At 57.0% G+C, this 112,682-nt stretch carries 112 protein-coding genes and 1 tRNA gene (2 of these 113 cut by a window edge); 41 read left to right on the forward strand and 72 right to left on the reverse strand.

The features are described from left to right. The 3 genes from I9188_RS11470 to soxR form a co-directional block, all read right to left on the reverse strand. Positions 1–332 carry the 5' end (the start) of a tetratricopeptide repeat protein gene (locus I9188_RS11470; RefSeq protein WP_209506712.1) on the reverse strand. The gene continues 1,339 nt to the left of window position 1, outside the view, so the window shows 332 of its 1,671 coding nt (coding positions 1–332); its start codon is at positions 330–332; its stop codon lies off the left edge, out of view. 145 nt (positions 333–477) lie between these two features. Next, positions 478–2,124 carry an electron transfer flavoprotein-ubiquinone oxidoreductase gene (locus tag I9188_RS11475; RefSeq protein WP_209506592.1) on the reverse strand — a complete coding sequence of 549 codons (1,647 nt, stop codon included), beginning with the start codon at positions 2,122–2,124 and terminating at the stop codon, positions 478–480. Positions 2,125–2,260: 136 nt separating this feature from the next. After that, entirely contained in the window at positions 2,261–2,716 is a 456-nt protein-coding gene (gene soxR / locus I9188_RS11480; RefSeq protein WP_209506594.1) for a redox-sensitive transcriptional activator SoxR, read from the reverse strand. An 81-nt stretch (positions 2,717–2,797) separates the two neighbouring features. On the opposite strand from soxR, the gene I9188_RS11485 reads away from it, so the two are divergent. The 3 genes from I9188_RS11485 (at position 2,798) to I9188_RS11495 (ending at position 4,893) form a co-directional block, all read left to right on the forward strand. Further along, positions 2,798–3,178: a VOC family protein gene (locus I9188_RS11485; RefSeq protein ID WP_209506596.1), complete on the forward strand. Its 381-nt coding sequence runs from the start codon at positions 2,798–2,800 to the stop codon at positions 3,176–3,178. 234 nt (positions 3,179–3,412) lie between these two features. Then, positions 3,413–3,883, forward strand: coding sequence for a transcription elongation factor GreA (greA, locus tag I9188_RS11490; RefSeq protein ID WP_209506599.1), 471 nt, complete (start codon positions 3,413–3,415; stop codon positions 3,881–3,883). A gap of 14 nt (positions 3,884–3,897) precedes the next feature. Then, the gene (locus I9188_RS11495; protein WP_209506601.1) at positions 3,898–4,893 is read left to right on the forward strand and encodes a hypothetical protein; all 996 of its coding nucleotides are present in this window, start codon (positions 3,898–3,900) and stop codon (positions 4,891–4,893) included. Here I9188_RS11495 and I9188_RS11500 read toward each other — a convergent pair. Genes I9188_RS11500 through I9188_RS11520 form a run of 5 tightly spaced genes read right to left on the reverse strand, consistent with a single transcriptional unit; the run spans position 4,890 to position 9,625 of the window. Next, positions 4,890–5,483 carry a GNAT family N-acetyltransferase gene (locus I9188_RS11500; protein WP_348540335.1) on the reverse strand — a complete coding sequence of 198 codons (594 nt, stop codon included), beginning with the start codon at positions 5,481–5,483 and terminating at the stop codon, positions 4,890–4,892. The two genes, I9188_RS11495 and I9188_RS11500, sit on opposite strands and share 4 nt — an antisense overlap. Next, positions 5,480–7,525: a gephyrin-like molybdotransferase Glp gene (gene glp, locus I9188_RS11505; protein ID WP_209506714.1), complete on the reverse strand. Its 2,046-nt coding sequence runs from the start codon at positions 7,523–7,525 to the stop codon at positions 5,480–5,482. The genes I9188_RS11500 and glp overlap by 4 nt, the downstream gene beginning before the upstream one ends. A 20-nt stretch (positions 7,526–7,545) precedes the next feature. Next, the gene (mobB, locus tag I9188_RS11510; RefSeq protein WP_209506603.1) at positions 7,546–8,037 is read right to left on the reverse strand and encodes a molybdopterin-guanine dinucleotide biosynthesis protein B; all 492 of its coding nucleotides are present in this window, start codon (positions 8,035–8,037) and stop codon (positions 7,546–7,548) included. Beyond that, entirely contained in the window at positions 8,034–8,690 is a 657-nt protein-coding gene (mobA, locus tag I9188_RS11515) for a molybdenum cofactor guanylyltransferase MobA (RefSeq protein ID WP_209506605.1), read from the reverse strand. Before mobA ends, mobB begins: the two co-directional genes overlap by 4 nt. Then, positions 8,687–9,625, reverse strand: coding sequence for a formate dehydrogenase accessory sulfurtransferase FdhD (locus tag I9188_RS11520; RefSeq protein ID WP_245220584.1), 939 nt, complete (start codon positions 9,623–9,625; stop codon positions 8,687–8,689). Before I9188_RS11520 ends, mobA begins: the two co-directional genes overlap by 4 nt. On the opposite strand from I9188_RS11520, the gene I9188_RS11525 reads away from it, so the two are divergent. Then, positions 9,624–10,334 carry an AzlC family ABC transporter permease gene (locus I9188_RS11525; protein ID WP_209506606.1) on the forward strand — a complete coding sequence of 237 codons (711 nt, stop codon included), beginning with the start codon at positions 9,624–9,626 and terminating at the stop codon, positions 10,332–10,334. The two genes, I9188_RS11520 and I9188_RS11525, sit on opposite strands and share 2 nt — an antisense overlap. Further along, complete coding sequence (locus I9188_RS11530) at positions 10,331–10,663, forward strand: AzlD domain-containing protein (RefSeq protein ID WP_209506607.1); 333 nt, start codon at positions 10,331–10,333, stop codon at positions 10,661–10,663. The genes I9188_RS11525 and I9188_RS11530 overlap by 4 nt, the downstream gene beginning before the upstream one ends. On the opposite strand, the gene I9188_RS11535 is transcribed toward I9188_RS11530, so the two are convergent. The 7 genes from I9188_RS11535 to I9188_RS11565 all read right to left on the reverse strand — a co-directional run bounded on the left by I9188_RS11535 (position 10,652) and on the right by I9188_RS11565 (position 17,156). Then, complete coding sequence (locus tag I9188_RS11535; RefSeq protein ID WP_209506608.1) at positions 10,652–11,284, reverse strand: hypothetical protein; 633 nt, start codon at positions 11,282–11,284, stop codon at positions 10,652–10,654. The two genes, I9188_RS11530 and I9188_RS11535, sit on opposite strands and share 12 nt — an antisense overlap. Before the next feature lie 17 nt (positions 11,285–11,301). Beyond that, positions 11,302–11,436: an aa3-type cytochrome c oxidase subunit IV gene (locus I9188_RS11540; RefSeq protein ID WP_209506609.1), complete on the reverse strand. Its 135-nt coding sequence runs from the start codon at positions 11,434–11,436 to the stop codon at positions 11,302–11,304. A gap of 89 nt (positions 11,437–11,525) precedes the next feature. Then, positions 11,526–12,065, reverse strand: a complete 540-nt coding sequence (locus tag I9188_RS11545; RefSeq protein ID WP_209506610.1) for a hypothetical protein — start codon at positions 12,063–12,065, stop codon at positions 11,526–11,528. Next, on the reverse strand, positions 12,052–13,893 hold the full coding sequence (locus I9188_RS11550) for a glycerophosphodiester phosphodiesterase (RefSeq protein WP_209506611.1): 1,842 nt from the start codon (positions 13,891–13,893) through the stop codon (positions 12,052–12,054). The genes I9188_RS11545 and I9188_RS11550 overlap by 14 nt, the downstream gene beginning before the upstream one ends. A gap of 56 nt (positions 13,894–13,949) precedes the next feature. Continuing rightward, positions 13,950–14,402, reverse strand: coding sequence for a DUF6173 family protein (locus I9188_RS11555; RefSeq protein ID WP_209506612.1), 453 nt, complete (start codon positions 14,400–14,402; stop codon positions 13,950–13,952). 4 nt (positions 14,403–14,406) lie between these two features. After that, the gene (locus I9188_RS11560; RefSeq protein ID WP_209506613.1) at positions 14,407–15,453 is read right to left on the reverse strand and encodes an MBL fold metallo-hydrolase; all 1,047 of its coding nucleotides are present in this window, start codon (positions 15,451–15,453) and stop codon (positions 14,407–14,409) included. Then, complete coding sequence (locus I9188_RS11565) at positions 15,453–17,156, reverse strand: acyl-CoA dehydrogenase (RefSeq protein WP_209506614.1); 1,704 nt, start codon at positions 17,154–17,156, stop codon at positions 15,453–15,455. The genes I9188_RS11560 and I9188_RS11565 overlap by 1 nt, the downstream gene beginning before the upstream one ends. A 138-nt stretch (positions 17,157–17,294) precedes the next feature. Here I9188_RS11565 and I9188_RS11570 point away from each other — a divergent pair, with 138 nt between their 5' ends. Then, on the forward strand, positions 17,295–18,245 hold the full coding sequence (locus tag I9188_RS11570; RefSeq protein WP_209506615.1) for an L-threonylcarbamoyladenylate synthase: 951 nt from the start codon (positions 17,295–17,297) through the stop codon (positions 18,243–18,245). On the opposite strand, the gene I9188_RS11575 is transcribed toward I9188_RS11570, so the two are convergent. Then, complete coding sequence (locus I9188_RS11575) at positions 18,246–18,800, reverse strand: YqgE/AlgH family protein (RefSeq protein ID WP_209506616.1); 555 nt, start codon at positions 18,798–18,800, stop codon at positions 18,246–18,248. Between the two features lie 157 nt (positions 18,801–18,957). Between I9188_RS11575 and I9188_RS11580 the strand changes: the two genes are divergently transcribed. Together I9188_RS11580 and I9188_RS11585 are read left to right on the forward strand one after the other, a co-directional pair. Continuing rightward, positions 18,958–19,758 carry a protein-disulfide reductase DsbD domain-containing protein gene (locus I9188_RS11580; protein ID WP_245220585.1) on the forward strand — a complete coding sequence of 267 codons (801 nt, stop codon included), beginning with the start codon at positions 18,958–18,960 and terminating at the stop codon, positions 19,756–19,758. Positions 19,759–19,762: 4 nt separating this feature from the next. Continuing rightward, on the forward strand, positions 19,763–20,182 hold the full coding sequence (locus tag I9188_RS11585; protein ID WP_209506618.1) for an NUDIX hydrolase: 420 nt from the start codon (positions 19,763–19,765) through the stop codon (positions 20,180–20,182). Here I9188_RS11585 and I9188_RS11590 read toward each other — a convergent pair. From I9188_RS11590 to I9188_RS11620, 7 genes are all read right to left on the reverse strand, one after another. Next, a complete protein-coding gene (locus I9188_RS11590) occupies positions 20,179–23,580 on the reverse strand; it encodes an efflux RND transporter permease subunit (RefSeq protein WP_209506619.1) in 3,402 nt (1,133 codons plus the stop codon). The genes I9188_RS11585 and I9188_RS11590 overlap by 4 nt on opposite strands. Before the next feature lie 5 nt (positions 23,581–23,585). After that, positions 23,586–25,034, reverse strand: a complete 1,449-nt coding sequence (locus I9188_RS11595) for an HlyD family efflux transporter periplasmic adaptor subunit (RefSeq protein ID WP_209506620.1) — start codon at positions 25,032–25,034, stop codon at positions 23,586–23,588. A gap of 106 nt (positions 25,035–25,140) precedes the next feature. Further along, entirely contained in the window at positions 25,141–25,683 is a 543-nt protein-coding gene (gene moaB, locus I9188_RS11600; protein WP_209506621.1) for a molybdenum cofactor biosynthesis protein B, read from the reverse strand. 6 nt (positions 25,684–25,689) lie between these two features. After that, on the reverse strand, positions 25,690–26,310 hold the full coding sequence (locus tag I9188_RS11605) for a LysE family translocator (protein ID WP_209506622.1): 621 nt from the start codon (positions 26,308–26,310) through the stop codon (positions 25,690–25,692). After that, complete coding sequence (locus I9188_RS11610) at positions 26,307–26,906, reverse strand: metallophosphoesterase family protein (protein ID WP_209506623.1); 600 nt, start codon at positions 26,904–26,906, stop codon at positions 26,307–26,309. Before I9188_RS11610 ends, I9188_RS11605 begins: the two co-directional genes overlap by 4 nt. Then, on the reverse strand, positions 26,903–27,670 hold the full coding sequence (locus tag I9188_RS11615; protein WP_209506624.1) for a uracil-DNA glycosylase: 768 nt from the start codon (positions 27,668–27,670) through the stop codon (positions 26,903–26,905). The genes I9188_RS11610 and I9188_RS11615 overlap by 4 nt, the downstream gene beginning before the upstream one ends. Then, entirely contained in the window at positions 27,604–27,918 is a 315-nt protein-coding gene (locus tag I9188_RS11620) for a hypothetical protein (protein ID WP_209506625.1), read from the reverse strand. Before I9188_RS11620 ends, I9188_RS11615 begins: the two co-directional genes overlap by 67 nt. Before the next feature lie 509 nt (positions 27,919–28,427). On the opposite strand from I9188_RS11620, the gene I9188_RS11625 reads away from it, so the two are divergent. The 8 genes from I9188_RS11625 to I9188_RS11660 all read left to right on the forward strand — a co-directional run bounded on the left by I9188_RS11625 (position 28,428) and on the right by I9188_RS11660 (position 33,515). Continuing rightward, on the forward strand, positions 28,428–29,363 hold the full coding sequence (locus I9188_RS11625) for an aspartate carbamoyltransferase catalytic subunit (RefSeq protein ID WP_209506626.1): 936 nt from the start codon (positions 28,428–28,430) through the stop codon (positions 29,361–29,363). After that, positions 29,360–29,878, forward strand: coding sequence for a hypothetical protein (locus I9188_RS11630; protein WP_209506627.1), 519 nt, complete (start codon positions 29,360–29,362; stop codon positions 29,876–29,878). The genes I9188_RS11625 and I9188_RS11630 overlap by 4 nt, the downstream gene beginning before the upstream one ends. Beyond that, complete coding sequence (locus tag I9188_RS11635; RefSeq protein WP_209506628.1) at positions 29,863–30,249, forward strand: hypothetical protein; 387 nt, start codon at positions 29,863–29,865, stop codon at positions 30,247–30,249. Before I9188_RS11630 ends, I9188_RS11635 begins: the two co-directional genes overlap by 16 nt. Then, complete coding sequence (locus tag I9188_RS11640) at positions 30,246–30,698, forward strand: hypothetical protein (protein ID WP_209506629.1); 453 nt, start codon at positions 30,246–30,248, stop codon at positions 30,696–30,698. Before I9188_RS11635 ends, I9188_RS11640 begins: the two co-directional genes overlap by 4 nt. Then, positions 30,695–31,975: a dihydroorotase gene (pyrC, locus tag I9188_RS11645; RefSeq protein ID WP_209506630.1), complete on the forward strand. Its 1,281-nt coding sequence runs from the start codon at positions 30,695–30,697 to the stop codon at positions 31,973–31,975. The genes I9188_RS11640 and pyrC overlap by 4 nt, the downstream gene beginning before the upstream one ends. Next, on the forward strand, positions 31,975–32,580 hold the full coding sequence (plsY, locus tag I9188_RS11650; protein ID WP_209506631.1) for a glycerol-3-phosphate 1-O-acyltransferase PlsY: 606 nt from the start codon (positions 31,975–31,977) through the stop codon (positions 32,578–32,580). The genes pyrC and plsY overlap by 1 nt, the downstream gene beginning before the upstream one ends. After that, a complete protein-coding gene (locus tag I9188_RS11655; RefSeq protein ID WP_209506632.1) occupies positions 32,577–32,846 on the forward strand; it encodes a hypothetical protein in 270 nt (89 codons plus the stop codon). The genes plsY and I9188_RS11655 overlap by 4 nt, the downstream gene beginning before the upstream one ends. A gap of 192 nt (positions 32,847–33,038) precedes the next feature. Further along, entirely contained in the window at positions 33,039–33,515 is a 477-nt protein-coding gene (locus tag I9188_RS11660; protein WP_209506633.1) for a YHS domain-containing (seleno)protein, read from the forward strand. 128 nt (positions 33,516–33,643) lie between these two features. On the opposite strand, the gene I9188_RS11665 is transcribed toward I9188_RS11660, so the two are convergent. Next, a complete protein-coding gene (locus tag I9188_RS11665) occupies positions 33,644–34,627 on the reverse strand; it encodes a quinone oxidoreductase (protein WP_209506634.1) in 984 nt (327 codons plus the stop codon). Between the two features lie 193 nt (positions 34,628–34,820). Here I9188_RS11665 and I9188_RS11670 point away from each other — a divergent pair, with 193 nt between their 5' ends. Further along, positions 34,821–35,678, forward strand: a complete 858-nt coding sequence (locus I9188_RS11670) for a DUF2189 domain-containing protein (RefSeq protein WP_209506635.1) — start codon at positions 34,821–34,823, stop codon at positions 35,676–35,678. A 30-nt stretch (positions 35,679–35,708) separates the two neighbouring features. Here I9188_RS11670 and I9188_RS11675 read toward each other — a convergent pair whose 3' ends face one another. Together I9188_RS11675 and I9188_RS11680 are read right to left on the reverse strand one after the other, a co-directional pair. Next, the gene (locus tag I9188_RS11675) at positions 35,709–36,695 is read right to left on the reverse strand and encodes an NAD(P)H-quinone oxidoreductase (RefSeq protein WP_209506636.1); all 987 of its coding nucleotides are present in this window, start codon (positions 36,693–36,695) and stop codon (positions 35,709–35,711) included. Positions 36,696–36,756: 61 nt separating this feature from the next. Further along, on the reverse strand, positions 36,757–37,449 hold the full coding sequence (locus I9188_RS11680) for a COQ9 family protein (protein WP_209506637.1): 693 nt from the start codon (positions 37,447–37,449) through the stop codon (positions 36,757–36,759). 111 nt (positions 37,450–37,560) lie between these two features. Between I9188_RS11680 and rpsU the strand changes: the two genes are divergently transcribed. Further along, on the forward strand, positions 37,561–37,767 hold the full coding sequence (gene rpsU, locus I9188_RS11685) for a 30S ribosomal protein S21 (protein ID WP_005614280.1): 207 nt from the start codon (positions 37,561–37,563) through the stop codon (positions 37,765–37,767). Positions 37,768–38,064: 297 nt separating this feature from the next. Then, entirely contained in the window at positions 38,065–39,195 is a 1,131-nt protein-coding gene (locus I9188_RS11690) for a CAP domain-containing protein (RefSeq protein WP_209506638.1), read from the forward strand. Between the two features lie 48 nt (positions 39,196–39,243). On the opposite strand, the gene ppk2 is transcribed toward I9188_RS11690, so the two are convergent. Continuing rightward, positions 39,244–40,161, reverse strand: coding sequence for a polyphosphate kinase 2 (ppk2, locus tag I9188_RS11695; protein ID WP_209506639.1), 918 nt, complete (start codon positions 40,159–40,161; stop codon positions 39,244–39,246). A 273-nt stretch (positions 40,162–40,434) separates the two neighbouring features. Between ppk2 and I9188_RS20450 the strand changes: the two genes are divergently transcribed. After that, positions 40,435–41,274: a CPBP family intramembrane glutamic endopeptidase gene (locus I9188_RS20450; protein WP_209506640.1), complete on the forward strand. Its 840-nt coding sequence runs from the start codon at positions 40,435–40,437 to the stop codon at positions 41,272–41,274. A 3-nt stretch (positions 41,275–41,277) separates the two neighbouring features. Here I9188_RS20450 and I9188_RS11705 read toward each other — a convergent pair whose 3' ends face one another. Beyond that, a complete protein-coding gene (locus tag I9188_RS11705) occupies positions 41,278–41,736 on the reverse strand; it encodes an Lrp/AsnC family transcriptional regulator (RefSeq protein WP_209506641.1) in 459 nt (152 codons plus the stop codon). Between the two features lie 135 nt (positions 41,737–41,871). Between I9188_RS11705 and ald the strand changes: the two genes are divergently transcribed. Next, entirely contained in the window at positions 41,872–42,990 is a 1,119-nt protein-coding gene (gene ald, locus I9188_RS11710; RefSeq protein ID WP_209506642.1) for an alanine dehydrogenase, read from the forward strand. 161 nt (positions 42,991–43,151) lie between these two features. On the opposite strand, the gene I9188_RS11715 is transcribed toward ald, so the two are convergent. Continuing rightward, on the reverse strand, positions 43,152–43,979 hold the full coding sequence (locus I9188_RS11715; protein WP_245220586.1) for a mechanosensitive ion channel domain-containing protein: 828 nt from the start codon (positions 43,977–43,979) through the stop codon (positions 43,152–43,154). Between the two features lie 91 nt (positions 43,980–44,070). Further along, entirely contained in the window at positions 44,071–44,499 is a 429-nt protein-coding gene (gene mscL / locus I9188_RS11720; RefSeq protein ID WP_209506643.1) for a large conductance mechanosensitive channel protein MscL, read from the reverse strand. A 142-nt stretch (positions 44,500–44,641) separates the two neighbouring features. Between mscL and I9188_RS11725 the strand changes: the two genes are divergently transcribed. Beyond that, positions 44,642–45,340 carry a glutathione S-transferase N-terminal domain-containing protein gene (locus I9188_RS11725; RefSeq protein WP_209506644.1) on the forward strand — a complete coding sequence of 233 codons (699 nt, stop codon included), beginning with the start codon at positions 44,642–44,644 and terminating at the stop codon, positions 45,338–45,340. 47 nt (positions 45,341–45,387) lie between these two features. Here the strand turns inward: I9188_RS11725 and I9188_RS11730 are convergent, their stop codons facing one another. Beyond that, positions 45,388–45,837 carry a YtoQ family protein gene (locus tag I9188_RS11730; RefSeq protein WP_209506645.1) on the reverse strand — a complete coding sequence of 150 codons (450 nt, stop codon included), beginning with the start codon at positions 45,835–45,837 and terminating at the stop codon, positions 45,388–45,390. A 74-nt stretch (positions 45,838–45,911) separates the two neighbouring features. Beyond that, positions 45,912–46,544: a class I SAM-dependent methyltransferase gene (locus tag I9188_RS11735; RefSeq protein WP_209506646.1), complete on the reverse strand. Its 633-nt coding sequence runs from the start codon at positions 46,542–46,544 to the stop codon at positions 45,912–45,914. Positions 46,545–46,630: 86 nt separating this feature from the next. Here I9188_RS11735 and I9188_RS11740 point away from each other — a divergent pair, with 86 nt between their 5' ends. Further along, positions 46,631–47,515 (forward strand): LysR family transcriptional regulator, encoded by an 885-nt coding sequence (locus I9188_RS11740; protein ID WP_209506647.1) that lies wholly within the window; start codon positions 46,631–46,633, stop codon positions 47,513–47,515. Between the two features lie 42 nt (positions 47,516–47,557). On the opposite strand, the gene pheT is transcribed toward I9188_RS11740, so the two are convergent. The 8 genes from pheT to I9188_RS11780 form a co-directional block, all read right to left on the reverse strand. Continuing rightward, the gene (gene pheT / locus I9188_RS11745; RefSeq protein WP_209506648.1) at positions 47,558–49,954 is read right to left on the reverse strand and encodes a phenylalanine--tRNA ligase subunit beta; all 2,397 of its coding nucleotides are present in this window, start codon (positions 49,952–49,954) and stop codon (positions 47,558–47,560) included. 78 nt (positions 49,955–50,032) lie between these two features. Further along, on the reverse strand, positions 50,033–50,806 hold the full coding sequence (locus I9188_RS11750) for a polyhydroxybutyrate depolymerase (protein WP_245223716.1): 774 nt from the start codon (positions 50,804–50,806) through the stop codon (positions 50,033–50,035). A gap of 198 nt (positions 50,807–51,004) precedes the next feature. Next, positions 51,005–51,316: a hypothetical protein gene (locus I9188_RS11755; protein ID WP_209506650.1), complete on the reverse strand. Its 312-nt coding sequence runs from the start codon at positions 51,314–51,316 to the stop codon at positions 51,005–51,007. A gap of 8 nt (positions 51,317–51,324) precedes the next feature. Beyond that, positions 51,325–52,398 (reverse strand): phenylalanine--tRNA ligase subunit alpha, encoded by a 1,074-nt coding sequence (gene pheS / locus I9188_RS11760; protein ID WP_209506651.1) that lies wholly within the window; start codon positions 52,396–52,398, stop codon positions 51,325–51,327. Between the two features lie 71 nt (positions 52,399–52,469). After that, positions 52,470–53,840 (reverse strand): glutamate--cysteine ligase, encoded by a 1,371-nt coding sequence (locus tag I9188_RS11765; RefSeq protein WP_209506652.1) that lies wholly within the window; start codon positions 53,838–53,840, stop codon positions 52,470–52,472. Between the two features lie 66 nt (positions 53,841–53,906). Next, positions 53,907–54,434, reverse strand: a complete 528-nt coding sequence (locus tag I9188_RS11770) for a hypothetical protein (RefSeq protein ID WP_209506653.1) — start codon at positions 54,432–54,434, stop codon at positions 53,907–53,909. Next, complete coding sequence (locus I9188_RS11775) at positions 54,431–55,204, reverse strand: GNAT family N-acetyltransferase (protein WP_209599619.1); 774 nt, start codon at positions 55,202–55,204, stop codon at positions 54,431–54,433. Before I9188_RS11775 ends, I9188_RS11770 begins: the two co-directional genes overlap by 4 nt. 68 nt (positions 55,205–55,272) lie before the next feature. Further along, complete coding sequence (locus I9188_RS11780; RefSeq protein ID WP_209506655.1) at positions 55,273–55,998, reverse strand: 16S rRNA (uracil(1498)-N(3))-methyltransferase; 726 nt, start codon at positions 55,996–55,998, stop codon at positions 55,273–55,275. An 11-nt stretch (positions 55,999–56,009) separates the two neighbouring features. Between I9188_RS11780 and ubiA the strand changes: the two genes are divergently transcribed. The 3 genes from ubiA (at position 56,010) to I9188_RS11795 (ending at position 59,278) form a co-directional block, all read left to right on the forward strand. After that, a complete protein-coding gene (ubiA, locus tag I9188_RS11785; protein ID WP_209506656.1) occupies positions 56,010–56,972 on the forward strand; it encodes a 4-hydroxybenzoate octaprenyltransferase in 963 nt (320 codons plus the stop codon). 64 nt (positions 56,973–57,036) lie between these two features. After that, a complete protein-coding gene (locus I9188_RS11790; protein WP_209506657.1) occupies positions 57,037–58,956 on the forward strand; it encodes an OmpA family protein in 1,920 nt (639 codons plus the stop codon). 1 nt (position 58,957) lies between these two features. Beyond that, positions 58,958–59,278 (forward strand): hypothetical protein, encoded by a 321-nt coding sequence (locus I9188_RS11795; protein ID WP_209506658.1) that lies wholly within the window; start codon positions 58,958–58,960, stop codon positions 59,276–59,278. Between the two features lie 55 nt (positions 59,279–59,333). Here I9188_RS11795 and I9188_RS11800 read toward each other — a convergent pair whose 3' ends face one another. Genes I9188_RS11800 through pgsA form a run of 3 tightly spaced genes read right to left on the reverse strand, consistent with a single transcriptional unit; the run spans position 59,334 to position 60,698 of the window. Beyond that, positions 59,334–59,777, reverse strand: coding sequence for a molybdenum cofactor biosynthesis protein MoaE (locus tag I9188_RS11800; RefSeq protein WP_209506659.1), 444 nt, complete (start codon positions 59,775–59,777; stop codon positions 59,334–59,336). Between the two features lie 3 nt (positions 59,778–59,780). Further along, positions 59,781–60,026, reverse strand: a complete 246-nt coding sequence (gene moaD, locus I9188_RS11805; RefSeq protein WP_209506660.1) for a molybdopterin converting factor subunit 1 — start codon at positions 60,024–60,026, stop codon at positions 59,781–59,783. A 3-nt stretch (positions 60,027–60,029) separates the two neighbouring features. Further along, entirely contained in the window at positions 60,030–60,698 is a 669-nt protein-coding gene (gene pgsA / locus I9188_RS11810) for a CDP-diacylglycerol--glycerol-3-phosphate 3-phosphatidyltransferase (protein ID WP_209506661.1), read from the reverse strand. Between the two features lie 174 nt (positions 60,699–60,872). On the opposite strand from pgsA, the gene I9188_RS11815 reads away from it, so the two are divergent. Beyond that, positions 60,873–61,757, forward strand: coding sequence for a DMT family transporter (locus tag I9188_RS11815; protein WP_209506662.1), 885 nt, complete (start codon positions 60,873–60,875; stop codon positions 61,755–61,757). On the opposite strand, the gene uvrC is transcribed toward I9188_RS11815, so the two are convergent. From uvrC to I9188_RS11845, 6 genes are all read right to left on the reverse strand, one after another. After that, positions 61,754–63,616, reverse strand: coding sequence for an excinuclease ABC subunit UvrC (gene uvrC, locus I9188_RS11820; RefSeq protein WP_209506663.1), 1,863 nt, complete (start codon positions 63,614–63,616; stop codon positions 61,754–61,756). The two genes, I9188_RS11815 and uvrC, sit on opposite strands and share 4 nt — an antisense overlap. 290 nt (positions 63,617–63,906) lie before the next feature. Beyond that, the gene (locus I9188_RS11825) at positions 63,907–64,686 is read right to left on the reverse strand and encodes an SDR family oxidoreductase (protein WP_209506664.1); all 780 of its coding nucleotides are present in this window, start codon (positions 64,684–64,686) and stop codon (positions 63,907–63,909) included. A 21-nt stretch (positions 64,687–64,707) separates the two neighbouring features. Continuing rightward, entirely contained in the window at positions 64,708–65,670 is a 963-nt protein-coding gene (locus I9188_RS11830; RefSeq protein WP_209506717.1) for a calcium/sodium antiporter, read from the reverse strand. Between the two features lie 171 nt (positions 65,671–65,841). Beyond that, positions 65,842–66,639, reverse strand: a complete 798-nt coding sequence (locus tag I9188_RS11835; RefSeq protein WP_209506665.1) for a S49 family peptidase — start codon at positions 66,637–66,639, stop codon at positions 65,842–65,844. A 114-nt stretch (positions 66,640–66,753) separates the two neighbouring features. Continuing rightward, complete coding sequence (locus I9188_RS11840; RefSeq protein WP_209506666.1) at positions 66,754–67,515, reverse strand: ABC transporter permease; 762 nt, start codon at positions 67,513–67,515, stop codon at positions 66,754–66,756. Further along, on the reverse strand, positions 67,512–68,441 hold the full coding sequence (locus I9188_RS11845) for an ABC transporter ATP-binding protein (protein WP_209506667.1): 930 nt from the start codon (positions 68,439–68,441) through the stop codon (positions 67,512–67,514). Before I9188_RS11845 ends, I9188_RS11840 begins: the two co-directional genes overlap by 4 nt. A gap of 170 nt (positions 68,442–68,611) precedes the next feature. On the opposite strand from I9188_RS11845, the gene I9188_RS11850 reads away from it, so the two are divergent. Then, entirely contained in the window at positions 68,612–69,700 is a 1,089-nt protein-coding gene (locus tag I9188_RS11850) for a CaiB/BaiF CoA-transferase family protein (protein ID WP_209506668.1), read from the forward strand. A gap of 81 nt (positions 69,701–69,781) precedes the next feature. On the opposite strand, the gene hemE is transcribed toward I9188_RS11850, so the two are convergent. Continuing rightward, complete coding sequence (gene hemE, locus I9188_RS11855; protein ID WP_209506669.1) at positions 69,782–70,816, reverse strand: uroporphyrinogen decarboxylase; 1,035 nt, start codon at positions 70,814–70,816, stop codon at positions 69,782–69,784. 106 nt (positions 70,817–70,922) lie between these two features. Between hemE and hemC the strand changes: the two genes are divergently transcribed. Continuing rightward, positions 70,923–71,888 (forward strand): hydroxymethylbilane synthase, encoded by a 966-nt coding sequence (gene hemC, locus I9188_RS11860; protein ID WP_209506670.1) that lies wholly within the window; start codon positions 70,923–70,925, stop codon positions 71,886–71,888. 223 nt (positions 71,889–72,111) lie between these two features. Here hemC and I9188_RS11865 read toward each other — a convergent pair whose 3' ends face one another. The 6 genes from I9188_RS11865 to I9188_RS11890 are packed head-to-tail and all read right to left on the reverse strand — an operon-like array spanning position 72,112 to position 79,698. After that, complete coding sequence (locus I9188_RS11865; protein WP_209506671.1) at positions 72,112–73,383, reverse strand: aminotransferase class III-fold pyridoxal phosphate-dependent enzyme; 1,272 nt, start codon at positions 73,381–73,383, stop codon at positions 72,112–72,114. A 1-nt stretch (position 73,384) separates the two neighbouring features. Then, positions 73,385–74,488, reverse strand: coding sequence for a mandelate racemase/muconate lactonizing enzyme family protein (locus I9188_RS11870; RefSeq protein WP_209506672.1), 1,104 nt, complete (start codon positions 74,486–74,488; stop codon positions 73,385–73,387). Beyond that, a complete protein-coding gene (locus I9188_RS11875; protein WP_209506673.1) occupies positions 74,485–75,591 on the reverse strand; it encodes an enolase C-terminal domain-like protein in 1,107 nt (368 codons plus the stop codon). Before I9188_RS11875 ends, I9188_RS11870 begins: the two co-directional genes overlap by 4 nt. Continuing rightward, positions 75,588–76,166 (reverse strand): dimethylsulfonioproprionate lyase family protein, encoded by a 579-nt coding sequence (locus I9188_RS11880; RefSeq protein ID WP_209506674.1) that lies wholly within the window; start codon positions 76,164–76,166, stop codon positions 75,588–75,590. Before I9188_RS11880 ends, I9188_RS11875 begins: the two co-directional genes overlap by 4 nt. Then, positions 76,163–77,245, reverse strand: a complete 1,083-nt coding sequence (locus tag I9188_RS11885) for an alcohol dehydrogenase family protein (RefSeq protein ID WP_245220588.1) — start codon at positions 77,243–77,245, stop codon at positions 76,163–76,165. Before I9188_RS11885 ends, I9188_RS11880 begins: the two co-directional genes overlap by 4 nt. Continuing rightward, a complete protein-coding gene (locus I9188_RS11890) occupies positions 77,245–79,698 on the reverse strand; it encodes an FAD-dependent oxidoreductase (protein ID WP_209506675.1) in 2,454 nt (817 codons plus the stop codon). The genes I9188_RS11885 and I9188_RS11890 overlap by 1 nt, the downstream gene beginning before the upstream one ends. Before the next feature lie 68 nt (positions 79,699–79,766). On the opposite strand from I9188_RS11890, the gene I9188_RS11895 reads away from it, so the two are divergent. From I9188_RS11895 to I9188_RS11905, 3 genes are all read left to right on the forward strand, one after another. Further along, complete coding sequence (locus tag I9188_RS11895; protein WP_209506676.1) at positions 79,767–80,654, forward strand: MurR/RpiR family transcriptional regulator; 888 nt, start codon at positions 79,767–79,769, stop codon at positions 80,652–80,654. Further along, positions 80,651–81,739, forward strand: a complete 1,089-nt coding sequence (locus tag I9188_RS11900; RefSeq protein WP_209506677.1) for an aromatic ring-hydroxylating dioxygenase subunit alpha — start codon at positions 80,651–80,653, stop codon at positions 81,737–81,739. The genes I9188_RS11895 and I9188_RS11900 overlap by 4 nt, the downstream gene beginning before the upstream one ends. A 235-nt stretch (positions 81,740–81,974) precedes the next feature. Beyond that, positions 81,975–82,358 carry a carboxymuconolactone decarboxylase family protein gene (locus I9188_RS11905; protein ID WP_209506678.1) on the forward strand — a complete coding sequence of 128 codons (384 nt, stop codon included), beginning with the start codon at positions 81,975–81,977 and terminating at the stop codon, positions 82,356–82,358. 6 nt (positions 82,359–82,364) lie between these two features. Here the strand turns inward: I9188_RS11905 and I9188_RS11910 are convergent, their stop codons facing one another. Both I9188_RS11910 and I9188_RS11915 read right to left on the reverse strand, forming a co-directional pair. Next, positions 82,365–83,984, reverse strand: coding sequence for a hypothetical protein (locus tag I9188_RS11910; RefSeq protein ID WP_209506679.1), 1,620 nt, complete (start codon positions 83,982–83,984; stop codon positions 82,365–82,367). A gap of 32 nt (positions 83,985–84,016) precedes the next feature. Then, positions 84,017–84,328 (reverse strand): hypothetical protein, encoded by a 312-nt coding sequence (locus tag I9188_RS11915; protein ID WP_209506680.1) that lies wholly within the window; start codon positions 84,326–84,328, stop codon positions 84,017–84,019. Positions 84,329–84,396: 68 nt separating this feature from the next. Here I9188_RS11915 and I9188_RS11920 point away from each other — a divergent pair, with 68 nt between their 5' ends. Further along, positions 84,397–85,338 carry a YcaO-like family protein gene (locus tag I9188_RS11920; RefSeq protein ID WP_209506681.1) on the forward strand — a complete coding sequence of 314 codons (942 nt, stop codon included), beginning with the start codon at positions 84,397–84,399 and terminating at the stop codon, positions 85,336–85,338. A gap of 8 nt (positions 85,339–85,346) precedes the next feature. On the opposite strand, the gene I9188_RS11925 is transcribed toward I9188_RS11920, so the two are convergent. Next, positions 85,347–86,492 carry a hypothetical protein gene (locus tag I9188_RS11925; protein WP_209599620.1) on the reverse strand — a complete coding sequence of 382 codons (1,146 nt, stop codon included), beginning with the start codon at positions 86,490–86,492 and terminating at the stop codon, positions 85,347–85,349. A gap of 247 nt (positions 86,493–86,739) precedes the next feature. Further along, on the reverse strand, positions 86,740–88,722 hold the full coding sequence (locus I9188_RS11930; RefSeq protein ID WP_209506683.1) for a hypothetical protein: 1,983 nt from the start codon (positions 88,720–88,722) through the stop codon (positions 86,740–86,742). A 432-nt stretch (positions 88,723–89,154) separates the two neighbouring features. Here I9188_RS11930 and I9188_RS11935 point away from each other — a divergent pair. Beyond that, a tRNA-Ser gene (locus I9188_RS11935) sits at positions 89,155–89,244 on the forward strand. Positions 89,245–89,399: 155 nt separating this feature from the next. Here I9188_RS11935 and I9188_RS11940 read toward each other — a convergent pair. The 7 genes from I9188_RS11940 to I9188_RS11970 all read right to left on the reverse strand — a co-directional run bounded on the left by I9188_RS11940 (position 89,400) and on the right by I9188_RS11970 (position 96,608). Continuing rightward, positions 89,400–90,140 (reverse strand): porin family protein, encoded by a 741-nt coding sequence (locus tag I9188_RS11940; RefSeq protein WP_245220589.1) that lies wholly within the window; start codon positions 90,138–90,140, stop codon positions 89,400–89,402. Positions 90,141–90,351: 211 nt separating this feature from the next. Further along, positions 90,352–91,107, reverse strand: a complete 756-nt coding sequence (locus I9188_RS11945) for an ABC transporter ATP-binding protein (RefSeq protein WP_209506684.1) — start codon at positions 91,105–91,107, stop codon at positions 90,352–90,354. 1 nt (position 91,108) lies between these two features. Next, positions 91,109–91,957, reverse strand: a complete 849-nt coding sequence (locus I9188_RS11950) for an ABC transporter ATP-binding protein (RefSeq protein ID WP_209506685.1) — start codon at positions 91,955–91,957, stop codon at positions 91,109–91,111. Then, complete coding sequence (locus I9188_RS11955; RefSeq protein WP_209506686.1) at positions 91,954–92,865, reverse strand: ABC transporter permease; 912 nt, start codon at positions 92,863–92,865, stop codon at positions 91,954–91,956. The genes I9188_RS11950 and I9188_RS11955 overlap by 4 nt, the downstream gene beginning before the upstream one ends. After that, a complete protein-coding gene (locus I9188_RS11960) occupies positions 92,862–93,920 on the reverse strand; it encodes an ABC transporter permease (protein WP_209506687.1) in 1,059 nt (352 codons plus the stop codon). Before I9188_RS11960 ends, I9188_RS11955 begins: the two co-directional genes overlap by 4 nt. Next, positions 93,921–95,516 (reverse strand): ABC transporter substrate-binding protein, encoded by a 1,596-nt coding sequence (locus tag I9188_RS11965; RefSeq protein WP_209506688.1) that lies wholly within the window; start codon positions 95,514–95,516, stop codon positions 93,921–93,923. 36 nt (positions 95,517–95,552) lie between these two features. Continuing rightward, positions 95,553–96,608 (reverse strand): dipeptidase, encoded by a 1,056-nt coding sequence (locus tag I9188_RS11970; RefSeq protein WP_209506689.1) that lies wholly within the window; start codon positions 96,606–96,608, stop codon positions 95,553–95,555. A gap of 121 nt (positions 96,609–96,729) precedes the next feature. Between I9188_RS11970 and I9188_RS11975 the strand changes: the two genes are divergently transcribed. From I9188_RS11975 to I9188_RS11995, 5 genes are all read left to right on the forward strand, one after another. Continuing rightward, positions 96,730–97,641 (forward strand): LysR family transcriptional regulator, encoded by a 912-nt coding sequence (locus I9188_RS11975; RefSeq protein ID WP_209506690.1) that lies wholly within the window; start codon positions 96,730–96,732, stop codon positions 97,639–97,641. Positions 97,642–97,939: 298 nt separating this feature from the next. Continuing rightward, the gene (locus I9188_RS11980; protein ID WP_209506691.1) at positions 97,940–98,338 is read left to right on the forward strand and encodes a cupin domain-containing protein; all 399 of its coding nucleotides are present in this window, start codon (positions 97,940–97,942) and stop codon (positions 98,336–98,338) included. Between the two features lie 673 nt (positions 98,339–99,011). Next, positions 99,012–99,881, forward strand: coding sequence for an NAD(P)-binding domain-containing protein (locus I9188_RS11985; RefSeq protein ID WP_209506692.1), 870 nt, complete (start codon positions 99,012–99,014; stop codon positions 99,879–99,881). A 158-nt stretch (positions 99,882–100,039) separates the two neighbouring features. Beyond that, positions 100,040–100,528, forward strand: coding sequence for a phosphoglycerate mutase family protein (locus I9188_RS11990; RefSeq protein WP_209506693.1), 489 nt, complete (start codon positions 100,040–100,042; stop codon positions 100,526–100,528). Positions 100,529–100,814: 286 nt separating this feature from the next. Then, entirely contained in the window at positions 100,815–101,816 is a 1,002-nt protein-coding gene (locus tag I9188_RS11995; RefSeq protein WP_209506694.1) for a peptidoglycan-binding domain-containing protein, read from the forward strand. On the opposite strand, the gene I9188_RS12000 is transcribed toward I9188_RS11995, so the two are convergent. From I9188_RS12000 to I9188_RS12020, 5 genes are all read right to left on the reverse strand, one after another. Then, positions 101,813–105,496 (reverse strand): hypothetical protein, encoded by a 3,684-nt coding sequence (locus I9188_RS12000; protein ID WP_209599621.1) that lies wholly within the window; start codon positions 105,494–105,496, stop codon positions 101,813–101,815. The genes I9188_RS11995 and I9188_RS12000 overlap by 4 nt on opposite strands. Positions 105,497–105,923: 427 nt before the next feature. Continuing rightward, positions 105,924–107,027, reverse strand: a complete 1,104-nt coding sequence (locus I9188_RS12005; protein WP_209506696.1) for an ABC transporter substrate-binding protein — start codon at positions 107,025–107,027, stop codon at positions 105,924–105,926. Between the two features lie 33 nt (positions 107,028–107,060). Next, positions 107,061–107,813: a transporter gene (locus I9188_RS12010; protein WP_245220590.1), complete on the reverse strand. Its 753-nt coding sequence runs from the start codon at positions 107,811–107,813 to the stop codon at positions 107,061–107,063. A gap of 125 nt (positions 107,814–107,938) precedes the next feature. Next, a complete protein-coding gene (locus I9188_RS12015) occupies positions 107,939–109,648 on the reverse strand; it encodes a sulfatase-like hydrolase/transferase (RefSeq protein WP_209506697.1) in 1,710 nt (569 codons plus the stop codon). After that, positions 109,645–110,007, reverse strand: coding sequence for a hypothetical protein (locus tag I9188_RS12020; protein WP_209506698.1), 363 nt, complete (start codon positions 110,005–110,007; stop codon positions 109,645–109,647). The genes I9188_RS12015 and I9188_RS12020 overlap by 4 nt, the downstream gene beginning before the upstream one ends. Before the next feature lie 134 nt (positions 110,008–110,141). Between I9188_RS12020 and I9188_RS12025 the strand changes: the two genes are divergently transcribed. Both I9188_RS12025 and I9188_RS12030 read left to right on the forward strand, forming a co-directional pair. After that, positions 110,142–111,452 (forward strand): hypothetical protein, encoded by a 1,311-nt coding sequence (locus I9188_RS12025; RefSeq protein WP_209506699.1) that lies wholly within the window; start codon positions 110,142–110,144, stop codon positions 111,450–111,452. Positions 111,453–112,160: 708 nt separating this feature from the next. After that, positions 112,161–112,682, forward strand: the 5' portion of a protein-coding gene (locus tag I9188_RS12030) for a hypothetical protein (RefSeq protein WP_209506700.1). Its footprint extends 312 nt past the window's final position; 522 of the gene's 834 nt are visible here — the first part of the coding sequence; its start codon is at positions 112,161–112,163; its stop codon lies beyond the right edge, outside the window.

Consider the following 112,682-nt stretch of genomic DNA (forward strand, 5'->3'; position numbering starts at 1 on the left):
CCGATCCCCTGCGTTTCAGGGTCACGCGCCAAAAGTTCGTCAAACTTGCCGTCTGCAATCAAATTGGCCGAAATCGCCATACGCGCGGCCTGACTGGGAAGGTTGGCTTCCTCGATCTGCTTTGCAACAGGCAAAGCACGGGCAATTTCCCCCAGCGCAAGGCGGGCGACGACAACGCTTTCCAAGAGCAGCGCGTTTTCCGGATCAAACCTGAGAGCCTGGGCGTAGTATCTTTCCGCCGCAGAATAGTCGCTTTCGTAGATCGCCTGACGCCCGGCCAGATATGAACCGGCACCCGAATCCGAAAAGGCCGGCACAGCGACCGACGACATGAGCAGCACGGACAATGCCGTGCGACGAACCAGGGAAACCACCGAAATCCTGCCTTACTATCGTTGACTGACGGTTAAGCTAGGGCTTCGGTCGGCAAGAGGCAATGGCAGAGCCTTCACGACCCTGCCATTGCCGGTTTTTTGCTTACATGTTCGGATAGTTTGGTCCGTCGCCACCCTGCGGCGTGGTCCAGGTGATATTCTGGCTTGGATCCTTGATGTCGCAGGTTTTGCAGTGAACGCAGTTCTGGAAGTTGATGACGAATCGCGGCCCGTTGTCATCCTCGACCATTTCGTAAACGCCTGCCGGGCAATAGCGCTGCGCCGGTTCGTCGAACTTTGGCAGGTTGACCTTGACCGGGATTTCCGGGTCCGCCAGGCGCAGGTGGCAGGGCTGGCTTTCCTCGTGATTGGTTGCCGCAAAGGACACGTTGGTCAGCCGGTCAAAGGACAGCGTCCCATCGGGCTTGGGATAGTCGATCGGCTTGTGCTTGCTGGCTTCCTCGGTCGACTGGGCATCGTTCTTGCCATGCCCTAGCGTACCAAAGAGCGAAAAGCCCAATGTGTTGGTCCACATGTCCAAACCACCCAGCACCAGCGAGGGGATCATGCCCCACTTGGACCACATCGGCTTGACGTTGCGCACCTTCTTCAGGTCCTTGCCAATCTCGCCATTGCGAACATCGGCCTCGTAAGCGGTCAGCTCATCGCCCGAACGGTCAGCCTTGATCGCGTCATAGGCGGCCTCGGCGGCAGCCTTGCCCGACAGCATCGCATTGTGGTTGCCCTTGATGCGCGGCACGTTGACCATGCCCGCGGAACAGCCCAGCAACGCCACGCCCGGCGCCACCAGCTTGGGCATCGACTGAAGACCGCCTTCGGTGATCGCACGGGCACCGTATGCCACGCGCTTGCCGCCTTTCAGCAGCTCGGCCACCATCGGGTGATGCTTGAAACGCTGGAATTCCATATAGGGGTACAGGTGCGGGTTCTTGTAGTTCAGGTGAACCACAAAGCCGACATAGACCTGATTGTTTTCAAGGTGATAGATGAACGACCCGCCACCTGCGTTGCCGCCCAGAGGCCAGCCCATTGTGTGCGTGACCGTACCTTCCTTGTGCTTGGCTGGGTCAATCTCCCAGATCTCTTTCATGCCGACGCCGTATTTCTGTGGCTCTTTGCCGGCAGACAAGTCGTATTTGGCAATGACTTCCTTGGACAGTGAGCCGCGCACACCTTCCGACAGGAAGACGTATTTGCCGTGCAGTTCCATGCCAGGCTCTGTATTGGGGCCATAAGAGCCGTCCGCTTCCAGACCAAAGACACCGGCCACGACGCCTTTGACTTCGCCATTGTCACCGTAAACCAGCTCGGAACAGGCCATGCCGGGGAAGATTTCCACGCCCAGCTCCTCGGCCTGCTCGGCCATCCAGCGGCAAACATTACCCATCGAGACGATGTAGTTGCCATGGTTGTTCATCAACGGCGGCATCGGGAAGTTGGGAATGCGGATCTTGCCTGCCTCGCCCAGCATGTAGAAATTGTCTTCATGCACCGGCACGTTCAGCGGAGCACCCTTTGCCTTCCAATCCGGGATCAATGCATCCAGTCCGCAGGGATCGAGAACTGCGCCAGACAGGATATGCGCACCTACTTCCGAGCCCTTTTCCAGAACGACGACGTTCAGGTCCGCATCCAGCTGTTTCAGACGAATGGCAGCCGACAGGCCTGCAGGACCTGCGCCTACGATCACCACGTCATATTCCATTGCTTCGCGTTCAATCTCGGCCATCGCGGGCTCCCTAGCTTACTTTCCGAATTGGCGCTGTCACTGCAGGATCTGCGCAATTTTGTTTCACGGCTGATTACATGGTCAGAAAGACTTTGGTCAATCGAAACACGGCGTAACAAGGGCGCTATTCGACACATCAGTCCTCTGGTGCATCACCCATCAGGTATCTGGGACCGCTACCATGGGATTTTGCCCTGTCATCGGGGTTATAAAGCTTGCATTTCGGCAAACTGAGGCACCCACACCCAATGCAGCCGTCCAGATTGTCGCGCAATCGCTTCAGGGTATCGATTCGCTGGTCCAGATGAGTGCGCAACCGCACGCTTATAGCTTTCCAATCCTGTGGTGTCGGTGTTCGCTTTCCCGGCAAGCCCGACAAGACCTCGCGAATTTCAGGCAAGGTCAGGCCGAACTGCTGTGCGATCATGACAAAGCTCAGCCGCCGGATATCTGCCCGCTGGTAACGTCGCTGCCCACCCGCATTGCGCCAGGGCGCGATCAAACCCTGTGCTTCGTAATACCGGATCGCTGAAACGGCCAACCCCGTACGTCGGGCCAATGCCCCGATTGCCAACCCTTCTGAAACAGCCATGTCGCCCTCGAAGAAATACCTTGACCTAAAGTTAGGTTTAGAAATTACGGTGAGTCGAAACAAGCCAAAAAAGGAGATCCCATGATGGCAACGCTTGAACATACCAATTTCACTGTCAGCGACCCACAGGCCTCGGCCGCCTGGATGCAGCAGGTCTTTGGCTGGAAAACACGCTGGGAAGGACCCGCAATATCAGGCGGATACACGGTGCATGTCGGATCGGCCCACACCTATCTTGCGCTTTACAAACCCGATGCGCCGAAACCATTGGTCGAAAGCAGCTACGACGTCGTCGGCGGGCTGAACCATGTTGGTGTGCTGGTTGAAGATATCGATGCAACGGAGGCCAAGGTGCGCAAGGCGGGGTTCGAACCCCATAATCATGCCGATTACGAACCGGGGCGTCGGTTCTATTTCAGGGATGACAACGGCATCGAGTTTGAAGTGGTACAATATGATTGAGATGCTGTGGCTCTGCACGTCTTCGAGGCGATGGTGCAAGGGCGGGCAACCGGACCATCGCCATAGGCCACACCCGAAACAATCCCGGCGGCGCAATGTTGCAAATTGATCGCCGCAACTGCTGACACCCCTTGCAATTCACGTGGTATTTGGGTCAGGTAATCGTCAACCTAGGACTCGCCCCGACGCTTCTGTGCGGCGGGGCGAGTCAGTTTATGCGTGGACGTAGAGAGTATGGAAAAGATCCCGATGACGCCTGCGGGCAATGCCGCACTCGCAGCTGAGTTGAAGAACCTCAAATCCGTCGAACGCCCTGCGATTATCGAAGCCATCGCATCGGCGCGTGAACTTGGCGACCTGAAAGAAAACGCGGAATACCATTCAGCCCGCGAAAAGCAGGGCTTTATCGAAGGTCGCATTAAAGAACTGGAAGGTATCCTGTCGCTGGCGGATGTAATTGATCCTGCAAAACTGTCCGGCGCGATCAAGTTTGGCGCAAAGGTTACTTTGGTTGACGAGGATACCGACGAAGAAAAGACGTGGCAGATCGTCGGCGAATATGAAGCCAATATCGAAGCTGGCCTTTTGAACATCAAATCCCCCATCGCCCGTGCCTTGATCGGCAAGGACGAAGGAGACAGTGTCGAGGTGCGCACCCCTGGCGGCGTGCGCTCTTATGAAATTCTGAGCATCAAGTACGCCTGACCGGAGCGCATGTAATGTCGGGGCACAAACCTGACCCGGAAACTGAAAGACCGACTTCGCTGGGCATCTATGACCGCCCAAAGACACTGTCTGTCACCGAGATTGAGATTGCCGCGCTGGTGCTCAGCCTGATTTGGCTGGTGGTGTCGGTTGTTTTTCTGGTGTTGCCGGATAAGGGGCAAAGCGGTGGTTTTGTTGTCACCTTTCTGGCCGTTTTCATGCCTGTGGCGATGATCTGGGTCGCAGCCACTGCCATGCGGGCCAGCCGCGTGATGCGCGAGGAAAGCGCACGGCTGCAAACTGCGATTGATGCGATCCGTCAGGCTTATGTGGCGCAGCAGCAGCGCGCATCCAGCACCTACGAACCGGCGGTGGCCAAGAAACTGGATGAGATCGCAGCCGCAACGCGGAAAACCGAAAATGCGTTGGCAACATTTTCGACCAAGCGCACAACGCCACCTTACGTCCCGGCAAAACCACTTGTAGCGGGTGCTCAGACCTCGCTTGAACTGGGCACACCTGCGGAAGAGATCGCGCCACCACTGAGCACCGAAATCTTTATCCGCGCCTTGAACTTCCCGGAAACTCAGAATGACACCGAAGGGTTTAATGCCCTGCGCGTGGCGCTGAAAGACCGCAAGACGGCGCAGATCGTGCAAGCCTCGCAGGATGTTCTTACACTGCTCAGCCAGGAAGGCATCTACATGGACGACCTGCGCCCTGACATGGCCCGGCCCGAAATCTGGCGTCAGTTCGCGCAGGGCGCGCGGGGTCGCGCTGTCGCCTCGCTGGGGGGTGTACGCGACAGGTCCTCGCTGGCGCTGACAGCTGCGCGGATGAAACAGGATCCCATTTTCCGGGACGCCGCCCACCATTTTCTTCGCCGCTTCGACAAGATGATGGCCGAGTTCGAGCCCACCGCAAGTGATGCAGAACTGAGCGCTTTGGGTGAGACCCGCACGGCGCGGGCGTTCATGTTGCTGGGGCGCGTGGCCGGGACGTTTGATTAGTCCGATTTAACGACCCAAGACATCTTGGTCGCGCTGCTGAAGCCAAACACGTAACTTAAAGGTCCGGTTTTTTCTTCACCCACAGGCCGAAATCCTTCGCGCTTGTATAAAGCGCGGGCGCGGGGGTTTGTGTCGATAACGTCAAGCTGAACCACTGACATGTTTTGTTTCCGCGCCTCACGCTTAACGGCATCCAGCAAGGCAGTACCAACGCCTTTGCCACGCGAGCCCGCGGCCACAAATATGCCATCCATCTGAAACACGCCGGGTTTCAGTTCGCGCTCCAGAATGCTGAGGATGAGGGCGCGCCAAATGGCCCCAAACCAGCCATAGACCTTTGCTAGGTCTGACATTCTGCCTCCGGCCAATGCACCATCGCGTGTCTTGAAACCTGCAAGCCCCAAAACCCGGTCTTCCTTGTCCCGTGCAACCAGCGCGAAATCCGGATTCAACGAAGTTTCGAAGAAAGCCAGCCCCTTTTCATCCGGACCCATGACTTTGTTCAGTTTCGCCGAGAATGCCTGCCAGAACAGGGTCGCCACCAGCTCGTGTTCCGCATCAGAAAAACCGCGTGAGACCGTGATTTTCACAACCCAAAACTGCCATACGGGATAAACCGAACCATATCACCGGGTTGGATATGCCGGGCACCATCTTCTATTTCGACCAGCCCTTCGGCCCAGCTGAGCCCGCTGATCCGGCCCGATCCTTCTGACTTGAAGACTTCAACCCGGCCTTCCCGTATGCGCGCGCGCAGGTATTCGCGGCGGCCCGGTTTCTTGCGCTTTTCAAAGGCAGCGGGCACTTCGAACCCTTGCGGCTCGATCCAGCCTTCACCCGACATCAGGCCCAACGCCGGTCGCGCAAAGATCAAGGTGCAGACCAAAGCGGCAACGGGATTGCCGGGCAGTCCAAAGACCGGGGTTCCAGACCACAACCCCAAAGCCAGAGGGCGACCGGGTTTCAAGGCGATCCGCCAGTGTTGCATCGCCCCCGCCTGGCGCAGCAAGGCAGATACGTGGTCTTCGTCACCAGCAGATGCGCCACCACTCGTCAGTATCACATCTGCCTGTTCCGCAGCCTGGTCCAGCCGTTCCCGCAGGGCGTCCCGATCATCTGACACACGCCCCATATCCACAGGCACAAACCCCAGCCTTTCGACCAGAGACAAAAGCATCGGGCGGTTGGCGTCGAATATCTGACCCGGTCCGGCGCACTCTCCGGCGTCGACCAGTTCATCACCGGTCGATACCACGGCGACACGCAGCGGTTTGCGCACCTTCACCTCGGCAATGCCCAAAGCGGTGAGCAGCGCAAGATCAGCCGGTGTCAATCGGCGCCCTGTAGGCAAGGCCAGATCGCCCGCGGCCACATCCTCGCCCGCTTGCCTGGTATTTGCCCCCTGTTTCAGCGGACCATGGAATGCGATATGCCCGTCTTTTACTGTGACATCCTCTTCCAGAATAACCGTATCCACCCCGTCAGGCAGCGCCGCACCCGTCAGAACGCGCACTGCCTTGCCCGCAGGAACGTCACCCTCAAACGGAATACCGGCTGCTGCACGCCCATCGACCAGCGGCAGGACCTGTGGCCCATCTGAAACCGGACCAGCGAACCCGAACCCATCCACGGCTGTATTCGGCTGCGGCGGGTTGGAACGTTGGGCTGTCACATCCTCTGCCAGAATGCGCCCACTCGCCTTGTTCAGCGCGACCACCTCGACCGAGGTAATCGGATGCAACACGTCGCGCAAATAGGCCAAGGCGTCATCAACCGGCGTCCACTCCACACCCGCTGGCAACGCAAAACAATCGTTGCGCAACGGTGGCGGGGCTATGTTTGGCTTTTTCTGAGTCACACCCAATATCCAGCCTTCCTCTGCCGCTGAAACATCTAATTGCGCATTCAACTCCTGCTCTGTCAAACGCGACAGAGTCAAGGCGACCTGTTCGACCTGCCAGGCATCCTTGATCCGCCCGTCCGGTGGCGCACCCAAGGTGAGCGACGGCCAGATTTCCACAAAGGCGACGGGTTTTTCCAACGGCTCGAACGGCCAGACCGCGACTTGTCCGGCAAAGCGATGGCGGAGCCTGCTTAGGACTGGAAGCCCCATCATCACCTGCCCACCGACCGCGCCTGCACCCGCCATCTGCCAGCAGGTGAAACTGCCTTTTGCCAAGGCTTCAACCGCACGACGGTCGGAAAACGGATTGGAATAGCCCGTTTTGGTTCTCGGCAAACCATCAATGTCACGCCCGAGGCCATTCATCCAAAATGGGCCTCTTCCTCCGAATTGTCGATTGATCCGGCCTGCCAAGTCGAAACGATTGTTCGTTTTCGAACCGTCCTCGACATGCTGTTTGAACCAGTCCCACAAGGTCAAGGGGTCATCCGTACCGGTCATCGCGCGGGCAAAACCCTTCGGGTATCCAAAAGGGAAATCAAACCCCAGAAACAGGCGACGACCTGCCTTCAGTTCGGTGCGGATCAGGGCATCCAGCCACGCCTCGGCAAGCGCCCGGTTGCGCAGGTATTCGGGTTCCTGTGCCTGCCCTTCACGCACAATACAGGCCCAGATCGCGTCTTTGCGCGGTGTTGGCCCGGTGTCATTTCCACCAGACCAGTCCACCATGGCAAAGGTCTGGAACGGGGTCACAAACCGACCTCATCCAATATGAAGTCCGCGATCCGGACTGTGTCGTTCAGGTCGAAAACCGGACGATCCAGTTCCAGCGCCGTGTCGCTGGCAACAGCACGAATAGTTTCGTTTTCAATCGCAATCAGAGGATTTCCCGCCTCGGCGCGAAACGCCTCGATCTTTGGGTGGCCTTCCCGCTTGAAGCCTTCAACCAGCACCAGATCAACCGGTGAAAGCCGCGCCAGCAGTTCGCCCAATGGCGGCTCGGGTGCGCCGCGCAGCTCCTGCATCAAGGCGACGCGCTGCCCCGACGCAAGCAACACCTCGCTGGCGCCAGCAACGCGGTGACGATGACTGTCCGTGCCCGGCTGATCCACATCGACGCCGTGATGCGCGTGCTTGACGGTTGAGACGGCAAAGCCCCGCCCCGTGATCTCGGCCACCAGCCGTTCCATCAGCCCTGTTTTGCCTGCGTTTTTCCAGCCAGTGACGCCGTAGACTCTCATACCTGCTCCAACAATGTCCGGGCGCGGTCCAGATCGTCAGGCGTATTGACGTTGAAGAACGGATCAAACGGGTCAGCCTGAAACAAAGCCTCGCGCCCGTCATGTTTATCAGTCCACAGCACGACCTTGCGCAACCCGTCCGTCAGAGCCGCCCGCAGATCATCGCGCAACGCCACAGGCCAGAGCCCAAAGGTCGGGTGCCGGTTGACCCGCCTGCCCCCACCGGATTTCAGCGCCTCGTCGCCCGTTCGCGGAGTAGTGGCCAAGACCAGAGGATGCACCTGCCCCGCTGCCGCCTCTTGCAGGCGCGCCACCAGATCACGTGGGAAGAACGGTGTATCTGCGGCAGCCGTTACGATGCTGTCGGCCCCCTGGTCTGCCGCCCAATCGAGCCCCGCCAGAACACCGGCCAAAGGGCCAGCGAAGCCTTCGATCGAGTCAGGCAGAACGGGTAGCGTCAGATCGCTGAAACGCTCGGGGTCGCCATTTGCGTTCAGGGCCAAACCATCGACTTGCGGAGACAGCCGGTCAACGACATGGGACAGCAAGCTCTGCCCACCAATCTGCAATAGACCTTTGTCACCGCCGCCCATCCGGGTGGCCTGCCCGCCTGCGAGGATGACGCCGAGGGGTTTCCTGTTTTCATCACTCATTGGCTACTCTTCCGCCGGTGTTTCCTGTCTTCGGCCACAACCGTCGACGGGTCCACATCACGAACCAACCGTTCCTCACCAGAAAGACAAACAAAGCGCTGTCCTCGCATCCGACCGATCAGCGTAAGGCCTACCTCACGCGCGATCTCAACACCCCAGGCGGTGAATCCGGAACGGGACGCCAATACGGGAATGCCCATCATCGCCGTTTTGATCACCATCTCGGATGTCAGGCGACCGGTGGTATAAAGGATTTTGTCCGCTGCCGTCGCCCCCTCGGACAGCATCCAGCCTGCGATCTTGTCGACAGCGTTATGGCGACCCACGTCTTCCATATAAACCAGCGGGCGGTTTTCCCGGCACAAGACAGTCCCATGAATTGCCCCGGCCTCAAGATAAAGCGACGGGGTGCGGTTGATCTTGGCCGCCAGTTCGTAAAGCCACGAGGTACGGACCTGCACTTGCGGCAGCTGAACGCCCTCAAGGCCCTCCATCATGTCCCCGAATACTGTGCCCACAGCGCAACCACTGGTGCGCGTCTTTTTCTTCAGCTTGTCCTCGTACGAAGTCGCGCGTGCGGTGCGGACAACTACGGTTTCAAGATCATCATCGTAATCGACACGGGTAATCTCATCACCAGCCAGCAGCATGCCCTGATTTCGCAGAAAACCCAGCGCCAGATATTCGGGATAGTCGCCAATGGTCATCGCCGTCACAATTTCCTGCGCGTTGAGGAAGATCGTCAGTGGGCGCTCTTCAACCACTGAAATCTGACTGACCTCGCCATTCTGGTCCACCCCCTCGACCGCACGGGTCAGGCGGGCCGCGCCCGGATCAGGAGCGATTACATAGTCTGACACGTCGGTTTCGGTGACCAATTGCAACCCCTTCACAAGACCGATACTGCTGCTGGCGTCACCATAGGATTTAGCCATGGCCTCTGCCACATCCAAGTCATACTTCTGGAAAGGTTTTCGCGACGGCACGCCGTTTGTCTTCGTGGCTGTGCCTTTTGGTCTGTTGTTCGGTGTCTTCTCGACAGAAGCAGGGTTGAATATCGTGCAGACCATTGCCTTTTCCATCACTGTTTTTGCAGGCGCGGCGCAGTTCACAGCTCTGCAACTTCTGCAGGATGAAACGCCGACAATCATCGTTTTGATCTCGGCCCTGGCAGTGAACCTGCGGGTCGCGATGTATTCCGCGTCGCTGACGCCGTATCTGGGTGCCGCGCCCTTGTGGCAGAGAGCATGTGCGGCTTACCTGATCGTGGATCAGTCTTACGCCTGTTCAATCGCGCAGTTCGAAAAAAAGCCTGATCTGGCGATCCCCCAGCGAATGGCCTATTTCCTGGGTTCGGTCACTCCGATCACACCGCTGTGGGTTTTGGGAACCTGTCTGGGTGCCGTGCTGGGCGCTCAAATACCGGAAAGCTGGGCGCTGGACTTTGCCCTGCCGATCACCTTTCTGGCGATGATCGGGCCAATGATGCGTACGCTGGCCCATGTCATCGCCGCCCTGGTCGCCATTGTCGTTGCCCTGCTGACCGTGAGTGTGCCGTTCAATCTGGGCCTGCTGATCGCAGGCGCGGCAGGGATGATGGCCGGTGCGCAGGCAGAATTGATGCTAAAGCGGAACGCGCCATGAACCAGATCGACCAGACAACAATATGGATCATCATCGTGGGTCTTGCGGTGGGCAGCTATGCTTTGCGCTTTACCTTCATCGGTCTCGTCGGTGATCGCCCGATGCCGCCCTGGTTGTTACGTCACCTTCGATATACAGCCGTAGCCATCCTGCCCGCATTGATCGCGCCGCTGGTGGTTTGGCCTGCAGCCACCGAAGGACAACCGGATATACCCCGTATGTCGGCCGCAGCGGTTGCATTGTCTGTGGGCATTCTAACCAAAAACGTGCTGGCGGCCATTTTTACCGGGGCGGCAACACTTTACACATTGCTGTATCTAGTTGGATGAAGCCGCGTCCAGCTGGTTCAGGCGCGCATTGTTGAACGCCAGTCCCTTTTGCAGGTCCGCGTCGTCGTTTTCACGGTATTCCGCCGTTTGAACACCTTGCAACGCCCCAAACTGATCGGACAGTTTGACCGGATAGAATGTGGTCGTGATCTGTTCGAACCCCGGAACCTGCTGCAACAGCTGCGAGGTAGAGTTTGCACAGAATGCACCAGCCACCGGGCCCATCTGCTTGGCCAGTTGCAATGCAATTTCGGCCTGCTGCGGAGTGACCTCGATCGTCTGGATGCGCGCATAATGTGTTTCGCGGGCGTGGCTGCTGCGATACGCTCGTTCGACATTCGGGGTAATACCGTAAAGCACATCGTTCCTGATCGGTACAACATCCGCCCGGAACGATCCTGCCGGGTCGAAAATAACCCGCTCACTGCCGCTGATCATCAGCGACGTGTGCGCGCCCGAACCGGTCCGGGTGCTGATCATCGTGTACAAGGTCAGGGTCGATGGCCCCGGATCGCGATAGGAGCGGGACGTAATTTCAGTCTGATCCGCTTGCGGGCGCTGTGACGCAGCGCAACCAGCCAACGTTGCGGCCAAAAGACACGCAGTCAATATCCTGAGCAAAGCCGCCCCCGAATTGCTTACGAGGCGAAAACAGCCAGGAACAGGCACAACAAGGCGATTGCAACCACACACCAGGTGGTGGCTTTGATGAAACCGTTAAAAGTTTTGGTTTGAACGTCGATGTTCATTTCGCCGTGTTTGTGTTCAGCCATGAGTCTCAGAATCCCAATTCGCGTGTTTGACTTGTTGGATAATGGAAAACAAAACACCTGTCACCACGTCATTCGCGCGCAGGGCGCGCTTACTTGAGGACCGAGCATCCGGGATACCCAAACCCCCACCGCCAAGGCAGGCCGCTGCACGGCCCGCCACCGAATCGAACCGCCCCATACATGGCATCCGCAGTAATCGCATAAATGGAGCGAATCTGATCAGGTTCCATATCATAGCGATCGGCATATTCGTCAGCATACAGATCTCCATGCGCCGCAACACAGGCATGCAGGGCATCATCCGCCGCTAAACGCGCGTCATAGCTTTCCTCGGCCGAATCCGTTCCGCCAGCGTTGTGATATGCCCGGTCGTGGATCACGCAACAGTTTTCCCATGGCGGATGTTCTTCAAAAAGCTCGCCAACCTGTGGGAATTGCTTTGCCACCCAGCGCCAGCTTGCGGACAACCCACCCGAACACCCGTCTGTTTCGAATGGTTGCAGCTCGGCTCCGTCGCTCTGGTCCATCAAGGCGTGATGGGCAGGCATTTCGAACCGGCGCATCAAGTCCTGTGCCAAGGCAACATGCGGAATGATGAGTAACAGCAGCGACAGATTAAGGGCTTTCATCGCGCATCGCCTTGGTGTCGACCTGTAACCCGAATGTCGTGGCCAGCCACAACATCAGCCGCTCTGCCGGTCCCATTTCAGCGCGCACGCGCAGAACCTCATTGGCCATGGCCGGGCGATCGGTGATCAGGCCATCAACACCCATAGACGCCATTTTGGACATCTGCAGCGGATCGTTCACTGTCCAGACATAGATATCCTTACCGGCATCGTGAACCTTTCGGATCAGGCCCGGCGTCGCAATCCCTGCATTGACCGCGACAAACTCGCCCTCCAACCCTGACAGATCACCAACGGCTGTGGCCGCCAATACACCCGAACGCCAGTCCGGGCGCAGTTTCTTCATCTTTTGGACGGCTGGGTATTTCAACGACATGGTGGCGACGTCGTCCTGCATCTCCAGTTCTTCCACCAGATTGATCACCCGGTTTTCCAGATCGATGTCATGGCCATAGTATTTCAGTTCGATAAGAACCCTGGACTTGCCTTTGGCCGCCTCCAGCACATCACGCAGAGTTGGCGTGCGTTCCGAGGCGTATTCCGGGTCAAACCAGCTGCCGATGTCGATATCGGCCACATCCGCCATCGTTGCATCCCAGACCTTAAGGTTAACACCCGCCAACTTCATGAAATCACTGTCATGGGCCACGATGATCACATCATCCGCAGATTCCTGGACGTCGATTTCGACCCAATCCGCTCCGTCCTCGATGGCTTTCAGAACCGAGGCCATCGTGTTTTCCGGCCGCAAGGCCGCTGCTCCCCGGTGGCCAATAACCTCGGCATGATCCGGGGCCTGCACACGTTCCAGCAGACTTTGACCTGACCAAAGGCCAATACCCAACGCGGCAAGGGATGCGCCCACTGTCACAAATACAGGCGCCCGAATTTTCCGGGGCTCTGGGTGTGCGATCTTTTTTCCGTCTGTATCGAAAAACCCGTCCAGCAAGACGGCCAGCGCGCCCAGCGCCGTTGCTGCCAAAACCAGCCCCGCCAATGACCACAGTCCAGCGACGACAAAACTGAAGGTCAGGGCCAGCTTGAGGTTGCCGCCGTCCTGCACGGGTACGAGAGTAAACAAAAGGCTGGCCACTGCGGCAATCAAAGCGGCGATGACAAGGCGCATCCCCAGCCAAAGGACAAGCTCGATCTTCAGCCGCCCGCGCCTGCCTTCCATTTTCTGCGCACTTTGCGCAAACGCTGTTCGGGGCGCAGTTCCTTCGAAAAGGACCAGATGCAGGGCTAGCGCCCAGGCGGACAGGCGGCGGATCAAAAGCCACGCCAGTATAAGAACAACCATTCCGATCAGAAGAACCGCCACCTTGAAGGCGGGGGGGCGGAAGGTCAGGTAATAGTTGATGTCATATTCAGTCAGCGTCCACCACGCGATCAGGCCGGCAACGGCCACGAACGGCAGGGCAAGCAACAGGACGCGCAGGATGAAACGCACGGCAAATCCGAACAACGCCGGGAAACGGGAAAGGATCAATGCGAGCGCCGCACTGCCAGCGCGCCAGGGATCTTGTTCGCCCATACGCAGCGACCCGGCCATGACCGAGAACACAAAGACCTCGGCGAGTAGAAACAAGCTCAGAACTACAACTGACGAGATAAATCCGACCGGAGACAGCAGGAACATGGCAATGTCCTGATCGGTCAAGGCCGTCTGGTCAGACAGGGAAACTGCCAGATTGACCGCCAGCGCCACCCCTGGCGCGATCAGCGCCACAAGCAGCAATCGCACAGCGAAATAGATTGGCACAAAAACCCGACGCCGGGCCCAGGCCCCCGCGTAGGCATGTGTTACGGCATGGAAATATCTGCTCACGCGGTCGCCTCCGAACTGATACAGTCATTCAAAGGCGCGCAAACGCGAATTGCAAGTCAGCTGCCTTTCAGGTCCGCAGCCAGGCGAAACCCGATGCGGTTGGCTGGCTTGTCTTCAACCGATTTGGGAAGCGCACGCAACATCACGTTCAACTGGCTGACATGTTGCAGCAGTTGCGTGCGGGCTCCGGTCCCATCTGACCCGTAAAAGGTTATCATGTCGGGGTCGAAATAACCCATCCCCTCGATCCGCATCACGCCCGCGTCGCCACCGGTGAACCCCATGGCGACCTCATGATCGCCGTCCAGCGTCTGTTCGAAATTCTGGATATACAGGATTAACCGCTCGTAGGCCCATTGTGCAGGGCTTTTGCTGTCCACCGGTTTCTTCAACGTCTCGGGCAGTTTTTTGCTTCCGGATTCGGCTTTTGGATCGGCGTGCACCTCGTAACACTTTGGCAACGCTGCAGCTTCTGCGGCCTCGGCCGAGGTTTCAATCTGGTCCTGCATTCGTCTACCCTTTGCGCTGATATAACCATGCCCCATCCGCGCGTTGCGTCCGGGTTACTGCACCAATGTGGTAGAGGTGATTTACATGTGCAACCGCCTCAACCAGCGCAAGGCCATACTCACCCTCGCGAATTGTGCGTTTGAACAGCGGCATAAAGCAGTCAGCGGCAGATTTGGGCTGATCCAGATGAACCAGCAGCCGTTCCAGCGCGCTATGGTGGTTGTCAATCAACTGCTTCATACGCAAGGGCAGACCGGTGAAGGGCAATTTGTGCCCGCCTAAAACCAGATGATCGGGGCGGGCGAGCGCCTGAAGTCTCTCGCAGGACTCCATCCATCCTGACACAGGATCGGCCATGGGTTCGGTCGCATAGACACCCAGATTGGGGCTGATCGAGCTTAGGATCTGATCGCCGCTGAGCACCAGATTGTCATCGCGGCTCCAGAAGGTGGCGTGTTCCGGTGCATGGCCATTGCCCAAATGAACGTCCCAGTCGCGTCCACCCATACGGATCACGTCACCCTGCTTGATCCCGGTAAAACCCAGCGGCATGGGATAGACCGTGTCGGCAAAATTAAAGGGCCGGTCCGCCATCCGTTTGTTCAAAACTTCGGATGCCATGCCCGCGCTGCGATAAAAATCCAGCGTTTCTTGCGGCCAGGTTTCCTGCACATCCAGCGTCAGCATCCGCGCAAACAGCCACGAGGTGCGGCTTGTCACCAGCTCGGCGCCGTGTTCCGTCTGAAACCATCCGGCATTGCCAACATGATCGGGATGATGGTGAGTCACCACCACCCGTCTGATCGGCTTGCCTTTAAGTGGCCCGGCCATCAACGCTTCCCAGATGCGCCGCGTCTTGTTCGAGGACAGCCCTGTATCGATCGCGGTCCAGCTGTCGCCATCGTCCAGCGCATAGATATTTACATGATCCAGCGCCATAGGCAGGGGCAGGCGCATCCAGAGAACACCTTGGGCAATCTCGGTGGCTTCGCCCTGCACGGGCGGTTCAGCCCACGGATATCTGATCCCCAAGACGTGATCCCCATCCATCAGGCTGCGAACTCGTCCGTGCTCAGCGCGAAAAGGTCATCCGCCCCGTTCTGCGCCCGCGCCAAGAGGCCCGTATGTTCGGGCAACAGGGCGTTGATATAATATTGCGCCAGTTTCGCCCGCGGCCCATCCGGATCGGCAAGGGCTGCGGTCAGGTGATAGTGCCCACCCAACACCCGGGCAAAAGCCTGCAGATAAGCAACTGCGCCTGCAAAGCGGTTATTCAAATCGTCCTGTGCCACCAGCCATTCTGTCGCCTCGCGCAGCGTTTCGGTGGCTTCCCAGACCGGCCCCGCCAGATCAGGCAGCGTTGCACGGGCGCGTTCGGCCTGATCTTCGATCTCATCCAGCAGGTTCGAAGCAGCCTCGCCCCCGTCCATCATCTTCCGCGCCACAAGGTCCATCGCCTGAATGCCGTTGGTGCCCTCGTAGATCGCGGTGACACGCGCATCGCGATAGAACTGTGCCGCTCCGGTTTCCTCAATATATCCCATGCCACCATGCACCTGGACCCCGGTTTCAGCCACACGCATCCCAGTCTGAGTACCAAACGCCTTGCTGATCGGCGTCAACAGCGCAGCCCGCGCTGCCCAATCGGCGTCACCAGTGGCCTCTGCCATATCGATTGCAACCGCATTGGCCAACAGGATCGCGCGCGCGGCATAAACATCAGCACGCATATCCAAAAGCATACGGCGCACATCCGCATGGTCGATAATCGTCCCGGACGGTGTTTTGCCTTGTTTCCGTTCCAGCGCATAGGCCAACGCGTGCTGATAAGCGCCTTCGGCCACGCCCACGCCCTGTCCGCCCACGCCCAAGCGCGCATTGTTCATCATGGTAAACATGGCCGCCATACCGCCATGTTCGGCGCCCACCAGCCAGCCTTTGGCTTTGTCATATTGCATCACGCAGGTGGGTGACCCGTGCAAGCCCATCTTGTGTTCCAGCGAAACCACTTTCAGATCGTTGGCCGCGCCTGGATCACCATTTTCGTCAGGCAGGAATTTGGGGACAAGGAATAACGAGATCCCTTTGGTGCCGGGCACCCCATCGGGAAGGCGGGCCAGTACCAGATGGCAGACATTCTCGGTGAAATCGGTATCGCCCCACGAGATGAAGATCTTTTGACCGGTGATCGAATATGTCCCGTCACCGTTCGGCTCAGCCTTCGCAGACAACGCGCCGACATCCGACCCGGCCTGAGCTTCGGTCAGGTTCATGGTGCCCGACCATTCCCCCGTCATCATCTTAGGCAGATACAGCGCTTTCAATTCGTCGCTGGCGTGATGGTCCAACGCCTCGATCTGGCCCTGAGACATAAGCGGCGCAAGTTGCAGCGACAGGCAAGCGGCACTCATCATCTCGTTGACCGCCGTGGTGATGGTCATAGGCAACCCCATCCCCCCGTATTCAGGATTACCACTGATCCCGATCCAGCCACCTTCAGCAATAGCCTTCCAGCCATCTGCATATCCCGGAGAAGTTCGCAGCACGCCATTTTCAAGTCGTGCAGGTTCCAGATCACCGGGGCGCTGCAAAGGGGCCATCACCTCTTCGCACATTTTTCCAGCTTCGGTCAGGATCGCATTGACCACATCCCCGCTGGCATCAGCAAATTTATCCGTCGCAGCGACCTGGTCAAACCCGACCACATGGTCCAGCAGGAACTGGTAATCTGAAATTGGGGTGCGGTAGGGCATGATCACTCTCGAAGGCTAACAATTCAGAACATATCGGCAGGCTTGGAATTGTGGGCAAGCGCCGGTAAGCGTATGAGCTTGGATCAATTACCTACTGTCCCCTATGTTTCAAGCAACCAAAACGCGGCGTCACCAGATATGATCTCAACCGGCACTCAGGAATTGACGGCGGATTCCGGCGGTATCGCGCGGGCTGCAGATATGTTGCGGCAGGGCCTTCTGGTCGCTTTCCCGACCGAGACGGTCTACGGTCTGGGCGGCGATGCGCGCAACGGGCAGGCGGTGGCGTCGATCTACGAGGCCAAGGGGCGGCCCAGTTTCAATCCGCTGATCGCACATGTCGCATCGGTCGCCGCGGCGCAACGGTATGTGCTATGGTCAGATCAGGCCGAGCATCTGGCGCAGGCTTTTTGGCCCGGTCCGCTTACCTTGGTTTTGCCCTTGCGCGAAGGGCACGGGATTTCATCGCTGGTGACGGCAGGTTTGGATACGCTGGCCGTGCGGGTTCCGGCACATCCGACAGCGCGCGCGCTGCTGGCCGAATTTGATGGCCCGGTTGCGGCGCCATCGGCAAACCCGTCGGGTCAGATCAGTCCGACAAAGGCAAGTCATGTCTGGTCGGGTCTTGGCGGCAAGATCGCGGCAATTCTGGATGACGGGCCGTGCGGTGTCGGGCTTGAATCTACCATCATCGGTCTGGCTGGGGAACCTGCGCTATTGCGTCCAGGTGGCATCGCGCTGGAGCAGATCGAAGAGACGCTGAAAGCGCGTCTGCATCTGCATCAATCCGGTGATCTTCTGACCGCCCCCGGCCAGTTGCAATCACATTATGCGCCGGACGCTCCGGTCCGTTTGAATGCCGAAACCCGTCAGGGTGACGAGGTGTTGCTGGGATTTGGACAGGTTGAGTGCGACCTGAACTTGTCCACCACTGGCAACCTGACCGAAGCGGCGGCAAATCTGTTTGCGTTTCTGCATCAGCTGAACGAAACCGGGCGACCGATTGCCGTTTCTCCGATACCAGGCACGGGATTGGGGGCGGCAATCAATGACCGGCTGCGGCGCGCGGCAGCACCCCGTGATAGCTGATCAGGCGCGCCCCGCGCTGGCAGAAAGGGTCAGCGGGTCCACGCCCAAAGTAGCCAACGCTGCCTCCCATTTCGCATCATCGGGCACATCGAAAACAAGTTTCGACGTTGCCTCGGTGGTCAACCAGCCGTTCATGGCAATTTCATCCTCAAGCTGACCGGGACCCCAGCCGGAATAACCCAGCGCCAGCATCGAGTTCAGCGGCCCGCTGCCTGATGCCAAATCCTCGAGCACATCAAGTGTCGCCGTCATGCTGAAGTCCTCGGAAATCTGCATTGAATGCAGATTGGCCTCATAATCGGCGCTGTGAAGAACAAAGCCGCGCGACATCTCGACCGGCCCACCGAAATGCACAAGGCGCTCGCCGACAATCGGAATACGGCAGGCGATGTTCAGCTGACCCAGTAAGGTCTTAATCCGCAGGTCCGAGGGCTTGTTCACAATCAAACCCATCGCACCATCGTCGCCGTGGCTGCACACATACACAACCGAATGGTCGAATCGCGGATCCCCCATACCGGGCATCGCAATCAACAGTTTTCCGGTCAGGTCCATGGGCCGCCATCTCTTTCTCAGAACACCTCAACAATGGCCTCGCAGCATGTCCATTGGCAAGAGAACAACAGGTATTTTGGCGGATTTCATCCCAGTGAACAGAACGTGACTTGGAATCCGGGCCAACGCCGCGCATTTAAGAAGGATGAAGATGTCGATGAAACACACTGCCGTCGCCGCACTCGCTTGCCTGCAACTGTCCGCCCCGGTTGCCGCACAGGATCTGGATGGTGTGGTTCAGTTGGATGTTCTGGATGGCGGCCGGACTGCAAACGGCACTTATCTTACCGCCTTGAAGCTGACGCTTGAGGATGGTTGGAAAACCTACTGGCGCGCGCCGGGAGATGCTGGCATCCCGCCGGAAATCAACTGGAAACGCTCAAGCAATGTCGGGCGTGTTGAGATCACATGGCCTGCCCCTGATGTCTTTGATCAGAACGGGTTGCAGTCGATCGGTTACAAGAACCAACTGGTTCTTCCGATTGAGATTACGCCGCGCAACCCTGCCAAGCCGGTTCGATTGCAGGGCGAAATGGATCTGGGCGTTTGCAAAGACGTTTGTATTCCGGAGCGTCTGGGCTTTGACCACACGCTCGACGCCAATGCCGGGCGCCATCCCGCGATTGCCGCCGCACTGGCGCAACGCCCCTATTCAGCAGCCGAAGCTCGTGTGTCCAGTGCCACGTGTCGTCTGACGCCAACGAAAGATGGTATGCGTATCGAAGCACGAGTGACCATGCCATCGGCAGGTGGTCATGAAGTGGCTGTGATCGAACCCGGCAATCCCTCCCTCTGGGCTTCGCAGCCGATTGCGCAACGGCAAGGTGATACGTTGGTGGCCGAGGCCGAGATTATCAATGCATCGGGCACACCCTTTGCGCTGGATCGGTCTGAAATCCGGATTACGGTTCTGGGCGCCAATCACGCAGTTGATATTCAGGGTTGCAGCGCAGGCTGAATTCATGACCCAATCGCCAAAAATCGGTGCCCTGGCCGTTGTTCTGTATCAGGATCAGGTTCTTCTGGTTCAGCGCAGCAAACAGCCCGACGCAGGGCTGTGGGGGTTTCCCGGTGGCCATGTCGAATGGGGTGAAACCGTATTGGAAGCGGCGCAACGCGAATTGCTGGAAGAAACCTCGGTGATCGCGCAACCGTCACATTATCTGAACAATCTGGACCTTCTGCGCCGAACCCCAGATGGGCTGGTCGTGTCCCATTACCTGTTGGTCGGGGTCGCATGTCAGTATCGCTCGGGCACGCCGAGGGCCGGTGACGACGCACTTGATGCCCGGTGGTTTCCCATTGATCAGATACGCCAAGGCAACCTGCCCATGAGCGCGCGCGTCATAGAGCTAATGGAATATGCCTTGCGTGCGGTTTAAGCACCTGCCGATTTCGTGAGGCGACCATAGAGCATGCCTGAGGCAACAATGCTCAGAATCACAATCGGCACAGCGCCGGCAACAAACGCGCCCAGCCCCATTTTCAATGCGGCAATGCCATCCTCACCGGGGTAAAGGCTTTGTAGCATGGCAAGCGGTGCACCGTTGACGGCGGGCCAGATCATCGTCAAGGCCAACCAGATCCCAAGCATCACACCGGTTCCGGCCAACGCGCCACGAACAACCTTGTCAGGGGCCCGTGCAGCACGGCGCATGGCTGTCATCGGACGTGCCACGTCATTGAGAATTCCCAGCAAGGCGGGCACAAGCACCAACACCAGTAACATTCCGAAACCAAGCCCGTAGACCAGTGTGATTACAGTCGGTTTCAGGAACTGCGCTTGTTGAGAGCCTTCATATAGTAAGGGTGCAAGCCCAAGAACCGTCGTCAGCGTGGTCAGCATGACAGGTCGCAACCTGTCCGCCGTGCCATCCAGAATCGACGGAATCAACCCGCGATCCTGCTGGTATGCGTCGATCGTGGTCACCAAAACGATCGAGTCGTTGATAATGATCCCTGTCATGCCCAGCAGCCCGACAACCGTGAACATGCTAAGCGGCACCTCCCAGATGTAATGGCCCCAAATCGCCCCGACCAGGCCAAAGGGAATAATCGCCATGACCACAAGGGGCCGTGTCCAGCTGGCAAAAACCCAGGCCAGTACAAGGTAAATACCGGTCAGGCACAGGATCAGACCGTTGCGGGCCTCGGACAGGAACTCGTTTTCCTGTTCGCTCAGACCCGACATGCGCCACTCAACCTGCCTTTCGGCTGCGATATTGGGCAGGATCTCGTCCTGCATCACGCGTTCAATTTCGGCGGCCCGTGCCGGATCGTCTTCCGAAATGTCACCTGTTACCGAAACCACCCTCAGGCCGTTTTCACGCCGAACCGTCGAAAACCCGGACTTGCGCTCGACCGAAACGATATCAGCCAAAGGTACGTAGACCCCATCAGGAGAACGCATTAGAGTTCGTTCCAGAAAATCTGCCGTCAGTTCACCTTCGGGCAGTTCGACACGGATCTCGGCACTGCGCGGCCCGTCGGGGAAGGTTGCGGCCTCAATCCCGTTCAAACGGTTGCGCAAAGCCCGTCCCAGCGTTTCGATCCGAAAGCCCAGCGCCTGACCCTGCGCTGTCAGGTCCAGAAGAAACTCTTCCTTGTCATATGCCAGAGTGTCTTCGAGCGCCGAGACTTCAGGAAACTTCGACAGCGCGGTTTGCAGATCTTCTGATGCGGCTTTCAGGACATTTACGTCCGAGCCATAGAACTGCACGTCGATGGCGTCGCCACCGGGGCCGGACCGCCAACCGCGGAAGCTGATCACCTCGACCTTGGGGTGGCGCGGTACGAAATCCTGTAGCTCGCCCACAAACTCAAAACTCGAATATGGGCGCAGATCGGCGTCGATCAGTTCAATCGAAATGCCCCCCAGCACACTGCCGTCCTTGCCGTCAGCCGCAGCAAGAGCACGCCCGGCATTGCCACCAACCTCGGCCAGGACATAGTCAATTGGATTTCGGCCATGACGCTCTTCGTAGATTCGGCCCAGCTCGTTGGTCGCATCCTGTAGAATGCGCATCATTTCAAGCGTATCTGACCGGGTCGACCCTTCGCGCATGATAAACCCGCCGCTGACTGAGCTGCGTTCAGGTGCGTTGAAGAACCGCCAGTTCACGTCGCCGCGAATGAACAATGCAACCTGACTGGCCAGAATAGCAATCATCAACGCGGCGACCACATAACGCGCCCAGATCACCCAAGCGATCAACGGGCGGAACAAGTGATCCCGGACCCAACGAAAGCCACGATTGACGACACGGTTCGGCAGATCGTACCAGTGTTCCTTGGCCGAATGCGCAATTGCGTGCGCCATGTGATTGGGCAGGATCAGGAAGCATTCCACCAGCGACGCAACCAGAACTGCGATCACCGTGAAGGGGATATCGCGGATCAGCTCTCCGAAACGCCCTCCAACCAACGTCAGGCCGAAAAACGCAATCACGGTCGTTACTGTGGCGGCCAGAACCGGCATTGCCATTCGACGGGCGGCACGCTCAGCGGCTTCCACAGGTGTCTCACCCAATCGGCGGGCGCGATAATCGGCGTGCTCTCCCACGACAATCGCATCATCTACGACGATCCCCAAGGTGATGATCAAACCGAACAGGGAAACCATATTCACCGACAAACCGCCCAGATACATCAGTGCAATCGCCGCCGACATCGCCACCGGAATGCCCGCAGCAACCCAAAACGCAATGCGCGCATTCAGAAACAGGAACAACAGGATGACAACCAGCCCCAACCCCATCAGCCCGTTATCCACGAGGATATTCAGCCGGTCGGTAATTGCTTGCGCCCGGGTACGGATCAGATCAATTCTCACACCTTCAGGCAGGCTGGCCTGCATCTCGCGGGCTACATCCTCGACCGTGTGCTGAATACCTATCGCATCTCCCAAGTTCGACCGGTCCACTCTGATGGACATGGCGGGATTGTCGCCCACGTAATAGCTGCGGTGCCGGGTGACGTCTTCGATCCGAATTGTTGCTATGTCACCAACCTTCAGCTTCGACCCATCTTCGTTCACCCGCAGCGCGATGCCTTCGATCTGTTCGGGTGTACGTTTCTCAGTTCCTGCCCGGATACGAGCCCCGGCGCCTTCCACATCGCCCGCAGGATCCGTGGTGACTTCGGCCCCGATCGCCGCCGCGATTTCCGCCATTGAGATATCGTTGGCAATCAATTGCGCTGTGGTGACTTCGACAACGATGCGCGGTGCGGCAATACCCCGGATCGTTGTGCGGGTCACACCCGATGCGAACAAACGATTGACAAGCTCATCCGTCAGTTTCGCCAGTTGAGCAGTATCGGTCGGCCCTGTGATCACCACATCCGTCACCCGATCACGCCACGCACCACGTTGAATCTTGGGCTCCTCAGCGTCTTCCGGCAGATCTGTGACAGCGTCTACGGCGGTCCTAACATCCTCGACAGCACGGGACACATCCCAGTTGGGTTCGAATTCCAGCCTGATCCGGGTCCAACCCGGATGCGAACTGGCCTCGGTACTGGTCACCCCTTCGACGGCCAGCAGCGCCGGCTCCAGCAACTGCACGATCCCGGCGTCCATGTCCTCGGGCCCGGCACCATCCCAGGTTACGGATACATCGACGCGTTCCAGAATAACGTCCGGAAAGAACTGTGCCCGCATGTTCGGGATTGACGCCGCGCCAAGAACCAGCATGACAAGCAACAGCAGGTTGGCAACTGTCCGATGCCGCGTGAAGTAACTGAGAATGCCGCCCGCCGCGCCAGGTATCTCGCGCATCATGGCGTTTATCCCCCAGCCCTGGTTTCAATACTGCGCACCAAAGATGTCGGCACACGAGCTTCGCGCAGCCGGGTTAGAACCTGCGTCTTTTCCTTCGGAGGCATCGTACTGTTCGCTTCGACTTGAGCTACAAGTTCGGCTCGTTTCTCGTCCGTCAGCTCGACCATTCCGGGGTCTGCACCCGCCTCAAGTCGCAGTGGCCGCACCCGCACGCCCGACCCAAGCAGGGGGGTTCGCCCGACGACAACCTCTCGCCCTTCCAATCCGTCGCCCCGCAGCAGAACTTCGTCCCCCTGGCGACGGATCAGCTGAACCGGCAGGCTTTCCAATCGATCGTCAGGACCAAGCACAAGAACTGTTCCAGATGCATCAAGGACCGAGGACGGCAACCGGTAAACTCCGGCAAGAGGTTGCTCCTGAACAGAGACCGTAACGAAATCCCCGGGTTTGAACCCAGATGCCTCTTGCAAGCGGGCATAGATCAACCGCCCGGTCTGGCCTTCACCGGCAGACCCGCTGTCGCGACTAATCTGGCCAATCGCAGTCAGATCGGCGCCTGTCACTTCAAGCGATATTGTGACCGGCGCATTGATCAGACGATCACCGCCATCGAGAAGCCGCACATATTGCGCAGTCGACACCCGAAATGCCACCTCAAGGTCGTTTGGATCAACCAGTTCGGCCAGCTTTTCATTTGCCGAAACCAGCCGCCCTTCCACAAGCGTCACATCCGTTAAAGTGCCGCCAAAGCCTGCCCGGATTGTCATGTCGCCCAGATCGCGTTCCGCGGCTTCCAGTGCAATCATGGCTCGGGCCAACAGGGTTGATGCCTGATCCACACGGGATTCAGCCTGTGCCAGCGCAATACGCCGCGCCAGAACGGCCTGTTGCGACGATGCGGCGGCCAGTTCGGCCTCTTCCACGCTGGCGGCGGCCCCCACGCCCCGTGATTCCAGATCCCGTTGGCGTTGCAACGCCCTTTGCCGCAGTTCCGCCTGAGCCTCGGCCGATTTCAGCTCGTCCTGCGCCAGCAGCAATGAGCGTTCTGCATCGCGCTCTTCAAACTGAGCGTCCAAGAGATCAGACTTGGCCCGATCCAGCGCGGATTGTGCATCTGCCGGATCCAGTTCGACCAGCACTTCGCCAGCCTCAACAATTCCACCATCTTCAAAATCTTCGGCCAGCGCGACAACGCGACCGCCGAGCGCCGCGCGCAGCTCCAGCCTGCGGCGGCTTTGAACCTCTCCGAAAGCTTCAAGATATGGGGTTACGGTTTCCGCCTCGGCAGGCCGAACTGCAACAGCAAAGACCCTTTCTCGTGCTGGCGGTGTTGCGCCCTCACGCGTCAAAGCCTCCTGAACGGCCCCAACGATCATCTGTGCAGCAACGAACAACAAAGCCAGCGCCAGAAACGCCAGAAAAACACCGACAAGACTATGCCGCAGAAATCGCATCGATCAGTTACCCCGGTTGCACCACGCTGCCGTCCACAACATGTAGCTGGATCAGGAAATATGCCAAGCCACAAGGCGGTTATACGGAATGGAACGTATGACCAGTCTACTTCCGTCGCAGATGTTCGTCCAATCTGGGCATTATTTCCACAAAATTGCACGGGCGATGGCGATAATCGAACTGTTTTTCCAAAATACCGTCCCACGCATCCTTGCAGGCCCCCGGGCTGCCGGGCAAGGCGAACAGATATGTCCCCCCGGCAACGCCCCCCGTCGCCCGCGATTGCACTGCGGAAGTTCCAATCTTCTCCATCGAGATGATCGTGAAGACGGTGCCAAAGGCTTCGATCTCTTTTTCATAAACATCGCGATGCGCCTCGACGGTGACATCGCGCCCGGTCAGACCCGTACCGCCGGTCGAAATCACGACGTCGATCTGTTCATCCGCCACCCACGCGCGCAACTGATCTACGATCTGTTTGCGCTCGTCCCGAATTATTCTCCGATCCGCGACGACATGGCCCGCCTTTTCGATCCGGTCCACCAATGTCTGACCCGAGCGGTCCTCTTCCAGCGATCTGGTATCCGAGACAGTCAGTACGGCGATCTTAACCGGGATGAACTCCATGGTTTCGTCAATGCGCGACATGTGGTGTCAGGCCCTTTCCAGGATGGCAAGCCGGACCGCAAGGGCCGAAAAAATGCCCCCTGTAATCCAGCCCAGAATACGTGAAGCGCGCGGATTCGAGACCAGATGACGCCCCGCGCTTCCGGCGAATACACCAACCAGCCCGTTCACCACGAACCCGCCGATGCCTATGATTGCACCGAAGATCAAAAACTGCACCAGGACCGATCCCCGCGACGGGTCTACAAACTGCGGGATAAAGGCAAGAACGAACAGAATAACCTTGGGGTTCGTCAGATTGACAAGCATCCCGTCCCGAAAAGACAACCGGGTTGGTTTGACGGGTGCCTCGGCTGACACTGCGCCATTTCGAACGGCACCCCAGGCCAAGTACAGCAGGTATGCAACACCAACCCAGCGAATGACATCAAACAGCCATGGCAAGGCCGCAACCGCCGCGCCAAGGCCCAGCCCAGCCAGAAGGACCTGTATCATTCCACCGGCGGAAATCCCGGCACTTGCTGCAATTGCGGCGTGCGGACCTGATCGCAAACCCTGACCGAAACAGAACATCATATCCGCGCCCGGTGTAAGGTTCAGCGCCAGTGCAGCGGGAATGAAGGCAAGCAGCGTTACCAACTCAATCATACGGCGACCTCGAACCAGTTTACCTTGGGACCAAGGTTGGCGATCCGGGTGCGACCGATCGAGCCGCGATATCCCCAGCTGTCGTGAATATGGCCGCAAAACGTGAAACGAGGCTGTATCCGCTCGATCGCGTTTCGAACAGCGACCGAACCAACAGCCATGCCTTGCGAGGTCACATCCCCATGACCCTTGGGCGGCGAGTGCGAAATCAGAATATCTGCTCCGCCGCAGCGCGCCAGCAGTTCGGCGGCCTCACCTTCGGTCAGATCACAGGACCAATCACCAAACGGTGTGGGTGGAACACCGTAGCCAAGCCCGAACAGGCGCAATCCATCCACTGTCATTCCCGTTCCATGCAGAACATGCACACCCTCGGGCACAGCTTTGCCCAGATCCTCTGCGCTTTCTGCATTCCCGGGTATCAGGACCAGCGGCGCTGAAACGCCCGAAAGCATCTGCAACGCCTCATCCAGACCCTGCCGCATGTTGCAATAGTCCCCTGCGCCGATAACCAGGTCGGCATCAGCGCTGGCGGCTACCAGATCAGCGGCGCGGTTGCGCGCCATATGAAGATCGGAAAACGCCAAGACCTTCATGACTCACCTCGCAGCCGGGCTTTCAACTCCAGCAGATCAGCCCAAGCCTGCCGCTTCATTTGCGGCTGGCGCAGCAAATAAGCTGGATGAAACATCGGAATCACAGGCAGGTCCATCGCCTGATCCCACTGGCCGCGCAATCGGGTAATCCCGCGTTTGCCCAGAACAGCCTGACAGCTGATATTGCCCATCACCACCAGAACCTCGGGCCGGGCCAGCGCCACGTGACGTTTCAGAAACGGCTTCATCATCCCGATTTCTTCGGGCTTTGGGTCACGGTTCTGTGGGGGCCGCCATGGCAGCACGTTAGTGATATAGACGTTCTGCCGGCGATCCAGATCAATCGCAGCCAGCATGCGATCCAACAACTGGCCCGCGCGCCCGACAAAGGGCTTGCCCTCGCGGTCTTCGTCGCGGCCCGGAGCCTCACCAATGATCATCACCCGCGCACCGGGCGTTCCATCAGCAAAAACCAACTGCCGCGCCCCACGCTTCAGCTCGCAGTGATCAAAAGCTTCCATCGCATCGCGCAGCTGATCCAGTGACCCCGCCCCCTTGGCCGCTGCTTGCGCAACCGTTACCGGGTCGGTCTGTCCGGGCTTTGACGGGATGGCTGCCGCAACCTCTGCCTTCTTGGGCTTTGGTGACATATCCGGCACCGAATATCGATCAACCGGAGCGTCCCCGATTGCCTCGGTCACGCCCAGTTCGACCTGCCATTCCAGCAGGGCCCGCGCAGAATAATAGTCCAAGCCCGATTCCATATGGATAATTTACCCGCCTGAGGGCTGATGGAAAGCGAATTGGGCTTGATCGGTCGCTCTGTCGCGCCGACCATCAGGGCACGATGCTCAGAACCTTGCGAATCCTCCTGATCGGGCTTGGACTGGTGCTTACCGGCAATCCGGCATTGGCGACGTTCCACGACGCACAGGGCCAGTGCCGTGCGGGCCAGTTCAAATGCGGCACCACCTGCTGTTCCGGCGGTCAAAGATGCAGCTTTGATGGGCACTGCATACCACTGGGCGGTACCTATTGCGGTGGCGGGCGCAGCTGCGGCCCGTTTGAACGCTGCGTAGCGGGAGGAGCGCGTTGTGCACCCGCAGGCGTGAACAAATGCACATCGCGTCTGGATTGCCCCGGTGACAGTTTTTGCAATGGGCGCGGCGAATGTGAACGGATCACACCAGATCCGGATACAGCCCCTCCTACGATATGCGAGGATGGCCGAACTTGTGCGCGCGGCTCGTCCTGCTTGCCGGGTGGGGGGTGTTCCCGTCCGGGATGGTTCCTATGCGAAGAAACAGGCTCGCAGTGCCGTCCGGGATTCAAATGCTCGGACCATCAGGGTTGCGTGCCGATCAAAGCCATCGACTGCGGATACGGCAAATGGTGCAAACCAGGTGAACAATGTCTGCCCGAAGGCGGCTGCGAAAAACTGCCAGAGGGTTCTGATCCTTAGGTTGCTTTGCACCGCGTGGCTTTCTATAAGCGGCCCGATTGTCAGACAGGAGCCCGCCCATGCGTTTCGCCCATCGTCACCTTCTTGGCATCGAGCATCTGTCGCAATCCGATATCACCGAAATTCTCGATCTGGCCGAAACCTATGTCGACATGAACCGCCAGTCGACCAAGCATTCGGATGTGTTGTCGGGGCTCACCCAGATCAACATGTTCTTTGAAAACTCGACCCGAACGCAGGCAAGCTTCGAACTGGCTGGCAAGCGTCTGGGTGCAGATGTGATGAACATGGCGATGCAGGCCAGTTCGATCAATAAGGGCGAGACGTTGATCGACACTGCGCTGACCCTGAACGCGATGCATCCCGACCTTTTGGTGGTGCGTCACCCGCATTCGGGCGCGGTCGATCTGCTGGCGCAAAAGGTCAACTGCGCCGTGTTGAACGCAGGCGACGGGCGGCATGAACATCCGACACAAGCTTTGCTGGACGCGCTGACGATCCGCCGCGCAAAAGGTCGCCTGCACCGTCTGAACATCGCCATTTGCGGCGATGTCGCGCACTCTCGTGTTGCTCGATCCAATTTGATCCTGCTGGGCAAGATGGAAAACCGCATTCGTCTGATCGGCCCGCCCACACTCGTGCCGTCGCAATTCGCCGAGTTCGGGGCCGAGGTATATGACGACATGAACGAAGGCCTCAAAGACGTCGATGTGGTCATGATGCTGCGCCTTCAGAAAGAACGAATGGATGGGGGCTTCATCCCGTCAGAACGCGAATACTACCACCGTTATGGCCTGAACGTGGAAAAGCTGGCGCTGGCCAAGCCCGATGCCATCGTCATGCACCCTGGCCCGATGAACCGGGGGGTTGAGATCGACGGAACCCTGGCTGATGATATCAATCGATCCGTCATACAGGAGCAGGTGGAGATGGGGGTCGCTGTCCGCATGGCCGCCATGGACCTTCTGGCCCGAAACCTGCGCGAGGTTGCATGAGCAATCTGACCGTCGCCCCTCATGAACGCGGCGTCCTGCGCCTGTTCGCGCTGGACATGCGCCCGGAAGAGGCGAAGTTCCTGCGCGAACCGGGGGTTGCCGAACAGGTGCTTGGCGTCGACGGGCTGGACCCCGAGCACATCGACATCTTTCCGGTATCCGACCTCGAAGAACTTGGGCTTTACGGCTATCTGAACGAAGGGTGCGGCGTGTCAGAAGATCAGTTGGACCGTGCCGCGCTGGCGCTGATCGACGGGTGGGTCATGGTTCTGCGCAGCGCGGCGTTCAAAAACCGGGCCACGACCCTTGAACCCGATCCCCGGCTTTACATGATTGGTCTTTTCACGGAAGAGGCGACCAATTGGACCGGCGGAACGATCGAAACAGAAAGCGCCAAGCCTTTCTCAGCCCCGCAAACCGCGCCGGTTGACAACAAACCGCTCCGCATAGGCTCGGCTGTTATGGCATTGGTAGCACTTTTGATCACCGGAGGGATTCTGTGGCTGATCCTGTAGTCTTTGCCCCGGACAAGGGCGCGTATATCCGCACCAATGCATGGCTTGCGGCGGCTGCCATGGCCGGTGCAATGGCTGTGTTGTGGTTGACCGGCAACCCTTATGTCTGGACCGGAGCACCTGCCGGCCTCGCCGCAATTGGCATCCGCGCGTGGTATCTGGCATCGGAAGAACTGGCCGCTAACTGGGAGATGACCGAAACTTTGTTGACCGGTCCCGGCCCACGCAAAGTACCGCTGAATCAGGTCGAGGCGGTCAAAACCATGGGCAGTTTCGTACAAGTCGTTACCAAGGGCGGCGACAAACACCTGATCAAGTATCAGGCCGATCCCGCCGCCACGAAGGCTGCCATCGAAAGGGCTGTTGGATGACTGGTGAGTGGTGGCGGGAAAAAATACCAGAGGGTGAGGAGGTATTATGGTATCAGCGCCCGGAGCAAGGGTTTTTCCCTTTGCGATATGGTTGGTTCTACAAGATAGCAGCCGGTCTGATTGCATTGATTTGGCTGGCAAGCCCTTGGATGATTGAGACGGCTGGAGATTTTTGGAAGATTTTTGTCTGTTCGGTTGGATTTGTCTTCTTCGTTTGGGCTGATCGATTCAATCGCGCACAACGTGTCTATGTTGTGACCTCGCAAAAAGCGTGGGAGATAAACAAAGACCTGAAGTCGAAATATCTGAAAATCGACCGATTTCTGAACTTCTCTTGCCACCGACGACGAGTGACTTTTGACCGCCACCCGTTTTTTTCGTTCGATCATCTATCTGACCCGGATGCCGCATTGATGGCGCTGAAGCAAGCCCGAGAGACCGCACAATGACTTCTGTTCTTTTCACCAACGCACGCCTGATCGATCCCGAAGCCGGAACAGAGTCTACTGGCTGGTTGCAGGTGAACGATGGCCGGATTAGCGCCCGAGGCGAAGGAAGCGCGCCGAGTACTGAGGGGCATATCGTAGATTGCAACGGCAAGTGCCTCGCCCCTGGCATCATCGATATTGGCGTCAAGGTCTGTGAACCCGGTGAACGTCATAAGGAAAGCTATCGGTCAGCAGGACTTGCTGCCGCGGCTGGTGGTGTCACGACGATTGTCACCCGACCGGATACTCTGCCAGCAGTCGACACACCGGAAACGCTGGAATTCGCGACACGCCGGGCGCAGGCCGATGCGCCAGTCAATGTTCTGCCGATGGCTGCCCTGACCAAAGGACGCGAAGGGCGCGAGATGACTGAAATCGGGTTTCTGATGGACGCGGGCGCGATCGCCTTCACCGATTGCGATCACGTCATCACCAATACCAAGGTGTTTTCCCGCGCCCTGACCTATGCGAAGTCCTGTGGCGCGCTTGTGATAGCCCACCCGCAAGAACCAGGGCTGAGCGCCGGGGCCGCAGCGACCAGCGGCAAGTTTGCGGCATTGCGCGGCCTGCCTGCGGTTTCGCCAATGGCGGAACGAATGGGGCTGGACCGCGACATTGCCCTGCTGGAGATGACCGGCGCCGCCTATCACGCCGACCAGATCACCACGGCCCGGGCGCTGCCTGCACTGGAGCGCGCCAAGCGCAATGGGCTGGACATAACCGCAGGGACGTCGATCCACCACCTGACGTTGAACGAGCTTGACGTGGCCGACTATCGCACCTTCTTCAAGGTCAAGCCGCCGCTGCGATCAGAAGATGACAGGCAGGCGGTTATCGAAGCCGTTCGCACCGGGCTGATCGATATCATCAGCTCGATGCACACCCCTCAGGACGAAGAAAGCAAACGCCTGCCGTTTGAAGAAGCGGCCTCGGGTGCAGTCGCGCTGGAAACGCTTCTGCCCGCGGCTTTGCGTCTGTATCACGCAGGCCAGCTGGACCTGCCGACGCTGTTTCGGGCCATGGCCCTTAACCCGGCCAAACGGCTAGGACTGGACAGCGGTCGCCTGTCGCAAGGCGCGCCAGCGGATCTGGTTCTGTTCGACCCGGATGTGCCTTTTGTGCTTGATCGGTTTGCACTAAAATCGAAATCTCAGAACACTCCATTTGACGGCCAGCGGATGCAAGGTAAGGTCATTTCGACCTATGTAGCAGGTAATGAAGTGTTCCGGAGACCCTGATGCCCCCAATCGACAACTCAACTAGCGAACTGCTCCAATGGGCGGTGGTTGGATATCTGATGGGCTCTATTCCCTTCGGCCTGTTGCTGGCCAAGTTCATGGGGTTGGGAAATCTGCGCGAGATCGGTTCCGGCAATATCGGAGCAACCAACGTTCTGCGTACCGGCAACAAGACCGCTGCGGCGCTGACCCTGCTGTTTGACGCAGGCAAGGGCGCGGCAGCCGTTCTGATTGCGCGTGCCTATGCGGGTGAAGATGCGGCCCAGGTTGCTGCACTTTTGGCGTTTCTGGGCCATTGCTTTCCGGTTTGGCTGGGCTTCAAGGGCGGCAAGGGCGTGGCGACCTTCCTGGGGCTTTGGCTGGCACTGGACTGGCGCGTCGGTGTTGCCTGCTGCCTTACCTGGCTGGTCGCGGCGGCAATCTGGCGGATATCCTCGGTTGGTGCACTGGCAGCCGCTGCGCTTTCCACAACCTGGGTGCTGTTGCTGACAAACGGGACTACATTTATCCTTGGGATAATTCTGACACTTCTTGTCTACTGGCGGCACAGCTCGAACGTTGCGCGGATCAAGGCCGGAACGGAACCCAGAATCGGAAAGCCGTGACCGCATCAGGCGCATTTCTGTCTGCGCTTTTTGCACTGCCCTTGGGCAGTTTCACCGGAACCTCCGGCGGTCGGCGCTATGTTGTTGTGCGTCAACTAATGGCGGGTGGTAAATCCCACAAGCTGGTCGCGCACGAGCTAGGCGGAACCGACTATATCAGCCTGAACCTGTATCAGACCATGGGAAGCGGCGCGTTGCTGCGACCCTGTGAAATGCCCGCAAACAAAGTCATCGCATTTGTTCTGAACTTAAGGCCGGATGCCTGAGGTGGCTCGGCAAAAAAGAACAGTGGCTCTATCACCTGCGCACAATCACAAATCATTGTTTTGAACGTGATCAGCCCGCTTCCCAGATCGCTATCGTGACGGTCAATTACGGGCCACACAGGACAACAATCTGGGTCTTACGGCGGCAATTATTGCGGTGCTGAACGGGCTCATTTCACGAAAGGTGAAACAATGAACAAGTTTAAATCTCTGATCAGTGGCGTGGCACTGTCTGTCACTTTGGCAACCTCCGCACTGGCGGCTGGCGTCGAAATCAACGCAAGCTCGACCGGTCTGGCCATGCAGGGTTATGATCCGGTGGCGTACTTCACCGCTGGCGAAGCGACAAAAGGCGATTACCGCATTACTGCGTTGCATGACGAAGCACTGTACCGTTTCTCGTCGGAAGAAAACAAAGCTGCCTTTGAAGCCAACCCCGAAGCGTACCTGCCTGCATATGGCGGCTATTGTGCCTTCGGCGCGGCCATGGGCTTTAAATTCGACGGCGACCCGAACCACTGGAAGATCGTTCACAACAAGCTGTATCTGAACCTGTCCAAAGACATTCAGGAGCGCTGGGAAGGCGACATCCCGGGTTTCATCGAAAGCGCGAGCGCAAACTGGGAAACGATTGCTGAAAAATCCCCGGCAGAGCTGCAATCGCAGTAAAACCTGATTTTTTTCAGGCACAGCGGCGGCGGGTTTTCCGCCGCCGTATGTCATTGAAGACCTCTTGTCCCTCCCATCCGGCGGATCAAGCATCCCAATTCAAAGGGCAATGGCGTTTCAGTACCGCGTTACAGGTCCAGAATTGTGCTGCCGGTCGTTTGCCGCGCCTCAAGCGCGCGATGCGCATCAGCAACCTGATCCAAGGCAAAGCGCTGATCGACATGGATTTTGACCTCACCCCCCTCGACTTTGCCAAACAGGCGACGCGACATTGCCTGACACACCGCATGGTCCGCGATATGTGTAAACAACGTGGGCCGGGTGATCTTGAGCGAACCTTTCTGGCCCAGAACTCCAAGGTTGAACGGTGGAACCGGGCCCGAGGCGTTGCCGAAGGAAATCATCATGCCCAGCGGTTTCAGGCAATCCAGTGATCCTTCGAATGTGTCCGCCCCGACCGAGTCCATCACCACGTCTACGCCTTGACCCTTTGTAATCTCAGCCACGCGTTCGGCGAAATTCTCGGACCTGTAATTGATGCAATGCGCGGCCCCGTTAAACCGGGCAAGGCTGCATTTTTCGTCACTCCCCGCCGTTCCGATCAAGGTGATGCCTTCGGATTTAGCCCATTGACATGCAATCAACCCGACCCCGCCAGCTGCCGCGTGGAACAGGACCGTATCGCCCCGTTTCAATGGTGTGGTCCGGTGAAAAAGGTACTCAACCGTCAGACCTTTCAGCATCATCGCTGCGCCGGCTTCGAATGTGATGCCATCCGGCAGCGGGCAAACCTGCGCAGCGGGCATCACGCGCGCCTCGCAATATGCACCGGGCGGTGCTGCGGCGTAAGCGGCCCGCTGCCCCGGTTGAAGGTGGGTCACCCCTTCCCCAACCGCTTCAACGGTTCCCGCCGCTTCCATGCCTAAAGCATGTGGAAGATCAAGGGGATACAGGCCGGTGCGTTGATATACGTCGATGAAGTTCAACCCGCAGGCCTGATGCCGAATACGTATCTCACCCGGACCGGGGTCGCCCACTGGCCTGTCTTCGATCCGCAGAACCTCAGGCCCACCAAATTCATGAATCACAACCGTTTTCGCTGTTTGCTGCATCCTGATCTCCTCTTGCCTGCCATCAAGCTAACATGACTGTGACACAGGGCAATCCGTCCGATGCCGGAGTATTGATCCAGATTTCGCAAATTTATGTTATACTGAGGTATGGCGTTGCCGGTTGGACCGGCCACGGGCAACTGAATGCCGGATCCGTTCCGCGGCGCAAGTCTCGCCAGGGAAGGGTGAAGAAATGGCTAAGACAATCGGAAATCCGATCAGCTGGGCAGCCCAGGCTCTGGGCGCCACAAGTGACCACGTCACCGAAAGCGTCTCGCAACTTGGCAGTGCAGATCCAACGCAAGTGCCAATGGTGCAGACCTTGACCCTGCAAGACTTACGGGCCTGCCTGAGGGCGGGGTATCAGGATTTTCTCGAAACTCGTGCGGATGTCGTATTCATTGTCCTGGTTTATCCGATCGCCGGGCTTTTGATTTTCGGCTTTGCCCTGAATGCCAATCTGGTTCCGCTTCTGGCCCCTCTGGTCGCAGGCTTTGCGCTGATCGGGCCTGTTGCGGCCGTGGGCCTCTATGAAATCAGCCGTAAGCGTGAACAGGGCAGCGAGGTTCACTGGCTGGACGCATTTGGTGTATTCCGCTCGCCGTCATTTGGAGCAATTCTCGTTTTGGGGTTTTACCTTGTGATGCTGCTGCTGCTTTGGCTGATGGTTGCGCAAAGCATTCACACCTACACGATGGGCCCCGAGGTTCCTGCGTCGCTCAGCGCATTTGCCACGCAGGTGTTTACGACCTCTGCAGGCTGGACGATGGTCATTGTCGGAACCGCAGTTGGGTTTGTTTTTGCCCTTTGCGCTTTGGCGATTAGCGTCGTCAGTTTTCCCTTGCTGCTGGACCGCAAAGTGGGCCTGCCGGTTGCCGTTGTGACATCGTTCAGGGTGCTGCGTCACAACCCCGCAGTCATTCTCACCTGGGGATTCATCGTGGCAGTGCTATTGTTTCTGGGGGCTTTGCCACTGCTGCTGGGTCTTATCGTGGTGATGCCCGTTCTGGGTCATGCCACGTGGCATCTGTATCGCCGCGCCGTTGCGTGAACGCGCGGGACACGCCCGCGCATTCTAAACTCAACCCGCGATCTTCAGAACAATCTTGCCAATATGGCCCGAGCTTTCCATGCGCGCGTGGGCTGCGGCGGCCTCGGTCAGATCAAACTCGCTGTCCATCACGGGCGCAACTTTTCCAGCATCCAACAGAGGCCAGACAGCTTCGCGCAGGTCCTGCGCGATTTGCGCCTTGGCCAGATCACTTTGTGGGCGCAAGGTGCTGCCGGTCAGGGTCAGGCGCTTGACCATCATCAGAGCAAAGTTCAGCTCGACCACAGGCCCTTGCAGAAACGCGATTTGCACCAGCCGCCCATCTTCGGCCAGGGCCTTGACGTTGCGGGGGATGTAATCACCGCCGACCATATCAAGGATCAGGTTTGCCCCACCTTCGGCGCGCATGGCTGCTACGAAATCCTCGTCGCGATAGTTGATCGCCTTTTCCGCACCCAGCTTGACGCAAGCTTGACATTTTTCATCCGACCCTGCGGTGGCAAAAACGCGGGCGCCAAAGGCATTGGCCAGTTGGATGGCCGTCGTACCAATCCCACTGGACCCACCGTGAACCAAAAAGCGTTCACCTGCCTTCAACCCGCCACGCATGAACACGTTGGACCAGACTGTAAAGAATGTCTCGGGCAGACACGCTGCCTCTTTCATTCCCATACCTGCAGGCACTGGCAAACAATGGGCCGCTGGGGTCGAAACGTATTCCGCATATCCTCCGCCCGGCAGCAGTGCGCAGACCTGATCGCCGACAGACAGTCCTTCGACCCCCGCACCGACCGAGACCACTTCGCCCGAAGCCTCAAGCCCCGGCAGGTCGCTGGCACCCGGCGGCGGATCGTACGCGCCCGCGCGTTGCAAAGCGTCAGGGCGGTTCACCCCGGCATAGGCCACTTTCAATACAACCTGTCCGGCCCCCGGCTTAGGGAAAGGGCGTTCGGTCAGCTGCAATACATCGGGACCACCCGGTTGAGTGATCTCAACAGCACGCATCATCTGGGTCATAGGCACCTCCTTTGCCCAATGCCTAACAGGCATCAGAGGCAAGGCCCAGCATCAAGACGTGTTACTTTCGGGGGTTCAACACTCCAGGCAGATCACCCTGCATCTTGGACGGCGCCCTCACCTGACCCGCCAGCCAGTTCGGAACTGCAAGAAAGGGTTTCAACACCGGGTTGTCACGCACCTGAGCCTTGAGCTTTTCGAACTCCATGACATTTGCGATCCGGCGATCCAGAAACTCCCAGGTGCGCTGATGGTCCGGGCTGTCATCGCCCAGCCAGAACAGCAAGGTCGAGGAATAGACCCCCGACAAAGTTGCCCGTTTGGTGTACCAGTTCACATCGTCCGATGTATCGCCCAGCGCGTCCCAGATCAGGTCACAGGTCTGCCATAAGGCCTTGGCCCCATCGGCCGCATATGCTGGCAGGGAAAACAGCGTCATGCCCCGGCGCACCAGCTCTTTGTCTTCAACGGCCTGCAACCGGAACCGGACCGCGGCGGCAATCTTGTCGCGAAATTTTAGCCCGCTCATGTCCTCGGACCTGAGGCGGTCCAGCATCACCTGATCGCCGCGCGCATGAAAGGCCAGTGCCAGATCAACCGCCCCGCGCGGGCAGATTGCACGTGCCAAACTGTCATCCAGCCCACAATCGGAAACCGAGGCGCGAAAGCTTGTTTCCGACCAGCCGTCGAAAGGAACATGGTTCAGCATCGCGTCCAAAAGCTGCCGTTTTGCATCTTCATATGTGGTGGTCATGACGGTTCTCCGGTTGTCAGGCCCAGTACTAGACAAGTTAGGGCGGCTTTGCTATACGGCCAACTCCTGCAATTTCCTTGCAACTCTATCTAGAAAGGTGGTGACAACCACATGCAGGTTAGTGTTCGCGACAATAACGTCGATCAGGCGCTTCGTGCCCTGAAGAAAAAGCTGCAGCGCGAAGGCGTGTTCCGTGAAATGAAGCTTAAGCAACATTTCGAGAAACCGTCCGAGAAGAAAGCGCGCGAGAAAGCTGAAGCGATTCGCCGTGCCCGTAAACTGGCGCGCAAGAAAGCCCAGCGCGAAGGTCTGCTTTAAGATCTTTGATTTCGTCCAGCTTTGGATGACACTATTTGACGACCCCCGAGGCATCGCCCGGGGGTTTGTCGTTTCAGGGCTCGGATACAATCCGCCGACTCGTGGTTCAGGTTGTGCGGCAAGCTGCCATTTCCGTACAGGCAGTGTTTTGCCCGGCGCTTTGCAGCGCAGCGAATCTCGTTCCGGTAGCATCGGGCCGCCAAAACTCGCCTGAATTGCGCTGCCCTCTATCACCCCCGACTTCCCCGCCTCTAAGTGAGCCTGTCCGCAAGGACACAAACACAAACGGAGGCAAATATGTCGACTGCAAGTACATACGAACGCGAGATGCTGGCGCTGATAAACCAAGAGCGCACATCCCGCGGTCTCAACCCGCTGCAACTTGAAACGCAGCTGAACGACTCGTCCGAAGATCACAGCACCTGGATGCTGAATACAGACACCTTCAGCCACACCGGTTCAGGCGGTTCCAGCGCAACCCAGCGGATGCAAAACGCGGGGTTCGATCTTGAAGGAAGCTGGCGCACCGGGGAAAACATCGCATGGCAATCCGAACGCGGCGCGCCGGGTATCAGCGACGATGTCGTCCAGTTGCATCAAAACCTGATGAACAGTCCGGGTCACCGCGCCAATATCCTGAACCCGGATTTCAAGTATGTCGGGATCGGGATCGAAACCGGTAACATGCAGGGCTTCGATGCGGTGATGGTCACGCAAAACTTCGCCGCAACCGACGCGGCTGTCATGCTGGACAACGGCAATACAAACGCCCCGCCCGTTCCCCCGACAACACCGGACGAGGTTGCCGAGCCCGAGGAACCGGAAACCGAAACCCCAGATACTGACGTCACCGAGACCGAAGAGCCCGGAACTGAGACCCCAGAAACCGGGGAACCGACGCCCGAGACACCTGACACCGATGTCACAGAGACGGAAGAGCCGGACCCAGAAACGCCCGATACCGACGTCACTGAGACTGAAGACCCGGAACCTGAAACCCCCGGCACTGAGGAACCAACACCCGAGACACCGGACACTGACGTCACCGAGACGGAAGAACCGGAACCTGAAGCGCCGGATACTGACGTCACCGAAACCGAGGACCCGCAACCTGAAACGCCCGATACCGAAGTCGTCGATGATAGTGAGCCGGAAGCCTTCTGCTTCGATGTTCAGGCCTTCCTGGATGAAATCGCCAGCTTCCTTGAAAACCTGCAAGCGCAGTTTGACGAGTTTGATTGGCGCGACGACATGAATGACGGCACTGATGTGGCAGGCAATAATGACGACGTCGATATCATGCCAGCCATAGATACCACTCCGGAGACCGAGATTGAGCCTGTCGACACCCAAACAGCCGAAGACGATGGCTGCGATGTCTTCATAATCAATATCTTCACCCATGACTGCATGATGGATGCAGCCTGATCACTTGAAATTGTGCGAGGTCGGCCCTGCCGGCCTCGCATGCGTTGCTCAGTAAATCTTTGGAACGTAAAGCTCGTCTGGCAATACCCGCCGCTCGTATTCAGGATTGTACCGCCGGTCCGGCAAATTGACCTTTTCCTGTGGCACGTCTTCGTAGGGGATTCTGGTCAACAGATGCTCAATACAATTCAGACGTTCGCGTTTCTTGTCATTGCCCTCAACGATATACCACGGCGCTTCGGGTATGTTGGTGCGGAACAACATGTCTTCCTTGGCCTTCGTGTACGCCTCCCAGCGAATACGGGATTCAAGATCCATCGGTGACAGTTTCCACTGTTTCATCGGGTCGTGAATACGCATGAGGAACCGCAATTGCTGCTCTTCATCCGTGATCGAAAACCAGTATTTCAGCAGAATGATCCCTGACCGCACCAGCATCCGTTCAAATTCGGGAACGTCCTGAAAGAACTGTTCGACCTGATCCTCGGACGCAAAGCCCATCACCCGTTCAACCCCCGCCCGGTTGTACCACGAGCGGTCGAACAAGACGATTTCACCCGCGGCAGGCAGATGCGGCACGTAGCGTTGAAAGTACCATTGGCTTTGCTCGCGGCGACTGGGCGCTGGCAGAGCAACCACACGGGCGACACGGGGGTTCAGACGCTGCGTGATCCGTTTGATCACGCCTCCCTTGCCTGCACTGTCACGGCCTTCAAACAGGATACAAACCTTGGCACCAGTGTGCTGAACCCAATCCTGCACCTTGATCAACTCGGCCTGCAACCGCAGCAGGTTTCGGAAATAGACTTTGCGATCCAGCATTTCAGGGTGCTGGTCCCGATAGATTTTGCGGACTTCCATCGACAGCATAGGCTCGCTGAACTCGATCTCGAAATCTTCGTCCAGCGTGTCTTCCAATTCGGCCTCAAGCCAGTTCTTGGTGCCCCCATCGTTTTCGTAAGCCAAGATCAGCTCCTTCTCAGTCTTCGGGTTCGAACCATATCGGGTCTGTGTAACCGCCTGATGTCATCAGATAAATTGAAGCCGATCCGTTGCAGCAGTCTCTATCGGAAATCAGGGTCTGGACGGGTATATGGTCTTTTACCCGAATGTGTACGTCTGGCCCAAAGGATACAAGCACAAGAATTGTCACAAGGCGTCAGTCGCGTGCTTTCAGGTTGCTTGCATTGCCTTGTTTTTGTGCGGCATGACTGGGTCCACAATTTAGACGAGAGCGCCGTGACTTTCTTCTTTTCGACATTGCCGGTCACCTGGCCCTGGCTGATCCTGATCACAGCGCAAGTCGCGGCCATGGTGCGACGAACCGGACTTGCGATTGCCCTACTGGTTCTGTTCGTCAGCGTCGCCTCGGTTAACGGGCTGATGTCACCGACAGCAATCGTGGCGGTGGCGCTTGGTCTGATCGTGGCCTTCTTCCTGCCACGCCAGAATGGTCTGCTCGCCATCGCGGGGCATACTCTGTTGATCCTGTGGTGCCTGGCATTGGGGGCGCATCTGTTGCCAGGGTTCAACAATTTGAAACTGCTGGATCAAGTGCAGGCAAGTGTCTCCAGCGCAAGTTTCACACTGCATCTGAACTTGGACAAACCCATGGTCTTCTTTGCCGTTCTTCTTGCTTGGCCCGGAATGCTGAACAGCGCAATCCAGACCAGAATAAGGCCTTTGTCAGCGGGTTTGATGATTTTGCCCGGCCTGTTTCTGCTGGGTCTATCGCTGGGCGCGGTGCGCATGGACCTCTCAGCCCCTAATTGGTGGCTGGTTTTTTGCCTGTCCAACTTGTTTCTGACTTGTCTTACGGAAGAGGCGTTCTTTCGCGGCTACTTGCAATCTGCCATAACCTCGCGCCTTGGGGTAACAGGCGGTCTGGTCGCCGCCAGCCTGCTGTTTGGATTGGCGCATATCAGCGGAGGACCCGCGCTTGTGGGCTTTGCATCCCTTCTCGGGCTGGGGTGCGGGTTGGGATATTATGCAACTGGTCGGCTCTGGGTGCCTGTTGCGATGCATTTCGGGTTCAATCTGACCCACCTGCTGCTGTTCACCTATCCCGGCCCGGTATGACTGTCAGACCGGCAAGGCCGTGGTCTTGAACACGGTACGCAAAGCAAATGAACTTTGCATCTGCGCCACCCCCGGCAAGCGCGACAGGTATTGCCGGTGGATGCGCGCGAAATCTTCTGTGTTTTCAGCCACGACCTTCAGAATGTAGTCTGCGGTGCCGGCCATCAGGTGACACTCCAGCACATCCGGTATTCGGGCCACCGCCTTTTCGAAAACATCCAGAACCTCTTCGGCCTGACCTTGTAACGTGATCTCGACAAAGACGGTGGTAGGCACGTTCATTTTCCGCGCGTCCAGAAGAGCCACGTAGTTGCGGATATAGCCGTCAACCTCCAACCGTTGAACGCGGCGGTGGCACGCAGACGGAGACAGGTTGACCTGTTCAGACAGTTCCGAATTCGACATCCGGCCATTCTTTTGAAGTGCGGCCAGAATCTTTCGATCAGTCGTGTCCAGGCTCATTCCTGCAATTCCTTTGCGAGTTTTTCGAATAGTACGGGAAATTCTTCCAAAGAAAAGTCCGTTGGCACGTTTTCTTTCACAGAAATTGCGCGGCAAAATGCACATAATTTAAGCAGCTTGTGAACGGAGAGCCCAATGAAAATCGGTTGCCCCAAGGAAATCAAACCTCAGGAATTTCGCGTCGGGATGACGCCCAATGCCGCTCAGGAAGCGGTCGCACGCGGACACCAAGTCCTGATCGAATCCGGTGCAGGCATCGGCGCAGGTTTCGACAACGACGCCTATGTCGCCGCTGGTGCGCAAATTATTGACACCGCGGAAGAGGTGTTTGCCACCGCTGACATGATCGTCAAGGTCAAGGAACCGCAGGCGGTTGAACGCAAGATGCTGCGTGAAGGACAGTTGCTGTTCACCTATCTGCACCTGGCTCCGGACCCGGATCAGACGCATGACCTGCTGGAGTCGGGCTGTACCGCAATCGCGTATGAGACCGTAACGGATGCCAACGGCGGTCTGCCGCTGCTGGCACCTATGTCCGAGGTCGCGGGTCGTCTGGCCCCTCAGGTCGGATCCTGGACCCTGCAGAAGGCCAATGGCGGCCGTGGGGTTCTGATGGGTGGCGTTCCCGGCGTCGGCCCGGCCAAAGTGGTTGTGATTGGCGGCGGTGTCGTCGGGACACACGCGGCCAAGATTGCCGCCGGAATGGGGGCTGATGTCACCGTTCTGGATCGGTCGCTGCCGCGTCTGCGCTACTTGGACGATGTCTTTGGCGGAACTTTCAAGAACCAGTATTCGACAGCAGGTGCGACCGCAGAACTGATCCAGGACGCCGATATGGTCATCGGTGCTGTTCTGATCCCCGGCGCAGCCGCACCGAAACTGGTGTCGCGTGCTCAGCTGTCGACGATGAAACCCGGCGCAGTACTGGTGGATGTCGCCATCGACCAAGGCGGTTGCTTTGAGACCTCAAAAGCCACCACCCATGCCGATCCGATCTACGATGTCGATGGCATCATGCATTACTGCGTTGCCAACATGCCGGGCGCTGTCGCGCGCACTTCGACCATCGCACTGGGCAATGCCACAATGCCGTTCATGTTGTCGTTGGCCGACAAAGGATGGAAACAGGCATGTCAGGACGATCCGCACCTGATGGAAGGCCTGAACGTTCATGCTGGCAAACTGACATACTATGCCGTTGGCAAGGCCCTTGGCATCGACGTTGTTTCGCCAAATGTGGTGGTCAAATCGTAAGTACCTCCACTCCTGAAGTTGCCTGTTGATGGCAATTTTCAAGATGGCGCGGTCGGTATCGAACCGACGGCTTTCACAAAAAAGGGCACCGCGTTTCTGCGCGGTGCCCTTTTCAATACGCGGAAGGGATGAATGCTCGCCCAAACAATGAGCGCCAGCTGTCACCCCTGTTTTTGAATTTCGACCGAATGCGGATACGGAATCGAAACACCTTTGGCGTCAAACGCCTCTTTAACCGCCTTCGTAAGCTCGAACTTGACGTCCCAGTAATCGGCTACGGCACACCATAGCCGCGCAGTCAGATCGACCGAGCTGTCACCCAGATTCGTGACCCGAACCCAGGGTTCAGGGTCGCTGTGAATGCGCTGGTCGGCCTTGGCCACATCCAGAATGATCTGCATGGCGGTATCTGCGCTGTCCGCATAATCAATTCCAAACACCAGATCGACACGTCGTGTGTCATGGGCTGAAAAATTGGTGATGATCGACCCCCACGCCTGACCGTTTGGAACAATGATCTGCACGTTGTCGGGGGTTACAAGCTCGGTCGTGAACAGGCTCAGGTCCATAACGGTTCCTGCCGTGCCACCGATATCCACATACTGTCCCAGCTTGTAGGGCCGGAAAACCACCAACATTACACCGGCCGCAAGATCACTCAGCGTACCCTGCAGTGCCAACCCGACAGCCAGAGAGGCAGCACCCAGAATGGCGACGATACTGGTGGCTTCTATCCCGAAGATCCCCAGAACGGCGACCAGAACAATTGCCAAAATCGCCCACTTGATCACGCTGGCGGCAAAATTCCCAAGAGTCGGGTCGATCTGCGGTGTTTTGTTGATCCGGCGGCGTACAACACCCGCGATCGTTCGGGCGGCGATCCAACCCAAAACAAGAACGATCAGTGCCTTCGCTGCATTCAAGGCAATGGGCAAGTATTGATTGGCCATACCAATCGCCTGCTCAGCCAAGTCGGCGGTTTGTTCCATTTCGAATTTCCTCGTGTTTTCTGTTCGTCAATTCTAATAAAACAAGCTCCGCGATTGGTGCGGAGCCCGATGTCATAACAGAACTACTGGTCTACTTCTTCAAAGCGTCCCGGATTTCCATCAGGATGTCCAGTTCGCTGGGACCTGCGGGCGCCTCTTCAGCCGCTTCTTCCTCTGCTTCGGCAGCGTCTTTGACCTTGTTCACCATTTTTACCAGCATGAAGACGACCCAGGCGATGATCAGGAAGTTGATAATAGCCATTATGAAAGCACCATAGGCAAAGACGGATGCGCCTGCTTCACGTGCCGCTTCAAGGCTGGCACCTTCTGCCACGTCACCTGCCAGAACGGCGTAGTTGTTCGTAAAGTCGATACCCCCTGTGAACAATCCAATAATCGGATTGATCAGATCGCCCACCAATGAGGTAACAATTGCAGTAAATGCGGCACCGATAATGATACCGACCGCCATGTCCATGACATTGCCCTTGGCAATGAAAGTCTTGAATTCTTCCAGCATAGCATCCCTCTAGTTTTTTTAGACCACGCCTCTGTTCACGCATGAGCGCATAGGAATTGTGCGTTAAACGCATGAAGAAGGGTATGTTTTTTAGGGGAAAGCCACCCTATTTTTCCCCAAACGGCATTACTCAGGGGGTTTCATGTCTCAACTTGCGCCTTTTTTCGTAACCGACAGATGGCCGGCGAAGGACCCCAGCATCCTTCAACTCTACTCCTATCCAACGCCAAACGGCGTTAAAGCCTCGATCATGCTTGAGGAAACCGGCCTGCCCTATGAGGCGCATCTGGTGACACTGGCAGATGCTGATGTCAAAAGCTCCGAGTTCCTGTCGCTGAACCCGAACAACAAGATCCCGGCAATAATCGACCCCGACGGCCCGGATGGTGTGCCGCTGGCCCTGTTCGAAAGCGGTGCCATCCTTCTGTATCTGGCCGAAAAAACAGGTAAGTTCCTGGGTCAAAGCGCAGCAGACAAACACCGGATCACCCAATGGCTGATGTTTCAGATGGGCGGCATCGGGCCAATGTTTGGCCAGCTCGGGTTTTTCTACAAGTTCGCTGGCAGCGCGATAGAAGATCCGCGCCCGCGCGAGCGTTACATCAACGAAGCCAAGCGCCTGCTGAACGTAGTGAACACGCAACTGGAAGGACAGGACTGGATCGCAGGCGAGTATTCCATCGCGGATATCGCGCTTGCTCCGTGGCTGAATGCGCTGGATTTCTATGGCGCAAAGGATGTGGTTGATTGGGACGGCTATTCCAATGTCGTCGCTTATGTTGATCGTTTCTTCCAACGCCCAGCGGTTCAGCGCGGCAAAGCCATACCGGCACGAGACTGATAACAGTTAAAAGAAATGGGGCGCCAAACCGGCGCCCCTTTCATCGATCAGCCGGGCAGAGCACCTGTCAGCACGTAACGCAGAATTTCGACCACCTGAGCAGGTTCTTCCGCAACGGCCAGTGCGGCGGCATCAACTTCTTTCAGCGCGTGCTGATGATCCGGGCCGTGCAGAACGATGATAGACTTGCCCAGTGCTGCAGCATAACCCGCGTCAAAGGCGGCGTTCCACTGTTTGTACTTGTCACCAAACCTGACGACGACAACATCCGCATCCGCAATCCCCTTGCGGGTCCGGATCGCATTGACCATCGCACCCTTGTGGTCGTGCCAATACTTGTTCGGCTCGGCCCCCAGAATGGCTACACCACAATCATCACTGGCCGCGTGATCGGTCACAGGACCGTTGAAGGTCACGTCCAACCCTTGCGCCCCATCGATGATCTGTTCACGCCAGTCGGTGTGGATTTCTCCGGAAAGATATACGTTCAGGCCCATGGCAAACTCCGCTGTTGTTCCCGACCAATTTAAGGGTCCCACACCCAAAGCCCAACGCGGATTCCGGAAAAACCTTACTTTTTACGAGCCACTAGGAATCGGCGGGCGTCACGGAAGGGGAAACTGTCGCTCTCGATGATGCTGAACCCGGCGCGTTCAAGGGCCGCATCAAGATCCGCCTCAGGCAGGAATCGCACAAACGGAGCCTTACCAAAGAACTGCATGATCGGAAGCGCGAGACGAACAGCGTAATACTTCAGGCTCGCCCCGCTGGACGGCCGGCAAAAGGTTTTCGAAATAAACAGTCCTCCGGGTCTAAGGACCGAGTGTACTCGGCTCAATGTCAGATCCAGATCTTCGACCAGATGCAAAAGGTTGAATGCCAACGCCGCATCAAATGAACCCTCAGGCGGTCGATTTGCATCAGCCTCGGCAAAGGTGACGTTTTCGATGCTTTGCGAAGCGGCGTTTCGACGTCCGACGGCCAACATACCGGGGGACACGTCGGTTGCAGTGATAGATCCTACATATCCGGACAGCTTCAGAGCAGTCATACCCGTGCCGCAACCAAGTTCCAGAACATCATCGGTTTTCTTCAGGTAAGACGCTGTCCGCTCCAGCGTATGCTCGTACGAAGCCATGTCTTTGATGGGCGAGCGGGCATATTTCTCGGCCACTCCATCCCAAAATTTCGCAGTGGTGGTCATAGAGGAGTCTCCTTTCAGCGAGAATTTATTCATGCGCAGACCGAATATAAATTGCTGAAATTTGCAGGTTTACTATACATTTTTGTATGAACGATTTTGGCAATTTTGATTGGAACCACATCCGGGCCTTTCTGGCGACGGCTGAAACCGGGTCATTTTCCGCAGCGGCACGGCAGCTACGGCAAACCCAGCCTACGCTTAGTCGCCAGATAGCATTGCTTGAACAGGACTTGGGTGTGATGCTGTTTGAACGGGTTGGCAGAACTCTTGAGATCACTCAGGCTGGATTGGAGCTGCTGGATCATACTCGCAAAATGGGGGACGCCGCCAACCGCATCGCGCTGACGGCATCCGGACAGGCACAATCCATTGAAGGCCGGGTTCGCATCACTGCCAGTGACGTGATGTCGGCCTATGTCTTGCCCGACCTGCTGCGCGAAATCCGGACGCAAGCCCCGCGCCTGCGGATTGACGTGATTGCCTCAAACGATATTCAGGATCTTATGCGGCGCGAGGCAGATATCGCGATCCGCCATGTCCGTCCTGATCAACCCGACCTAATCGCGAAGCTGGTACAGGAGGCGTCGGGGCATTTCTATGCAACCACAGAGTATCTCAACCGTGCGGGACGCCCGAAATCAAAGCAGGCCCTTTCACGGCATGAGTTCATCAGCTTTGGCGACAATAATCAGATGATCACCTATCTGAAACCGCTTGGCATTCACCTGACCAACGAGAATTTCCGGCTTGGGTCTCAGAACGGAATAGTGGCTTGGGAATACGCCAAACAAGGCTTTGGCATCGCGCCCATGTCGCAGACCGTCGGGGATGCGACACCAGGTATGGAGCGTGTGTGCCCCGGGATGGAGGCCATCACATTTCCGATCTGGTTGACCACGCATCGCGAGTTGCACACCAGCCGCCGCATCCGGCTGGTCTATGACTTACTGACCAAGTTCCTGTCCAAATAAAAACGCGCCCGAAGGCGCGCTTTCTATTTGAGCCTGTGAACTCTAACCGCGAAGTACCCCGCCCGTCGCCTTGGCAACCTTGGCAATGATCTTCTCGGCCACAGCTTCGATGTCTTTTTCCTTCAGAGTCGCCTCGGTCGGTTGCAGGCGCACTGTAATGGCAAGGGACTTTTTGCCTTCGCCAAGGCTGCCGCCGATGAATTCGTCAAAGACACGCACGCCCTCAATCAGTGCCTTGTCAGCGCCTGCGGCTGCGTTTACCAGCGTCAGCGCTTCGACATCGGCATCGACGACAAAGGCAAAATCACGCTCGACCGCCTGCAAATCGCGCAGTTCCAGCGCAGCACGTGTGGCACCAGATTTGCGGGGCAAAGGCACTTCGTCCGGCCAGATGGTGAACGCCATTGCCGGACCTTTTATGTCCATGGCCTGCAAAATGCGCGGGTGCAGCTCTCCGAAGACACCCAGTGTTTTTTTCGGACCCAGACAGACTTTGCCATGACGGCCCGGATGCCACCATGGATCGCCGTCGCGCAAAATCTGAACCTTTTCGGGTGCGCCAATGGCGGCCAGAACGGCCTCTACATCTGCCTTGGCGTCGAACACGTCCACTGGGCGCGCAGCACCGTGCACATCCTTGGGGCCAGAGCGTCCTACCAGCAGACCGGTGATCTGGGTTTTCTGATCACCCGGCTCGCCATTGTGAAAGACCGGACCGACCTCGAACAGGGCGACATCCGCGAAACCACGCGCCTGATTGCGGGCCGCAGCCTGCAACAGGCCGGGCAACAGATCGGGGCGCATATGGCTCATCTCGGATGAGATCGGGTTTTCCAGCATGGTCGTAGTTTCACCACCACCGAACAAAGCCGCCGAAGCCTGATCAATGAACGTATAACTGACGCATTCGTTATAACCCAACGCCGCGCAGGTACGGCGCGCCATGGACTGACGGCGTTGCGTCGGGGTCATTACCGGTTTCGGTATCCCCTCGGTCACGCGCGGCAGCGGCCTGCCTTGCAGCTTTGTCAAGGAAGCAATCCGCGCGACTTCTTCCACCAGATCGGCCTCGCCCAGGATGTCCGGGCGCCAGCTGGGGACATGGGCCATCTCGCCTTCCAGACGAAAGCCCAGACGGGTCAGGGTCTGTCGCTGTTCGCTTTCGGGAATATCCATCCCGACCAGAGACTGCACCCTTTCCGCATTCAGCTTGTAAGCACGCGCATGGTTCGGCGCTTTGCCAGCCTCAACCACGTTGGAGGCTTCTCCGCCGCAGATGTCCAGAATCATCTGGGTCGCGTGTTCCAGCCCCTCGCGGGTGTATTCCGGGTCGACACCCCGCTCGAACCGATAGCGCGCGTCGGAATTGATCTTGAGCGCACGGCCTGTGAGCGCAATTTGCACATGATCCCAGAACGCACTTTCGAGGAAAACGTTTACCGTTTCCTCGGTGCATCCCGTTTCCTCACCGCCCATGATGCCTGAAATCGATTCCGGGCCGTTGTCATCCGAAATCACCATCATGCCGGGTTGCAGCGTGTATTCTTTTTCATCCAGTGCGACCAGCGTCTCGCCGCCTTTGGCACGGTGCACCCGCAGGTTGCCCTGCACCTTGTCGGCATCGAACACGTGCAACGGGCGGTTGTGATCGTAGGTCATGTAATTGGTGATATCCACCAGCGCCGAGATCGGACGCAGACCTATGGCCTTCAACTGATCCTGCAGCCATTGCGGGCTGGGGCCATTCTTCACGCCACGGATCAGACGGCCGGTGAAATGCGGCGCGCCATCCAGCGTGTCCTCGTCGATCGTCACCTTGATCGGGCACTCGAAATCACCCGGAACAGGCGTATAATCACGCTGCTTCAACGTGCCAATTCCACGCGCGGCCAGATCGCGCGCAATCCCTTCAACCCCCAACGCATCCGGGCGGTTCGGAGTGATCGCGATTTCGATCATCGGATCGACTTTGGACGGGTCGTTTTCTGCAAGCCAGTCCACGAATGTATCACCCACTTCGCCCGAAGGCAGTTCGATGATGCCGTCATGTTCATCCGACAGCTCCAGCTCACGCTCGGACGCCATCATACCAAAGCTTTCGACGCCACGGATCTTGCCGACACTGATGGTCAGGTCCAGGCCAGGGATGTACATGCCCGGTTTGCAGACCACGACGGTGATCCCTTCACGCGCATTTGGCGCACCGCAGATGATCTGTAGCTCGCCCTCGTCCGTATCGACCTTGCAAACGCGCAGCTTGTCCGCGTCAGGGTGTTTCTCGGCGTGTTTCACATAGCCCAGTGTAAAACCTGCCAGCCGTTCGGCCGGGTTCACGATCTCTTCGACCTCAAGCCCGAGATCGGTCAGCGCCTCGGCGATTTCATCAACCGAAGCATCAGTGTCGAGGTGGTCTTTCAGCCAGGACAGAGTGAATTTCATTGCACGGGGCCTTTTTTGGCAAACATCCAGTCGGCACAGGCAATGGCAAAGAATGCGCCGGGGTGCAAGCGCTGCGCGTCACGGATAGCTGGGGGTGCGGCCCAAAAGCTCATCCAACTGCCGCCCAATCCAGCCATGCGGGATGAAATGCCCGCCGGGATGCGTGTCCAGCGTCACCTGCCCCTGCGTGCAATCGGTCCATTCCACTCGGCTAAGCGTCAGGAACGGTTCCACACTCCAATCACCCCGCGGAGTCGCTCCGTTGCAATTGTACTTTTCACGCCAAAGCGAGACCGGATGGGTCGTGTCGCCATTCGCGCCATAAGGAAAATCCATCATCGTATCGCTGAGCCCGTGTACATGGCGCGCCTCACGCGGGGCTTCGGGGCAGTTTTCTGTCTGGCGAATGCTGCCCGCAACGGCCAGCAAAGCAGCGACGTCATTGCCCGACTGGCACACATAGCGCCACGCCATCGCACCGCCGAAGGAATAGCCCGAGACATAGATGCGGTCAGGGTCAATCGGATAGCGCCTGGCGACATCCTCAAGCACCCAGTCGGCAAAAGGCACATCATCCGAGCGTGCGGACCAGAAATCCCAGCTTTTGCCCAAACCGTTCGGGGCCACCAGCAGCACACCCCGACGTTTCGTGGCCCCGGCAATCCGTTCGTGGTTCACCACCATGGTCCCCTGCCGCGCCCAACCATGAAAATGCAGCAGCACGGGCAGAGGTGTTTCACCATCCCAGCCATCAGGTTCTAGAACGTGATACGAGCGGTCACCGAGATCACAGGCAATATCGCCGTGGCATTCGGTTTTCCAGGGACCCATGGCAAAGGCAGGCGCGGTCATAAGCAGAAGAAGGCAGAACAATCGACAGATCATGCACCCGACCCTAACGGGGCATTCCGCCCTGTCACTTAACATATCGGTGTGGTCCGAACGTAGGCCGGGCTTCAGCCCGGCACCCACCCATCGCACATGGCGGGCTGAAGCCCGCCCTACATCAGGTCAAAACACCAAGCCGCGCTTAGCAGCCAAACCAACTGCTCACCACCACTTCCAAAACCCGCAATTGCGTTTGTTAATGAGGTCCTGAGTTTTTTCTCTCTGAATTCTATCGCGCATCTGAAACACTGCAGGCCGCAAAAGCTCGAAACCAGCAATTAGAATTCCGGGCAAGAACAGAAGTGCCGATGCAACAAAAGCAATCAGAACTGCAACCGGCTGGCTTTTCCAAACCCACAGCACAAACGTTGGCGTCACAAACATCGCGAGGAACAAACACAAACACCAAAGCAGTGGATGCCCAGAAGCCCTTTGCTTCCACCAATCCTTATATGCGGTCAGCCAGTCGTCCAATGTGCTCTCTACCGCGACAAACCACCATGCAGGTTCGGCATATCCAGCGCTGCAAACCCATAGTGGCGCAGCCAGCGCAGGTCGCTATCAAAGAACGCCCGCAAATCCGGAATGCCGTATTTCAGCATCGCCAGACGGTCGATGCCAATCCCGAATGCAAAACCCTGATAGACCTCGGGGTCGATCCCTCCAGCGGCGATCACCTTGGGGTGGACCATGCCGGAACCCAGAATCTCCATCCAGTCGTCGCCCTCGCCGATCTTCAGCTGACCGTTATCCCACGAACAGCGGATATCAACCTCGGCCGACGGCTCGGTGAAGGGGAAGTGCGAGGCGCGGAAGCGCAGTTCGACATCGTCGACCTCGAAGAACGCTTTCACGAACTCTTCCAGAACCCATTTCAGGTTCGCCATTGAGATATCCTTGTCGATGGCCAGCCCCTCGACCTGATGGAACATCGGCGTGTGGGTCTGGTCATAATCGGCACGGTACACCCCGCCCGGACAGATGACGCGGATCGGCGCGCCCTGTTTTTCCATCGACCGGATCTGCACCGGCGAGGTATGAGTGCGCAGCACGTGCGGCGGGCGGTTATCACCCTCGGCGCGGTGCATATAGAACGTGTCCATCTCGGCCCGTGCGGGGTGGTGACCGGGGATGTTCAGCGCGTCGAAATTGTACCAGTCGTCTTCAACACGCGGCCCTTCGGCCACCGAGAAGCCCAGTTCAGCAAAGATCGCGGTCAGTTCCTCGGTCGCCTGGCTGATCGGGTGAATTGATCCCTGACGGCGCGGGCGGGTCGGCAGGGTGACGTCCAGCCATTCGGTGCGCAGGCGCTCATCCAGTACAGCATCGGCCAGCGCGGCTTTCTTGGCGGACAGCGCCGAGTTGATCTCGTCCTTCAGGGCATTCAGCGCCGGGCCTGCGACCTGACGTTCTTCGGGCGTCATCTTGCCCAGCTCACGCATCTTCAGCGCGACCTCGCCTTTTTTGCCAACAGCCGCGACGCGGATCGCCTCAAGCGCGTTTTCGTCGCCTGCTTCGGCGATTTGGCCCAGATATTTTGCCTTAAGATCGTCCATGACGGCCCTCTGAATTTGGTCGAGAACCTGCTATCGGCCCCGCCCCGCGATTGCAAGCGGGACGGTGCGCATCAATAGCTGTATTCGGGATAAATCCGGGTCAGGTCGCCATTCCAGTCGCCATTGTAGTGTTCCAGCAACTCATCTGCCGGAACCTTGCCGGTGTCGATGCTTTCCTTCAGCGCGTTCAGGAAATGCGTCTCATCCGGGACCAGCCCACCGGCACCGGGGCGCGCGCGGGCTTTCAAGCCCGCCTCAGAGATCGCCACAACTTCACGCGCCAGATCATGCATGTTGACATTGCCAACCTGCGCCTGAAGCCCGTCTTTGGCCGCCGCAACACGCAGCCCCTCGCGCGTTTCGGCATCCCAACCTTTGACCAGATCCCACGCTGCATCCAGCGCGGTTTGGTCATAAGTCAGCCCAACCCAGAAGGCCGGCAAGGCGCAAAGCCGTCGCCAAGGGCCACCATCCGCGCCACGCATCTCCATGAACTTCTTGATCCGCGCCTCGGGGAAGGCCGTCGTCAGGTGATCGGCCCAATCCGACAGGGTCGGCGTTTCCCCCGGCAATGCAGGCAACTCACCTTTGAGGAAATCGCGAAACGACATGCCCAGCGCGTTGATGTACTGCCCGTCGCGGTAGACGAAATACATCGGCACATCGAGCGCGTATTGGACATAACGTTCGAATCCAAAGCCATCCTCGAACACGAAGGGCAACATGCCAGTGCGCGCATCGTCCAGATGTCGCCAGATATGGCTGCGCCAGCTTTTCTGGCCGTTCACTTTGCCTTCGAAGAACGGAGAATTGGCAAACAGCGCCGTCGCCACCGGCTGCAACGCCAGCGCCACGCGCAGTTTCTGTACCATGTCCGCCTCGGACCCGAAGTCGATATTGACCTGAACGGTACACGTCCGCCGCATCATGGCGCGGCCCATGGTGCCAACTTTTTCCATATAATCGTTCATCAGCCGATACCGCCCCTTGGGCATCAGCGGCATCTGGTCATGCGTCCAGATCGGCGCCGCGCCCAGACCGATGAATCCCACACCGATCTCATCGGCGATATCCTTCACCTCGCGCAGGTGAGTATTCACCTCATCGCAGGTTTCATGGATCGTCTCCAGAGGGGCGCCCGACAGCTCCAGCGCGCCACCCGGTTCAAGGCTGACATTTGCGCCGTCCTTTTCCAGACCGATCAGATGACCGGATTCACGGACCTCTTCCCAGCCGTGGCGATCCCGCAACCCCTCCAACACGGCGACAATGGATCGCTTTCCTTCAAAAGGCAGAGGTTTCAGCGTGTCCTTGCAATAGCCGAATTTCTCGTGCTCGGTGCCGATGCGCCAATCTTGCTTGGGTTTGCAACCCGATTCCAGATATTCGGCCAGTTGTTCATGGCGTTCGATCGGACCGCCGCCGGACTGAGGGATGGACATGAACCGTGCTCCGATCCTGCTGTGTCTGTTTTGAAGGTCAAGTCGTGGTCGCAAATGGCGTCAGTGTCAATGCAACGGCAAATGCGCCGGACGCGACGGTGTGCGTTCCCAGATAACGACCGGATGCCGCGATTTGCCGTTGAGTTCCGACAGCATTTGCTCGGTTTTGAGGCCAGGCAGGTTTGAGAACACGTCGAACAACGCCTCGGCTCCTTCTGCATTCACAGGAATGTGAAGCGTTGGCTGGCCCGGCTGATCCAGAACCCAATGTGCGGGGTCGGAGGTCGGGTCAAGGGCCAAACGCTCAATTTCGCGGGACGCGACGATGCCGCCATCCAAGGGGCCAAGATAAGTGATCTGACCTTCATCAATCGTCACGACACCTTGCCCGCCCACACCTGTTCTGAAGCGCGCGCGCTGTATGCCGATCACGGCCAAAGCCGCTGACACGACAATCAGAAACCAGCCTATCCAGGCCAACAGTCCGCCCGGCCCGCTGATCCAGCTCAGACCAAGGATCAGGACAAAAGCCGCGACCAGAACCTCGCGCCAACGCCAAAGCGCCAGTTTTGCTTCAGGTCGGATGAAACTCATGAGAGCACCCTTTGCGGTTCCTGAAGCAAAGCGACCTTGTACCAACCCACCTGTTGGAACCCAATCGCCTCATAGGCACGGGCGGCAGGTGCGTTGTTCGCAAACAGGATCGCTGCCGCCGCGCCCTCGGATTTTGCTTTCTGCATCAATGCGGTCGTGACCCGTCGACCCAGGCCGCGATTTCTGTTTTTTCGTGGAACAAAAACACCACCGACCTGAATTTGGTCGTGAACCTTGGCATTCACTGACGCCATGGCAACCGGCGCGTCGCCTTCCATCAGGACAATCGCCCTTCCTGCGGTCAATTCCGCCTCGACGCGCTCTGCCGCCAGCTCACGCGCCTCTTCGCCCGCGGCCTGTCCGGTATCCTCGATGTAATCCGTGAACCAAGTGTGCAGTCTTGCTCGATCATCGGCGCGCAAATCGCGATAAGGAACAGGTGCCTCGGTCAGACCGTGCAGGTCACGTCGATAAAGCGGTTCATCGTGATTCAACCGGTACTTCGCCTGCCCCAATCCCAGAGCGCCCAACGTCACCTCGACCTGATGTGCATCCCCCGTCATACCCAAAACGGTTTCGTCTTCGATCATCCGCGCGAAACACTCGGCAGCTTCGGTTTCGGCGTCGGGCAATTGAACCATCAGATAGCCCTTCTTGCTGAGCCCGAAGACACCTTGAACCCGGTCCTCACCCCAGATGAAGTAGCGGCTGGAATATTCATTCGCATTCAACCCCACCCCATGAGCCGCCAAATTGCTACGCAAAAACATCGAACTGTCAGGGTAGCGGGCCAGAAACCTCTCAAGCGCCGGGGCATCCGATTGAGCCGCCTCGCGAATCACGACCAATCCCCCAATGCCTGCTGCCACATGGTCAATGCGGCCACCGCCGCTGTATCCGCCCGCAGAATACGCGGGCCCAGACTGACCACATGCGCATAGGGTAAAGCCGACAGCCGTGCACGCTCAGCGTTGGAAAACCCGCCTTCCGGGCCGATGAGAATCGCCCAGGGGCGCCCTTTTTCGTTCGCTGCCAGCCGCAGGGCCGAGCCGACCTCGGCCTCGTTGCAGAACATCAACTGCCGACCTTCAGGCCAGGTCTTCAGCACGCGGTCCAGCCGCTGAAGGTCTGCCACCTCGGGCACGTAGGTTCCTCCGCATTGTTCAGCGGCTTCGATTGCATGAGCCTGAAGCCGGTCTTGCCGGATACGGTCTGCGTTGGTGAATTCGGTCTGAACTGGCAGGATGCGTGCCGCGCCCATTTCAGCTGCTTTTTCAACAATGAAATCGGTGCGCGCCTTTTTGATTGGCGCAAACAGGAACCACAGATCGGGGGGCAGCTGCAAAGGTTTGGTTTGCCTGATACAGGTCAGAGCGCCGCCACGCTTTCCCGACTCGGCGACCTCGGCCAGCCACTCTCCATCCTTACCGTTAAACAGCGCCACTGCTCCGCCAACCGGCAGTCGCATGACACCAAACAGATAGTGCGCCTGATCGCGCGTCAAAGGAACCGATTGCCCCTGACCCAAGGGCTGCTCTACATACAGTCTGATTTTCGCACTCATGAGACCTACATATGCAAGGCAATGCCCCAACACCAGATGGTCAAGTCGCCGATGCCGTCACCGGCAATTGGGTCGACACCCATGCCCCAGCCTTTGCCCGACCGTATCTGCGCCTCAGCCGCGCGGACCGGCCCATCGGCACATGGCTGTTGCTGCTTCCGTGTTGGTGGGGGCTGGCGCTGGCCATCCTGCATGACAGCCAACCCCGTTGGGGAGATCTGTGGATTGCCCTAGGCTGCGCATTCGGAGCTTTTTTGATGCGAGGTGCCGGTTGCACGTGGAATGACATTACAGACCGGGAATTTGACGCACAGGTTGAACGCACACGATCACGCCCGATACCGTCGGGGCAGGTCAGTGTCCGGCAAGCTGCGGCCTGGATGATCCTGCAAAGCCTTCTGGCGCTTGGCATTCTGCTCAGCTTCAATCAGGCGGCCATTGCCATGGGAGTGTTATCTTTGCTGCCGGTGACCGTTTATCCGTTTGCCAAGCGGTTTACCTGGTGGCCTCAGGTTTTTCTGGGTCTGGCCTTCAACTGGGGCGCATTGCTGGCCTGGACGGCGCATAGCGGGTCGCTCGGCTGGCCTGCTGTCACGCTGTACCTGTCCGGCATCGCGTGGACCCTGTTCTATGACACGATCTATGCACATCAGGATACCGAGGATGATGAACTGGTCGGCATCAAATCTACCGCGCGCCTGTTCGGCACCGACACAGCGAGATGGCTGAAGTATTTTCTGGTCGCAACGGTATCGCTGATGGGGCTGGCCATTATTGATGCCGGGGTGCCTGATGCGTCGATTCTGGCGTTGGGGATCGCGCTTTGCGGTCCCTGGGCCATGGGCTGGCACATGATGTGGCAATTGCGCGGGCTTGATACCGAAGACAACGCCAAGCTGCTGCTGCTGTTTCGGGCCAACCGCGATACCGGCTTTATTCCGCTGATCTTCCTCTGCGTCGCCTTGCTGCTCTGATTGCACCCGCTGAACGAGGCCTGTAAAGATCGGCGCAAACGCCTGAGGAGTGCCAAACCCAAACATGCGTCTGCCGTATTTTATCGCTGTTTCCCTGATCTTTCTTTTATCAGCCGGCCTGTCGCTTCTGGCAGCCAGCTATGCCGTTACCGAGATCGAAGAATCATCGGAACTTGCTGTACGGCGCTCGCTGGACCTGAAAGGACATGATTGGGCCGAGGTCGAAGCCGATGGTTTGCGGGTGGTCCTGACCGGCACAGCGCCGGATGAGGCGACCCGCTTTAACGCACTGACCGCCGCGGGAACCGAAGTTGATACATCCCGCGTAATCGACGAAATGGAAGTTATCGCAACTTCCGCCCTCGCAGCACCGCGCTTTTCGGTAGAAATCCTGCGCAATGACAGTGGAATATCGGTGATTGGCCTGATCCCGGCCAGTGAGAACAGGGACAAGCTGATCCAACGGCTTGGCAATCTGGACAGAACTGTTGCCGTTTCGGACCTGATGGAAACAGCAGATTACCCAAAGCCCAAAGGGTGGGATGCCGCAATTTCTTACGCGTTGGAGGCCCTGACCCACCTGCCCCGCGCCAAAATTTCCGCCAGCCCGGATCTGGTCAGGATCACGGCAATTGCCAACAGTCAGCAAGAAAAACAAAAACTGGAACGCGACCTGACGCGTACGGCACCGCCCAGCCTACGGGTTGGGCTGGCGATTTCAGCACCTCGCCCCGTCGTCACGCCTTTTACTTTGCGTTACCTGATCGACGAAGAAGGTGGGCATTTTGACGCCTGTTCCGCGCAGGATGAGAAGGCACGTGACCGGATCGTGGCCGCCGCGAAAAACGCCGGGTTGACGGGGCCTTATTCCTGCACCGTCGCCTTGGGCGAACCATCGCCACGCTGGCCAGAAGCAGCCGAGAAAAGCATTCAGGCGCTGTTCAGGATCGGTCAAGGATCGGTCACCATGTCAGACGCGGACATTACCCTGATTGCTGCCGAAGGAACCGATCCCGTGGTGTTCGACCGGGTTGTGGGCGAGCTTGAAACCGAGTTGCCTGCGGTCTTCGCATTGCACGCCGTTTTGCCCGAGCCTGAAACAACGAACGCAAATGGCCCGGTCGAGTTTTCGGCCACCCGCAGCCCTGAAGGGCTGGTGCAATTGCGCGGACGGCTGGGTGATGAAACTCTGCGCGACATGGTCGACAGCTACGCGCGCGCGGCCTTTGGGTCCGATCAGGTATATACCGCCACCCGCATCGTTTCGGATCTTCCAGCGGATTGGCCGGTACGTGTTCTGGCCGGTCTGGAGGCTTTGGGTCAGCTCCACAACGGCGTATTGACCGTCACACCCGATACGGTCGAGCTGATCGGCCTCAGCCACGAAGAAGACGCCAAGGCCCGTATCGCAGGTCAATTGTCCGACAAGTTGGGCGAGGGGCAGGAATACACCCTGACCATCACCTATCAGCCCCCACCGGAACCCGAGGACGCCCTGCCCGACCCGGAAGTCTGCGAAGCCCGGATCGCCGAAATTCAGGCCACCAGCAAGATCGCCTTTGAGCCCGGATCGGCCACGATTGCATCAGACTCGCGCGATGTGGTGAACCAGATTGCGGATATCCTGCGCGACTGCGGTCCGATCCGAATGGAGATTCAGGGCCACACAGACAGTCAGGGCCGCGAAGAGATGAACCAACAACTCAGCCAGGCGCGGGCACAATCCATCCTGAACGAATTGCGCGGGCGGCGTATTCCGACCAGCAGCTACACCGCTGTGGGATATGGGGAAACGCAACCCATCGCTGACAACGACACCGAAGAGGGCCGGGAAGAAAACCGCCGGATCGAGTTCCGTCTGATCCGCCCTGAGCCTGTTGCGAGTACCGAAACAGGCCTTGAAGCACTCGAGGTCGAGGCTGCGACGTCCGCAGAGGACCAAACCGACACGACCGCACCTGATGCGGATGCAGGGGACCAGTAAGTTGAACAGAACAGAATTCGTCATTGTCACTGCCATTATCCTGTTCGCAGCCTTCTGCATGGGCTGGTTTGCCAATTGGCTGGCGCATCGCCTGTCCCGCGTACGGCAAAGCGACGTCGCTGATCTGGACCGGATGAGTCAGGAGTTGCACGAGGCCGAGGAAACCCGCGATCAGGCCATCACCTATTTGCAGCAACGTGAGGCCGAATTGACGAACCAGCTGACCCAGACAGAAGCCGAGCTGGCAGCCGCGATGGATGGCCTTCGGGCCGCGCGTCAGGAGGCCGAAGAAATGCGCGGGCGGATCAACAACGCGGATTGAACGCACGGCCATGCACGGGCGCTCAAGTTTGCAAGTATAAGCTGGCGCTAAGTCACTACCACCGGGTCAGCGCGTCTTCGTCTTCATCTTTGGCAGCAACCCATTCCGCACCGGATCTGGTGATTTCCTTCTTCCAGAAGGGTGCGCGGGACTTCAGATAATCCATCAAGTATTCCGCTGCCTCAAAAGCATCTTTACGATGCGGCGCGGCTGTCGCCACCATCATGATCCTGTCCCCCGGCGCCAGCTGGCCATGGCGGTGAATCACCAGAACGTCACCCAATGACCACCGTTCCTTGGCTTCCTGGGCAATCTTGGTCAGGGCCCGTTCCGTCATACCCGGATAGTGTTCAATCTCCATCACATCCAGATCACCGCTTGCCAGGTCGCGCACAACGCCAGTGAAGGTGACAATGGCTCCGTTGGCATCATCCCCAGAAGCAAATGCGTTGGCCTCGGCCCCAAGATCGAAGGCTTCCTGCTGAACGGCGATCCGCATCGCTCAACCGCCTGTCATTGGCGGAAAAAATGCCACTTCCCGAACGCCCGACAGCGAGGCGTCGAAGTCCGACAACTCCTGATCCAGTGCAACGCGCAGAGCAGACAAATCGGCAAATGCCGCGGCATAGCGTTCTTCTCGCGCGCTCAACTCGGCCACCAGATCATTGACAGTGACTGCCTGCGTCTCGACCTTTTCCTTTGGCAAACCGATACGTTCGCGTACCCATGCAAAATACAGCACATCCATCCCTCAGATCTCCTTCAGATGTGGCATGGCTTTACGTAGGTAATCATAGCCGGTGATCAATGTCAGCGCCGCCGCAATCCACAGCAACCACAGCCCGACCTGACCCGACCAGAACATGCCGTTGATGTGCCAGCGCAGGTGGTTCACGTCTTCAACCTGCCCCGCGATGATCTGTTCCACCAGCTCGGCATCCATGCCGAAACTCGCCATCACGGCATAGTGTTCAAAGATACCCTGCGAGAACAGTACCGCGATGGCGATCATCTGCGCTGTTGTTTTCCACTTGGCCAGCTTTGTAACCTTCAGCGTCCCCGCCACATCGCCCAGAAATTCGCGCAGGCCCGAGACAAAAACCTCGCGGAACAAGATCACGGTGGCGGGTAGCACCAGCCATGGCGTCCAGTGTTCGGTCGAATAGCCAACCAGAATCATCAGCGCGATCACCACCATTGCCTTGTCGGCAATCGGGTCCAGCATCGCGCCCATCTTGGTTTCCTGTTTCCACGCACGGGCCAGATAGCCATCGAACCAATCGGTGATCGCCGCCGAAAGGAACAGGATCAAAGCGAACCAGTCCGCATAGGGCCGGGTGAAGTACAAAAACATAACGGCCAGACCGGGCGCAGCCAGCAGGCGTAGAACCGTCAGGATATTGGGCAAATTCCACTTCATGGCTTGGACCCTATATCGACGGTTCAAGACAGAAAAGACAAACCGGTAAAAAACTACATCACTCACAACAGCTTGGTCAAAGCGCCGCAGGTTCGACGCTTTGGACCTGGTGCACTTGGCGTTTCACATCTTTGCGGTCAGATTATCCGTCGACTGCAAAGCGGAACGTACAGGATGACAGCGCATATTCAAACCGACGCCCGGTCGAACATGGTCGGCAGCCTGTGGATGGTGGCGGCAATGGCGGGCTTTGCGCTGGAGGATGCGTTGCTGAAAACTGCATCGACGGCGCTTCCGATCTGGCAGGTACTGGTGCTGTTCGGGACGGGCGGGTCCGTAATCTTTGCCGCGCTGGTGCCGGCTCGTGGAAAACGCCTGACACACCCGGACGTTCTCTCCCGCCCGATGAAAGTTCGGGTGCTGTTCGAAGTCTTTGGTCGGCTGTTCTATGTGCTCGCCATCGCGTTGACGCCCTTGTCCTCGGCCACGGTGATCCTGCAAGCGACGCCGTTGGTCGTGGTCGCGGGCGCGGCATTATTCTTTGGTGAAACGGTTGGTTGGCGGCGATGGAGCGCAATTTTTGTCGGTATGATCGGCGTCGTCATTATTCTGCAACCGACCGGAGACAGTTTTTCACTGCTGTCGATACTGGCCGTGCTGGGTATGTTGGGGTTCGCAGGGCGTGATCTGGCCAGCCGCGCGGCCCCTGCCACACTTGGAACCGAAGTTCTGGGGTTTTATGGTTTCCTCAGCATTATCGCCGCGGGCCTTGCCTATCGGATGTGGGAAGGCGCCCCCATGACACCGGTTAGCATGCACACCAGCCTGCATCTGACGGGCGCGGTTCTGATGGGCGTCGTGGCCTATGCCTCGCTCATGAACGCAATGCGCACGGGTGAAGTGTCTGCCGTGACCCCGTTCCGCTATACGCGACTGCTGTTCGGTATCGGGTTGGGTATCGCCCTGTTCGGCGAAAGCCTGGACCGTACCATGTGGGTCGGCAGCGCGCTAATTGTGGCTTCGGGCCTGTATATCCTGTGGCGGGCGCGACAGGTCTAACCCTTGTCGTGGAAGAAATCATAAACTTTCTGAGCCAACCCGGCCGAGATCCCCTCGACCGCTTTCAGGTCCGCCAGATTGGCCCGGCTTACTGCTTTGGCGCTGCCGAAGTGAGTCAGTAAGGCGCGCTTGCGTGCAGCCCCAACGCCCGGAATTTCATCCAGCGGCGTGGCACCAACGGCCTTGGCGCGTTTCGCACGATGGGTGCCAATGGCAAAACGGTGCGCTTCGTCCCTTAGCCGTTGAACAAAGTACAAGACGGGATCGTTGCGTTTCAGCGCAAAGGGGCGCTGGCCGATCCGGTGAAATTCTTCCTTGCCGTGGTCACGGTCGACCCCTTTGGCAACACCGACCATCGGAATGTCTTCGACCCCGTGGGCCTGCATGATCTCGTGCACGGCGCTGACCTGTCCGGCACCGCCATCGATCAGCAGCAGGTCGGGCCAAAGCCCTTTGTCCCTGTCCGGATCTTCTTTTTGCAGGCGGGTGAAGCGACGGTTCAAAACCTCTTTCATCATGCCAAAATCATCACCCGGCATCAGGTCATCGCCACGAATATTGTACTTGCGATAGGCGTTTTTCATGAACCCGTCGGGCCCTGCCACGATCATGCCGCCAACTGCGTTGGTGCCCTGAATATGAGAGTTGTCGTAAACCTCGATCCGACCGGGCGGGCCATCCAGATCAAACGCCTCGGCCACACCGCGCAGCAACTTGGCCTGTGTCGCGCTTTCCGACATGCGCCGGGCCAGAGACTCTCGCGCATTGCGCAATGCACCTGCAACCAGTTCCTGTTTCTCCCCACGCTGCGGCACGAGAAGCTCGACCTTACGGCCAGCTTTTTCCGTCAAAGCTTCCTGCATCAGATCAGCGTTTTCGATCCCGTCCGACAAAATCAACTGCCGCGGCGGTTCCTTGTTGTCGTAGAACTGACCAAGGAAAGCTTCCATCACCTCGGCCGGAGATACATCTTGTCCTACACGCGGGTAAAAATCCTTGTTGCCCCAGTTCTGGTTGGCACGGATGAAGAACACCTGAACACAGGCCTGCCCGCTGTCCATATAAAGACCGATCACATCCGCCTCGGTTACACCGCGCGGATTGATACCCTGTGAAGTTTGAACCTGCGTCAGCGCACGGATACGGTCACGCAGACCGGCGGCGCGTTCGAACTCCATGGCCTCGGACGCGGCCGTCATCTGTTCAGCCAGTTCCTCCTGCACCTTGGTCGAGCGCCCCGACAGGAAACGTTCTGCATCCTTTACGCTTTCACTGTAATCCTGTTCCGAAATCAAACCGACACACGGCCCCGAGCACCGTTTGATTTGATAGAGCAAACAGGGCCGCGTACGGCTGTCAAACATGGAATCCGAACAGTTGCGCAGCAGGAATGCCTTTTGCAGCTGGTTCAACGTGCGGTTTACAGCACCCGCGCTGGCAAACGGCCCGAAATAGGCGCCTTTTTCCTTCTTGGCCCCGCGGTGTTTCTTGATCTGAGGAAAGTCATGATCCTTGGCGACCAGGATGTTTGGAAAGCTTTTGTCGTCCCGCAGCAGCACATTGTATTTCGGTTTAAGCTGCTTGATCAGGTTCTGCTCCAGTAGCAGCGCCTCGGTTTCCGTTCTTGTCGTCAGAAACATCATAGAAGCGGTCGAGGCAATCATCTTCTCGATCCGCCCCGAATGACCCGGCCTTGTATAGTTCGATACCCGCGCCTTCAGGTTTCGCGCTTTGCCCACGTATAAAACCCGGCTGTCGGCATCCAGCATCCTGTACACCCCCGGTGAGCTGTCCAGCGTCTTTGCGTAACGCTGAATGCAGGCATAACCGGTCGGGGACGATTCACTGTGGGTAGTCATGGGTTTCCGATATGATTCTCTTTTACTGGCTGCAATCTTGCGGGCCTCAGATCAAGAGAAAACAAATCCACGATTCCTGTGGATAAGTGTGAAGATAAGTTTTCACAGTCTTAGAATTTCCCTTGTTTCATTACCACTTCATCAACCTGCACAAAAAATAGGCACATTATCAAGCTATTGATTTTGATGGTTATTTTTTCAGGCATTTAGCAAGTGTATGAAAAAAAAGACATTTTTGTAACACGTAGGTAACATGAACGTGCGCGGTGCAAAACTTGCAACGGAAATGCTCATTCCACACCCAGAACATCCGGTGTTTTCCACCCCAGGTGCTGACCGCCATCCACGCATATCAGTTGTCCCGTTACCGCATGCGCATCCAGAAAAAACCCCAATGCGGCAGTGATATCCGATGGATTTGACCCGCGTTCCAGAACAGTATTCGATCGTTGCGCCTGGAAATGCTCGGCGCTTTGACGATGCCCCTGTACCGTCGGGCCAGGCCCAATAGCATTGACCCGGATTGCCGGGGAAAGCGCCTGTGCCGAGGTGCGGGTCAGCGTCCATAGCCCCATTTTGGCAATGGTGTAAGACATGAACTCGGGTGTCAGCTTGCGTACACGCATGTCCACCATGTTGATGATCAGACCGGTCGCAAGGGGTTCGCCATTTTCGTCTGTGTCCGGGGCCAGCCCCTGCCCGGCCATGGCTTGGGTCAAAACGAACGGTGCGCGCAGATTGCTGTCGAGATGGCGGTCCCAGCTTTGGCGGGTTGCGGTGTGAACGCTGTCATATTCAAAGATTGAGGCGTTGTTCACCAGACAGGTGATCGGCCCACCCAGAGCCTCGGCTGCTTTGGGCAGCAGGTCCTGCACCTGGGCCTCATCGAGCAGATCGGCCTGCAAGGCCACCGACCGTCGGCCCAATGCCTGTACCTCCGCCACAGTCTCGTGCGCGGGACGTTCTGAGGACGCATAGTGAACGGCGACATCATATCCACGTCCGGCCAGATAAAGCGCCATGGCCCGGCCAAGGCGAATACCGGCACCGGTCACTAAAGCTCGGGTCATGCTTCACCTCGTTTTGTCAGATCACACCAGCAATACTGTGATATAAAGCGCATAAAGGAAGGTCAGTACCAGACCCCAAACGCGAGAGATATCCTGCTTGAAAACAACAAAGGGAACCAGAAGCAGCGAAGCGCCCAGCATGACCCAAAGGTCAAAATACAGGAAACCGGGATCAACCGGGATACGCCCGAACCAGGTTGCGATCCCGATAATGGCCAGAAGATTGAACATGTTCGATCCGATCACGTTGCCTAGGGCCACATCGGCCTGCCTGCGCAACGCGGCCATGACGGTTGTTGCCAGTTCGGGTAAAGACGTTCCGACCGCAATCAGGGTCAGACCGATAACCGTCTCACTGACACCATAGGTTCGGGCGATGACCGTCGCATTTTCCACCAGCAGGTGTGCCCCCATTGGAAGGCCGACAAGGCCTAGGATCAGGTAAACCGATACCTTCCAGTAAGGCATGTCAGGATCGGCTTCTTCTAGGCCTTCAAGGTCGTCGTCATCGGCACAGGCTTCCCCACAGGCCTTGCGGTGCGCCTTTGCTTCACGAAAGGCATTCATCAGAACCAGGCCCAAAGCCGCCAGCAGGATCAGGCCGCTGACGACGGTGAATGTTCCACAAAACGCCAACCCTATGAACAAGGCCGTCGCCATCAGCATGAAGGCATAGTTCCTACGGCTGTCGCACTCGCTGGTGTGGATCGTTGCCAGCATCGCTGGAAGGCCAAGAACCAACAGGATGTTGGCCGTGTTTGATCCGACAACATTACCCAGCGCGATACCCGGTGCGTGTTCCTTGACGGCGCTGATAGCAATCAGCAACTCGGGCGCGGACGTGCCGAAGGCCACAATCGTAAGGCTGACGATCAGAGCCGGGACACCTAAACGCAGGCTCAGGTTCACTGCGCCACGCACCAAGGCATCGCCTGCCAGCAACAGGATCAACAAGCCAAGACCAGACAGCAGCCACGTGGTGATCAAGCCCGGCCTCCTTTTTCACAGGTACAGGGGCCCTTTCCGATGCGATACCGACCGCATCGCGGACATTTTGCCGAGCTCAGCTTTTTCTGCCCGGGAAACCGCAACTTGCCGAACATTGCCAATACGCCCATAGCGATCAGAAAAAGAGTGACAGCCTTTACGATCACGTCACAAACCGAAACGCGCGTAGGCTGCCCGCTCCTCTAATCCTGCAATAGCGTCCTGCGCCAGGTTGGCCCCAAACCGGGTCCAGATCGGTTTTTTCACGCCATAGCGGCGGAATTTGACCTTGTCACCGAAACGGTCCTGCATCTTTGGCTTCAGATGGGCGATGCCGTCGATCAGCCCCAGTTCCTGCGCGCGACGCGCCAGCCAGACCTCGCCCGTGAACAGATCCGCTTCCTGATTCAGCTTGTCCCCGCGCCGATCTTTGACATGCGCAATGAAATTCTCGTGGATATCACCCAACAACCCTTGCAGGCGGGCCACATCCTCTTTCTTTTCTGGTGAAAACGGGTCGAGCATGGACTTCGATTTCCCGGCGGTATGGACCCGCCGCTCAAACCCTTGCCGCGCCAGAAAGACATGCGCGCCAAATCCAGCCGAGATCACACCGATCGATCCCAGTACGGAATTGTTATCGGCCCAGATCTCATCCGCTGCGGCGGCCAGCCAATACCCACCGGATGCAGCGACGTCCTCGACAAAAGCGAAAACTGGCACGTTCAGTTCTTCTGATAAACTTCGAATGCGCGCACCGATCATTGAACTTTGGACAGGGGATCCGCCTGGTGAATTAATCTCAAGCGCCACGGCCGCAGGTTTTCCCTTGCGAAAGGCTTTCTCGAGAACCGGCGCCAGCGTGGCGTCGTTCAAGGACCCGCGCCCGGCCATTCCAATGGCTCCGGACAGGCGGACGATGGCCACACAGGGGTGTTTTTTGACGAACGGCAGGCTGAGCTTCATGGGTGCCGATGTAGAGTGCCGCCATCCCGTAAACAAGGGACTCTTCGAACCTTGAACGCGACGTGAACCAGATTCACACACTCGATGGGCAAAAATGCAACGCACCGGCGTGGGTTAGCTGCGAAGGCGCCAGCCGGTTTTGAAGATCCAGCCAATGACCGCCAGACACACCCCAGTAAAGGCTATGATGGCCAGCAAGCTCAGGGCAATGGGCACATCCGCAAGCCCGAAAAACGACCAGCGAAACCCCGAAATCAGATAGACGACCGGATTGAACAACGTGATCGTCTGCCACAGAGGCGGCAGCATCGAGATTGAATAAAACGTACCGCCAAGGAAGATAAGTGGCGTGACCACAAGCTGCGGCACCAATGACATCTGTTCAAAATTACTGGCCCATATCCCGATGATAAAACCCAGCAACGAGAAGCTGAGACATGACAGGATCAAGAACGCCGCCATGGCAAAGGGGTGTTCGATCCGTATGTCGACGAAAAAGGTCGACGTGGCCAGAATGACCAACCCCACAAACAGCGCTTTGGTGGCCGCCGCACCGACATACCCAATCACGATTTCGATAAAATTCACCGGCGCCGACAGCAGCTCGTAGATGGTGCCCAGAAACTTTGGGAAATAAATTCCGAAAGACGCGTTCGAGATCGACAGCATCACCACAGACAGCATGATCAGACCCGGCACGATGAACGCGCCGTAGGATACGCCCTCGACCTCTTGAATTCGACTGCCGATGGCGGTGCCAAACACCACGAAATACAGCGAAGTGGAAAGAACCGGTGACAGGAAGCTTTGCGCCAGGGTGCGAAAGAAGCGAGCCATTTCGAACCGGTAGATTGCAGCGATTGCGGTCCAGTTCATGCCGCCTCTCCGGATACCAGATTGACAAATATTTCTTCCAGGCTCGATTGCCGTGTCTGTACGTCGCGCAACACGAGTCCGGCCTGCGACACGTCATTCAACAGGGTCGTAATTCCTGTGCGATCCGCATGGGTATCGTATGTATAGATCAGGCTATCCCCCGCGCCATTGAGGGTCAAATTGTGGCTGGCCAAACCACCGGGAATCTTGGCGATTGGCTCGGTGAGCATGACGACAATCTGCTTTTTGCCCATCTGCGCCATAAGCGTGTCTTTGTCCTGCACCAAAAGCAACTCACCCTTGTCGATGACGCCGACGCGATCCGCGATGGCTTCTGCCTCTTCGATATAGTGGGTGGTCAGAATGATGGTGACACCGTCCCGTTTCAGCTCGGCCACGATTTCCCACATATCCTTGCGCAGCTCGACATCCACACCTGCCGTCGGTTCATCCAGAAACAAAACACGTGGTTCATGCGCCAGAGCCTTGGCGATCAGCACACGGCGTTTCATGCCGCCCGACAACTCCTTGATGGGGTTCTTGCGCTTGTCCAATAGCGAGAGCTTGCGCAGAATGTCCTCGATCCGGGCGTTGTCTTTGCCCAGCCCAAACAACCCGCGTGACAGCCGAACTGTGTTCCAGACCTTTTCAAACGGTTCCAGCGCGATCTCTTGCGGGACAAGCCCGATCATCCTGCGCGCTGCGCGATAGTCCGACTGAATGTCGTGCCCGCCGACTGAGACCGTGCCGGATGTTGGCGTGGTTATTCCACAGATCGTCGAGATCAGAGTGGTTTTTCCCGCCCCATTCGGCCCCAGAAGCGCAAGAATTTCGCCTTCTTCAATGTCCAGAGACACACCTTTCAGCGCCTCGAACCCGTCGGCGTAGGATTTGCGCAGATCTCTGATGGATAAAATGGTCGTCATATCCGCTCCCCGTTCTGGCCCAAACCCTATCGCCCCGAACACAGGGATAACAGGCCCATTCCGCACCATGTGATGAACAACTGCCAAAAGGAAGACCGCCCGCGCCAGCAATCATCCGGCTTGCAATCCCGACACCAGCCAGCAAACTCTGCCGGGAACGGAGGGCCCTGATGCTGAACGGAATACGTGTTGTCGAACTTGAAGGTCTGGGTCCCGGCCCGTTTGGAGCTATGTTTCTGGCAGATCTGGGCGCTGACGTGATAACAATCCATCGCAAAGGGGGCGCCGCGACACCGGGTATGCCGGAACGTTCCCTGCTGGATCGTGGCAAAAGATCCATCGCACTTGATCTGAAGAACGCCAATGATCTGGAGACCGCGCTTCGCCTGATCGACACAGCCGATGCGCTGATCGAAGGATTCCGTCCCGGTGTGATGGAAAAACTGGGGCTCGGGCCCGATGTCTGCCTGACCCGCAATCCAAAACTGGTCTACGGGCGCATGACGGGCTGGGGGCAGGATAGCCCGCTGGCCGACACGGCGGGGCATGACCTGAATTACATCGCCCTGTCCGGAGCGCTCTGGTATGCCTCACACCCCGGCCATGCACCGCAGACCCCGCCAACGTTGGTGGGTGATATCGGCGGTGGGGCCATGTATCTTGTGGCAGGCGTTCTGGCGGGACTGATCAATGCACAGCGCACTGGCACAGGTACTGTCGTTGACGCGGCAATCTATGACGGCTCGGCCCATATGATGAACCTGTTGATGACAATGCGCCAAACCGGCAACCTGTCTGAAACCCGGGGTCAAAGCCTGTTGGACGGTCCCCACTGGTGCAGCACCTACGCCTGCGCCTGCGGCGGCTACATTTCCGTGCAATGCCTCGAACCAAAATTCTACATGCAATTTCTGAACTTACTGGGCCTCACAAACGATACCGAGTTTCAGCGGCAATACGACCGTGATCTGTGGCCTTCGCTTTCACGCCGTCTAACCGACATCTTCGCCAGTCAACCGCGCGACCATTGGGAGGCCCTGTTTCGCGGAACAGATGCCTGCGTTGCTCCTGTTCTCAGCCCGGACGAAGCCCGCTCACACCCGATGAACCTCCGTCGCAACAGCTGGCAGGACATTGACGGTGCATTTCAGGCCGCCGCCGCCCCACGGTTTTCAGGCCATGACTGGACCCCGAAACCCAGCCCCATGCGCGGCGAGCATACTAAAGAGATCCTCGCAGAGCTCGACAGCCTGAGCTGATCCGCACTTCATCTGGCCCAAAATATCCCGGGGGATGAATTGGCCGCAGGCCAAGAAGGGGGCTGGCCCCCTTTAATCTGCTTAGCGCGCGCGCACCGTATCGATCATCAACTGAACATTCTCAGGATCGGCATCCGGCGTGATCCCATGACCCAGGTTGAAGATGTGCGGCCCCTTAGAGAACGCCTCGACAATCCGCCGCGTTTCGTCCACCAGAGCCTGCCCACCGGTCACCATATGCGACGAGGCCAGGTTTCCCTGTACACAACCCTCAATCTGTACATGTCTGGCGGCCCAATCGGGCGACACCGAGTTGTCCAGCGCGACGCAATCCACGCCAGTCGTCTTGGCAAATCCAATATACCCCTCCCCCGCCTCGCGCGGGAAACCAATCACCGGAATACCCGGGTGACGCTCCTTGATGGACTGCGTAATCACACGGCATGGTTCCACAGCGTATTTGCGAAACGCCTCACCTTTCAGGGAACCCGCCCAGCTGTCAAAAATCTTGACCACCTCAGCCCCGGCGTCGATCTGAGCCGACAGATACTCGATTGTTGCGGCCGTGATGCGATCCAGCAGCGCCTCGAATAAAACAGTATCGCTTTCTCGAAGAGCGTGAGCTGGTCCCTGATCGGGTGTTCCACGCCCGGCGATCATATAGGTCGCAACCGTCCATGGCGCGCCGGCGAACCCGATCAGCGTGGTCTCAGACGGCAATTCTCGCGACAGGATCCGAACCGTTTCATAAACGGGCGACAAAGTCTCATGAATTGCGTCAATCGGCTTCAACGCATCAAACTCCGCGTGCCGCGTGATGGTCGACAAACGTGGGCCTTCGCCGGTCACAAACCATAAATCCGCACCCAGCGCCTGCGGCACCAGCAGGATATCGGCAAACAGGATCGCAGCATCAAACCCATAGCGCCGGATTGGCTGCAATGTGACTTCGGCGGCCAGTTCCGGGTTATAGCATAAAGACAGAAAGTCCCCGGCCTGGGCACGGGTAGCCCGGTATTCCGGCAGATACCGGCCCGCCTGGCGCATCATCCAGATTGGCGGCACATCCTGTACTTCACCCGCCAGCGCCCGCAGCAGTTTCTTTGTCTCGGCCATTTTCGCCCCCAGTATTCCGGTTTTGGCAACGGGTCGTCCTTCGGCGGCAATTTGTCAAGCTCAGCCCCCATTGTCAGGGCAATGTGACGCGACTAAAGCTGTGCACATGACTTTGACCCTGCCCACCCCCGCATCGCCCCTCAGAATTGGCACCCGTGGTTCACCGCTGGCATTGGCTCAGGCCTATGAAACCCGCCAGCGCCTGAGCGATGCGTTTGATCTACCCGAAGCGGCCTTTGAAATCGTCGTGATCAAGACAACTGGCGATAATCGCGCTATGATCGACGCGGATCGTCCCCTGAAGGAAATCGGCAACAAGGGCCTGTTCACCAAGGAAATCGAAGAGGCGATGTTGCGCGCCGAAATCGATATCGCCGTGCATTCAACGAAAGACATGCCTGTTGAGCAGCCCGAAGGGCTGGTTCTGGACACATTCCTTCCGCGCGAGGATGTGCGTGACGCTTTCATCTCGCCGCGCCTTAACTCGATCCACGATCTGCCTGAAGGGGCCGTCGTGGGCACCTCGTCTTTGCGGCGCCGGGCACAGCTGCTGAGCCGGCGGCCGGACCTGAAAGTGGTCGAGTTTCGCGGGAACGTGCAGACGCGGCTGAAAAAGCTGGAAGCCGGTGTCGCGGATTGCACTTTTCTGGCCATGGCTGGCATTCGCCGTCTGGGCATGGACGAGATTCCAGCCAGCGCCATTTCTCCGGATGACATGCTGCCTGCGATTGCACAGGGTACCATTGGCATCGAACGGCGCAGCAACGACATGCGCGCGGCTGAAATGCTTGAAGCGATTCATCACGCGGAAACAGGATGGCGGCTGGCCGCTGAACGCACTCTGCTGGCCGCGCTGGACGGATCTTGCGAAACTCCGATCGCTGGTCTGGCAGAACTGGACGGAGACAACTTAAGGCTGCGCGGCGAAGTCCTGCGCCCAGATGGATCGGAAACCGTGAACAGAGATGTGACCGGTTCCGTCAAAGACGGGCCGGAAATGGCCCGCGCGATGGCGGCAGACCTGTTGGAACAGGCAGGTCCGGGTTTTTTCGATTGGAAAAATTCAAATTAATTTAAGGCAGTGTGAACTTGATCACTGTGACCGCCGAGATTCTCGGGCATTAAAGTGACATACCGATGAGGAAGTCGGGTCAGTCTCGAAAGTATCGAAAAGTTTTCAGATTGCCGGTGATTTAATCAGTATTCGAGGGGGCGAGGCTGACCCCCGACTTCCAAAGGTAGCGGGTCGCTGTTGAACTCAACAGCGACCCGTTTACGTTGTATACATCCAACCTTCAGGAAATCGCATCAACTGCGTGACGGACGGCGATGCGTGTCTGTTCCAGATCCGCATCGGTGATCGCCAGCGACGGATAAAGCTTGCCCGGAGACTTAAAGATTCCATGAGCGCGCAGCACCGCATTATAAGTGGCGTTACGCTGTGGATCATCATGGTTTGCGCTGCGATAGTCACGACATTCGGCGTTGGTGAAATAGATGTCAAACAAAGTCTCGTCACCGCATATCCGATGCGCAATACCCGCTTCATTCAAGGCGTCGGTCTGAATCTGCTGCAAGTGTTTTCCAATTGCGCGCAAACGCTCGTACGCGCTATCACGCCGCAGAATCTCCATCGTCTTAAGCCCTGCAACCGAGGCGACCGGATTCCCTGATAGGGTCCCCAACTGCATCAGCCAACCTTCTTCCCCGACCTTCGATTTATCGAAATGCTTCATGATCTCGACGCTGGCACCGAGCGCAGCCAGAGGGAAGCCACCGCCCGTGATCTTACCCAAAGTGCAGATATCCGGTGTGACCCCGTATCGTTCCTGCGCCCCGCCATAAGCCAGCCGGAATCCGGTGACGATCTCATCAAAGATCAGCAACACACCATGTTGATCACACAAGCCTCGAAGGCCTTGCAAATATCCCGGCATTGGCGGAACGATCCGTTGCAAAGGCTCGGCCATAATCGCGGCAACGTCGTCATTTTCCTCCAGCAAAGCAGCGACGGCTTCCAGATCGTTAAAGGGCGCGATCAGCATCTGCTCGGCCACGCTGTCGGGGATACCGGCGCTGTCGGGAACAGCCTGTGGGAAATTGACCCTGCAGCTTGGCGCAAGGCTCATCTGCGCCTCGGCGCTCATACCGTGGTAACCGCCTTCAAACTTCAGAATCTTGCTGCGCCCGGTATAAGCCCGCGCCAAGCGAATCGCATACATGTCGGCTTCGCCGCCTGACGCGACAAAGCGCACCTGCTCGCAGCAGGGAACGGCGTCTATAATGGCCTCGGCCAATTCGATGCCCTTGCTGTTGTTTGCAAAAAACGTCATCCCTTTTGGCAACTGTTCCAATACGGCTTCCATCACCTCGGGGTGGCCATGGCCCAGCAGCATCGGACCCGACCCTATCAGGTAATCGACATATTCGTTGCCGTCCTCGTCCCAGACACGGCTGCCTTCACCACGGGCGATGATGATGCCCGGATCGAAGTTGCCGAAACCGCCAGCTGGCAGAACCTCTTTTGCGCGTGCTATCCACTCGGACTGTGTCTGGATCTTCAGCATCTCAATCAATCTCCAAAATCGGGGTGCCAAGAATTTCGAGGTCAGGGGTCACACCTAATCCCGGACCTTCGGGCGGAGCAATCCGGCCGTTTTCACGGTTTGGTGCATCAGGACACAGACGCGGGGCCACGTACGACGACAAGTCACACGTGTTCATCAGGGAGCTCTTCGGCGTCGACGCCGCAAAGTGGAGTGAAGCCGCGGTAATAATATCAGACCCCCATGTGCATTCCGCGCAAATCTCGGCGCCCAGATGCACGGTCAGGTCCCGCACACGACGCATTGCCGACAATCCGCCGAATTTTGAAAGTTTAAGCGCCACCGCATCCATGCACCCGAGGTCATGCGCACGCATCAGCGAGGCAAGATCAAAGGCACTCTCGTCGATTTTCATCGGAAGACCGGTAGCCTGACGGACAGCGGCACAGTCCTCCAGCGTTTTGCAGGGCTGTTCCAACATCACGTCCAGATGTGCCACCGCACGCCCGGTACGGGTCGCCTGCAATCGCGATGCTCCACAATTCCAGTCACCGTAAACCAACGGCCCGGTTCCCACGGCTTCGCGTACTTTGATCAACCGTTCGGCATCCGCCTGCCAATCGCCCTCGACGCCCAGCTTGACCTGAAACTGGCGGATACCGGTTTGAAAAGCGGATTTGGCAATGCGCGCCATCTCGTCCGGTGCAATGCAAGTGATTGAATGATAGAGCGGCATATCCGCCTGCGCTCGCCCACCCAACACCGCATAAACCGGCATCCCTGCCGCCTGACCGAACAGGTCCCAAAACGCGATATCGACGATCGATTTCGCGTATTGATGCCCTTGCAGAAACCCGTCCAGCTTGCGCATGGGGGCGTCTGCACCAAATGGGGTAATCCTGAGGATTTCAGGCGCCATCTCAGCAATGGCACCCGGCACCCCATCCGCATAGGCCGGCAGGTAATGCGGGATCGGGCAAACCTCACCCCACCCCCTGTGACCGGTATCCGTTTCAAGGCTCAGGACATGGGATTTCACAGTGGCGCAGGTCTTGCCTTCAGCCATATGGTAGGTTTCGTGACTTGTCAGATCAACAGACCAGAGCGTTATCTTGTTGATTTTCATTCATATACCCCCACCGGATCGCCCAGCGCGCTTTCATCTGGGTGCACTCCAAGCCCCGGCATTTCGGGTAAATGCAGGTGACCATCAACATTCCGGGGCCCACGCCCCCCGGCAATATCGACCGTGATCATGTCCTGACAGGCCCATACGGCAAGGCAGTTTTCATCCGGGATGGTCGCGGCCAGATGCAATGCTTCGGTATCGGCTAGAACCGTACCGCCTGTGGCCATTACAAACATGTCTATCCCATGGGCCAGCGCGATATCCCGCAAGCGTGCAGCCTTGGTCAGCCCGCCGACGCGGTTCAACTTGATTCCGAAAATCTGAGCCAGACCATCGCGGGCGATACGGGCCGCATCCTGCAAAGTCACAAGGCTTTCGTCCACTGAAACGGGTGACGGGTGAAGCCCCGAGATTGCAGCAATGTCATCCAGCGTCTCACAAGGTTGTTCGAACATGACATTCAGGTCCGCGCAGGTGCTCATCACACGCAACGCTTGCTGACGCGTCCAGCCACGATTGACATCGTAAAGAACGATTTCCCCGGGTCGCCGAATACTCTCGACATCGCGAACACGCGCGATGTCCCGTTCAACGTCACCACCGATCTTCACGGAATGGGCGATGTAGCCCCGCTGGCGGTAACGCTCTATGACCGCGCGCGTTTCGTCTACAGTTTTCGCCCCGACCGAGGACGCAATCGGGCGCGGTGTCCGCGATCCACCCCCCATCAGATCGGCAATCGGCACGCCGGCCGCCTGACCCGCGATATCCCAGCAGGCCATATCAATTGGGCTTTTGGCGTAAAGGTGCCCGGGCAAGGCAAGATCCATCGCCCGTTCCACATCCAGAACCCGCCGCGGATCAAGGCCCAGAATGAACGGCGCCATCGTTTCAATCCCGGCGCGGATACCCGGACCATGCGCCGGCACATAGGTATGGCCCCATGGCGTCCCTTCACCCCAGCCAACAAACCCCGCATCGGTTTCGATTTTCACGACTGTCGCGTCAAGCGTTTCGAATTTCAGTCGCCCACCAGACAACCAATATGGATGCTCCAGTGGGAGGTCGATGTGATATACTGTGATAGCCTTGATCTTCATGCGATATCCATCCGGGGCAGATCACCCATGCCTTCACCGCGCCACAGAACATAAGTCAGGATCGGCTGATCTGTGGTGACCATGGCATGACTTTGCCGACTTGCGTGCAAGCGTGTTTGATTGGCACCAACATATGTTTCGTCCCCATCGACCTTGAACAACGCACCTCCGCCAAGAACGAGGTAGAGTTCTTCGGCCTGATGGCTGTGCCAATCGTAGTTCAGGCTAGCCCCCCAATACGCGATGTAGCCACGCAGCAGGGTCGAGTGAAAATGTCCGGTTGGACCGAACAGCTCATAATAGCCGTATCGGTTCAGGAAATCCGCACCAACTTCGTTTTCGGTGTAGGTGTGTTTCCAATGTGCCAGATGCGCAGTCGCTTTGACCGCCGCGATCAGGTCGCGGGTTGGCACGTCTTCAACTAGATCAAATGCTGCCACCAATCTCGTTGCGGGAATGGGTGCGGGATCCAACCCCGTCTGGCTCAGATCACCCGGCCATTGCGCGAACGCAGACAGATCAGGATGCGCATGGTGCATTTGCCGGGCAGCTTCGAGAACATCGTCCAGCTTCATGGCATCACCACGATGTTGCCAGTGTGCTCTTTGGCGATGAACGCGGCTTGTGCTTCTCGGAGCTCCTCCAGCGGGTATGTCGCGGCAAGCGCTGGCTTGATCTCACCAGCCTCGATGTATGTTACGAGGTTCTTCATGACCTGAGGGTCAATGACGGTCGAACCGGTGAAGGTCAGGTCGCGCAGGTAGAATGTACGCAGATCAAGTTCGACGATCGGACCTGCAATTGCGCCCGAACAGGTATAACGGCCACCCCGTTCCAATATGTCGATCAGGTTCGGCCAGTATGGCCCGCCTACGACATCAGCAACCACACTGATCTTTTCCGCGCTCAGCGCCTTGCGCAGGTTCGCAGGTGCGCGTGGCAGAATGACATCGGGGTCAAGTCTGGCCACGTCCGCGTGTTTGGATTCGGATGCCATCGCGATCACCCGTGCGCCGCGCCGTTTGGCCAGTTGCACAAGCGCGCCGCCCACACCGCCGGAAGCACCTGGAACCAAAACCGTATCCTCGCCGGTCACATTGGCACGGGTCAACATGCCTTCGGCGGTGGAGTAAGAGCAGGAAAAAGTTGCCAGTTCAGCATCCGTCAGGTCCGAGGTGATTGCCACAGCATTCACCGCCAGAGTTGTCGCGTATTCGGCAAAACCGCCATCCCGTTCCGAGCCGAAATAGCCAGTCTTGTCCATATTGTCGGGTTCCACCGGATCGCGCAACCAGCCATCCGTGATGACACGCTCGCCGATACGCCCACGATCAACGCCTTCGCCGACGGCAACGATATATCCGCAGATATCGGCCCCTTGAATTCGCGGGAAGGTGATCGGATTACCGCCCCAGGTGGGATCATCTTCACCAACCTGTTCAAACGCGCCACCGGTTGTTGCGGCTGTGACCGTCTTGGAGTACCAACCCGACCGTGTGTTGACGTCCGTATTGTTCAGCCCACATGCCGCAACCTTGATCAGCACTTCGCCTTCCGCAGGTTCAGGGCGCGGCCAGTTATCGTGCCGAACTATCTGCTCTAACCCTCCGTGGCCCATCGTGACCATGGCTTTCATTGTGGCGGGCAGGCTCATCAGGCGGTCTCCACTAATGCGTCTGTGCGGGGCAGCAGGCTGTCGGGATCGTAGGCGGGCTCATCCAGTACTCGGGCCGGACGCGGCTTGCCGTGAATCACGACCTCCAATTCGGTTCCCGCTTTTGCTGCTTGGGGTTTGATGTATGCAAAGGCCAATATCTTACCGACCGTGTGGCCGAATGCGACCGAAGCCGTCGAGCCTATGACACGCCCGTCCAGCATCACCGCCTCGCCTCCATGGCCGTCAATTTCGCCATCCGGCTCGATTTGCAGATAGGCACATATCCATGGCAAATCGGTGTTCAACGTCTTGTCCTTGCCCAGGTAATCCTTGTCCGTACGGGCAAAGCGCAGCACGCCAGCCTCGGCCAGAGTGACCTCGTTGGTCAGCTCACCTGCCCCTTTGAAGCCCTTCTCCATCCGCATCACGTTCATGGCGAAACTGCCATAGTCCGCGATGCCGTACTCCTCGCCTGCAGCCCATAGCGCATTGTAGACATCAAGGCAGGCAGCGTTAGGCATATGCAGTTCCCAACCCAGTTCGCCCGCATAAGACATGCGAAACGCCCAGAGTTTATGACCGGCAATCGTGACCTCCTGCGCTGACAGCCAGCGGAAACCGGCATTGCTCAGATCGGTATCCGTACAGCGCGCCAGAACTTCGCGTGATCGGGGACCGTTCAGCGACAAGGCCGACCAATCAGAAGACAGCGCGGTGATTTGCACAACTTCACCCTTGCGCTGATGTGCCAGGTGATCAAGCAAGCGCTGTTCGAAGAACGCCGCACAGACCAGATAGAAGTGGTCTTCGGCGATGCGGACAATCGTAGTCTCCAACTCAATCCGGCCACGACGGTTCAACATATGGGTCAGCGTGATCGAGCCAACTTTTTGTGGCATCCTGTTAGCAGTCAACCGATCCAACAGGGTATAGGCATCGGGCCCCGATACTTCGACTTTGGTGAAGGCGGTGACATCCATGATGCCGACACGTTCGCGCACTGCCTTGACCTCGGCCGCGACCATGTCGTCGGCAGGGGTGCGGCGGAAGGAATAGTGATCGCGCTGTTCCACGCCGTCCCGGGCGAACCAGCGGGGGCGTTCGAAGCCATAGACCTCTTCATGTACCGCGCCTTTAGACTTCAGCAACTCAAACAGTGGCGACGGCTTGATCGGACGCCCTGCAAGCCGATTGAAGTGTGGAAACGGGATTTCGTGCCGCAAGCAGTAATCTTCTTCCGCCTTGATCACTTGCCAGTCTTTGGTGGCATAGCTGCCAAAGCGGCGCGGATCGAAATCCCGCATCGAGATATCGGCAGCCCCATGCACCATCCAGCGCGCCAGTTCTCGGGTCAGACCCGGGCCCCAGCCGATCCCGATCTGCGTCCCGCAACAGCACCAGTAATTCCGCACACCCGGCGCAGGACCGATCAGGGGGTTGCCGTCCGGCGGGTGCGAAATCGCCCCATGCACATCGCGCTGAATGCCCAGCTCGGCAAAGATCGGCATCCGGTTCAGGCTTTCCTCAAGCCATGGCATTACCCGGTCATAATCCGCGTCGAACAACCAGTTCTCATACTCCCAAGGGCAGTGATCATGCCAGACCGAGTTCGGATTCGCTTTCTCGTATATTCCGATCAGGCCACGCTTCTGCTCCATCCGGATATAACCCGAGACTTTGCGGTCATCGCGGATCACCGGCAGTTCTTTGTCCAGATTCTGGAATTCCGGCACCGGCTCGGTCACGAAATAATGGTGCGTCATTGACGTCATCGGCAGTTGCAGCCCGGACCATTCGCCCATCTGGCGCGCGTAGGTGCCGCCCGCGTTCACCACATGCTCGCAGCTGATGGCGCCCCGTTCGGTCTCAACAATCCATTCGCCGCTTGCGCCCTGCGTGATGTTCGTCGCCCGGCAGCTGCGGAAAATGCGCACGCCCTTCTGGCGTGCCCCGGCGGCCATCGCCATGGTCACGTTGGTCGGGTCCACATGGCCGTCATCGGGCGTGTGCAGCGCGCCCAGAACACCCTCGAGGTTATAAAACGGATGCAGTTCGGCCACCTTCTCGGGGCCGACAAGCTCGATATTGAAGCCCAGCGACCGACCAACCGACAAGGTGTGGCGCAGCCAGTCCATCTCATCCTCGGTATAAGCAAGGCGGAACGAGCCACAGCCATGCCACGTGACAGGCTGACCTGTCTCGGCCTCCAGCAGGCCGGAATACAAGCCGATGTTGTAATCGACGCATTTGCCCAGACCAAAGCTTGAGGTTGAATGCGTAATCTGCCCCGCCGCATGCCATGTACTGCCACTGGTCAGCTCGGCCTTTTCCAGCAGAACGGTCTCTTCGCCCCAGCCTTCATGGGCCAGATGGTAGGCCAGACCAACGCCCATGACGCCGCCTCCGACGATGACCACACGTGCGTGTGACGGCAGTTCATTCCCGGACATGATTTTTCCTCTTCCCGAGTCGCTTTTCTGCTCGACAGGCTAATTCCACATTTGTACCATCGTCAATCATGAATGAAACAAATGTATCATCAACTGTTCTGGACCGTCTGACCGAAGAGTGGGACGCCCTGACCCCTGAGGCGCAGAAAGCCGCGCGTTACGTTCTGGAAAACCCTACGGATGTAGGGGTTTCAACCGTGCGCGAAATCGCCGAGGCGGCAAAGGTCAAGCCCAACACATTCGTGCGCATGGCGCGGCAAGTGGGGTTTGAAGGGTACGAGGATTTTCGCGAACCCTTTCGTGACGCGATCCGAAAAGGGCGCGTGTCGTTTCCAGACCGCGCCAGATGGCTTCAGGACATCGGCAAATCCGGTGAATTGGGCGGGCTGTATGCCGATATGATCGGTGCCGCGATCCGGAATATCGAGGAAACATTTGCAGGGATCGACGCGACGCGCCTTAAATCTGCTGCCGAAGTCATCTGGAATTCTCGCCAGATTTTCACACTCGGCGTAGGCGTCAACAACTCCAACGCGCGCAACTTTACCTATCTGGCTTCGACCGGGATGAAGCAGTTTCATGCAATCCCCCGCCCCGGTTCAACCCCGGTAGACGATCTGGCCTGGGCCGATGAGCAGGACGTGCTGATTGCGATCACCTGTCATCCCTACCGTACGGAAGTGATCGAGGCGGTCAAACTGGCACGTCAGCAGGGCCTGACTGTCATAGGTATCTCGGACAGTCCGGCCAGCCCTGTGATCCGGAACGCCCATCACGGGTTTGTCGTCGCAGCAGATACCCCGCAGTTTTTCCCGTCATCCGTTTCGACCATCGCGCTGCTGGAAACGCTGCTGTCTTTCGTGATCGCGGTATCCAGCGACGAGATCGTCGAACGAGTCGAACGTTTCCATCGTCGTCGCCATCAGCTTGGCATCTATGCGGAGGAACCCGAATGAACGTACCGCTGACCCACTCACTGGATGCGCGATATTATACCGACCCCGCCATTTTCGAGAAGGAGATGAAGGGGCTTTTGGCCCGAACATGGCAATTCGCAGGCCATGTCGTGCAGGTTCGGGAAACAGGGGATTACTTTGCTTTTGAGATCGCCGGGCAAAACCTGTTCTGCATTCGCGGGCGCGATGGCGAAATTCGCACTTTCTATAACGTCTGCCAGCACCGTGCGCATGAAATGGTCTCGGGCGCAGGAAACACCCGCGTCGTCGTCTGCCCTTACCACGCGTGGACCTACGAGTTGTCCGGCCAGCTGCGCGCAGGTCCAAATATCAAGTCCGTCCCCGGATTTGACCGCAGTGCAATCTGCCTGACGGCGGTCCGGACCGAAATCTTCAATGGATTCATCTTCGTCAATCTCGACGACAACGCAGCCCCGATGGATGACTGGTATCCCGGAGTGCAGCAGGAAATCCGTACATTTGTCCCGCATGTCGACGAGCTTGAGCCGCTGGAATGGGTTGAGATCCCCGAACACTGCAACTGGAAGGTCAGCGTCGAGAATTACTCGGAGTGTTATCACTGTCCGACCAACCACCCGACATTCGCTGCAGGTGTCGTCAAGCCCGAAACCTACGACATCCAACCCGATGCAGGCGGCGGTTTCGTGCTGCGCCACACGACCGAATGTCAGAGTCTCGACAAGATGACCTACCCTATCGACCTGTCAGTGCCTCATGCGGGCGATTACCAGTCTTGGTTCCTGTGGCCGATGTTTTCGTTCCAGTGCTATCCGGGCAATGTGCTGAACACATATCACTGGCGCGCAAGTGACACGGATCACTGCACCGTCTGGCGCGGTTGGTACACCGAAGGTGGTTCGGAAAGCGCGGTGATCAGGCAATTGGCCGTTCAGGACAGGGAAACAACGGTCGAAGAAGACATCCGGCTTGTGGAATCCGTGCATCGCGGCCTCAGATCCCGTGGTTACCGCCCCGGCCCGCTGGTGCTGGATCCGGGCTGCGGTGTGATGTCCGAACACTCAATCGCCAAGTTGCAACAATGGATGCGCGAGGCCGTGGAATGAAACCCACCCCAGGCAGACACAACCTGTTTGCCCTGCCCTTGAGCGGGTAGATCAACCACGCTGATCCCCAAGGAATGGCACCCTTGCGAAACCGACCGGTTCTTGCCCAAAGCACTTGGGTATATCGACATAGTGGACATGCCGGACCGGGTATACATGTACACCACCGGATGAAATCACACTACGATCCCGCATACAAACACCGCCTGACACGCTGTAAAATCGGAGACCCGCAATGGCCGACTTATTTGACGAAGACCTGTTCCTAAAAGGGTTGGAACAACGGAAGAATACACTGGGCGCAGAGTATGTGGAAAAGAACCTTGCAGCAGCTGACGATTTCACCCGCCCGTTTCAGGAAGCCATGACCGCCTGGTGCTGGGGTTTTGGCTGGGGGGATGATGTGATCGACGCAAAAACGCGGTCGATGATGAACCTGTCCATGATCGGCGCTTTGGGAAAGATGAATGAATGGGAAATCCACTGCCGGGGTGCCATCACCAACGGAGTGACCAAAGAAGAAATACGCGCCATCATCCACGTGGTCGGGATTTATTGCGGCGTTCCGCAGGCGTTGGAGTGTTTCCGCGTCGCCCGTAAAGTGCTGGAAGACAAATAGCCGCCATCACAGACCTGCTTCGGCCAACAGCCGTGCGCCTTCTTCATAGTATTTTCTGTTTTTGAAACAGCCAGGCCAGGCCCAGCGTTTGGCCGTAAAACCCGGTTGCAATTCCAGGATGCGACGGGCGTGCCGGCGTGCCAGTGACTGGTTGCCAGCGGCGGCAGACAACATGCATAACACGACCCGTGCGCGCACGCTGCCGGGGTCCACTCGTAAGACATTATGCGCGTGCTGCCATGCTGCCTTGTCTTCGGAGAGGGCAAGGGTCATGGACAGGTTGGCCTCGATCCAGATGGGCGGGTGCGGTGTTAACGCAAGGGCCTGCCGATACGTGGCTATTCCGTCCTCAAGCCGGTCATCATACATCAACAAAACACCATAGTAGCCCAGCAATTCGGGGCTGCTGTGGAACCGCTCAAGAACTTTGCGCATCAGCTGACAAGCTTCGGCAGTATGGCCAGCAACGTTGTGGGTAAACGCTTCGAGTGCGGCGCAATAAGGATCCGTAGGGTGTTTTTCACGCATGATGGCGCAGTCGGCCTCGACCAGTGCCAACATTTGTTCCGGTGAATCTTCCATGCCCAACCGGATCAGGTCCAGACGGCAGAATCCGACAGCGATCCGCGCAGGCAGATAGTCCGGATCGCGCTGCAAACAGACCTCATACTGGCGGATGGCACGAAACAGGCCGTCTTTGGTCGTAAGGCTTTCCTGAATGCGACCATTCTGAAATGCGGTCCAAACTTCGGTGGATGTGGCGCGTGCTGACCAGATATCGGACCAGTGACCATCCCGCAGCCGCAATTGAAGCGCTTCGACAACTTTCATTGCGATTTCTTCTACGGCGTCAAACGTATCCTTTTCCCGAAACCGGAAACGTTCGGTCCACAGGCACACCTGATCCGCGGTTGATGTTAATTGTGCCGCCACCCGCAGCCCTTCGGCCGCTACCACGCTGCCGCTTAGCATATAACCGTCGACAGGCCCTTCTTGCCTGCGCGCATCGCGCAATTCGATGACATCCGACAGGGTGCCCAACAGGAAAAGCAGCTCATCCCGTATCGACGCCGCTGCCACGTCGATGTTGTTATCGTCACCGATTACTTCAAACGGCTCGACTACAATTGCCGGTCTTTGGCGCCCCCAATGGGGTGGAAAGCGCGCGCCGACCGGAACGGGTACATTTTCGTCAAAACCAACATCCCAATACGCTTGCCGTTCAACGGCCAACCAGTCTTCAAACTCCGGATCTGCAACATCCAACCCTTCCAGAAGCTCGGCGCGATCGGGTTGAAGCGGTTCATCAAACAAATCGATTTCAAGCGCTTTCAGGTCGATGGAGACATTCTCGCGCCCGATGTCCAGAAACTCCAGCTTGAACCCGGCCAGATGCTTGGTCAGAACACTAAGTTCCTTGCGCAACGAAGCCGCACCCTGCGCGGGTGAGCTTTTGCTCCAAAGTTTGTCTTGCAGCCAAGCCCTGCTGCGAACAGCATTCTTAGACAACAACACCAAGGCGAGAAGCGCTTTCGCCTTGGTGCCGCGTGGTGTTGCATCCTGACCGTCGTCGCAAATCACCTGAAACGGACCGGTCAGGAATATCTTGGTTTTTGCCTTGCTCAAATAAACTCCTCAGGCAAGTTCAGATACTGCAATCAGGAACCACAGCCATATACAACAATGCCACCCATCGCTTCATAGGCCAGCTTACAGCACCAAGACTCGTGATCGGGATTTGGGTCTGGCTCTTTATCGCTCAGATCGGGGATGACGATATGAACCTTACCCTTGGAATCATAAACAATCTCCACCGCAGGATTACCGACATCAGCAAGGATTTCATTAATCTTTCGCTCAGCCGCGTCGCGACCCTCTTGTGACCCCAGCGCGTTGCTCCGGGCGGCGTTCAGAACTTCACAGCCAAGATCCTTAAGTGTGTATTTCGGATTAATAATCAAACGAGCCATACTAAAAGTCCTTTCTTAACAACCACAACCATTTGTATAACCCGTTGCATGCCTATCCGGAAACAAAAATGACCGACGCGCTGATTGAACTGGCCGAAAACACAGGGCTTATTTCCGGACCTTCTTTTGCTGAATTTCCTAAAATTGCTCCGATCCACACCGCCTTTCGCATGATCAATTTGCGAAACGGAACAGTGCCACCCGCTGGCGCAATGAAACATCGCGTGTCCTTTGGCGCAGCGCGTAACCGGAACGAAGCCGCCCGGCTTTCGGGTTTCGAAGCGATCGAACGTTATGCGCTGCAATACAGCGCGGATTCGCCCGAAACTCGCGAAAGCCTGATTTCATCGGATGGTGCCACGCATGTTCTGCCAAATGATGCCCTTGCTCTGGGTGCTCCGGGCAGCGACGGGCAGACCACGTCGAAGGGGGCCGCAGCGGGACCAACGCATGAAGCCGCTGCGCTGTGGGCCGCGCTTGAATGTCTGGAACACGCGCTCGGACCACGCGGGTTCGACCAGGTGTTGCCCGAAACAGCGCTGCCGCGCGATCTGACCCGCTGGCTGAACACCTACCTGCGTCATCTGAGCGTTCACGTTCGCATGGTTTCGGGCGTCGGCCTGCTACTGCGTGCGGTCTGCGCCGATGCGGATGGCGGGCGACCAACTTACGGAACGGCTTTTTCCACCGATCTGGCGACAGGTGTCTGGCACGCGGCATGCGAAGCGGTTGTCTCCTGGCGCAATATGGTGACGCTTGACCACACCGGCGTGACAGATGACACGATGAATGAGGAACAGGCGCGTTTGTTCCGACTGTATCGCGGCGCGCGAACCGATCGCCCGGCAACTCCGGCATCCTCTTTCGATGTGGATGCCTGGCAAAGCCCCGACCCGACGCTGATGACCGTATTGACAGCAACGGCCAACGCGGCCGGTCGTCCGATTGCCATATTCGATATGACCGCGCCGGAAATACCTTTGCCCGTTGTCAAAGCCGTGCCGGTTTGAAACGTCTGTCAGTGACTGAATTGGCAAGTTGGCGCCACGTTGCCCAAAACCTCAGTTTCGGTCCGGTCCGCAAATTCAGAAATCTGTTTGCATCGTTGGGTTTCCGGCAGTCCACAAACGATGTCGCTTGGATCAACTGGCGGGACCTCAACAAATTCGACCCTTGTGATTGCGCGCGGTTTGGCCGCTACAGTTATCAAGGGGCCAACCTCGATCAGGCTGGCAAGCGCATAACCCGACACAGGCCGTGCGGTTGACCCTGTTCCCAAGGTGATATCGTCCAGAAACCGCGGATCATCGTCACCCGGCCCAAACTCAAGGCGCATGGGCATCCCGGCTTCACCGCGCGGGTAGCGCACCCAATCTGCCGGCACATTCGCCGCATCCACGAACAGTTCGGACATGTGAAACGCCCGAATACAAAGCCCCAGAGGATTCGCGAACGCCATTGCGCGCCCTGTCGGTTTCGTCGTGCCCCTGGAGAAGGCCAGATCAAGGGCTTCACCCGCCAACCCAGATCCCGCATGGCGACAATACAGATCCAGTCGGTCGGCAAAATGTAACACCTCATCAAGTCGCGCAGGCCTTCTGTTATCACTGTGGCCGACAACATAGGGGAATGAGGAAAGATGCATTATGGCGATCAGGTCGCTCAGGCTGTTCGTCTCTCTGATCATGAACAGAGCATGTTCGATATTCAACGGATGCTCTGGTGGGTGGGCAAAATCTGTTCCCACCAGTCTTTTGTGAAAACGAGCGATGCGTTGAGGCACGTCCAATGCGCACCAGTCTGCTCGCGAAACCCCGAACAACTCTTCGCAGGAATATGAACATCTGGATACGGTTTCGACGACCAAAAGGAAGTGATTCAGATCGAACACTGCCATGGTTCTCCACCACTCCATCAGTTCAGTCGTGGCGACAAAGCGCTTCGGCCGCATTTTACCTTCGGAATCGGGCCGTAAAATCAGAGCATATTCCAGAAATTCATTGTGCAGCTCAGCCCTGCTTGCCCAACCCTGATCCGAAAGGCTGGCGGCCAACTCCTCGCCCAGACAATCCCGAGGCTCGCGCGGGTTGGCAGACCATTTAAACCCCGTCGATATCTGACCATCGACGATGTCGTCTGGGTCCATGACCAGGAACGGGCTCACTCCATTGCTATTGAAGACTCCTTCAATTCTCGAGTTCCAGTCCGACAGGGCAGCTTTACTCACGCCCCTATCGGCGCAACCTGGCGATTGAAAAACGGCCATCGAGGAACACCGATCTGTATCTGAAACGCAGGGCTGATCCGCCATCAATATTTGCCACGGCAGTTGCAGCCTGGTTCGAGAGATCATCATCGTTGACGGGCACGGAAGCATCATGAAAAATCTTCCTCCGAAAAAATCTGAAACCTCATCCGCCCCAACCTGCCTGCTCTGGCAGATGGCGGGTCCACCACAACTCAGGCGAACTATTGGCTACGTGGATTTCGCTGCCAGAAGACCGATTTCCCGAGATACTGAGATGATCGCCGTCAAAGGTCTCAAGCGACACTTTCGATGACGTCGGTGATTTTGCCATATGCTCTGCCAGTATTCCGACCGCGATACGCTCACCCATCCGGATACTGTCGAAATAATCGCTATAGAAATGGACCCCCGCCAAATTGCGCCCAAGTGCAATATTCGCAGCCAGCTTGTTCAACTCGCCATTCAGCGTCAGGCAGTCTGCACTGTCTTCCGGTCGGGTCGAGTCGATCAGGGTCTTACCCCCCACAGCTGGCACAAGGATCCGAGGCAGACCGGCCGAGGCCAAAGACACCCGTGATCCATCCAAAGCGTGGGTTCTGAAGAAAGCTTTGAGCACTGTGACGCATGCCCCGGCAACGGCACCATGAGCCGCCCCATAAGAAGGGTGCATTGGCGAGCCTTCGGGATAGGCAACCGGCAGCAGCAAGTTACGGTCATTTCGCGGCAAGCCTTTATGGGACATGGCGTTATGCGCAAACCGCTTCACCGAAGGTGAGGCGGCGATTGCATCCATAAGGCTGAAACCTTCGCTTGTCGCAGCTTCGAGTTTTCCCAGATGGGCCGCGGCAAAAGGCTCGGCCGCGCCAAGTGCCGTGCCGTAACCGTTCGCCATCAAACTCGTGATACTGCCCAGCTTTTCCGGTCGGGCACGATTGTGCACCTGAAAGGTCTGTCGTTTTACGGCCCGCAGGGCCCGCGCTCCGGTTTCCGTAAGCAGGGACAAAACATGCGCACCGCCCCAGGCAGAGCCTGGATCACGCACACCAGCAAATCCATCCGCGGGCAGACCTTCGTCTGTCGGCGTGCCCTGTCCTAGCATCAGCAGGCAGGCATTAAAAAAAGCCTGATAAATTCTGTCAAAATGCACGTAAGAGGCAAGGTCGCGCGGTGTTTCAATGAATTTCGATCCATCGCTCTCAAAGGCTTGTTCGGCCGTTGTGTCCGCCCCGTTCTGAACGTCCAGCCACTCAGCCCAATCCCGCAAGTAATCCACTCCCGCAGCCTGCGGCAGGATCTTCTGGTCGATCCTCAAAGCGCCGAAGGGAACCGCCCCGGCGGCCATTGCCTGAGTCAGCTTTTGCTTTTGTCGACGCGCTTGATCTGCTGTCAGTGGGTCGTGGCCTTGTACCAGGAACTGCGACAGATACGGCCCCTGCGCACAGCCCTGCGAGCAACCACGAAACAGGGTTTGAGGGGTCAGGCCGTCACCATCCCGAACCCGCCGCGCCGATGAAACCTTTCCAATCTCTGCGCGATCAGCGTCCCGAGGGCTGCCATCGCGCCGGAACCATTCCATCTGACCAAGGGCACCTACCACGTTGACCACATCACCGGCACCATCTCTGATGGCTTCAAATGACACATCCCGCAGATAGGACATCGCGTAGATCTCGGCCATCTCCGCCGCCAGCTCATCCGAGCCAAGCCGGGGCGCAGGGGCAATTCCCAAACCCCCGGCGTCACATCCGTTGAGACCAAGCCGATGGCCCAGGATTGGCCCTTCCCACGCACGCCACCTAAATTCACCGCCCTCTGATGGCGCGGTGCGGAAGGGCCCGGAATAGGCTGGCGTGTCGAACAACGCCAACCGATTGCCAAGATTGTCGGTGCAGGTCGGATCGGCCACTTCTTCCAGAAATTCGGCATAGACCTGCGCGTCGACAATTCCGTTTCCGTCATGACACAAACCCTTCGAGAAATTCGTGGGCCATGTTCCTTCAAAAAGGTCCGATTCGCCGTTGTGATCCTTGAAAACCTCCTGAGAGGAACGCGTCAACACACTCAAGTGGCGTCGACCCCGACCTACTTTTTGATTGGCTTCATCAGGGTTCTGCCATGGTTCAGACGGAACGGTATGTTGCGACATGATGTTCTCCTCATCAACAACAGAACGAATCGCATCACGGCGTTACCAGATCGTGACTTCAAAAAAGGGAATGTGTTTTCTACGCTTTTTCAATAAGTTGTCAGATTCTCGCTGGCGTGTGGAAGGCAGTCACGCAAAAAATCGTGGCCCGGTTTCACGTTGCAAAGCCGACCGAACACTTGAGCGCGGCTGTAGACTTGCCACGTTCAGATTCTCGCACATAAGGCCAGATGCCACAGGTGAGGCCCGCGATTCTAAGGATATTGCGAATTGCATCGGGCCTGAACAAAGTGAACCCGCTCTTACCAATAGTGGATGCAAACCGGCGCGATTCCTTTCTATTTCAAAGAGTTCGGATGGATCTGTAAAAAAATCCAAACACTGCGGAATTGACCTTGTATTTCCGTTGCTTGCACGGATATACCCGTCGGCGGAGACGTGGCCGAGTGGTCGAAGGCGCTCCCCTGCTAAGGGAGTAGGCGGGAAACCGTCTCGAGGGTTCGAATCCCTTCGTCTCCGCCATCTACCAAAGTCGATAAATAATTGTATAAAAACAACTGCTTACAAGAAATCAGGTTGTGCGTTCCGGTCTGGCGAGCAACAACGCCCCTTTTTAACAGCCGCACTCAGCCGCTTTATTTAATTGATTAGTACCGGGGTTGCGCCTGACGTTATCTTCAGAACCTGTATGTTGCGCCCAGCAGCGGACCTGATTGGTCAAACCTGAAATCATTGCCGTTGATCTCATGATCGAAGGAAATATAGCGGTACCCGCCCCGGATCAGCCATCTGTCATTGATTTCATAATCTGCGGTCAGCAGAACTTGCCAGGTTTCGCTACCACTCCGAAATCCGCCGTAATCCACAAATCCGGTCCCTGACCATTTGTCAGAAATCCGAACGCGTGCACGGGCAGCGACGATTGGATCAGTCCAGTTATCATCGGTCGTCACACTTCGTCCGGCGGCAACTCCCGGTTGCAATCGGAACGTGGTTTCCGTGCTGAACCACCTGAACCCGCCTGCTAAGGCCACGCTGATCGCAGGTGTCTCATAAACCTGGTACCCGACATAGCCGCTGAGGAATTGTGTTGTGGCAGAGGTATCCAAACTCGAAAACGCCGGGCCGGGAGTTGAGTTACTGAACGCCAAATCGGTGTAGTTGTAATCCGCAAGCAACAACCAGCGCCCGTTAGACGCGGAAATACTGCCCATAAACGCAAAATCCAGGTTTTCGAGAGCGTCTGAAAAACTCAACGTGCCGTCGATTGTTCCACTTGGTGTTGCAAGAGAAATATCCGTTTCGGCCATGAACAGATAAGCTGTGCCCGAAAAAGACCAATCAGATTGCTGGGCTGAAACAGGTGGCGCGATCAGTAACGCAACCGCAATCGCCAAGTTTTGCACCTTGCTTTTCATCAGTGACCTCGTTGCTAAAATTTATATTGCATTACTTGCATGCTTCACGGTTACACAATTTGTAGCCGTTTCCAATATCTCGATCGCTGTAGTGTTGTCGCGGTCCCTATCGAAATAGGGATGAATCCATACCAGAAATGCCAAAGGACCCTATTGTCTGACCCCCGAATTAATCGTGTGAAGGACAAACCCCACATTGAATGAACATTCGTTATTGGTTCGGAGCAACAGACGCGGTCAACAATTGCTTGGAATACTCGTGGCTTGGGTTCCCCAAACGCAAAGTTTCCGAGGACATGACCTCAACAATTTCACCATTTCTCATAACTGCCAATTGCTCGCACATATGTGCGATAACCGGAAGATCATGAGACACCATCAGATAGGTCAGTCCGCGCTGTTTGCGCAGGTCAGTCAACAGGTTGAGCACCTCGGCCTGAACGCTGACATCCAAAGCTGACGTGGGTTCGTCCAAAAGCAAGATATCCGGCTCACCTGCCAAGGCCCTTGCGATTGCCACGCGTTGTCGTTGGCCACCGGAAAGCTGGTGGGGATACCGGAACCGGAATTTTTGCCCAAGTCCGACGTCATTGAGCAAATCGCTCACGCGTTTATCGATGTCCCCAAACCCATGCAGATGAATAGTTTCACTGAGGACCTGATCAACAGTATGCCGCGGATGCAAAGACGCGTAGGGGTCTTGAAACACCATCTGGACGGTTCGAAAGAATGACCGATCCCGCCGGGACCCGGATATCGCCTGGCCTTCTACGCGGATTGTGCCCGACCATTGCGGTGCAAGTCCGGTTATTGCCCTCAGAATTGTCGACTTGCCGGACCCGCTTTCGCCCACAAGGCCAAAACTCTCGCCCTGCGCGACTTCAAGGTTTGCGTCCTTCACCGCATCGACCCGGTCGTGTACATGACCAAACCAGACATTCAGGTGGTTGATTTCCAGTGCCTTCATCTCAACCCCTCACGCTCGGGGCTTCGGACCAAGAGGGATCGCGTGTGAGGACACTCAGGTGAGTGCATTTTTCATCAAGACGCGGCAGCGAGTTCAGCAAGCCCTGGGTATAGGGATGTTGGGCCTGATGCAACTTGTCAGCCTCGCAAACCTCGACGATACGACCCGAATACATGATGAGAACACGGTCGCAGAATTCAGACACCAGATTCAGGTCGTGGCTGATGAATATCAGGCCCATCCCCCGTTCCTTGACCAATCCGTCCATGATATTCAGCACCTGCCGCTGAACGCTGACATCAAGTGCCGAAGTTGGTTCGTCGGCAATCAGTATCTTGGGGTTGGGAATCAACATCATCGCAATCATAATCCGCTGCCCCATGCCTCCGGACACCTCATGCGGGTATGCCCGCATCACCCGCTCAGGATCACGGATTGAGACATTGTCCAACATCTCGATGGCCATCTTTTTCGCGTGGGCCTTAGAGCCGGAATTGTGTTGAAGGTATGCCTCCATGAGTTGCTCGCCAACCGTGACCACCGGGTTCAGAGAAAACTTGGGGTCCTGCATCACCATGGAGATCTGCTTGCCTCGAACCTCACGCATCTCGCGCTCGCTGAGCTTCATCAGGTCTCGGCCTTCCAGATTGATGTGTTTGGCCTCCACGATACCCGGATTTCTGATCAGGCGCAGAATGGCCCGCCCGGTCATCGACTTGCCCGAACCGCTTTCGCCGACGATCCCCAGACGCTCGCGCCCCAGCGAAAACGACACGCCCCGCACGGCGTCAAACACGCCCTGACGGGTTGGGAAACGAACCCACAGATCTTCGATGTCGAGTAAGTTCATTGTCCACCGTCCTTTGGATCAAGCGCGTCCCGCAGCCCGTCACCCAACAGGTTGAAGGCCAGCGAAACCGTGAAAATTGCTAGCCCCGGCACCGTGGCCACCCACCAGTGATCAAGGATGAACCGTCGACCCTCGGATATCATGGCACCCCATTCCGGGCTTGGGGGTTGTGCCCCCAACCCCAGAAAACCAAGACCGGCTGCAGCCAAAATGATCCCGGCCATATCCAGCGTGACCCGCACGATCAAAGATGAGATGCAAAGTGGCCAGATATGCCGGGTGATGATCCGGAATGGCCCGGCACCCTGAAGGCGGATCGCGTTGATATAGTCGGTTGACCGGATGGTCAGGGTTTCTGCACGCGCCATACGCGCATAGGGCGGCCACGCCGTGAGTGAGATCGCCAGAACCGCGTTTTCAATCCCTGCCCCAAGCGCCGCGACAAACGCCAACGCCAGAACAAGTCGTGGAAAAGCGAGGAAAATATCCGTGATACGCATAAGGATCACATCCGTCCATCCCCCCACATATCCCGCAACAGTCCCGACCAGAAGCCCCGCAATCGGTGCGATGAGCGCCACAAGAGCTACGATGTACAGTGTAATTCGCGCCCCAAAGATCAGGCGTGACAGAATATCCCGCCCCAAGCTGTCGGTTCCCAATAAGTGGCCTTCAGCCCCGATGGGAAGAAGTCGGCTGGACAGGCTCTGAACAAAGGGATCGTGCGGCGCAAGAAAAGGCGCAAAGAGCGCTGTCAGAACAAGGATGACAAGGATCGCCAACCCGACCATCGCCATCGAGTTTGATCGCAAAGTCAGCCAGCCTTTGTAGAAGCTGGCCAATCTGGCATGGCGGCGCGAAGTCGGCTCGTCGGTCAGCAGCCACTGGCGCAAGGTCATGTCGCTCATTTCGACCTCGGATCAAAGAAACGGTAAAGAAGGTCCGAGAATATGTTCAGGCAGATAAAAATCAGCCCGACCACAACGGTTCCTCCAAGAACGGCATTCATGTCGGCGCTCAGCAAGGCCGTCGTGATATAGCTGCCGATCCCCGGCCAGCTAAAGATGATCTCGGTCAGAACTGATCCTTCCAACAAGTTGGCATAGCTTAGTGCGATCACTGTGATCAGTTGCACCCGGATATTCTTGAAGGCGTGGCGCCAGATAACTTGTCTTTCAGACAGCCCTTTAACGCGAGCGGTGATGACATACTCGGCCGACAACTGCTCCAGCATGAAGGATCGGGTCATCCGGCTGATATAGGCAAGCGAATAGTACCCCAGCAAAGCTGCGGGCAGGATGATATGGGACAACGCATTGCGGAAGACATCCCAATCCTGAGCCAAGGCACTGTCTAGCAAGATCAGCCCTGTTCGCGTGGGAACAAGGTCTTCATAGAAGATATCCAGGCGGCCCGGGCCACCGACCCAGCCAAGTATCCCATAAAAGACCAAAAGCCCCATGAGCCCCAGCCAGAAGATTGGCATAGAATACCCGACAAGCGCGACCACACGGGCGATCTGATCGATCCATGATCCGCGCTTGACTGCGGCGATCACACCAAGCGGAACACCGAGAAAGATGCCGATCAGAACGCCCAAGGTCGCCAACTCCAGCGTGGCAGGGAAGACGCGGGCAATATCCTCGGAAACCGGGCGCGCATTCAGAAGTGAATCGCCAAAATCGCCGTGCAGAACATCCCAAAGATAATATCCAAACTGAACCAACAGCGGTTTATCAAGGCCAAGCTGTTGATAGACCGCATCATAAGTCGATTGCGATGCGCGTTCGCCTACGATCGCCAGCACCGGGTCGATCGGCATCACGCGACCGATGATGAAGGTCACGAAAAGCAGACCCAGCATTGTAATTGCGATGGTGCCAAGAGTTTTCAGGATACTCTTGATCCAATGGATAAGAGGCGCCGAGCGGCGCCCCTCAGTTGGTCTTTCGGCCAGTGCCATTTACTTGGTCACCTGCCAATACGACGCCGAAGTGATCGCCTGACCGGTTGAGAAATTCGTCACGTTTTCACGCAGGGCCGATTGCTCAATCTGCTGGAACATGATGACAAACGGCGAAGTCTCGCGGAACTCGGCCTGGATTTCCTTGTACATGTCAGCCCGTTTCGCGGTGTCGTTTTCGACAACAGCCGCATCCGTTTTCTCGGTCAGCCCGCCGGTATCCCAAGAATTCCGCCATGCCAGCAATCCTGTGGCATTGGCTTCGTCCGAATTATCCGGGTTATAGGCAAAGGTACCTGCGTTCGTCTGCGGGTCGGGATAGTCCGGCCCCCATGCGCCAAGGTAAACATCCAGTTCCCGCGCACGATACCGCGCCAAAATTTGTTTGGCGGTTCCCACGGTAATGTTCATCGTGATGCCAACCTGACTCAGCGCATTCTGTAGCGATTGGGCGATTTCGATCCGTTCCTGCGCTTCACGCACACCCACTTCAATCTCAAGCCCGCTTACACCTGCTTCATCCAGCAGGGCCTTGGCCTTTTCCACATCAAAGCTAAACGGCGTCTCGTCAGAGGCACCGAGATAGGTTTGGGGCAGGAAATTCTGGTGGATCGTGTATTGCCCCTTCAGGAAGCTGTCACGCATCCCTTCATAGTCAACCAGGTACTTGAACGCCTGCCGAACCTGAGGCTTGCTCAGCTCGGGGTGTTTCTGACTCAGCGAAACATACATCAGGCGACCCTTGAGCTCGTCTGCAATCTTTACGCCATCAACAGATGAAGCACCGGCAACATCTTCAGGATTCAGGTTGCGCGCGACATCGATATCACCACGTTCCAGCAACAGGCGCTGGCTGGCGCTTTCCTGAACGTGACGGACAACCACACGCTCCATGGCCGGAGCGCCCAAATAGAAATCGGGGTTCGACTTCAGTGTTACGCTTTCATTGGGCTTCCAGCTGACCAGGCTATAAGCACCAGATCCAGCAGTATTTGTCTTGAGCCATTCATTGCCCAGATCGCCATCCTTGTCGTGTTCCATCACCGTCTTTTTGTCCACAATGCCGCCGATGGTGGCCGTCAGACAGTTCAGAACGAAGGAAGTCGCATAGGGTTTGTCCGTCGTGATCGTCAGAGTGTTGCCGTCCGCGACAATCGTTTCTTCGATATTTTCCGGCGTGAACCCAAACTGGGTCAGGATAAAGGCCGGGGTCTTGTTTAGAATGATCGCGCGACGCAGCGAAAATTCAACATCTTCTGCCGTCACCGGATTTCCGGAGTGAAAGGTCAGTCCTTCCCTGATATTGAAGGTGATCGATTTGCCGTCTTCAGACACATCCCAGCTTTCAGCGATGTCGGGCTGATAACCAGCGTCCAGATTGAGCGGGTCGAAGTTGACCAGCTTCTGATAGACATTCCGGCTGACATCCGAACCCGCAAACTCAAAGCTTTCGGCCGGGTCCAGCGTCGTGATGTCGTCGATACGATGCGCGATAACCAGCATGTTCGGCGGCGTTTCGGCCATTGCCGAGGTCGAGGTCACGGCCAGCGCCAATCCCAGCGCCGCACCGGTAAGCAATCTGTTAAATGCGTTCATTTTGTCCTCTCTGTGTCATCAAGTCTTCACTAACAGTTACGAGCCCCAGGTTTTCTCAAGGACACGTAACCAGTTTTCGTGGCAGAGCTTCTTGATGAGCTCTTCGCCGTATCCATGGGTCACCATGGCATCTCTCAATCGAGGCAGCATCGAGACGTCCTTCACGTCGTCTGGCACGACCGCCCCGTCATAATCGGACCCAAGCCCGACCCGGTCTTCGCCCACTACACCGATCAGGTGATCAAGGTGCTTCAGAACCTGCGTCAACGGCACATCGGAAAGCATCCGCCCATCCTCGCGCAGAAACGCAGTGGCAAAATTCAACCCGACCATCCCGTCGCTTTCCGCGATGGTACGAAGCTGATCATCGGTCAGATTTCGCGCGTGCGGACAGATGGCGTGGGCATTCGAATGCGTTGCGACCAAAGGCGCATCCGAATACCGCGCTACATCCCAGAAACCTTTTTCATTGAGGTGGGACAAATCCAACATGATACCCAGCGCATTGCATCGCTGCACAAGCCGCAGTCCATGATCCGTCAATCCAGGGCCAGTGTCCGGCCCCGATGGATATCTAAACGGCACACCATGGCCAAAAATGTTGGGTCGGCTCCACACGGGCCCCAACGATCGCAACCCCGCCGCATGAAACACGTCAAGCGAATGCAGATCGGCATCAATCGCCTCGGCGCCCTCAATGTGAAAAATGGCCGCCATCTGGCCTTGCGCCAAGCAGTTCCGGATATCCGAAACCGATCGAACCACTTTCAACGCCCCCAAACGTTCCAGTTCCAGCAGTATGGCAATCTGCCCCAGCGCTGCGGGCAGAGCATCTTCGGCATCAATATGATTGGGAAGCGGCAGGTCATAGCTGGGCCGGACCATTTCTTCCATTTTTGCATCGGCATCGATAGGCGAAGGCACCCAGACGGCAAAGAAGCCTCCGCCAAATCCACCGGCCGTGGATTTTACAGAGTCGATCGCGCCTTCGAGCCCGGTCAGGAAGCGGCCCGCTTCGGGCAGACCACCTGACGAGGCCAGTTTTGACAATACGTCGTTGTGCCCATCAATGATAAGAGGGAGGGTCCTCAAACTCGCTTTACCCAGGCTAGTGTCATTTCGACACACGCTAACAGACGTAATCGTCATGATTGTAAAAAAACTTGATGAGTTTTACTCATAGAGCTAGTCGGAATCATGCGGGCGCCCAGCAATGAAGAAACCTCGCAACTGGCATTCTCTGCCGGAATACCAGGCGCTCCGTGCGCTCATGCAGTCTGGAACAACAGCCGCTGCCGCACGGCAGCTCGGCTTATCTCAGTCCGCGGTCAGTCGCTCGGTCAGCAGCCTGGAGGATCGATTGGGCAGAACACTGTTCGAACGGGATGCAGGCAGATTGCGACCGACGCAAGAAGCCGTAAGGCTGAATATGCGATTGGATCCTTTGTTCGAGGCATTGGACAGGATCGATGGTCCGGGCGAAACTGTGCAGGAAACACTGCGCCTCGTTGCACCGCCCAGCTATGCTCATCGATACATCGTTTCCCTCATCGCCAGTTTCATTCGCGGGAATCCCGGTTTTTTCGTGAACCTTGAGGTGACAACGTCTGATATGGTCACGCTCGGTGTGCTTGAGAACCGATTTGATCTTGCCGTGACCGGGATTGAACAAAGCCGCGCTGGCATCAAACTTATTCCATTTCGCGAATCACCAGCCGTATGCGTCATGCGACCCGAACATCCTCTGTCTGAACGCTCCGTTCTGACGCCTTCAGACTTGCATGAGCAAGAGTTGATCGCACTGACGTATCGACACGGGCGGCGCGGGCAGCTGGACCGGTTGCTTCATCAGGTGCGCGCCAAACCGAGGATCGTTGCCGAAGTTTCAACCTCATTTGCCGCAGCCGACATGGCGCGCGAAGGACTGGGGCTGTCTGTTATTAATCCCTTTCCCGTCTACCATTACCGATCTCCCGACCTAACATTTGTCCGATTTGAATCTCCAATGCGGTATCGAGGCCATTTTGTGGTTTCGGATCAAAAACCGGTTCCAAGGATTGCACGGGCATTCATACGGCATCTGCGATTGAACACCCCTCCGGACCCTTTTTCTGAACCGAGATAATGCAATCTTTCCAAGGTTCTTCACTGGCAACACGCCATGTGACCACCCAACAGGGAAGGTTTTGAAGGAGGTGTTCGAGGTGCGGACCTGTCATGGCTACCTGCACAATTTGCTATGAGTAACGTCCGCAGACGTGGCTTTCTTCGTCCTTATGTATCTCAGGCCGTATCACCCGGTATGCGGTTCGTTCATAAGGCTCGTTAGAATCTCCGCCCAAAACCCGCTTCTGATTTCCCTACGTTTCCTAGCGAAGCTGGCGTATAATTCTCTCGCTCCAATCTTAGGAAGGAATACCTAGATGGCGGATTGTGTGAAACTGCGCCCCGGCGAAACCTATTCCGGGAAACAGGGGTTCGATTACTTCGAAGGCATCGCCAGACAGACAGTAGGAAGCCAAGCTATCTGCATGCATCTGCTTACGGTCCCGCCCGGAGGGCGCGCCAAGGCGCATAAACATGAGACACATGAAACCGCGATTTATGTGCTTTCCGGGTCTGCGAAGATGTATTGGGGCGACAGGCTGGAACATGTCATGGAAACGCAAGCAGGAGACCTGATCTATATACCGGCAAACACTCCGCACCTGCCGTTCAACGATGGGAACGAACCCGCAGTTGCAGTTATCGCACGCACGGACCCGAACGAACAGGAAAGCGTTGTCCTGATGCCGGAGCTTGAAGACCTTATTCCGGCGTGACGCAAAATACTGTTGGGGGGCAGCAGCAGTTCTCTAATTCCTATTGCTTCCAGAGTACTTCCGGCGGTATTGGCGCAAATAGAAACACCGCCCTGAGGCGGTTCGCAACAATCTGATATTGTGTGTTATATTTGGTTGCGGTGAGAGGATTTGAGCCTCTGACGTTCAGGTTATGAGGCTGACGAGGTTAAGAGGTTAAGCAATTGATCCATTGGATCAATTGTAGTCTGAACGGGCAGTGTTTGGGTTTTCTGACGCTGGTTGCGGGAGTAGGATTTGGCCTATACCGAACGTTAACGGAACTATTAATCTAAAAAACCATCTCTACGCATTCCCTGTCTGTTTGAAATAATGGCCGCTTTGGACGAAAAAGTGACAATCAAGAAACCCGTTTCAAGGTCCGTACTGAGCCCAATTCGACAGATGCCGCTCGCTATAAGAACGGGTGCGAACCGCGCATTGCTGCCGTTGATCATGGCAAGGACGGCCCGGAGCTGCCTTTGATCGACACATATCGCCGCTGCGGTTGCAGCCCGCTTTCCGGACATTCGCCGCAAGCGCGAACTCCGGGTTTCGTCGAACTCACAGATTGCGGACACTGCCGCCATTGGCAGACTTGCGGTTTGTGCATAGGGTCAATGCATTCGGCACGCCCTTACCTGGAGTACAAGCAATGAGTGAAGTTTCTATCCTTGGACTTGGGCTGATGGGAATGGCTATCGCCAAAGCCTACCAAAAAGGAGGCGTTCCTATAACGGTTTGGAACCGCACAATCAAAAAGGCAGAGGCGTTGGAACCGAAGAATGTCGTCATCGCTCAAACGATTTCAGAGGCAATTGCTGCGAGTCCGGTTTCAATAATCTGTGTAGAGGATCCCAATTCGGTTCTTACACTTTTGGGGCACAGTCAGGTCGAGCCGATACTCGATGGTCGAACAATAATTCAACTCAGCACCAGCCTGCCAAAGCAGGTAAGAGAAGACCAAGAATGGTTGGCTGAAAGAAACGCTGACTTTCTGTACGGAGCCATTCACTGTGGCCCCCAGGATTTGGGAACGAAGGACAGTAATATCCTGATCTCGGGCCCCTCTTCTATCTACAACCCGGTTGAAGGCCTCCTAGGCCATCAAGGCGGGAAGATAGAGTATCTCGGCGACGACATCGCAGCGGTATCCGTGCTTGACTTGGCGTGGTTGTCGACCCGTTTCGGTGAATTCATGGGAATGCTGCACGCTTCCAACATTTGCGAGGCAGAGGGGGTTGAACTGCAAAAGTTCATTTCGATGTTTCCTGATAGTGCACGCATTCAGCATCATGTCGGAACAATCCGAGATGGAACTTACGATCAAAGAACGGCCACGTTGTCCGTTTGGCAGGCATCTTTGGAACTGTTGAAGCAGCAAGCCATTGACGCTGGCATGGATGCTGGGTTTCCAAGCCACGTTGGAGGTCTTTTTGAGAAAGCAGTCAAAGCCGGCTACGGCGATGAACATGTTATGGCCTTGTTCAAAGTTCTGAGAGACGATGGGCGGGCTGCCGATTGAAAACTTGGCTCACAAAGGTCAGCTGAATGTACCGCCATGTTTTGTGGCTGCTAAGGTGGATCAACATCCGCAGGTTGGGATAGAGCTGCCGCCAACTTGATTTGCCAGCTTCTTCCTGAAAAGATGGCACCCTGTTCACAAGTCGGGAGTGCAATTTTGTGCGTTTTCTTTGTGCCGTTCTGATTCTGAATTTGGCGACTGGTTTTTCTGCCGCAGCTCAGGAAGCAGTTTATCTGATCCGACATGGTGAAAAAGAGCTGTCTGGAACTGACCCTGTCCTCACCCCGGAGGGCAGACAGCGCGCAGCAGATTGGGCTGAGATGCTTAGGAATGTTGGCCTTGATGCCATCATCACGTCGGATGCGCTGCGAACTCAAGAAACCGGCGGCATAATTGCCAACGCCTTTGGCCTTGAAATCAATGCCTTGCCAAAAGGCGATGTCGCAGGGTTGGTCGATTCATTGGAATTCGACCATGAAAAAGAGACAGTTCTAATTGTCACCCATGCTGAAACCATTCCACAAATTCTGGAATACATGGGCGTGCTTGAAGACGTCACGATCGACCAAAGCGAATTCGGCAATCTTTATGTTGTTCTTAGATCCTCTTCGGATAGTCCAACCTACATTCATTTGTTGATGCCTTGACGCATTCTGACAGGCCCGCTTCGGGCTCGTTGCCGTCATCGGAACAACCGCAGCATCTCATTGGAAGGCCTAGATCACGACGATGAGGACGGCCCATATCGGACTCCCGACACCTTGCTGGGATGCCGCGGCCGCAGCCCGTATTGTCGACATTCGCTGCAAAGACGATACCAAAGCCTCGCACAATCGCAGATCGCAGATTTTGCCAGAAAAGGTAGTGAGCTGGCGCCCTCGACCGGGCCATTTGGAAGTAGAATCCGTTCCACACACTCTAGGTGGCGCAATCATGTTATTGAATTACATTTCTTGTCGTGTTCATTTTGCTAGCAAAATACACGCTATTTTCATTGTGGGGTCCGGCATGTTCGCAAGCATTAGAACACTCTCAATATCAGCTATTCTTTCTGCAATTCTCTGTCTTCCACTTCACGCGCAAAGCGGCGCAGACGGGATATTGATTGCCGCCAGAACGATCTATGAGAGTGCTGCGTCCAAGGATGAAGCGAATCGCAGGGCTGAATATTCAAGTGTCAGGCAACTTCTCGATCTGGTACTGGAACAACACCCGGGCTCAGATGCCGCGCTTGGGATCATGCTCGAAGAAACCGTCGCTGGTATTGATGTGGCCGAATTGAACAGGGCCCTTGCAGCCCAAGCCCAAACAGATGAATCCCCATCGACGGCGGCAAGTGTTGATGCCGAAACAACGACTGCCGAACAGTCGGTTACCGTTGAAGCAGCTCTCGTTCCTGCACGGCCCGAGAAGGAAGTAGTAAAGGACATTCAAACCGAACTGAACCGAGTGGGCTGCTCAGCGGGCACAGCTGATGGGGTTGCCGGGCGGAAAACCCGCTCCGCATTTGAAGACTTCCTCTTTTATTCTGGAACCGCGCTTTCGCTGGAAGACTTGGCGACCGAGGCCGCTGTCTCGGCGTTGCAAGGAACCCTCGATCCGGTCTGTACGTCGAGGTGGCTCGCTGCGAACGCGCCTGACAAGCTGGCTGGAACCTGGGGCTACCGAGCGGACTGCAAGATGCTTTTCGGGAAAGCACGCATAACCGGCGCAATGCGGCTCGGAATGAATGCGCCCGGGAAGTATCAGGGACCAATCAGCAATTCGCTGGGTGAAAATGGGACGATCTATGCCACCGTATCTGGTAACGCCGTGAATACCCAAATCAACTGGCCTCGGCAAAAAACAACTTCACAGCTCTACACCTCGACGCGTTCGACGAGCCTGAGCGGCAAGGACTCCAACAATTGCGATGTCGTAGCCTGGCGGAACTAGAAATCTACGATCTCTTTTCGGACCATTTCAAAGCCTTTGCGAGTGGTCCGAAAACAGCTCCTGTGAGTGATTCCATCTTTGCCGGACAGTGACATCAGAGCGTCCCCAAATGGTGTAACGTCCTTCAACCATGCACGGTATGTAACCTGCCATTCACAGTCGGACCCAACAACATTCCTGATATCAAGCACCCGAAGGTCATCAACGACACCGGTCATGGCGGTCGCTATGCCGTCAGAAAAATGATCCCAGAAAACAATGAAACGTTCAGGTGCGGTTTCTTTGATCACCACATTTCCATAGCCGCTTTCGGTCCCAGGAACGCCGATGATCTTGTCATCACCCAAGGCTTGGAAAACTTTCAGACTTTTGGCCTCAAAGGGTGTGCCTGGAAAAGGCGTTATGTTTTGGTAGGCGAGATCCACATCGTCCGGTTTTCCGACGAAGCTTTGCAGTATCTCATCAATTGCATCTTCTCCTGTCTCATCGGTCGAAAACGCGCGTGCAACGGGGCTCATACCTGAATATTCCTCTGGCGGTTTGGTCGACACAATCGGTTCGACTGGTCTTTTTTCAAAGTTAGCGAAGGTCAATCCTGAGCCGGTTACGCGGAAATGCGCGACAGTCCATTCGCTTGCCTGCGGATCAATGATCACTAGGCGCAGAGCATCGTATACGCATAACCCCCAAGGCAAAAGCTGTCCGAGATTGCCAATGGAACGACCCAAATTGCAGGAGTATTCCATCCGTAGGCGGCCTTCTGCCGAAGCTTCAGCGAATTCGCGAGAACGCGCGGTAGGCACGGGAATGCTAATAGATCCATTTACGAATGCATTCCTGTCCCAAAAGTTATTCAGGTTGAATCTATCTTCGAATGCTTGAGCCGGGCCCGTATTGAGATCAGCGCAAAATGCATTGTGGCCAAAGCCGTTCTTGATGAAAACATCGACAATCGGCGCAAATTCTATTCGAAGTCCAAGTCGCCCAAGTTTCCAGCCGTTCGGCATGATTGCCAATTGAGGACTAATGCACGAAACGAAACTTTGCGTCTGCGCGTTATATGGACCTATCGTAATGGGTCGGAGACCCGTATCGATCCGGATCTTTGCATTCCGGAAGACTTGTTCAAACTTTTGAATATCTTGCTCAAGCAAGCGGACCCGATCCTGGGTGCCCAGATCAATGTTCCCATGAAACTGAGGCGTCGTGTCTTCCTGACTGGCACCTAGGCCGCGCAGCATTCCAGCCAACATCGCCGCGTCTTTCGGAGCGATCCCCAGGTCCAGGTGTAAGGTGTTTGGGCCGGTTTGAGACAAGCCAGCAATGTCCAATGGGGTCCTTGCGACCACAGGAAAAGACGATCCAGCTACGGACTCGCCATTATTGCCCGCCACAACATTTGTAAATGCCTCCAGGTCCGCACATTTCATGAAGACGCCCTCGTGAGTATCAACAAGGCAATCACCCAGGTCGTCGGGGCCCTGCCAAACAACGACGCTTTCTCCCGCCGGGGCCAGCCGCACATTATCATAGATGGGCGTACGATCGCGCCAATATCGGCTCAAAAGCCAGGTTTCGCGGACAGTTTGCGTGCGCGTAGACGCGGCAGTTTCGGCGACTCCGCTAACGGCAATTTCTTCAACAAATCCATCGCCGCGCGTTAAGAAACTATCCTTTGGCCAACCATTATTGGCGATGATTTCGTCCAGACTAACACTATCCAATTCTTGATTACTCAAGATAGCTGTAGTGATTGCGTACCAGCCGTTTTGTGCGCGAAATACATGAGCGCCTGCGCCAAGTCCTTGTGCGACAGAAATGGCTTCTTCTTGGGTTTGTCTTGATGCAACTTGGACCCATTGCGAACCCTGCGGGGCGGCATATGGGCCAGAACTCCGAATGTCCCCTTCAATTGGGCCCTCGTAGTAGGCAAGGCTCTCTTCCGCCTCGGAGAATGGGAAATCTGGCCCAGCCGAGGAAACGCTCCATGATTCTAGATTGTTGTTTCGGAAATAGTGGGCGCTCGGCCCTGCGCCTGCTACGTCGTTGAAAATAACGGTCACGTCATCTACGCCCCGGACAAGCGCTATACAGTTGCCATTTGGATCGTCGGCGCGATGGACTGAGCCCTGCCTGTTTAGACGAAGCGACATTTCTGAATTGGCTGCGAGCAATATTGCCGTCCCGCGATCTGTCCCCTCTAGTTTTGTGAGCGTGATATCGAAGGGCAGAGTGTTCCGAAGCCGCATAGAAACGGAAATGTTTCCGCCCTCGATGGTGAAGGGGCCTGTTTCGCAGCTCACCCTGGACGCTGCTGTGTTCTCCTGTGACGCACCGACTGAAGCTGAAACGCCATTCGGGGCCTGCAATCCAATAGTCGCATCCAAATCGGCCAGATCAGTAATACCAAGCATGATGTTGGCAGCGCGCGCCGGCGCGTCCTGTCCAAGGTTGGCGATGACCAGGAGCGCATCCACAGCGTTGAAAGGAGGAATGTTACTTTCTGCCCCCGCCTGACGGATATAACCGATGAAGCGATCAGCGCCATCTCGATTGCCTCTGTAAGTCTCCACAAGGGCGCTGAACCCATGGCTGAACACTGCCGCAACCGCTTTGGCGTCGTCCTTGCCAACTATCGCGGTGGCAGAGCTCTCCAATCCGGTCAGTGCTTGCCTTACTGCATCAGGCGTTCCGGTGCTGTCGGGGAGGTTCACAAATATCCATGCGGCGGTTTGAATGCGGAGCGTCGCGTCGATAAGTGCCTTTTCCTGGACTTGGTTCAGCGCGTTTGTCGCTACGACAATATCGCGCACGTCCTTCACACGATTGAAAATCATACCAACTATGACGCTCGGATCTTTCTGCGCCTTCATCAAATCCCAGCCTTCCTTGAAGGCAGCATCGAGGCCTGCGCGCAGCATGTTTTCAAGCTCAGGTGACATTTCGGGCCAGGGAACCGTCATGACAACATCCGTGAAGACAGATGCAGCAACCTCCTGGAGTTTGGCCTCAGCAATATCCAGCGCCAATTGACCGGAAAACACCGAGGCAGCGTCTGCAAGCGAGCCATCCTTGGCCATCGCCGACACAACATCCATATATTGCTTTGGGTCGATGATTGCCTTCCCGGCAACCTCAGCGCCTTTGTTGACATAGACCGCAATCATATAGGCGATCCGCAATTGCGCGGCCTCGGCAGAATCGCGAGCAATGGTGGCCGGTTCGAATTGAAGTGCTTCAATCGTTTCAGGATAATGGCTTTGAAGAAAGGCCAGAATTGTCTTCAGATCTGAAGTAACTGTGGGAGCACTGGTTTGGGTCCCGCCATCATTCGGTGGTGGCGGCAAGCGCGACAAGTCTACGCCGCCGGGGGATCCGCCCGCCGCGATGAGCGTTGCGGGTGCTGAAGCAGGATAGTCGGACTGAATTTTCTGAAACAGACGCGCTACTTCTGCGAGATCAGTGGCCGCTTCGTCCTCAATCTTGGCGGATACCCCATGGAAGAGCATAATCGCCTCAACAAACATTTGATCCGGAGTAGGTTCATGGCTGTTGGTCGACTGGTCCTGTGCCCTTCCTTCCGAAAACAGAGAAATGCTGGTCAGAACTCCGTAAAGAGCGCACCTGACGAAGCCAAATAGAACAGATTCAGACACATGGATCCATCTAATCAAAACCATTTCTCCCCCCCCCCCGAAATTCGCAATTCAAAGAAATGCTGTTATATGCAATTGAGGCTAAGCGCTTAGTGACGTGATATTCAATAGCAGTCGTAGCGGCGGCGGCGATCTGAGGCATGTTCGCGAAAAGGAAGATGTTGCCTGGTATGACGTCTTTCGAGCGTGCCAAATGCATGGCGCAATGCGATTTGAGACCATGCGAACGGATCTGCTTTGAAGGTCCGCTTTGGCGGCATCTCAATCTTCTCGCTGCATGGCAGCGAATGACAACTTCCCGCCCGTGGTGCTTTTAGCTGCGGTTCTAGCCTATGAGGCTCGAAAAATAGGCTCAAATGTCTGTTCCAGATTCAAAAGCTCAGAATGAAGCGAGATCAACAAATGACCGCGTGAACAAGCCACTTCATGAGGCAAATATATCGGCGATACCCTAGGTAGAGTCCTCAAAATACTCCAGGCTCTCTTCGAGGAAAGTCTCTTCAACGCTCAATGTCCTAGAAGCTAGTCGTTGTTCTTTCGAGTACCGGAATAAAGTTTCTAGTGTCCGACGGTTCTCCCGTATACCATATGGATAAAAATTTCGTCCCATCAGCGCGCGGGTGTTTTCAAGCTCCTGACTGTACCAGGGCAACATATCCGTGGCCCAGGTCAGGCGATCCTTGGTCTTGTAGGCTTCAATCTTGGCTCGGGAATAAGCGTTGAAAGCCGCCCGGGGAAGCCAAGGATATTCCGAGGCCGTTTCGCGACGGATCGCAAGCACGTGCATGATCGGAAACACGCCGGTGCGGCGGAAATAGTCTTGTTCGACGCTGCGAAAGTCCGGGAAAAGCCGCGAGATGCGCGGATCGCCCCGCACATAGGCTGCTGGGGTTGCTGCGTGAAACAAGGCGTCCACCTCTCCGGCGAGCAGGAGTTCGGATTCGTCCAGCCCCGGCGTTCCCTGGGAAATACGTATCCCTTCCGGCGCCTGACGTTCCTGCGCCGAAATCTTGCCTGCTTCTGCCGCGGAGCTGTCCTTGTTGGCGACAACCCACTCGATCTCCTCCGGGCGCAGGCCATATTCTTCCTGAAATATGCCTCTGATCCACGTAAGCGAAGTCGAGGAGTACCCCGGTGTGCCAACCCGCCTGCCACGCAAATCTTGCGGTGTGGCAATGCCCGCATCTGTCCTGACAAAAACGCTCTTGTGCCGGAACTGGCGCAGCAGGAAGACAGGCAACAGGGCATAGTCGCGAAACCCTTCGTTTGCATGCGCCAGCATGAACGGATGCAGTCCCAATTCCGTAATTTCGTTCGTCCCCTTGCCGCTGAAGGCAGCGGTGTTCATGTCGCCTATGGCATCTTCGACAAAGGTCGCGTTGGTCCCCCCGATCGAAACGCGCCCGTCAAACAACGCCTGAGTCCGGTCAAGCCTGTAGCTGGAAACTGTTATCGGTAAACCCTTGCCCTGGGCATGGGCGGCACGTCCTCCAAGGATTGCAGGAGTGGCCAAAGTCAGCAATCCGGCTTTCAGAATAGTGCGTCGATCAGCCATTAGGCTCTCCTTTTAGCATCATTATTGTTGTGTTCACTTTGGAAAAAGCAGAGTCGCTCCGAAGGTCGTCCCCCAGCCATCCGGCCCACCGGCCGGGCTTTGCGCCCAGTAGCGCGTCGTGAGGGAGAGACTGACCCTTTGGCGGCCAAGTTGAAAAAGCTTGCTGATTTTGAAATTGATCGGAATGCTCCACTCTTCCGCGACCCACTCGTAGGTGCTTTCGGTATTCAGCGCATAGGTCCACGCATCCTGTGTCGTGAAATTCACGAACGGCTGCAGGAATGTCGTGCTTTGCTGAGCAGAGTTGCCCTCTAAGTCCCATATATGGTTGGCCAACATCCCAACGGTCCATCCACCTGTTTGCTTGAGTGCGACACCTGTCACGCCCGCACCCCAAGCATTGCGGCCAAGCCTGTTACCAGCGGATAACGGGATCTGAAACACCGGACCGGCGCCCCAGACCACTCCGCCAGAAGTGGGAGCTTTCGGAGAGAAAAAGAAGCTTTGGGTGACGTCGCTGAAACCACTGTTGCTGGTCCCCGGTGTCAGGTTCCGTTGCCACACATACGGAATGATTGTTCGAGAGATGACATTCCAATCCTCGTTGAGGCTGATCGGGATGACCGGCTTGGCGACGAATGCGGTTTGGGATCCCGTTCCCGATGGGCCGAACCCTTGGTCATAGACGAATTCCAGCGGCACCGAGATCAAGGACGCGATGGGGTTCGCAAGTTGCTTGGCAAGGTCGTCATCCGACTGTGCGTTCGCGTTGGTGGTCATCAGCATCAAGCCGGCACCCAGTAAACACATTGTCCTGCGAAAGGGCATGAGTTGTTTCACTGACCTATTTGAGAATTGTCGTGGACTTGGAAAGTGGCACCGGAGCCCACCGGCTCCAGTGCCTATCTGCCTTACATATCGCTACCGGCGAAGGGCAGCGGGTAGTTGCCAAGTTGCTGCGGCGTGAAGGGCAGCTTGTCCGTCTCGACCGGAGACGTGTAGAGCTTGCGGGTTTCGGGGCGTTCGTTCGAAATGCCTGTCAACGCCGGTCCGGGGGTTGCATCCGGGCGGTTCGGGTATTCCTGCATCCACATCTCGTGCCGCGCGCGCTGGCGGTTGAACATCGATTTGACGTGGAACTGCTGAATCATCTCCCCGGTCCTTTCTCGAGGATCGGTATAGAGATCATAGAACTCGTTCTTGGAAAGACCGGGGGTAGCATTTTTCCAGTCACGCTTGAACCGCCCTTTGACGCCTGCGGCCAGGTTTGGCCCCTGGTAGATCATCACATAGTCCCGGCGGCTGAAGCCGTCTCCGTTCAGGAACAGCGATGTCTGGTCGACACCGTCGATCACGCGGTCGGTGGGGATCTGGTCCATCGCGCCACCAAGTCGGGCAAATGTGGTGAAAAGGTCGCTGACATGCAGGATGTCGCCCACGATCTGATCCGGTTCGATCACGCCCTTCCATTTCGCAATTGCCGGGACGCGCACGCCACCTTCGGTAAAGTCACCCTTGCCGCCGGAGTACAGGGTTTCGGCCATGCCCCGAGGACCATAGTGAATGAACGGCCCATTGTCGGCCATCACCATGACGAGCGTATTCTCGGCAATGCCCTTTTCCTCAAGATGCGCCACAAGTTCGCCAACGAAGTCATCGACAGCGATCAGGCCTTCCGCAAGCATGTTCTTATTTGCCGTCGCTCTCTTCGCAACTCTGGGGTCGGGAAAAAACGCACCGAGAATGGGCTGGTAGGCGATAAAGAATGGCTCGCCGGCTTCGACGCTCTTGTCGATGAAGGCCAGTGTTCGGCGCTGGGACTCAGTTTCGATATCCCAGTAGTTTTCAATGTTTGGCGGCGGGCCCCATTCAAGGGTTTCGCCGCCCTTGGTGCCTTCCAGTGTCCAGACCTGACCCAGCGGCTGCCAGGATTTATCCATGTCATATTTGTCTTCGCCGTAAAGCTCGGGATAAAGCCCGGTTATGACGTTGCCAACCTCGGCCCCGGGGTTCCACATCGAAGGCACCTGGTTGTAGGGGGTGAAGAACGCCTCGTCGTAGCCTTGGTTGTGGGCATAGGAGAACTCTGTGTCGCCGAGGTGCCACTTGCCATAGAAGGCAGTCTTGTAGCCAACATTCGACAGCACTTCTGCGATGGTCACTTCCTCGGCATCCATGCCGGAATACTCAACCGGGAAGGAAACGGTGTGCATGCCGCTTCGTACAGCGTACCGACCGGTCTGAAACGCCGCGCGCGTAGGCGTACAGGCGGGTTCCGTGTACATGCGCATGAAGTTGATGCCTTCATCCGCCATCTGGTTCATGTTTGGCGTCTCGAATCCACGCACCGCCTGAATTTCCGGAATTCCGACCTCGCCCACCGCGGTGTCATCCCACATGATGTGGATGATATTGGGCTTGGTGCCGAATTTGGCCTCCAGCGCGTCCAGTTTTTCCTGCAGTGACGCGTCCTCGTCGGCCCAGCGTTGGCCATGCTGTGCTTCGAGAACATAATGTTCGGCATCATGAATGATCTTGCCGCTTTCGGCATGCGCACCGGTCAGCGACAGCATCACAAGTGCCAACGCACTGCATGATGCCTTGCCTGAATTCAGTTTCATGTGTCTTCTCCAGATTGTGAAAATTGGTGTAGGCTCGAACTGGTGCTGTCGAATCCCCGGGGCCCTCCGATCCTGCGCGAAGCTTTCTCGAGCGCGGCGCGGATTTCGTCTGTGAGGCCTTTCAAACTCTCCAGCAAAAGGTCGCGTGCCTTCTGCAAATCCTCTTCCGAGGCACCATCACACTGCGACAGGCCGAGCAAATCCCGCACGAGCAGTTCGTAATCGTCGCAGATCTCTGCAAAGGTGGCGTCCGTCGCACGCAACCTTCTGATCGAGTCGCGCGCTTTTGGCAGGCATTCTTCTGCCTGAGCGGGGTAGGCCGCTGGGTTTTCGTCATTAGAGCCCATCTCACCAATCATCCTTGCGGTTGAAAGGTTGGAACAAGGGTTATACGGTGAAAGATGACGTGAAACGCACCGGAGAAATTCTTCTAGGCGATTGTTTTGGAATGTTTTTCTTAGCGCATGACTGAATGGGGGCACGGATTCGCTTCATGACGCCGGAAAACGAAAAATCCATTCGAATTGCGCTGGAGAACATTCTGCAAAGTCCGCAGCTGTCCGGCTCCGCCCGCCTACAGGGTTTTCTGACTTACGTGGTCGAACAAAGCCTGCTGGGCCACCCTGAAGAGATCGTCGGGAAGATCATCGCCCAGGACGTTTACGGGCGTCAGCCCGCCGATGGTAGCGACAATATCGTGCGGGTCGATGCCCGCCGATTGCGCCGCGCCTTGTCAGATTACTACGCCACGCAAGGCAGTGATGACGTAGTCGTGATCCACATCGATAGCGGCGGCTATGTTCCCAGGTTCGAGTTTCGTGAAGGAGACAAAGATACCCAGAAGCCGGACAAATCACGCCTCGCACAATTGCGAATTCCGATAGCAGCAATTGCTCTATTCGCTGCGGCTTTGCTCGTATGGGCGATTGGACGTGCCATCTATTTTTCCCCGAGCCCGGACAGGGCGGACATAAACGTGCAGGAGCGCGCGGTGCAGGAACGCAAGGCGCTGGCAGAGAAGTCCATGGCGACGTTGCAGGCCTCGAACATGACAGCAAAAGCCAGTGAAATGCTGTTCCCGATCGCGGATGTCGAACTTCAAACCGCAGCACTCAAGTTGTTTGAAGAGGCCATTCGCATCGATCCTGCGTATGCAGGCGGGTATGCGGGAGCAGTTCACAGCTTGTCCACTCTGGCTATTTTGGCACCGGACCTCAAGCAACGTCAGGAAATGCTTCAGGCGGCGTCACTCATGTCCGGCACTGCCGTCGATCTTGACCCGACCAACGGTTGGGTCCTTTCGTCCAAAGCCTGGCTGGCCTTCGCCAGTGGGGATTTCGAAAACGCAAGGACGCTCGCTAACCGGGCCTATTTGCTGAGCGATATGGATGGCCGGGTATTGAACTTCTATGCTCTCATTCTTTTGCTGACAGGGAGTTTTGCGGAAGCGCAAGAGATTTCAGCGCCTGACGCGCCGCGCAGAGATGCAGGTTCACACCAAGCAAACCTGAATATACATGGGGTCGCCAGTTTTCATCTTGGTGACTACGAGACTGCTGTTTCTTCCTTCGATTCCGCAATTGCGTCAGGCGCTCCCGTCAGTGAACTGACGTTGCTCTATAAGGCTGCGTCATATCAGGCAAACGAACAGTCTATAGAGGCTCGGAAACATCTCGAGGAGTTGTCGCGTACCTGGCCCATGTTTCAGCCAGAGCTCGCACTAAGCAAGTTCTATGCAAGCCGCGAACACGTGGATACCGTACTCTTACAGTTAAGGGCGGCAGGTTGGCCAAAGGATAAGTAACTTGTCCAGAATTTGTGCCGCCCAGCCCCTTTTTGCGCTCTAGCAGTTGTATCGGTGACGGAATCGGAGGTTCCCATTTTCGTCGAGTCCGGCACAGCCCATTCGCGAGGGTGACAAGCTTTCGAGCGACTATTGTGATTATGACCTTGCTCGGTTTTCCGACCGCGCGGTTGCGGTCAGCGAGGTCCGGCAGCGGCTGAAGTTCATAGCGGTGGATCTGCCGACGCTTGGCTAAAGCTAATCTTTGCGGTCGCAGCGAACGGCAGGTTCGTCGGGCAGTGCCGCAGAAACTTGGAAACCGGTGAGTGTCCGGAGTGGGCCGTCCTTGCCATGATCAACGGCAGCAATGCGCGGTTCGCACCCGTTCTTATAGCGAGCGGCATCTGTCGAATTGGGCTCCAAGCGGTCATGCGGTGTATTGGGCTCAATGTCTGCTCTAGCGGCAAAGCAACCGGTCACTCGGCAGGCGCACGTATCCAATACAGTGCGGTGTGCGGTCTCCTACCGAAATAGCGTAAAAAACCACCTTGGACGATCAAACATTAGCTGGAGCACAAGCTGTTCTCTTCCTGTTCTTTTGTTTATGCGCAACCTTTGAAGGGGCCGCTTCGCCTCAACCAGCGCTTTCTCAGCAAACAATACTGCCTTGATGCACATCAGCTTTTGGACGTACGACCAGACCCCAGAGTGTGCCAAACGGAGAACAAGATGAGCGCCAACTCGGACAGCGATCTAAAGAGCAGTCGAGAAGTTGCAAATACTAAAGATGACTATTCGGTCTACCCGCACATGGATGGGATCAAGGCCTCTATGTCGTGGAAGCTCGGCAGTTATGGAGAACGCGGCGTCCTTACTGAGGGCATGATCGGGAACTTGTGTGAACAGTTTGACCTGCCAGCACCACTCGTCCGCGACTTGTCCACCATGCTGGGTCACTGCCTCAACAACGATGACGACATTGCAATTAATCTGACCGAGGTTCGGCGCCCGCAAGCGATTGAACGAGGTCAAAAGCACCTCAAGCAACTTTTTCGGAAAGCCAAACGGGGCACAATTACTGCACAAGAACTCCGGAACGCGTTGGGCTCGCTTTCGACTTATTTCGCGTCTACGCCAGAAGACGCAGACCTTCTTCCGCAGCTCCTCAAAAAGCTTGAGACCGCAAAAACGCTTACTCAGGACGTGATGGATGACATTCGACGCATCATCGAGACACCCGGCGCGGTTGCA

The sequence above is a fragment of the Ruegeria sp. HKCCSA071 genome, from assembly GCF_017872555.1.
Classification (GTDB): Bacteria; Pseudomonadota; Alphaproteobacteria; order Rhodobacterales; family Rhodobacteraceae; genus Ruegeria.

What these genes read in the sequence shown, in the direction of transcription:
- I9188_RS11920 (WP_209506681.1), top strand. Translation starts at nt 84,397, where the DNA reads ATGACCGACGCGCTGATTGAACTGGCCGAAAACACAGGGCTTATTTCC.
- I9188_RS11680 (WP_209506637.1), bottom strand. Translation starts at nt 37,449, where the DNA reads ATGACCACCACATATGAAGATGCAAAACGGCAGCTTTTGGACGCGATG.
- I9188_RS11610 (WP_209506623.1), bottom strand. Translation starts at nt 26,906, where the DNA reads ATGAAGGTCTTGGCGTTTTCCGATCTTCATATGGCGCGCAACCGCGCC.
- I9188_RS11730 (WP_209506645.1), bottom strand. Translation starts at nt 45,837, where the DNA reads ATGGGCCTGAACGTATATCTTTCCGGAGAAATCCACACCGACTGGCGT.
- I9188_RS11560 (WP_209506613.1), bottom strand. Translation starts at nt 15,453, where the DNA reads ATGGATGGGGATCACGTCTTGGGGATCAGATATCCGTGGGCTGAACCG.
- I9188_RS11890 (WP_209506675.1), bottom strand. Translation starts at nt 79,698, where the DNA reads ATGTCCGGGAATGAACTGCCGTCACACGCACGTGTGGTCATCGTCGGA.
- I9188_RS11930 (WP_209506683.1), bottom strand. Translation starts at nt 88,722, where the DNA reads ATGTCGCAACATACCGTTCCGTCTGAACCATGGCAGAACCCTGATGAA.
- I9188_RS11630 (WP_209506627.1), top strand. Translation starts at nt 29,360, where the DNA reads ATGAGCAATCTGACCGTCGCCCCTCATGAACGCGGCGTCCTGCGCCTG.
- I9188_RS11770 (WP_209506653.1), bottom strand. Translation starts at nt 54,434, where the DNA reads ATGAGTTTCATCCGACCTGAAGCAAAACTGGCGCTTTGGCGTTGGCGC.
- I9188_RS12015 (WP_209506697.1), bottom strand. Translation starts at nt 109,648, where the DNA reads ATGAAACTGAATTCAGGCAAGGCATCATGCAGTGCGTTGGCACTTGTG.
- pheS (WP_209506651.1), bottom strand. Translation starts at nt 52,398, where the DNA reads ATGGACGATCTTAAGGCAAAATATCTGGGCCAAATCGCCGAAGCAGGC.
- soxR (WP_209506594.1), bottom strand. Translation starts at nt 2,716, where the DNA reads ATGGCTGTTTCAGAAGGGTTGGCAATCGGGGCATTGGCCCGACGTACG.
- I9188_RS11575 (WP_209506616.1), bottom strand. Translation starts at nt 18,800, where the DNA reads ATGGACCTGACCGGAAAACTGTTGATTGCGATGCCCGGTATGGGGGAT.
- greA (WP_209506599.1), top strand. Translation starts at nt 3,413, where the DNA reads ATGGAAAAGATCCCGATGACGCCTGCGGGCAATGCCGCACTCGCAGCT.
- moaD (WP_209506660.1), bottom strand. Translation starts at nt 60,026, where the DNA reads ATGGATGTGCTGTATTTTGCATGGGTACGCGAACGTATCGGTTTGCCA.
- pheT (WP_209506648.1), bottom strand. Translation starts at nt 49,954, where the DNA reads ATGAAATTCACTCTGTCCTGGCTGAAAGACCACCTCGACACTGATGCT.
- ald (WP_209506642.1), top strand. Translation starts at nt 41,872, where the DNA reads ATGAAAATCGGTTGCCCCAAGGAAATCAAACCTCAGGAATTTCGCGTC.
- plsY (WP_209506631.1), top strand. Translation starts at nt 31,975, where the DNA reads ATGCCCCCAATCGACAACTCAACTAGCGAACTGCTCCAATGGGCGGTG.
- I9188_RS11595 (WP_209506620.1), bottom strand. Translation starts at nt 25,034, where the DNA reads ATGCGATTTCTGCGGCATAGTCTTGTCGGTGTTTTTCTGGCGTTTCTG.
- I9188_RS11625 (WP_209506626.1), top strand. Translation starts at nt 28,428, where the DNA reads ATGCGTTTCGCCCATCGTCACCTTCTTGGCATCGAGCATCTGTCGCAA.
- I9188_RS11780 (WP_209506655.1), bottom strand. Translation starts at nt 55,998, where the DNA reads ATGAGTGCGAAAATCAGACTGTATGTAGAGCAGCCCTTGGGTCAGGGG.
- I9188_RS11675 (WP_209506636.1), bottom strand. Translation starts at nt 36,695, where the DNA reads ATGACCCAGATGATGCGTGCTGTTGAGATCACTCAACCGGGTGGTCCC.
- I9188_RS11555 (WP_209506612.1), bottom strand. Translation starts at nt 14,402, where the DNA reads ATGCAGGACCAGATTGAAACCTCGGCCGAGGCCGCAGAAGCTGCAGCG.
- hemC (WP_209506670.1), top strand. Translation starts at nt 70,923, where the DNA reads ATGACTTTGACCCTGCCCACCCCCGCATCGCCCCTCAGAATTGGCACC.
- I9188_RS11690 (WP_209506638.1), top strand. Translation starts at nt 38,065, where the DNA reads ATGTCGACTGCAAGTACATACGAACGCGAGATGCTGGCGCTGATAAAC.
- I9188_RS12025 (WP_209506699.1), top strand. Translation starts at nt 110,142, where the DNA reads ATGACGCCGGAAAACGAAAAATCCATTCGAATTGCGCTGGAGAACATT.
- I9188_RS11840 (WP_209506666.1), bottom strand. Translation starts at nt 67,515, where the DNA reads ATGAACTGGACCGCAATCGCTGCAATCTACCGGTTCGAAATGGCTCGC.
- I9188_RS11965 (WP_209506688.1), bottom strand. Translation starts at nt 95,516, where the DNA reads ATGAACGCATTTAACAGATTGCTTACCGGTGCGGCGCTGGGATTGGCG.
- pyrC (WP_209506630.1), top strand. Translation starts at nt 30,695, where the DNA reads ATGACTTCTGTTCTTTTCACCAACGCACGCCTGATCGATCCCGAAGCC.
- ubiA (WP_209506656.1), top strand. Translation starts at nt 56,010, where the DNA reads ATGCAAGGCAATGCCCCAACACCAGATGGTCAAGTCGCCGATGCCGTC.
- pgsA (WP_209506661.1), bottom strand. Translation starts at nt 60,698, where the DNA reads ATGAAGTGGAATTTGCCCAATATCCTGACGGTTCTACGCCTGCTGGCT.
- I9188_RS11875 (WP_209506673.1), bottom strand. Translation starts at nt 75,591, where the DNA reads ATGAAGATCAAGGCTATCACAGTATATCACATCGACCTCCCACTGGAG.
- I9188_RS11605 (WP_209506622.1), bottom strand. Translation starts at nt 26,310, where the DNA reads ATGATTGAGTTGGTAACGCTGCTTGCCTTCATTCCCGCTGCACTGGCG.
- mscL (WP_209506643.1), bottom strand. Translation starts at nt 44,499, where the DNA reads ATGCTGGAAGAATTCAAGACTTTCATTGCCAAGGGCAATGTCATGGAC.
- I9188_RS11590 (WP_209506619.1), bottom strand. Translation starts at nt 23,580, where the DNA reads ATGATGCGCGAGATACCTGGCGCGGCGGGCGGCATTCTCAGTTACTTC.
- I9188_RS11640 (WP_209506629.1), top strand. Translation starts at nt 30,246, where the DNA reads ATGACTGGTGAGTGGTGGCGGGAAAAAATACCAGAGGGTGAGGAGGTA.
- I9188_RS11995 (WP_209506694.1), top strand. Translation starts at nt 100,815, where the DNA reads ATGTTATTGAATTACATTTCTTGTCGTGTTCATTTTGCTAGCAAAATA.
- I9188_RS11955 (WP_209506686.1), bottom strand. Translation starts at nt 92,865, where the DNA reads ATGAGCGACATGACCTTGCGCCAGTGGCTGCTGACCGACGAGCCGACT.
- I9188_RS12020 (WP_209506698.1), bottom strand. Translation starts at nt 110,007, where the DNA reads ATGATTGGTGAGATGGGCTCTAATGACGAAAACCCAGCGGCCTACCCC.
- I9188_RS11735 (WP_209506646.1), bottom strand. Translation starts at nt 46,544, where the DNA reads ATGACCACCACTGCGAAATTTTGGGATGGAGTGGCCGAGAAATATGCC.
- I9188_RS11660 (WP_209506633.1), top strand. Translation starts at nt 33,039, where the DNA reads ATGAACAAGTTTAAATCTCTGATCAGTGGCGTGGCACTGTCTGTCACT.
- I9188_RS11915 (WP_209506680.1), bottom strand. Translation starts at nt 84,328, where the DNA reads ATGGCTCGTTTGATTATTAATCCGAAATACACACTTAAGGATCTTGGC.
- uvrC (WP_209506663.1), bottom strand. Translation starts at nt 63,616, where the DNA reads ATGACTACCCACAGTGAATCGTCCCCGACCGGTTATGCCTGCATTCAG.
- I9188_RS12010 (WP_245220590.1), bottom strand. Translation starts at nt 107,813, where the DNA reads ATGCTGATGACCACCAACGCGAACGCACAGTCGGATGACGACCTTGCC.
- mobB (WP_209506603.1), bottom strand. Translation starts at nt 8,037, where the DNA reads ATGAGAGTCTACGGCGTCACTGGCTGGAAAAACGCAGGCAAAACAGGG.
- I9188_RS11865 (WP_209506671.1), bottom strand. Translation starts at nt 73,383, where the DNA reads ATGCTGAAGATCCAGACACAGTCCGAGTGGATAGCACGCGCAAAAGAG.
- I9188_RS11945 (WP_209506684.1), bottom strand. Translation starts at nt 91,107, where the DNA reads ATGAAGGCACTGGAAATCAACCACCTGAATGTCTGGTTTGGTCATGTA.
- I9188_RS11850 (WP_209506668.1), top strand. Translation starts at nt 68,612, where the DNA reads ATGCTGAACGGAATACGTGTTGTCGAACTTGAAGGTCTGGGTCCCGGC.
- I9188_RS11845 (WP_209506667.1), bottom strand. Translation starts at nt 68,441, where the DNA reads ATGACGACCATTTTATCCATCAGAGATCTGCGCAAATCCTACGCCGAC.
- I9188_RS11485 (WP_209506596.1), top strand. Translation starts at nt 2,798, where the DNA reads ATGATGGCAACGCTTGAACATACCAATTTCACTGTCAGCGACCCACAG.
- I9188_RS11880 (WP_209506674.1), bottom strand. Translation starts at nt 76,166, where the DNA reads ATGAAGCTGGACGATGTTCTCGAAGCTGCCCGGCAAATGCACCATGCG.
- I9188_RS12005 (WP_209506696.1), bottom strand. Translation starts at nt 107,027, where the DNA reads ATGGCTGATCGACGCACTATTCTGAAAGCCGGATTGCTGACTTTGGCC.
- I9188_RS11525 (WP_209506606.1), top strand. Translation starts at nt 9,624, where the DNA reads ATGGCCTCTGCCACATCCAAGTCATACTTCTGGAAAGGTTTTCGCGAC.
- I9188_RS11900 (WP_209506677.1), top strand. Translation starts at nt 80,651, where the DNA reads ATGAACGTACCGCTGACCCACTCACTGGATGCGCGATATTATACCGAC.
- hemE (WP_209506669.1), bottom strand. Translation starts at nt 70,816, where the DNA reads ATGGCCGAGACAAAGAAACTGCTGCGGGCGCTGGCGGGTGAAGTACAG.
- I9188_RS11985 (WP_209506692.1), top strand. Translation starts at nt 99,012, where the DNA reads ATGAGTGAAGTTTCTATCCTTGGACTTGGGCTGATGGGAATGGCTATC.
- I9188_RS11835 (WP_209506665.1), bottom strand. Translation starts at nt 66,639, where the DNA reads ATGAAGCTCAGCCTGCCGTTCGTCAAAAAACACCCCTGTGTGGCCATC.
- I9188_RS11475 (WP_209506592.1), bottom strand. Translation starts at nt 2,124, where the DNA reads ATGGCCGAGATTGAACGCGAAGCAATGGAATATGACGTGGTGATCGTA.
- I9188_RS11950 (WP_209506685.1), bottom strand. Translation starts at nt 91,957, where the DNA reads ATGAACTTACTCGACATCGAAGATCTGTGGGTTCGTTTCCCAACCCGT.
- moaB (WP_209506621.1), bottom strand. Translation starts at nt 25,683, where the DNA reads ATGTCGCGCATTGACGAAACCATGGAGTTCATCCCGGTTAAGATCGCC.
- I9188_RS11580 (WP_245220585.1), top strand. Translation starts at nt 18,958, where the DNA reads ATGAAACACACTGCCGTCGCCGCACTCGCTTGCCTGCAACTGTCCGCC.
- I9188_RS11895 (WP_209506676.1), top strand. Translation starts at nt 79,767, where the DNA reads ATGAATGAAACAAATGTATCATCAACTGTTCTGGACCGTCTGACCGAA.
- I9188_RS11665 (WP_209506634.1), bottom strand. Translation starts at nt 34,627, where the DNA reads ATGCAGCAAACAGCGAAAACGGTTGTGATTCATGAATTTGGTGGGCCT.
- I9188_RS11765 (WP_209506652.1), bottom strand. Translation starts at nt 53,840, where the DNA reads ATGTCCATCCCTCAGTCCGGCGGCGGTCCGATCGAACGCCATGAACAA.
- I9188_RS11750 (WP_245223716.1), bottom strand. Translation starts at nt 50,806, where the DNA reads ATGACCGCGCCTGCCTTTGCCATGGGTCCCTGGAAAACCGAATGCCAC.
- I9188_RS11790 (WP_209506657.1), top strand. Translation starts at nt 57,037, where the DNA reads ATGCGTCTGCCGTATTTTATCGCTGTTTCCCTGATCTTTCTTTTATCA.
- I9188_RS11495 (WP_209506601.1), top strand. Translation starts at nt 3,898, where the DNA reads ATGTCGGGGCACAAACCTGACCCGGAAACTGAAAGACCGACTTCGCTG.
- I9188_RS11540 (WP_209506609.1), bottom strand. Translation starts at nt 11,436, where the DNA reads ATGGCTGAACACAAACACGGCGAAATGAACATCGACGTTCAAACCAAA.
- I9188_RS11825 (WP_209506664.1), bottom strand. Translation starts at nt 64,686, where the DNA reads ATGACCCGAGCTTTAGTGACCGGTGCCGGTATTCGCCTTGGCCGGGCC.
- I9188_RS11905 (WP_209506678.1), top strand. Translation starts at nt 81,975, where the DNA reads ATGGCCGACTTATTTGACGAAGACCTGTTCCTAAAAGGGTTGGAACAA.
- mobA (WP_209506605.1), bottom strand. Translation starts at nt 8,690, where the DNA reads ATGAGTGATGAAAACAGGAAACCCCTCGGCGTCATCCTCGCAGGCGGG.
- I9188_RS11815 (WP_209506662.1), top strand. Translation starts at nt 60,873, where the DNA reads ATGACAGCGCATATTCAAACCGACGCCCGGTCGAACATGGTCGGCAGC.
- I9188_RS11975 (WP_209506690.1), top strand. Translation starts at nt 96,730, where the DNA reads ATGAAGAAACCTCGCAACTGGCATTCTCTGCCGGAATACCAGGCGCTC.
- I9188_RS11725 (WP_209506644.1), top strand. Translation starts at nt 44,642, where the DNA reads ATGTCTCAACTTGCGCCTTTTTTCGTAACCGACAGATGGCCGGCGAAG.
- I9188_RS11960 (WP_209506687.1), bottom strand. Translation starts at nt 93,920, where the DNA reads ATGGCACTGGCCGAAAGACCAACTGAGGGGCGCCGCTCGGCGCCTCTT.
- I9188_RS11670 (WP_209506635.1), top strand. Translation starts at nt 34,821, where the DNA reads ATGGCTAAGACAATCGGAAATCCGATCAGCTGGGCAGCCCAGGCTCTG.
- I9188_RS11570 (WP_209506615.1), top strand. Translation starts at nt 17,295, where the DNA reads ATGATCTCAACCGGCACTCAGGAATTGACGGCGGATTCCGGCGGTATC.
- I9188_RS11530 (WP_209506607.1), top strand. Translation starts at nt 10,331, where the DNA reads ATGAACCAGATCGACCAGACAACAATATGGATCATCATCGTGGGTCTT.
- I9188_RS11800 (WP_209506659.1), bottom strand. Translation starts at nt 59,777, where the DNA reads ATGCGGATCGCCGTTCAGCAGGAAGCCTTCGATCTTGGGGCCGAGGCC.
- I9188_RS11565 (WP_209506614.1), bottom strand. Translation starts at nt 17,156, where the DNA reads ATGCCCTACCGCACCCCAATTTCAGATTACCAGTTCCTGCTGGACCAT.
- glp (WP_209506714.1), bottom strand. Translation starts at nt 7,525, where the DNA reads ATGGTGGACTGGTCTGGTGGAAATGACACCGGGCCAACACCGCGCAAA.
- I9188_RS11885 (WP_245220588.1), bottom strand. Translation starts at nt 77,245, where the DNA reads ATGAGCCTGCCCGCCACAATGAAAGCCATGGTCACGATGGGCCACGGA.
- I9188_RS11545 (WP_209506610.1), bottom strand. Translation starts at nt 12,065, where the DNA reads ATGAAAGCCCTTAATCTGTCGCTGCTGTTACTCATCATTCCGCATGTT.
- I9188_RS11775 (WP_209599619.1), bottom strand. Translation starts at nt 55,204, where the DNA reads ATGTTTTTGCGTAGCAATTTGGCGGCTCATGGGGTGGGGTTGAATGCG.
- I9188_RS11980 (WP_209506691.1), top strand. Translation starts at nt 97,940, where the DNA reads ATGGCGGATTGTGTGAAACTGCGCCCCGGCGAAACCTATTCCGGGAAA.
- I9188_RS11740 (WP_209506647.1), top strand. Translation starts at nt 46,631, where the DNA reads ATGAACGATTTTGGCAATTTTGATTGGAACCACATCCGGGCCTTTCTG.
- I9188_RS11615 (WP_209506624.1), bottom strand. Translation starts at nt 27,670, where the DNA reads ATGGAATCGGGCTTGGACTATTATTCTGCGCGGGCCCTGCTGGAATGG.
- I9188_RS11520 (WP_245220584.1), bottom strand. Translation starts at nt 9,625, where the DNA reads ATGGCTAAATCCTATGGTGACGCCAGCAGCAGTATCGGTCTTGTGAAG.
- I9188_RS11585 (WP_209506618.1), top strand. Translation starts at nt 19,763, where the DNA reads ATGACCCAATCGCCAAAAATCGGTGCCCTGGCCGTTGTTCTGTATCAG.
- rpsU (WP_005614280.1), top strand. Translation starts at nt 37,561, where the DNA reads ATGCAGGTTAGTGTTCGCGACAATAACGTCGATCAGGCGCTTCGTGCC.
- I9188_RS11940 (WP_245220589.1), bottom strand. Translation starts at nt 90,140, where the DNA reads ATGAAAAGCAAGGTGCAAAACTTGGCGATTGCGGTTGCGTTACTGATC.
- I9188_RS12000 (WP_209599621.1), bottom strand. Translation starts at nt 105,496, where the DNA reads ATGGTTTTGATTAGATGGATCCATGTGTCTGAATCTGTTCTATTTGGC.
- I9188_RS11715 (WP_245220586.1), bottom strand. Translation starts at nt 43,979, where the DNA reads ATGGAACAAACCGCCGACTTGGCTGAGCAGGCGATTGGTATGGCCAAT.
- I9188_RS11870 (WP_209506672.1), bottom strand. Translation starts at nt 74,488, where the DNA reads ATGAAAATCAACAAGATAACGCTCTGGTCTGTTGATCTGACAAGTCAC.
- I9188_RS11705 (WP_209506641.1), bottom strand. Translation starts at nt 41,736, where the DNA reads ATGAGCCTGGACACGACTGATCGAAAGATTCTGGCCGCACTTCAAAAG.